Below are 114359 nucleotides of genomic sequence, written 5' to 3' on the forward strand. Positions count from 1 at the left end.
CATCAGGTCCGCGACATGCCCCGTGACGGCCGCGGCACTCAGCCCGGTGCGACGCGCGATGGTGCTGCGCGCTATCGCCCCTTCGTCCAGCACCACGCGGAGCACCGCGCTGGCACTGGCGCTCCGCCTGCCGGTCACGGTGCCGATGTTCGCAAGCGGGTGGCGATGGGCCTAGGGCTCTCAGCATCCGGGAGCTGGTCAGGCGGTCAGTTCGCGGAAGAACTTGGCGCTGCGTTCGCAACGGTCCTCGTACCCCCGTGCCCGGTAGAAGGCGTGCGCGCCGGTCCTGCGGCGGGAACTGCTGACCTCCATCGCGCCGCAGCCCCACCGCAGCGCCTGCTCCTCGGCGGCGGTGATCAGTGCGCGTCCGACGCCGGTGCCGCGTCGGGTCTCGTCCACCACCAGGGCCACGATCCGTCCCACGGCGCCTTCCCGCTCGAGAAGCGGGATCGCGACCACCGCGATGACCCCGACCACGGCACCGTCGGACTCGGCGACGAACGCGGCACCTTCGGGATGACGTTCCCAGCGTTCGAGCCGGCCGCGTACGTCGGTCTCGTTGTTGTCGGGGTAGCCGAGCTCGGCGAGGAGGGTGGTCACGGCGGGGGCGTCGGTGGCGCGGGCGTGGCGGATCTCCATGATCGCCATCATGCCCGGACGGCTCGGCCGCTGACTCGGAGTGAGGGGTGTGTGGAAATAGGGACGTTGAGTGTCCCTATTTCCACACACCCGTCGCGATCGGACCAGTCACGCGGGACCGTGTGGATTTCGGGTCATCCAACGCACCAAAATCCACACAGTCGTGGCCTCGCCGAGTGACAACCGGACCCGGCGGCAAACGAAAACCGGCAATGCGGAGGGTCGCTGAGCGCGACGCCGACCGTCGAGCCGGCACGGCCAAGCCGAAACACCGGTGTTCATGCAGGCCAAAGGCCTAGGGTCGGGATGACAGGATTTGAACCTGCGACCCTCCGCTCCCAAAGCGGATGCGCTACCAAGCTGCGCCACATCCCGTGACTTCCCCGATCTCCCGGGGGGTGTGCGCACAGCCTAGCGGGTCACGCTAAGCTGTTTTCGCACCCGGTACTTCGGGGGCACGCGGGTGTAGCTCAATGGTAGAGCCCTAGTCTTCCAAACTAGCTACGCGGGTTCGATTCCCGTCACCCGCTCCACAGCTCCACATCAGAACCCGCAGGCGCCTGGCCTGCGGGTTCTTTCGTTTCCGCTTCGGTCAGGCGGGGTCGGCGGGCTTGTTCTGCAGGCGGGTCCAGAGGTCGTTGATCGGCTTGGTTCCGGCGCCCACGACCAGACCGGTCACCAGCAGGTCGAGCCAGTACGCGACCTGTGTTCCTTGGCGATCGGTGATGGCGTGCAGCAAGGTGATGTTCGTCCCGGCTGCCAGCAAGCAGGCGAGACCGGTGGCGAGGCCCCACGTCACGATGGCGGTCCTGTTCCTCGCCTTGCTCAGTGCTGCCCTCTCGGTGTTCGCCTGTGCCTGATTTCCCGCGGCCTGGGCGGCCTGGAGGGCGGCTGCCGGGGTGGCGGAATCCGGCCCGAGGGCAGGGGCGAAGGGCTGGACGATCCGCTCGATGGCGAGCGCCATGACGAAGAGCAAGGCGAACGCGTTGAAGCTGGTCGCGATCTGCGGTTGAGTTTCATCACCCCAGGCCTGATGAACCACGAGTACTGCGATCAGGTAGCCACCGAGCAGCGAAGCGAACCCGGCGGCGATGGTTGAGAAGTTCGGCATGGCGACTCCTTCCGCGAAGTAAGGAGAAGTCGCCATGGCGCCGACGTTGTTACGGAGCGTGTAACGGTTGAGGATGATCCGTTACCCAGGGTGGGAAGAGGCGGGACGCCGAGTCGAGCGTGGAAGATCCGGGACGTTGGACGTCCTGAATCCTCCACGCTCGGATGCTCTGCCGGCGCCTCAGTCCGATTCGGCGGGTGTCACGGCCTGCGAGAGGCCGCTGGAGGCGGCATCCGCCTCCAGATGGGCCGCGATCAGGTCCAGCAGCTTGTCGGTGTCGACCGGCTTGGTGACGTAGTCGTCAGCGCCCGAAGCGAGCGTCCGCGCCTTGTCCTCCGCGGTCGCCTTCGCGGTGACGGCGATCACGGGCAGGTCTTCGTGCGCGGCCTCGGCGCGGATCGCGGTGATCGTGGCGTTGCCGTCCAGTTCGGGCATCATCACGTCCATCAGGACGAGTGCGGTGTCTTCGTGCCGTTCCAGCGCCCGGATGCCCGCGACACCGGTCTCGGCGTAGATGACCTCCAGGCCGTTGCGTTCCAGCACGGCGGCCAGCGCGAAGACGTTGCGCAGGTCGTCGTCGACGATCAGGATCTTCTCGCCGTGGAACCGCTGCGACGGCGTCACCGGGATCACCTGCGGCACGGCCATGATCAGCGGGACACCGCTCGCCGCGGCGGAGGTCGGGACCACCAGGTTCGACGCGCTCACCGGCAGGTACAGGGTGAACGTGCTGCCCTTGCCGGGATCGCTGCGGACCCGCAGTTCGCCGCCGAGCAGTTCCGTCAGCTGCTGGCTGATCGACAGGCCCAGCCCGGTGCCGCCGTACTTGCGGCTCGTGGTGCCGTCGGCCTGGCGGAACGCGTCGAAGATGATCGCGAGTTTGTCCGGCGCGATCCCGATCCCGGTGTCCTCCACGGCGAACGCGAGGACGCCGGGGGCGTTGCGCAGCGAGTCGGCTTCGACCTCGCCCGGGTCGGCCATCCGGATGTGCAGGCGCACGCCGCCCTCGTCGGTGAACTTCGCCGCGTTGGACAGCAGGTTCCGCAGCACCTGCTGCACGCGGTGTTCGTCGGTGTGGATCGACGACGGCACCGGCGGGTCGATGAGGACGGCGAACTCCAGACCCTTGTCCGACGTGAGCGGACGGCAGATCGATTCGACGTACTCGACCAGTTCGGGCAGCGTGACGTCGGACATCTGCAGGTCCAAGTGCCCGGCCTCGACCTTGGCCATGTCGAGGATGTCGTTGATCAGTTGCTGCAGGTCGCTGCCCGCCGAGTAGATCGTCCGCGCGAACTGGATCTGCTTCTCCGACAGGTTCCCGTCCGGGTTCTCCGAGAGCAGTTTCGCGAGGATCAACGCGCTGTTGAGCGGCGTCCGCAGTTCGTGCGACATGTTCGCCATGAACTCGGATTTGTACTGCGACGCCATGGTCAGCTGCCCGGCACGCTCTTCGAGCTCCTGACGCGCCTGCTCGATCTCGCTGTTCTTGACCTCGATGTCGCGGTTCTGCTGCGCCAGCAGCGCCGCCTTCTCCGCCAGGTCCGTGTTGGACCGGCGCAGTTCCCGTTGCTGCGCCTGCAACTGCTCGGACCGCGCGCGCAGTTCCTGTGCCAGGCGCTGGGATTCGGTCAGCAGGGCCTCGGTGCGCGAGTTGGACTGGATGGTGCTGACGTTGACCGCGATGGTCTCCTTCAGCTGTTCCAGCAGGTCGATGTGCACGGTGCTGAAGGCGTTGATGGTCGCCAGTTCCAGCACCCCGAGCACCTCGCCCTGGAACAGCACCGGCAGCACGATCACGTTGACCGGCGCGGCCGAACCCAGTCCCGACGAGATGAGCGCGTACTCCGGCGGAGCTTCGTGGACCAGTATCGTGCGCCGGTCGACGGCGGCCTGCCCGATGAGCGATTCGCCGGGGGAGAACCGCAGCCCGTTCTGGGATTTCGCCAGCCCGTAGGTGGCGATGCTCTCCAGGACCACTTCTTCCTGCTCGTCTTCGCGGGCCAGGAAGAACGCGCCCTGCTGCGCGGACACCAGCGGCGTCAGCTCGGACAGGATCAGCGTCGCCACCGACGCGAGGTCGCGGTGCCCCTGCATGAGCGCGGACAGCCGCGCGAGGTTGGTCTTGAGCCAGTCCTGCTCGCGGTTCGCCCGGGTGGTCTCCTTCAGGTTCGCGATCATCTGGTTGATGTTGTCCTTGAGTTCGGCCACCTCCCCGGACGCGTCGACGGTGATGTGCCGGGTCAGATCGCCGGCGGTCACCGCGGTGGCCACCTGCGCGATCGCGCGCACCTGGGTGGTCAGGTTCCCGGCCAGCTGGTTCACGCTTTCGGTCAGCCGCGACCACGTGCCCGCGACGCCGGGCACCTCCGCCTGACCGCCGAGCGTGCCGTCCGTGCCGACCTCGCGGGCGACACGGGTGACTTCGGAGGCGAAGGCCGAGAGCTGGTCGACCATCGTGTTGATGGTCGTCTTGAGTTCGAGGATCTCACCGCGCGCGTCGATGTCGATCTTCTTCGACAGATCGCCCTGCGCCACCGCGGTGGTCACCGTCGCGATGCTGCGGACCTGGCCGGTCAGGTTGTCGGCCATGACGTTCACGTTGTCCGTCAACGCCTTCCACGTGCCAGCCACGTTCGGCACGCGGGCCTGGCCGCCGAGGATGCCTTCCGTACCGACCTCGCGGGCGACGCGGGTGACCTCGTCGGCGAACGCGCGCAGCGTCTCGACCATGCTGTTGATCGTCTCGGCGAGGACGGCGACCTCGCCCTGCGCGTCGATCGAGATCTTCTTCGACAGGTCGCCGTTCGCCACCGCCGTGGTCACCGTCGCGATGCTCCGCACCTGGTCGGTGAGGTTGGTGGCCATGACGTTGACGTTGTCGGTGAGGTCCTTCCACGTCCCGGCGACGCCGCGCACCTGCGCCTGGCCGCCGAGCTTGCCTTCGGTACCGACCTCGCGCGACACCCGGGTGACTTCGTCGGCGAACGCCGACAGCTGGTCGACCATGATGTTGACGGTGTTCTTGAGCTCCAGGATCTCGCCGCGCGCGTCGACGATGATCTTCTGCGTCAGGTCGCCCTTCGCGACGGCGGTGGTGACCTGGGCGATGTTCCGGACCTGATCGGTCAGGTTGTTCGCCATGAAGTTGACGTTGTCGGTGAGGTCCTTCCACGTCCCGGCCACGCCGGGCACCTGCGCCTGGCCGCCGAGCCGTCCGTCGCTGCCGACCTCGCGGGCGACGCGGGTGACCTCGTCGGCGAACGCCGAAAGCTGATCCACCATCGTGTTCAGCGTGTTCTTCAGTTCGAGGATCTCGCCCTTGGCGTCGACGGCGATCTTCTGCGACAGGTCGCCCTTCGCCACCGCGGTCGCCACCTGGGCGATGTTGCGCACCTGAGCGGTGAGGTTGTTCGCCATGAAGTTGACCGACCCGGTGAGGTCGCGCCACGTCCCGGCGACCCCCGGCACCTGCGCCTGGCCGCCCAGCTGACCTTCCGTGCCGACCTCGCGGGCGACGCGGGTGACCTCGTCGGCGAACGACGAGAGCTGATCCACCATCGTGTTGACGGTCGTCTTCAGTTCGAGGATCTCGCCGCGCGCGTCGACCGTGATCTTCTGCGTCAGGTCGCCCTTCGCGACCGCCGTGGTGACCTGGGCGATGTTGCGGACCTGGTCGGTCAGGTTGTCGGCCATCTGGTTCACCGAATCGGTGAGCCCGCGCCACGTCCCGGCCACGCCCGGCACGGTCGCCTGGCCGCCGAGACGGCCTTCGCTGCCGACCTCGCGCGCCACCCGCGTGACCTCGTCGGCGAACGACGACAGCTGGTCGACCATCGTGTTCAGCGTGTTCTTGAGTTCGAGGATCTCGCCCTTGGCGTCGACGTTGATCTTCTGCGAGAGGTCGCCCTTCGCGACCGCCGTGGCCACCTGGGCGATGTTGCGGACCTGGTCGGTCAGGTTGTCCGCCATCAGGTTCACCGAGTCGGTGAGGTCGCGCCACGTGCCCGCCGCGCCGGGGACCTGCGCCTGGCCGCCGAGACGGCCTTCGCTACCCACCTCGCGCGACACCCGGGTCACTTCGTCGGCGAACGACGAGAGCTGGTCGACCATGATGTTGACGGTGTTCTTGAGCTCCAGGATCTCGCCGCGCGCGTCGACGTTGATCTTCTGGGTCAGATCGCCCCGCGCCACCGCGGTGGTCACCTGGGCGATGTTGCGGACCTGGTCGGTCAGGTTGCTGGCCATCACGTTGACGTTGTCGGTGAGATCACGCCAGGTGCCCGCCACTCCCGGGACCTCGGCCTGACCGCCGAGCCGTCCTTCGGTGGCGATCTCGCGGGCGACTCTGGTGACCTCGGTCGCGAACCGCGAAAGCTGCTTGATCAGGCCGTTGACCGTCTTCGCGACTTCGGCGAACTGGCCCTGCAGCGGCCGTCCGCCGACTTCCAGGGGCATCGGCTCGGACAGATCGCCCTCGGCGACCGCGCCGAGGACGCGGTTGAGCTCGGCCGTGGGCCTGCTCACGTCTTCGATCAGCCCGTTGACGACGTCGACCGCGGTGGCCCAGCCGCCGGGACCGATCTCGGCCGCCACCCGCTCGGTCAGCCTGCCTTCCTTGCCGACCGCCTCGCGGACGCGCAGGAGTTCGGTCACCAGTCGCTGGTTCCGTTCGGCGATGTCGTTGAAGGCGCCCGCGAGCTGGGCCGCGAGCCCGTCGCCGTGCGCCACGAGCCGCCGCCGGAAGTTGCCGTCCCCGAGGTCACGAGCCGCCGCGAGCAGGCGTTCCAGGGTCGCTTCGTCCACCTGGCCGCCACCACCTTCCACGGGGATCCGGTCCCTTTGGGAGTGCTGTGTCATCTGTGTCGACCCTCTCCACCACGCATGCCAAGCCATGGTCGTCGCATCAGCGTGCCATGATTCGACCTACACTTCGAGCCAGTCCGCCCGCTCACACTGCGCTACCCGCCAGGCAGGAGGAGGTCCGGGAATGGTGTCACGGCCGGCCCCGGCCTCGACGTCGCTCCCCTCGGAGTCGTCGACGGCGACCAGCGAGGGCGCGCTGCCCGAATCCGGGCGGTTCTGGCGTGAGCTGCTGGAAGACGTCCGTGACGCGGTGCTCGTGCAGGACGTCGGCGGTGCGCTGCGCTGGTCGAATCCCGCCGCCCGCGAACTGTTCGGCGGCGGCCGCCCGATACTGACCGCCGAAGGTCCCGACGTCGGGCATGTCGAGCACACCGGCCGCCGGTTCCCGGCCCGGATCCGGACGCTGCCCGGCGGCTGGCACGCGTGGACGGTGACCTCCGCGGTCGCGGCCGACGGCCCCCGCGTGGACGGCTTCCTCGCCGCTTCGGCACCCAGGCTCGCCTCCGCGCGAGGACGGCACGGCACGGCGAAGGTGATCGCCGAGGTCGCCGCCGCCGAACTCGCCGACTGCGTGTTCGTGCTCCTGCCGACCACCCGTGGCCGGTGGGAATGGTGGAGCTGCGATCACCGCACCAATCACGGGCACGGCCGGATCCGCCGGGTCCCGGCCCAGCTCGCGCCGGTGCTCGCCGGCACCTTCGCCTCCACCGAGGCACCCGAGGCCAAGGCTGTCCCGGAAGAGGAGGTCGCGACGCTGCCCGCGATCGTCGCGGAACGGCTCGCCGTCCATTCGTCCGTGACCGTGGTCTCACTCGGCTTCGACGGCGGCGCCGGGGTCACCGGGGCGGTCGTGCTCGGCAGGCGCGGCGCGCCCGCGTTCGGCGAGGACCACCCGCGCGCGGTGACCGAATTCGCCCGCGCGGCAGGGACGGCGCTGGCGAACGCGCATCGCTACGCCCGCCAGGAAGAGGCCACCCGCGGCCTGGAGACCACGCTGCGCCCGACTCCGCCGCCGGACGTCGACGGCGTCAAGTTCGACGTCTGGTACGAGCCGTCGGGCGGTCTGCTCGACGTCGGTGGCGACTTCTACGACGTCCTGCCGCGCGAAGGCGGCGGCGCGATGTTCGTCCTCGGCGACGTCTGCGGAAAAGGCGCCGAGGCGGCCGCGCTCACCGGCCGGGTCCGGCAGACCCTCGCCGCGCTCGACCTCGTCGAGCACGACAACACCATGTTGCTGAGCCTGCTCAACTCGCTGCTCATCACCGGCGGCAGTGGCCGGTTCGCCACGCTGGTGCTCGGTTCGGTGCTGGCGAACGAAGACGGTCTCGGCGTCACCTTGGCCTCCGGCGGCCATCCCGCGCCGCTGGTGGTGCGCCGCCGTGGTGGCGTCGACGAGATCACCTTGCCCGGCACGCTGGTCGGGATCTCGCCGCAGGCGCGGTTCGCCGAGACGGCCATCCGGCTGGGCGAGGGCGACGTCTGCCTGCTCTACACCGACGGCATCACCGAAGCACGCCACCATGAGCGTCCGTCGGACCTGTTCGGCGACGAGCGGCTGCGGGAACTGCTGGTCGGCTGCCAGGGGATGTCGGGCCGCGAGGTGGTCGCCCGGGTCCGCTCCGCGGTGCGGGAATGGCTCGGCAGCGGGACGCACGACGACATCGCCGTCCTCGCCATCGAGGCCTCACGACCCGTTCAGTAGCCGCACCACCGCCCGCTCCACGATGTCGCGGGCCTCGTCGGGATCGGAGATCTTCTCCGCCCGTCGCGTCGCCCGCGCGATCGTCCGGGCCCGGCGGTAGGCGGTGATCCGCCACGGCGGGCGTGTTGCCCGGTCCTTCGGCGACTTCGGCCATCACGGCCTTCTCGACCCGCTTCAATCCTCTTTCACTGGAAGGCTTTCCGGTCTCCGCGAAGGCGGAAGCGGCGAGGACGGTGGCGTTCCAGGTGCGCAGGTCCTTGGCCGTGAAGTCGTCGCCCGTGAGTTCCTTGAACCGCTCGTTGAGGTCTTCGGCCCGGATCTCCTGCCACCCGCGACCGTTCCGGTAGGCGAGCAGGCGCACCTCTTCACCGCGGGCACGCCTGAGCGAGCGGATCAGCCGGACGAGAGCGCGCCGGCCAGGACCCGTTCGCGGGTGAGGCCGCGGGAAGCGAGATCCTCCTGGATGGTCCGGCGCAGCCGGGGGAGGCGCCGCGCCAGCGCGAGGACGCGCTCGATCGTCTCCTCGTCCTTCAGCGGTTCGCCGTCCGGCGTCAGGTAGCCGAAACCCCGGCCTCTTCGCCGCCTCCCGATACCGGGGGAGCCCAGATCCGCTCGCCGCAATCGCATGCGCGGCGAATGCCCCCGGTGATCGCGGTTCATGCCCATGGTTCGGCGGGGCCGCCGCGGGGTAGCCGGGGCGAACACGACTTCAGGAGGGAACCGATGACGACATCGCTCAACGGACGCCGCGTGGCCATCCTCGTCGCGGACGGCGTGGAACAGGTCGAACTGGTCGAACCGCGCAAGGCGGTCACGGACGCCGGGGCCACCGCCGAGATCGTCTCGCTGGAAACCGGTGAGATCCAGGCCATGAACGGCGACATCGACAAGGCGGGCAAGTTCACCGTCGACCGGGTCGTCAAGGACGTCACGGTCGACGACTTCGACGCGCTCGTCCTGCCCGGCGGCACGATGAATCCGGACAATCTGCGCGTGGACGAGAACGCGGTCCGCTTCGTGCGCGACTTCGTGAACAGCGGAAAGCCGGTCGGCGTGATCTGTCACGGGCCGTGGACGCTGGTCGAGGCCGACGTGGTCCGCGGCCGCACGCTCACGTCGTACCCGAGTGTGCGCACCGACATCCGCAACGCCGGCGGCACCGTCGTCGACCGGGAGGTGGTCGACGACAACGGCCTGATCTCCAGCCGGAACCCCGGCGACCTGCCCGCGTTCTGTGCCGCGATCGTGGCCCGATTCGCCGGATAAACGAGTGGCGCGCGTCACAATGATGGGGGATCGTGGTGGGCAGAGGAGGAGGTGCCGCGATGACCGTGCATGCCAGACGCTACGGCCGTTGGTGCCGTGAGCACTTCGAGACGGAACACGAGCCGGAGCAGCCGTCCGCCGAGACCGCGGCCGCCCCGGAGGTCGCCGACGCCCAGGCCGAGCAGGCCCAGGCCGGTGACGCTCCGGAAGCGAGACCGGGTTCGCTCAACTGAGCGGTCGCCGATACCAGACCCGCTTAGGGCCGGGCAGGCCGATCCGCGACACCAGATCGGTCACCACTCCGCCGATGATCAGCCACAGCAGCGCGGCGAGGCCGTCGTTGAACAGCGTCCGCGGTTTGAGCCCTTCCGGGGTGAACAGGTTCCGCAGCCCGAGCGAGACCGCTCGCGACCACTGGTCGATCAGCTGCGCGAACCCGTTCCCCGGATTGGCTTCGCCGAACACCAGCAGGATGTGCACGATCAGCACCAGCGCGAAGATCCAGCAGATCGCGTGGACGAGGGCGTTGACGATCCGCACGACACGGATCCTGGCGGGCGTCTGTTCGACGATCTCTTCCGGTGGCTCACGCGGGTCGTTGATGTAGGTCATCGCCGTCTCCCATCATCGTCCACTGTGGACACCCGGCCGGGCGGTCGCTCAGCCGGGAGGGCCTGGCCTGCTCTTCGTCGGTGGGCTGGGCCGGGTCTTGCTCGGCTTGCCCGAGGTGCTCTGCCGGTCGCTGGCGGCTGTCGTGTCCCTCGGCGTCGAGGTGACGTCGATGCTTTCGGTGGCACCGGACGGATCCGCGGACGCGGGTACGTCTTCGGTCACCACGACGGTGGCGTTGCTCGCCTTCGGGCCGTGTGTGTCCACCTCGGCCGCCTCCGACGACCGCGGCCCCTGGCCCGCCACCGGCGCGGACGAGCCGGTCGCCGCGGGGGGAAGCAGGCCGCCGGGCTGGACGGGCTGGTCCGCCGGGGTCTGGTTCACCGCGAGCAGCACCCCGACGGTGATCGCGGCGGCGGGCGCGCTGATGGCGGCGACCACGGCCGCCCGTTTGCGGGTGGCGGGCGCGAGATGGGCGACCTTCGTACCGGTGGAATCCTCCAGCAGGATCCGGGAGATCGCCGCGGCCGTCGGGCGCTGCGACGGTTTCCGCGCCGTCATCCCGCGCAACAGCGTCGTCATGGTGGCCGACAGTCCGGAGGGGATCCGCGGCGGCCGGTGCAGCCGTCCGACCGCGGCCTCGACCGGTGTCCCGGTGTACTCCCGTTCCCCGGACAGGCATTCGAGCAGGACCAGGCCGAGCGAATAGACGTCGGCGGGCGGGCCGACGTTCTCGCCGCGGACCTGTTCGGGCGCCATGTACGCCGCCGTGCCGACGACACCGCCGGTCTCGGTCACCCTGGTCGCGTCGAAGGCGTGCGCCACCCCGAAGTCGCCGATCAGCGGGCCGTCGTCGGCGATCAGGATGTTCGCCGGTTTGAGGTCACGGTGGGTGATGCCGTGCGCGTGGACGTGCGCGAGCGCGTCGGCCAGCCGGGCGGTCAGCTCGACGACCTCGTCCTGGGGGAGCGGGCCGGAGCGCAGCCGCTGGGCCAGGTTCGGCCCGTCGACCAGGCGCATCGTGAGGTAGGTGTAGCCGTCGTCGGAGCCCGCGTCGTACAGCGGGACGAGCCCGGGATGGCGGACCGCGCTGAGCGTCTGGATCTCCTGCTGACGGCGGCGCTCGTCCCGGGTCATCGTGTCGGCGTGGAACAGCTTCAGCGCCACTTCGCGCTGTTCGAGCAGGTCACGGGCGCGGAAGACGCGCGCGGTCGCGCCGCGTCCGAGCAGCTCGCCGACCTCGTAGCGGCCGGCGAGTTTGCGCGGGAGATGGTCCGGGTCGTGGACGTTCAGGCTGAACCGGCGTTGAGTGGTCCCGGCATCGGGTTCCTCCTCCTCGTCACCGCCAGCACGCGAACCCGCGTCGTCCATCGGTGCTACCTCCGTCTCACCGGCCGAACGCCGTATACCCGGTCCGGCCCCGGGCGAAACAAGGTTGGGGAGCCTACCGGAGACGATCCGCGGGTTCACCCCGAACGGCGGGCAACCCCGGCGCGGGCCGTACGTCTCGTGGTCATGAAGCCGAACCGGTGGGCCGCGCTCGCCGCCGCCGCACTGACCGCCTTGGCCGTCTTCACCCCGCCCGCCGTCGCCGATCCGCTGGTGCCCCAGGGTTTCGCCCCCGCCTCGACGAGCTGGACCGGGCCGTCGCGCGGATTCGTCCTCGGGTTCTCGCCGTGCGGGAAACCGGGATGGTGCGCGTCCCTGCTGTCGACGACCGACGGCGGGAAGCGGTGGCGGCGCGCGGGTCGACCGCCGATCTCGTTGCCGGACAACCACAATCAGGTCAAGCTCACGGTGATCGACGAGCGTGACGTCTTCCTCTCCGACGGCACCCGGCTGCTCGCCAGCCACGACGGTGGCGGCAACTGGTCCGAGGTCAGGCTCGCCGGGGTCCGGGAACCCTTCTATATTTCGAAGATCACCGAAGCGGGCCCCCGGGTGTTCGCGATGGTCACCGGTTTCGGCAGCCCGTCGACGACGACGCTGTACGCCGGGATCACCGGCACGCGGCTTCTCCTCCCGGTCCCGGGATTCACCGTCACCGGTTCCACGACCTACGGCGACATCGCCACGAGCGGCGGGGTCCAGGTGTCGATGGGTGCGGACTACCGCGTCCAGAAGTACTGGACGTCTTCGGACGGCTTGACCTTCTCGACCGCGCCGCCGCCCTGCCCGGCGGACAGTTCGGCTTCGCTGAGCGGAGTCCGGCGGGGACAGGTGCTGGCGCTGTGCAGCGGGGGACCGGGGACACCGCAGCCGGGTGCGACCGTCCGGCGGCTGTGGCGCGCGCCGAAGCTCGGCGGGCACTTCACCGGGACGGCGCAGGCGCCGACCCTCGGCATCAACCAGAGTTTCAGCGCCGCTTCGCCCACTGCGGCGACCGTCGCGGCGGAAGGCGGCGGCACCGGATTCCTGCACAGCACCGCCGACGGCGGCACGACCTGGACGACGACCGTGCTCAGCGGCCGCGGGGTCTGCCTCAACGATCTGGACTTCCCGGACGAACGGGTCGGCGTGGTCGTGGACGGCTTGCCGGACGCCGATGGCGGGTCCGCCGTGTACCGCACCACCGACGGCGGACGTACCTGGAGCGAACTCGGCTTCGGGTGATCGTCGCAGGTAGCCAAGGCCCTTGGGGAGGTTCACGGGGGTGCACGCCATGTCGTAATCTGTGTACGGTCCGTCGATGTCGAGGGAGCCGTGGGCACGTTCGCGTGGCCTGTGCGCGGCTGAAGGGTGGAACGTGTCCATGACTTCGGACGAGGTCCGGTCTGTGCCGAGGCGGCCGCTCCCCCTCGACTACAGCAAGCCCAATCTCGCCCGGATGAAGGACGTCCTGCTCGGCGGGCACGACCACTACGAGGTCGACAGGCAGGCCGTCGTGGACCTGCTCGCCCTCGCCCCCGACGCCGCCGCGATGGCCAAGGAGTTCCGCGCCTGGGCGAACCGGGTGGTCCGCTTCCTCGCCGACGCCCGCGGTATCGACCAGTTCCTCGATCTGGGCTCCGGGCTGCCCACCGCGGAGAACACCCACCAGGCGGCGCAGCGGTACAACCCGGACGCGCTGGTCGTGTACGTCGACCACGACCCGGTGGTCCAGGCACACGGCCTGGCGCTGCTGGAGGACCACCTCGTCCACGTGAGCGGCGCGGATCTGACCGATCCCGCGCGGACCCTCGCCGATCCGGTGGTCGCCGAGCACATCGAACTCGACCGCCCGGTGGCGGTGATCCTGAACTCGGTGCTGCACCACATCGAAGACCTCGGCAAGGCGCGGGCCGTCGTGCGCGCCTACGTCGACGCGATCGCGCCGGGGTCCTACGTGCTGATCACGCACGACTTCACACCCGGCGAGGGCTCGCGTGGCGCACTCGCCCGGAAGCTCGACGATCTGATGGCCGGCACCGGGCACCGCACGGTGCATCGCGGGCGAGATGAGATCGAGTCGCTGTTCGACGGGCTGGAGATCCTCGAACCCGGCGTGGTGCACCTGCACGAGTGGTGGCCGGAGGGGCCGCGTCTCGCTCCGCTGACTGAGCTGAACCACCTGAGCCTCGGTGGGGTGGGGATCAAGCCTTAACGGGTCGCCCGGCCGCCGGCGGCATGATGCGAAAGCCACTTTCGCAACCTTCAACGTTGCCAAAGTGGCTTTCGCAACGCCGGATGCTGGCGGAACTCACATCGCCGTCGAGGGCATGCCGCGAAAGCCACTTTCGGGACATCAGACGTCGCGAAAGTGGCTTTCGCGACGTCGGGAACGCGCGGGCCGTCAGGCTTTCAGCGAGCCGAAGAACGCCGTCAGTTCGTCGTGGGCGGCGCCGAAATCCTCGGTGTTGCCGGTGATCGCCAGTTCCAGCGTCTCGCCGTCGGAGAGTTCCAGCGTCAGGTACGTGGTCAGCTTCCGGCGCGGGAAACCGCCCGCGACGATGTCCGACAACGGGATCCGCCGGGCGCCCGGTCCGGCGCGCAGATCGTCGAGGCCGCGCTCGCGCAGCTTCCGGATCCGCTTGCGGTCGGACACCCCGCGCGCCCCGATCAGGCCGGCGAGGCCGCGGCGGATCAGCACCGAACGCGCCATCGGCAGCAGCACCACTTCGGTGTCGCAGACGATCAGGTCGTAGAGCTTCCGTTTGGCCTTCAACGCGGTGAACAGCCCGAGCATGCGGGCTTCGGCGGGATCCGGTTCCGGCTGGGGTTCCTGTTTGCAGAAGTAGGCGGCGGGGACGCTCAGCAGTTGCAGGTTGTGGACGAGTTCGTTGACCGCGCGCGGGCTGCGCACCGCCGCGCCGACCAGTTCGGCGACGTCGAACGGCTCGCCGTCGCCGAGGCACAGTTCCCAGCCGCCGCCCCAGTTCAGGCGGTGCGCGGCGACGCCGTTGTCGATCATCGCGGCGGTGACGGTGTCGGCGAACAGCTCGGTCAGCAGTTCCAGGCCCTCTTCGCGCGACGGGGCCCGCAGGGGTTTCGCGAGCGCGTCGGCGTCGCCGTCACGCAGGACCCGCACGACCTCGCCGATCGTGCCGCGCGGCGCCAGCCTGCTCTCGATCCCGGCCGCGGTCAGCAGCCGCGCGCCCTCCGCCACCGACGCGCGGCCCGCGCGTTTGACGACCTCGTCCCAGTCCGCGCGCGGCCCGACGTCGCGGATCAGCACGTCCAGCTCCGCCTCCGGCACGTCGACCTTCGGCGCGCCCAGCAGCGACCAGCCCGGTCGCGCGTCCGGCTTCACCGGGTTGTCCGGGACGCCCGCCAGTGCGGCGATACGCCGCTTCGTGGGCGGGTGGCTGTCGTACTTCGAGAGCTCTTCGCCGTCGATGACGTCTTCGGCGTACTCGGCCACCCAGTCCCGCTGGACGGGGTGGTTGAGGTACGAGCGGAACCCCAGCAGTACCGGGGGAGTGCGCCGCGCCGCCGCGCCGAGCGAGAGGTAGCGCTCGGCGTAGTCCTTCCACAGCGGGCTCAGCGTCGCGGCCTTCCGCAGTGCCGCGGCCGCCGTGCGGCTGCCCGCGGCGAGCACGGACGCCTCGTCGGCCTGCAGTTCCTGCCGCCGGTTCGCCGACCGGGCGACCAGCAGGTACAGCTTCGAGTAGGCGGAGAGCAAGGCCCTGGCGGGGCCGCCGTCCAGCCTGTCGACCGTGAAGGCGAGTGTCTGGGTGCCGCGGTAGGTCAGCGCGAGCAGGCGGGTGTGGCCGCCGCTGTAGTGGCCGAGTTCGTGCGCGAGGACGGACCGCAGCTCGCTGACGCTCATCGCCGCCAGCAGCGGCAGCCCGATCAGCATCGTGCGGCGGCCCGGCCGCAGACCGAGGAACCGGGCGTCCTCGCTGACCGCCGCGTTGATCTCGCCGATCAGCACGATCTCGTCCGGTGGCCGCGTCTTCACCTGGGCGGCGAGGTCGTCGATCATCTCCCACAACGCGGGATGGGCGTCGCGGTCCAGCCGCGGCCCCTCGATCGGGGGACGCCGCGCCCGCAACGCGCTCATCAGCCCGAAGGCGAGCGCGATCATGATCGCTAGCCCGCCGAGCATGACGTAGGTGCCGATCTTGCCCTGGATCCGCAGGCCCGCCAGCACACTGGCGACACCCACCGCGACGACCACCACTGGGAACGCCACGAGCAGAAGTGTCGCGAGGACGGCGCGTCCTCGGGCCTGCATCGTCCGGTTACCTCTTTTCGCACAAGTGCCGTCTGTGCGGCCGAATAGTAACCGGCTACGCAGCGGGCTCGTGCGAGAACAAAGCGCTACGCCCGCTACCTGCGAAAGTCCGTGAAGGCCTCCTTGAGGGACCCAGGGTCCCTCAAGGAGGCCTTCACGGACTTGTGACTACGCGACGTTGAAGGTGTCGGGATCCGGCCCGGTCCGCTCGCCCCGGTCCAGCACGGTCAGCGAGGCGATGTCCTCCTCCGACAGCGTGAACCCGAAGACGTCGAGGTTCTCCTTGATCCGCGACGGGGTCACGGACTTCGGGATCACGACGTTGCCCAGCTGAAGATGCCACCGCAGCACGATCTGCGCCGGCGTGCGGCCGTGCTTCGACGCCAGCGCCTTCACCGCGTCCTCGCCGAGCAGGTCGCCGCCCTTGGCCAGCGGGCTCCACGCCTCGGTCGCGATGCCGTGCTTCGCGTCGTATTCGCGCACCTCGGCCTGCTGCAGGTACGGGTGCACCTCGACCTGGTTGACCGCCGGGGTCACGGAACCGGCGTCGGCCAGCCGGTCGAGATGTGCGGGCTGGAAGTTGGACACGCCGATCGCGCGCACCCGGCCGTCGGCGTAGAGCTTCTCGAAGGCCTTCCACGTGTCGCGGTAGAGATCGCGCTCAGGCGTCGGCCAGTGGATGAGGTAGAGGTCCAGGTGCTCCAAGCCCAGCTTGGCCAGGCTGGCGTCGAACGCCTTCAGCGTGGCGTCGTAGCCCTGTTCGCTGTTCCACAGCTTGGTGGTGATGAACAGCTCGTCGCGGGCGATCCCGGACTCGGCGAGTGCCTTGCCGACGCCCGCTTCGTTGCCATAGATGGCGGCGGTGTCGATGCTGCGGTAGCCCGCGTCCAACGCGGCCTTGACCGCGGCGGTGGTCTCCTCGTCCGGCACCTGGAAGACGCCGAACCCGAGCTGCGGCATCTCCACCCCGTTGTTGAGCTTGACGGTGGGAATGTCGGTCACTTGCGTTCCTTTCATGGGTGTTTCCGGTTCAGGCGGCGGGGGCCAGTTCGGCGCGACGAGCCTTTCGCCGCCCGTGATCGAGCATGCCTGAGATGACCGCGACCAGCAGTCCGGCGAGCGCGAGCGCGGCGCCGATCCAGTTGGGCGCGGTGTAGCCGAGACCTGCGTCGATGGCCTTGCCGCCGAGCCACGCGCCCCCGGCGTTGCCGAGGTTGAACGCGGCGATGTTGGCCGCCGAAGCCAGCGCGGGCGCGCCTTCGGCCTTGTTCATGACGCGGGCCTGCAGCGGTGCGACGGTCGCGAAACCGGCGGCGCCGAAGACCGCGATGGTGATCGCGGCGGGGAGCTGGGCGTGCGCGGTGAAGACGAACACGACCAGGACGGCCGCGAGCACGGCGAGGATGACGTACAGGCTGGGCATCAGCGACCGGTCGGCCGCCTTGCCGCCGAGCAGGTTGCCGACGAACAGGCCGCCGCCGAACAGCACCAGCAGCCAGGTCACCGCGCCGGGGGAGAAGCCCGCGACCTCGGTCATCATCGGGGCGATGTAGGTGAAGGACGCGAACACCCCGGCAAAGCCGAGCGCGGTCATCGCCAACGCGAGCCACACCTGCGGACGCCGGAACACGGCCAGTTCGCTGCGCAGCCCTGCGCTCTGCGTCGTCGCCTGCACGGGGACCAGCGCGAGGATCCCGATCAGACCGATCACGCCGAGCGCGCTGACCGCCCAGAACGTCGAGCGCCAGCCCAGCGCCTGGCCGAGCGCGGTCCCGGCGGGCACGCCGAGCACGTTGGCGACGGTCAGGCCGGTGAACATCATCGCGATGGCGCCCGCCTGCTTGGTCGGCGCGACCAGCGAGGCGGCGACGACCGCGCCGACGCCGAAGAACGCGCCGTGCGACAGCGCGGCGACCACGCGGCCGGTCATCAGCAGGCCGTAGGTGGGGGCCAGCGCGGACACAACGTTGCCGGCGATGAACAGGACCATCAGGCCGACCAGGACCGTCTTGCGCGGCACCCGCGACGCGAGCGCGGTCAGCAGCGGGGCGCCGACCACGACCCCGAGCGCGTAGCCGGAGATCAGCAGCCCGGCGGAGGGGATCGAGACGCCGAAGTCGCCCGCGACCTCGGGCAGCAGCCCCATGATCACGAACTCGGTGGTGCCGATACCGAAGGCACTGATCGCCAGTGCGAGCAGAGCGGCAGGCATTGGTGGCTCACTTCTTCCCGTAGAGTGGTGTTGGCTGGCGTTGGCAACTACGGGCGTCTGAAATAGTTGCACACGCCGTATATTGCACACGCTTGATGATGCATGACGCAACGAAGCTCGGGCAACCGGGGAAGAGGTGAACCGTGTCACTGGCCGACGACGCCGTGGAGGCACGCGCGCAGGGCTGGCGGACCCTCGCCGCGCTGCACGCGCGGATCGAGGACGCGCTCGAGCGCGCGCTGGCGCAGCAGCACTCGCTGTCCGTGAGCGAGTACACCGTGCTGGACGTGCTCGCCCGTCAGGACGGTTTCCACCTGCGGATGAACCAGCTGTCGAACGCCGTCGTGCTCAGTCAGTCGGCGACGACGCGGCTGGTCTCACGGCTGGAGGACCGGGGGTTGCTGCAGCGGTACCTGTGCCCGGACGACCGGCGGGGGATCTACACGGAGGTCACGCCGTCGGGGCAGGAACTGCTCGCCGCCGCCCGGCCGACGCACGACACCGTCCTCACCGACGCGCTCGCCGCCGCCGAGGAACTCCCCGAACTCGCGCCTTTGGTCGCCGCGCTCGGAAAGCTCACCTTCGCCCGCTCCTGACCCCCCCCGCATTTCGTCCTCTGAATGCGATCGTTGCGCGCGCAAGGACCGCATTCAGAGGACTAAACGCGGGCGGGCTGGCAAGGTGAGGGCGTGGACGATCTTCTGTTGCGCCGGGTCCGGGTCGGCCTGGCGGGTTCCCTGTCGGACGTGCGGATCGAGGGCGGCCGGGTCGCGGCCATCGCGGGCCCGGGGCAGGCGGGTGAGGCGTCGGAGATCCTGGACGGGCACGGCGGCACCTTGCTGCCCGGCCTGGTCGACACGCATGTGCACACCGCTCAGTGGTCGGCCGCGCGCCGCCGGATCCCGTTGGGGGAGGCGACCTCCGCCGCGCACACGGTCGAGCTCGTGCTCGCCCATCTGCTGGCGAATCCCGCGCCGCCCGGCGAACTCGTGCTCGGCGCCGGGTTCCGCGACGGCCTCTGGTCCGACGCCCCGCACAAGGATCTGCTGCAGAAGGCGCTGCCCGGGCATCCGGTCGCGCTCTTCAGCGCCGACCTCCACACGCTGTGGCTCAGCCCCGCCGCGCTCAAGCTCATCGGCCGCGAGCATCCCACCGGGGTGCTGCTGGAAAACGACTGCATGAGCGCGACGGCCGAACTCCCGGTCGCCCCCGACGACGTCATCGACGGCTGGGTCGCCGACGCCCTCGACGCGGCGGCCGCCCGCGGTGTCACCAAGATCGTTGACTACGAGTACGCCGACACCGTCACCGACTGGCGGCGACGGCTGGCGCGGAAACCGCTGCCGGTCCGGGTTTCCTGCGTGATCGCGAAGTACCTGCTCGACACGGCCATCGAACGCGGCCACCGCTCCGGTGACGTCCTGGAGGGCAGCGGCGGGCTGCTCACCGTGGGCCCGTTCAAGCTGTTCGTCGACGGTTCGCTGAACACGCGCACCGCGTACTGCGTGGGCCACTACGCCGGAACCGAGTCCCACGGGCTGCTCGAACTGCCGCCCGAGGAACTGGAACCGTTGATGCGCAAGGCTTCCGAGCACGGTCTCTCACCCGCGGTGCACGCGATCGGCGATCACGCCAACAAGATCGCGCTCGACGCGTTCGCGAACGTCGGCTGCGCGGGCCGGATCGAGCACGCGCAACTGCTGCGTTCCGAGGACGTCGCCCGCTTCGCCGAGCTGGGGGTCGTGGCGAGTGTGCAGCCCGCCCATCAGCCGGACGACCGCGACGTCGCCGACCGGCACTGGCACGGCTGGACCGATCGGGCGTTCCCGTACGGCGCGCTGCACCGCTCCGGGGTACGCCTGGAGTTCGGCTCGGACGCGCCGGTCGCGCCGCTGGACCCGTGGGACGCGATCGCGTCGGCGGTCAGCCGCACCGACGACGACCGTCCGGCGTGGCATCCCGAGCAGGCCATGCCGCTGGAGGCCGCGCTCGCGGCGTCGTCCGGCGGCCGGACCGGGGTGGCCGTGGGCGACGTCGCGGATCTGGTCGTCACCGCGGTGGATCCGGTGCGCCTGTCCCCGGCCGGACTGCGGGACATCCCCGTCACCGCCACCGTCATGAACGGCCGGGTCACTTACGCCTCGTGACCCTTTCCTTGCCGGGGCGCAACGCCTTAATGGAAGGGCATGGATCACCGCCTTCTCGACCGGCTCCGGGATCTCCACGGCTCCCTGGGCACCGACATCACCTTCGTCACCCGGATGGTCGAGGACGACGCGCCGCGCGCCGACGTCCTTCGTGATCTCGGGGAGCGGCTGACCGACCTCGGCACGGCGCTGCTCGCCCGTTCGGACGACGTCGACGCGGACGTGCTCGCGAAGCTGCCCGACGACGGCTGGCTGCCGGAAGCGGGCGAGCGCCATCGGGCGCTGGTCGTGGCCCATCACGTCGGCGAGCGGCCGCTGCGGTGCGGGCGGATCTATCTCGCCGTCTGCGGGGCGCCGTGCTTCCCGTTCTACGGCAGAGACCCGTCCGGCCGGACCGCCCGGCACGAACGGTGCCCGGCCTGCCGGGACCGCCTGTTCCGGTGACGGTGGCTGCGGACGGCGGCCCGGTGCGGCAGGGTGAGGTGACATGAGCACCGAGAAGCTGTTCCGGATCGCCATCGCCCTGAAGGGGCTCGATGGCGCGTTGCAGCTGGTGGGCGGGCTGGTCCTGATGATCGTGCCGGCGACGGTCATCTCCGGTTTCGCGCACGCCGTGGTCACCCGTGACCTGCTCGGCGACCCCGAAGGGACGTTGGCCCGGCACCTCGAACTCGCCGCCGGCCACTTCGCCGAGGGCAGGACGTTCGCCGTCGTGTATCTCGTCGCGCACGGCCTCATCAAGCTCGGCCTGGTGTGGGCGCTCGCGAAGAAGGTGATGCGGGCCTACCCCGTGGCCGCCGTGGTGCTCTCGGCGTTCGTGGTCTACGAGATCTTCCGCGCGATCCACACGCACTCGCTCGCGCTGCCGTTCTTCGCCGCGCTCGACGTCCTGATCGTCGTGCTGGTGCTGCGTGAATACCGTCAGCTGAAGAGGGATCGCGTCGCGGCCTGACCGCCCGGTTCAGGCCGCGACGCGAAACTTTTCCGTGGTGACCTCCGCGCCGGGCGGATCCACCACGATCGCGGTGGCGTTGTCGGAGCCACCGAGCGAGATCGCCGTCCGCACCAGCTCCGCGGCCGCCCCGTCCGGCATCCCGAGGATGTCGAGCATGGCCGGACCGCTGAGCGTCTTGTGCACACCGTCGCTGGTGAGCAGAAGCCCGCCGGTCGTGACGGTGGCGGTGCCGATCTCGTGCGCACCGGCCGTGCGGACGCTGGTGGTGACGACGTGTTCCATCCGCGGTGTCACGGGTTGGTCGTGGTCGCGGAAGTACTGCGCGAGCGTATGGTCCTTCGTCACCTGCCGCACGGTGTAACCGTCCCAAGCGTACGCCCGCGCGTCCCCGACCCACGCGATGCCATACCCTTCGCCGGTCCGGACGGCCACGACGAGGACGCAGTCACCGGCCTCGCCGAGGGCGAGCACGGCCCGCTGAGCAGCGAGAACGGCCCCGGCAGCCCCCTGATCGACCGGTGTCCTCGCCGCCGCCGATGCCGCCGTGCGCGCCGCTTGTGCGGCATTCGGGTGATCTCCGACTCCATCGGCCAGCGCGAACACGATCCCGCGGCCGCCCGCCGCCGCGTACGCCGCGACGGCGTCCGCGTTGTACTCGCGCGGTCCCCGCGCGCTCGCCGTGTGCCAGTGCGGAAGCTCCCTCATCGTCTACTCCTCACCCCTGGGTGATCCCTGCTTCCAGGATCCGCCTGAATCCTGTGGGTGACCTGAGGGTTCGGTGAAAGGCAGCTGTCGGTCAGCGCAACCGCGTGATCAGAGACGCGACTCGCGTGATCACACCCGTAACTCGCGTGATTGGAGGCGGAACTCGCGAGTTACGCCTCCAGTCACGTGAGTTCCGCCTTCAATCACGCGAGATCGGTGCTTGATCACGCGAGTCGCGAGGCCGCGGTCAGCGCAGACGGGTGATCAGTGTCCGCAGCCAGCTCTCCGCCATCGCCGGTTCCTTCCGCAGATGCCGCACGAGCAGGTCCCGCCCCGCCTTCGAGCGCCCCGCCTCGACGATCGCGACCGCCTCGGCCAGCCCCCGCAGCCGCTTCTCCGAATGCTCCGGCGCGCGGCCGTTCTCATCCGACCAGCGCGGCCGCGGGAACGACGCCGTCAGCTTGGGCTGGGTGTTCCCGAAGTAGAGCCAGACCGGCTCGTCGAGCGAGATGTTCCGGACGCCGTTCGCGGGCAGGTCGGCGGGCCAGCCGAAATGCCGCTGCCAGCGGAACGCCGACGGCGTGGTGTCCTCGCTGATGGTGATCCCGAGGAACCGGAGACGCCCGCGGATGATGCTCCACGCCTCGCGCTCGTCGTCGATCCACTGCCGCAGCAGCCCGTACAGGTCGGTGAACGTCTGTCCTGTGTAGACGAGGTCGACGAACACCTTCGGCCGTCCGCGCGCCAGGTCGTGCGGGCTCAGGCCCGCCGAGGCGAGATAGCCGCGAAGAGTGTCCACATCGGACTCCGCCAGGCCGGACCGGGTCCCCGCGAACGAGAGCGGCAACTGGTGGATCCGGTCCCGCCAGGGGGTTCCGCTCAGCAGATCGTGCACGCTGTCAGCGGAGCGGCCGACGAAGTAGAGGTCCGCGTCTCCCGCCCGGGCGATCACCTTCGCGGCGCATTCGATCAATTCGTCCAGGAACCACAACGACGGTTCTTCGGCGCGCTCCAGTAGCGTCCCGAGCTGGTCGGGGCGCACGAGATCCCAGCGGTACGGCCGATTCACGCCGTCCAGGATTCCCGTGCGCCCCAAGGTTTGTCGACGCAATTTCAGGAGAGCAGGTTGTACACCGTCTGTTCGCCGACCGTGGTGGCGGTGAAGTTCTCGGCGACCCATTCGGAGATCTCGTTCGAACCGCCGCCCGGTCCGCCGCCGCGGCCGCCTTCGACGTAATAGGTGATGTCGCCGTTCGCCACGTACTGCTGGAATTCGGCCAGGGTCGGTGCGGGATCCCCGCCGCTCCAACCGCCGATGCCGATCACCGACTTGCCGCTCGCGAGTTCCAGGTTCGCCGCCGACTGGGAACTCGACGTCGCGGCCGCCCATTTCGTCGTGGTCGCCGCGAGCACGGCCCCGATCTCCGCCGAGGAGCCCTCCTCCATGCCCATGCCCATTCCGCGCTCGCCCCCGGTGGACGGGCCGGAGATCGGGATCGAGCCGGAGTGCGACTGCGAAGCGGTCTCGATGCCGTATGCGGTGGTCCCGAGGCCGATCGTCAGCACGGAGACCGTCGCGACGACGGCGACGAGTTTGCGCAGCGGCGGGACACCCACGAGCACGACGGTCGCGGTCACCAGGCCGAGGCAGACGATGATCCAGCGCAAGGCGGGCAGCCAGTCCGCGTCACGGTCCAAGAGGATGTACGCCCACACGGCGCTGGCCGCGATCATCAGCGACAGGAACATCCGGGGCGCGAAATGCGCCCGGCCGCGCCACAGCGAGGTCCCGGAGATCGCCACCACCGCGGCGATCGACGGCGCCAGCGCGACGGCGTAGTACGGGTGCACGATCCCGCTCATGAAGCTGAACACCAGCGAGGTGACGAGCATCCAGCCGCCCCACACGATCAACGCGGCCCTCGTCCGGTCGGTCCCGGCCGCCCGCCGGGTGAACCACAGCCCCGCGACCAGCCCGATCAGCGCGGCGGGCAGGAGCCACGACACCTCGCCGCCGAAGCTGGCGCCGAACATCCGGGTCAGGCCGCTCTCGCCGCCGAAGCCGACGTTCCCGCCACCGGAGCCGACGGAACCGCCGGGGCCGCCGACCATCACGCCGCCGCCCATGCCGAAGATCCGGCCGAGACCGTTGTAGCCCAAGGCCAGTTCGAGCAGGCTGTCCCCGTCCGAGCCGCCGATGTACGGCCGCGAATCGGTCGGCCACAGATCGACCAGCGCGATGAACCAGCCCGCCGAAACGACCACCGCGGCCACCGCGCCCAACAGGTGCGGCAGGCGTTTGCCGAGCGACGTAGGCGCCGCGATCAGGTACGCGAGCCCGAACGCGGGCAGCACCAGGAACGCCTGCATCATCTTGGTCAGGAAGCCGAATCCGATGGCGACCCCGGCCAGCGCCAGCCAGCGGGGGCTCGCCTTTTCGATCGCGCGGATCGTGCAGTACCCGCCTGCGATCAGGAGCAGCGTCAGCAACGCGTCCGGGTTGTTGAACTTGAACATGAGCGCGGCGACCGGCGTGACGGCGAGCGCCGCCCCGGCGAACAGGCCGGCGATCGGTCCGGAAGTCCGCTTGACCGTCAGGTACAGAAGACCGACCGATGCCACGCCCATCAGCGCTTGCGGGGCCAGCACGGTGAAACTGGAGAAACCGAAGATCCGGGCGAACGCCGTCGTCACCCAGAGTGCGGCCGGGGGTTTGTCGACCGTCAGGACGTTCCCCGCGTCGAGTGAGCCGAACAGCCACGCCTTCCAGTCCTGGGTGCCCGACTGCACGGCCGCCGCGTAGAACGAGTTGCCGTAGCCGGAGGCGGTCAGGTTCCAGAAGTACAGCAGCGCGGTGGCGGCGAGCAGCCCGAACACGGCGGGCCGGACCCAGCGGCCGGGTGGTTTCGTGGCGGTTTCCCCGGCGTGGCCGGGTTCGGCCCGGGAAGCGAGTGCGGTGGTCATCGATCAGCTCTCCATCTCGGTGGCGGGGCGGCGGCGGAACACCCAGCCCCGCAGCAGCAGGAAACGCAGGACGGTGGCCGCGAGGTTCGCGAGCACGAGCGCGGTGATCTCCAGCGTCAGCCCCGGCGCGGTCATCGTGTGCAGCAGCGCCAGCGCGCCACTGGTGAGCGCGAGCCCGAGCCCGAACACGATGAGTCCCTGGAACTGGTGCAGCCCGGCGCCTTGCTTGCCGCGGATGCCGAAGGTCAGGCGCCGGTTGAGCGCGGTGTTGCCGATCGCCGTCACCAGCAGCGCGACGAGGTTCGCCGCCTGCGCGCCGGTGAACGTCCGCAACAACAGGAAAAGCACGAGGTAGGCGACGGTGCTGGCGACACCGACGGCGGCGAACCGCACCAGCTGCCGCACCAGGCTCGGCGCCACTCCCGGCGCCTGTACCTGGATCGGCGCGCGGCCGAGTTGCTCGCGCAGGCCGCTGATCGGGATCCGGCCGGTCATCGTGGCCTTGGTCAGCCGTGCGATGCCTTTGAGGTCGGCGGTGGCGGTGGCGATGATGTTCACCGACGAGTCCGGGTCGTCGACCCAGTCGACCGGGACTTCGTGGATCCGCAGCCCGGCCTTCTGCGCCAGCACGAGCAGTTCGGTGTCGAAGAACCAGCCGGTGTCCTGGATGTGGGGGAGCAGCCGTTCGGCGACGTCGGCACGGATCGCCTTGAAACCGCATTGCGCGTCGCTGAACCTCGCCGCCAGCGTGCCGCGCAGGATCAGGTTGTAGCAACGGGAAATGAACTCCCGCTTCGGCCCGCGCACCACCCGCGCGCCACGGGCGAGCCTGCTGCCGATGGCGAGGTCGGAGTGGCCGGACAGCAGTGGCGCGATGAGCGGCCCGAGCGCGGCCAGATCGGTCGAGAGGTCGACGTCCATGTACGCGAGCACCGGAGCGTCCGAAGTGGACCAAACGGCACGCAACGCGCGGCCGCGGCCTTTTTCCTCGAGGTGCCGGACTTCGACGGAGTCGAACTCGCGGCTCAGCCGCTCCGCGACGTGCAGAGTGCCGTCGGTGCTGGCGTTGTCGGCGACGGTGATCCGGAACGGGTATGGGAACTGCTCCACGAGGTGCGCGTGAAGCCTTCGGATGCACGGTTCGAGGTCGTTCTCCTCGTTGTAAACCGGGATGACGACGTCGAGCACGGGGGAGCCGTCCGGGGCGATGGCGGGGCGGCGGCCGGTTTCGGCGCCGGAGAGGGTCGCGGTTGTCATGACGTCAATCTCGGCCATCGCGCTGAGGTCGCCTTGTGCCCGAGCTGTGCTGTCGCTGTGTCCTGTCACGGGATTCACCGGCTCAGGTCGTAGACGGTGACACCGTCCACAGTGGTCGGTTCGTAGGTGTCCGCGACCCAGGCGGCGATCCGCTCGGCGGCGTCGCTGCCGGTCTCCCCGCGCATCATCATGCCTTCGCCGAGGAAGTAGTGTATCCGTCCTTTTCGGACATATTCCTGGAACTGTTCGAGTGTGGGGGCCGGATCCGTGCCGTTGAACCCGCCGACGGCCATCACCGGCGCACCGCTGCCGAGCTGATAGCCCGCGGCGTTGTTGGAGCCGACGGTCGCCGCCGCCCAGGTGTAGTTCGCGCTGTCCCGCCGGATCAGCGCGGCCAGTTCGTCGCCGGGCAGGCTCGTCCCGAGCAGTCCGCCGCCCATCCGCATGCCCCGGCCCGTCTCCGGCCCGGCGGAGGGGAGCGCGCCGGAATGCGGGGTGGCCGCGGTCGCGACCGTGTACACGCCGGTGCCTGCGAGAACCGTGACCAGTGCGCCGAGGGCGACCAGACGCCTTGCCACGTCAGGCAAACGCGAGGCGAAGAACACCAGGAAGGCGCACAGGAGTCCGGCCACGAGGACCGCGATCGCGAGCCCGGGAAGCCAGTCGGATTGCCGTGCCAGCAGGAGATACGCCGTCAGCGCGGTCAGCCCGATCCCCGCGCTCAACGTGCCCGCGGCGGCCGGATTCCCCCGTGCGCGCCACAATTGTGTGCCCGCGATCCCGACGAGTGCGGCCACCGCCGGGGCGAGCGCGATCGTGTAGTACGCGTGGACGATGCCGCCCATGTAGCTGAACACGACGGCGGTCACCACGAACCAGCCGCCCCAGACGATCAGCGCCGCCCGGCCGCCGTCGGTGCGCGGGGCACGGCGCGTGAACCACAGCCCGGCGGCCAGCGCGACGGCGGCGGCGGGCAGGAGCCAGCCGATCCCGCCCGCCATTTCGTTGCCGAACAACCGGTCCCAGCCCGTGCCGCCCCAGCCGCCGTTGGGACTGCCGCCGACACTGCCGACCTCGTCGCCGGTGATCCGGCCGAGTCCGTTGTAGCCGAAAGCCAGCTCCCACAGGCTGTTCTCCTGCGAGCCGCCGATGTAGGGCCGGTCGGCGGCGGGCCACAACGCGACGACGGCGAGATACCAGCCGGCCGAGACCAGGGTCGCGGCCAAAGCGCCGAACAGGTGCAGCAGGCGTTTGCCCAGCGACGTCGGCGCGGCGATCAGATAGGCGATCCCGAACGCGGGCAGCACCAGGAACGCCTGGAGCATCTTCGCGAGGAAGCCGAAACCGACGGCGACCCCGGCCAGCGCCAGCCAGCGCGGGCTCGCTTTCTCCAGGGCGCGGACGACGCAGTACGCGCCCGCGGTCAGGAGCAGGACGAGCAACGCGTCGGGGTTGTTGAAGCGGAACATCAGCGCGGCGGCCGGGGTGAGCGCGAGGACGGTGCCCGCCAGCAGCCCCGCGGCAGGGCCGGACGTCCGGCGCACTGCGGCGTACAGCACCGCGACCGAGCCGACGCCCATCAACGCCTGCGGCACCAGGACACTCCAGGCGTTGACCCCGAACAGGCGCGCGGAAAGGCTCACCACCCACAACGCGGCCGGTGTCTTGTCGACCGTGATCGCGTTCGCGGCGTCGCTGGAACCGAAGAACAACGCCTTCCAGCTCAGCGATCCCGCCTGCGCGGCCGCCGAGTAGAAGGCGTTGGCCCAGCCGGATTCCCCGAGGTTCCACAGGTACAGGACGGCGGTCGCGAGCAGAAGCGCGGCCAGCGACGGCCGGACCCAGCGCGGATCGGCCGGCGTGCCTCGGGCGGGGGGAGCGGTTCGATCGGCTTCGTCGCGGGAGGCGAGGAGGGTCATGGCCTCAGCGTCGGGGGCCGACCTGGGGGGTGGTTGTGCCGAAGCTGTGCACCCGCTGTGAGGATCCGATCACCGGAAGGTGGACGGCGAATTCGGTGCGGCCCGGACGGCTGTGCACCTCGATCGTGCCGTGATGGGCCACGACGATCGCCGACGCGATCGCCATCCCGAGCCCGGTACTGCCCGCGGCACGTGAGCGGGAGGAATCACCGCGGGCGAAGCGTTCGAACACGCTCGGCAGGAGTTCCGGGGCGATCCCGGGGCCGTCGTCGGTGACGGTGAGCACCGCGGCCCCGCCGTGCGAGCGGGTCAGCGCGGTGATCACCGTGGTGCCCGGCGGGGTGTGCGTGCGCGCGTTGGACAGCAGATTCGCCAGCACCTGGTGCAGGCGCTGGACGTCGCCGCGGACGAGGACGGGAACCGGCGGGAGCCGGAGTTCCCAGCGATGGTCCGGGCCCGCGACGTGCGCGTCGCCGGCGGCGTCCGCGGCCAGCCGGGTGAGGTCGACCTCGCCCGCTTCGAGCGGGCGACCGGCGTCGAGTCTCGCGAGCAGGAGGAGATCCTCGACCAGTGTCGTCATCCGGGCCGCCTCGGACTGGATCCGCGACATCGAACGCGCGACCTCCGGCGGCGCCAGCGCGCTGCCGCGGCCGGCGAGTTCGGCGTACCCGCGGATCGCCGCGAGCGGCGTGCGGAGTTCGTGGCTCGCGTCGGCGACGAACCGGCGGACCCGGGTCTCGCTGGCCTGCCGGGCTGCCAGCGCCCGCGCGATATGCCCGAGCATGAGGTTCAGCGCCGAACCGACCTGGCCGACCTCGGTCCGCGGATCGGTGTCGATCTCGGGCACCCGCACGGAAAGCGCGACCTGCCCGCGGTCGAGCCGCATCGCCGACACCCGGCCCGCGGTCGCCGCGACCCGGTCGAGCGGGCGCAACGTGCGCCGGACGGCGAACGCGCCGAGGAACCCGGCGCCGGTGACGCCCGCCGCCGCGACCCCGAACAGGATCCATCCGACGGTGGCCAGCGTGTCCTGCATCGGCCCGAGCGGGAGCCCGGTGACGACCACGCCACCGGGGATCGAGGCGGCCTGCACGCGATAGTCGCCCAGCCCGCCGATCGTCAGCGTCATCGGCGGACGATCCGCCGGGATCGAGAACAGCCCGGCCTCCTGCTCGGCCGACAATCCCTGCGGAAGTCCTTGCACGGTAAGGACTCCCGCGTAGAGTACGCGGTCACCGGAGACCCGCACGCTGAGCGTCCCGGAGGCCTGGCCCGGCGCGTTGAGCGGATTGGGACCTAGCCCGTCCTCCGGCGGCCGGTTCGCGAAGTCGTGGGCGCGGGACGACGCGGCCGAGAGCTGGTCGTCGATCTGGCGGGTGAGGAACGACCGCAGCGCGATCTCGCTGGCGACGCCGATCACCAGGCAGACGAACGTGAGCAGCAGCACCATCGAGCCGGTCAGCTTGGCGCGCAGGGAAAGCCGCCCGGGCCGGGTCCACCGGCGCGGGCCGGCGGTCGGTCCGGATGCCATGACCCGAGCGTGCGCCGCCGTCGTATGCGCGCGTTGTGTCCCACCTGTGAGCCCGCTGTGTGCCGCGATGCCGCACTCGCGTTATCGGACGACACGGGTGATCAGACGGACGACACGCGTGATGCGATGGACGACACGCGTGTCCAGCCGGACGCCTCGCGGCAGGACCGGGTCGCGTCCGAGTGTCCTAATTCCTGCATCGTCGAGGGGGGTTGCTCGGGTCGAGGAGCTTGATCAACGGAAGATCGGGGACGTTGAGTGTCCCGAATCCTCCGTTGATCAAGGTCATGCCGAGCGGGGAAGATTCCGGACACTGGACGTCCCCGATCCTCCCCACTCGCCGACATCGGCTCCGCCACGGCAGCAGGACGGGGGCGAGCCGAGTGGGTGAGCAAATACAGGTTCACCAGAACACGAGTCGCCACTCACGACCCCATCGACCGTTGTGGCCGGGGCCGGGGTCAGCGGTCGTAGTCGACGTTGAGTTCGGGCGAGGTCGCCACCGCCCGGCAGGTCAGGATCCGGCCCGCGGCGACCTCGTCGTCCCCGAGCGCGTAGTGGACGTCCATCCGCGCGCTGCCCCGCACCACGGTCGCCCGGCACGTGCCGCACGCCCCGCCGACGCACGCGTACGGCGCGTCGACGCCGTGCCGGAGCGCGGCGCTGAGCACGGTTTCGCCCACGGTCGCGGGGATTTCGACGGTCTTCCCGCCCGCGGTGACCGTCAGCGTCGGGCCGGGGCGCCGTGAGGGACGGACCGGAAGCGCGCCCTGGAACAGTTCGAAGTGGACGTCCTCCTCCGGGACGTCCCGGTCGGCGAGTGTCCGGCGGGCCATGTCGACGAGGTCGCGCGGGCCGCACAGGAACCAGTCGTCCACCTTCGCCGGGTGCAGCCGCGCCTGCAGCAGCGCGCGGAGGCGGGTGCCGTCGAGACGGCCGCGCTGGTAGCGCTCGTGCGAGATGGCCAGCGCCTCGCCGACGATGTCGAACGGCTTCTCGACCCGTTGCGTGCGCAGGTCCGGGTCGCGTTCGTCGGTGCGGTAGTGCACGACGTGCAGCCGTCCGCCCAGCCGGGTGGCGAGCGCGCCGAGCTCGTCGGCGAACATCGTGCTGGCGCCGGAGGTGTTGATGTACAGCAAGGTCGCCTTGCTGTTCGGCTCGTTCCGCAGGGTCGCGGTCAGGATCGACAGGATCGGCGTGATCCCGCTGCCCGCGGCGAGCGCGACGTAACGACCGGCGCGACCGCGCTCCGGGGTCAGCGTGAACTCGCCGTCCGGCGGCAGGACGTCCAGGACGTCGCCCGCCGCGAGTTCCGTGGTGGCGAACGTCGAGAACGCGCCGCCGAGCTGGTGCTTGATCGCGATCCGCAGCTCACCGGAGTCCGGTGTCGAGCAGATCGAGTAGGCGCGCCGCACCTCTTCCCCGTCGACCTCCGCGCGGATGACGAGGTGCTGGCCGGGGGTGAACAGGAAGGTCTCGCGCAGTCGCTCCGGCACCTCGAACGTCACGGTGACGGCACCTTCGCACAGCGGCCGGACCTCGGCGACCCGCAGCGAGTGGAACCGGCTCGGCCGCAGCGGCTGCGGCGCGGGCGGTTCCTCGTCGAACGAGCCGGTGAGCCGCCGCCATTCGCGGTACTCCGACGCCGTCAGCTCGCGGCCCCACGGGGTCGCGATCGGGACGTCCCTGGCGAGGTAGGCGTCGCGGTTGTCCCGCCACGTGCGCAGGTACCGGTAGAACGGGATCGCCGGGTGGAGATGGTGCACCAGGTGGTAGTTCTGGCACAGCATGATCGGCGTCATCAGCCATTCGAGCCCGACGCGGACGCGGGTGGCGCCGAACCGGTTCTGCCGCTGCGCGCCGAGGTCGTGATGCGGCAGCCAGTCGAACCACCAGGCCAGTACGGCCAGCCCGACGCGTTGCGGGATCAGGTAGACCATCAGCAGTTCCCAGCCGTGGCCGCTCACGGTCAGCCAGGCGAACGCGGCGAAGCTCAGCGCGACGACTGCCGCGGTCTCGATCCGCTCCGACGGCGGCCGCGTGCGCTGCCGGGCCACGTAGAAGCGGGCGTACCAGAAGTCGATGGTCAGCCAGCGCAGCGGCAACTGCCACCAGGGGCCGTGCGCGGTCCAGGCGTCGGGGTCGGTGTGGGCGTCCTCGTTGGTGTTGCGGTGGTGCTCCAGATGGATGTAGCGCACCAGGGGGAAGGAGCCGTAGGCCGCCACGAACGGCATCGCGAGCCTGCCGAGCAGTTCGTTGACCCAGGTGAGCCGCCCGGCCGCGTGATGCGTCGACTCGTGCAGCACGGTGAACATGGTGAAGGTGACGAGCGCGTGCAGGGGGATGGTCACCCAGAGCGGCGCGGCCTCGTTGACGACCAGCCAGGTGGCGCCCGTCCAGACCATGGCACCGCCGGTGAACAGCAGCACGGTCGGCACCGAGACCAGCGGCAGCGGCAGCCGCGGATTGGGCACACCGCGTCTCGGTCTTCTCTCGGGTGATTCCCCCGTGTCCTCGGACCGGGTTACGGCGACGGTCATCGATCGTTCCCCTCGGTCGATGGCTACCGGGACAAGCTCGCATACCGTAGACAATTAGTACTGGTTTGTAAACTTCATCCGATCGCCGAAACGCCTCGTCACGGCGTCCGATGGTGAAGCGTGGCACGCATCCGTGTCCAGGAAAGGGTCGGTTCGTAACAGAGAAGAACCGAAAACTGGTCCGATCGGGTGGTCGGGGGCCTGATGGCCCGACGTGGTTCGAAACCTGTGACCGGCGGGCGAGGGCGGGCTGATGGCCCCGGGACCGGGCCGGGAAGGGACACGGCCTAGACTCGGACGGCCCGGTCTGCAAGGTGACCAGGGCACATCCGCCGTCGACGACATGCGGATGCTCAAACACATCGTTTACCGCTCGAGGAGAATACGTTGAAGAGCACCGTCGAGCAGCTCAGCCCGACGCGAGTCAAGATCAATGTCGAGGTGCCGTTCGACGAGCTCAAGCCGAACTTCGACCGCGCCTACCGCAAGATCGCCCAGCAGGTGCGCATCCCCGGCTTCCGTCCGGGCAAGGCGCCGGCTCGCGTGCTGGAAAGCCGGATCGGGCGAGCCCCGGTGCTCGACGAGGTCGTCAACGAGGTCATTCCGGCCAAGTACATGGAAGCCGTGCGCGCGGGCGAGGTCCGCACGCTGGGCCAGCCCGAGTTCGAGGTGACCAAGCTGGAGGACCGCGAGGTCCTCGAGTTCACCGCCGAAGTCGACATCCGCCCGGAGATCTCGCTGCCCGACCTCGAGGGCTTCGCGGTCAGCGTCGACGACGTCGAACTGACCGACGCCGAGGTCGACGAGCAGCTCGACGAGCTGCGCGCCCGCTTCGGCACCCTGACCGGTGTCGACCGCCCGGCCGAGAACGGCGACTTCGTCTCGATCGACCTCGCGGCCACCGTCGACGGCCAGGAGGTCGAGGAGGCCTCGACCACCGGCCTGTCCTACGAGATCGGCTCCGGCCAGCTCGTCGACGGTATCGACGAGGCGATCATCGGCGCGAACGCCGGCGAGACCAAGACCTTCACCACGAAGCTGGTCGCCGGCGAGCACACCGGCAAGGACGCCGACGTCACCGTCACCGTGCAGACCATCAAGCAGCGCGAGCTGCCCGAGGCGGACGACGAGTTCGCCCAGATGGCGAGCGAGTTCGACACGATCGACGAGCTGAAGGGCGACCTTCGCGAGCGCCTCGGCCGCGTCAAGAAGATGCAGCAGGGCGTCCAGGCCCGCGACAAGGTCCTCGAGGAGCTCCTCGAGCGCACCGAGGTCGCGATCCCGGAGAAGGTCCTCGAGGCCGAGATCGAGAACCGCAAGCACGACGCGATCCACCCCTTCGACCACGACGAGGCGCAGTTCGCGAAGGCGCTGGAGGCCGAAGGCCGCACGATCGAAGAGTTCGACACCGAGGTCCGCGAGGAGTCGGAGAAGGCGGTCCGCACGCAGCTGCTGCTGGACAGCATCGCCGACGCCGAGCAGACGTCGGTCAACGACGGCGAGCTCACCGAGCGGATCATCTACCAGGCGCAGCGCTTCGGCGTCAGCCCGGACGAGTACGTCCAGCGGGCGCAGCAGTCCGGTCAGCTGACCGCGATCTACGCCGACGTGCGCCGCGGCAAGGCGCTGGCCTCGGTGGTCCGCAAGACCACCGTGACCGACGCCTCCGGCGCCACGGTCGACCTCGAAGAGCTCTTCGGCCCCGCAGTCGAGGAGACGCAGGTCACCGAGGAGACCGCGAAGACTGCGGCCGAGTAGGGAATATCCGGTCCGGTCGAAACGGACCGTAAAGCTGTAAGCGAACTTGGGCGGTGTCAGGCATTCTGCACCGCCCAAGTTCGTTAGGGTCGGTTGCAAGATCCTCAAGCATCTGGACATACGCGGCGGCGAACGTTCCACCCGCCGCCGTCGGCGAAAAGGCAGGCATGACGTGACGCAGCACACGCCCCAGGCGCGGACCGGTACCGCAGGGCTCAACCTCACCGACTCGGTCTTCGAGCGGTTGCTCCAGGAGCGCATCGTCGTCCTCGGCTCCGAGGTCAACGACGAGGTCGCGAACCGGATCACCGCCCAGTTGTTGCTGCTCGACGCAGACGACTCCGAGTCGGACATCCGCTTCTACATCAACTCGCCCGGTGGCTCGGTCACCGCGGGTTTCGCGATCTACGACACCATGCAGCTGATCCGCCCGGACGTCGCGACCTACGCGATGGGCCTGGCCGCGTCGATGGGGCAGTTCCTGCTCTCCTCCGGCACGCCCGGCAAGCGGTACGCGCTGCAGCACGCGCGCATCCTCATGCACCAGCCCTCGGCGGGTGTCGGCGGCACGGCCTCCGACATCGCCATCCAGGCCGAGGTGTTCGGCAAGTGGAAGCAGGAGCTGGCCCGGATCACCGCCGAGCAGACCGGCCAGACGGTCGAGCAGATCGTCAAGGACGGTGACCGCGACCGCTGGTTCACCGCGCAGGAGGCGAAGGACTACGGCTTCGTGGACCAGGTCCTCACTCGTGAGAACCCGCTTCCCAACAGCTGATCCGCGCCCGGCACACAGGAGAATTCAATGAGCAACTTCCAGCTTCCGATCGGGTCGCAGGCGCCCGGGATGCAGTCGCGGCTCCAGCTGCCGCAGTCGCGGTACGTCCTGCCCTCGTACGTCGAGCGCACGAGCTACGGCATCAAGGAATCGAACCCGTACAACAAGCTGTACGAAGAGCGTCAGATCATGCTCGGCGTGCAGATCGACGACGCGTCGGCCAACGACGTGATGGTCCAGCTGCTGCACCTCGAGCACGAGGACCCGGACCGCGACATCATGATCCTGATCAACTCGCCCGGTGGCTCGTTCACCGCGCTGATGGCGATCTACGACACGATGCAGTACGTCCGTCCGGACATCGTCACCATGTGCATCGGCCAGGCCGCCTCGGCCGCCGCGGTGCTGCTGGCCGCCGGTACCCCCGGCAAGCGGTTCACGCTGCCGAACTCGCGCGTGCTGATCCACCAGCCCGCCACCGAGGGCACGTACGGCCAGGTGTCGGATCTGGAGATCCAGGCCAACGAGATCCAGCGGGTGCGGCGCCAGATGGAGGTCATCCTGGCGAAGCACACGAACAAGGACGCCGACGAGGTCAAGAAGGACATCGAGCGCGACAAGATCCTGACGGCCGACGAGGCCAAGGCGTACGGGATCGTCGACGAGGTGCTCGAGTACCGCAAGGCTTCGAGCAGCTGATCGCGTGAGGGGACCGGTGCGTGTCGGGAGACGACACGCACCGGACCCCTGGTCTATGGTCAGCTTCTGGCGTGCTCAGATGTGACGTTGGTTCTCCCGTCGGCGGCATCGGACGGGTACCGTCAGTGGCAGTGTGTGAGGCTCCGAGAGGTCATCCGTGACCGGGGCGGTAAGACAGTCAGGCGCGTATCGCGCCGGAGGGGACGAGGTCAACGGCCATGGCACGGATCGGTGACGGCGGCGACCTGCTGAAATGTTCTTTCTGCGGCAAGAGCCAAAAGCAGGTGAAGAAGCTCATTGCCGGCCCCGGGGTCTACATCTGCGATGAGTGCATCGATCTCTGCAACGAGATCATCGAAGAGGAACTGGCCGAGGCCGGTGAGGTCAAGCTCGACGAGCTGCCCAAACCCGCCGAGATCCACGAGTTCCTCGAGCAGTACATCATCGGCCAGGACGACGCGAAGCGTTCGCTGGCCGTGGCGGTGTACAACCACTACAAGCGTGTGCAGTCCGACGACAAGGCCGGGCCGAAGGATTCCAAGGACGAGACCGTCGAGCTGGCGAAGTCCAACATCCTGATGCTGGGGCCGACGGGCTGCGGCAAGACCTATCTGGCCCAGACCCTGGCGAAGATGCTGAACGTCCCGTTCGCGATCGCGGACGCCACGGCGCTCACCGAAGCCGGGTACGTGGGCGAGGACGTCGAGAACATCCTGCTCAAGCTGATCCAGGCGGCGGATTACGACGTCAAGCGCGCCGAGACGGGCATCATCTACATCGACGAGGTCGACAAGATCGCCCGCAAGTCGGAGAACCCGTCGATCACCCGCGACGTTTCCGGCGAGGGCGTGCAGCAGGCGCTGCTGAAGATCCTCGAGGGCACCACCGCCTCGGTGCCGCCGCAGGGCGGCCGCAAGCACCCGCACCAGGAGTTCATCCAGATCGACACGACGAACGTGCTGTTCATCGTGGCCGGCGCGTTCGCCGGGCTGGAGAAGATCATCAACGAGCGGGTCGGCAAGCGCGGCCTCGGGTTCGGCGCGGAGATCCGCACCAAGGCCGAGATCGACGAGAGCGACATCTTCTCCGACACCATGCCGGAGGACCTGATCAAGTTCGGGCTGATCCCGGAGTTCATCGGGCGTCTCCCGGTCGTGGCGACGGTGACCCACCTCGACAAGGACTCGCTGGTCAGCATCCTGACCACGCCGCGCAACGCGCTGGTGAAGCAGTACAAGAAGCTCTTCGAGATGGACAACGTCGAGCTGGAGTTCACCAAGACCGCGCTCGAGGCCATCGCCGACCAGGCCGTGCTCCGCGGCACCGGCGCCCGTGGCCTGCGCGCGATCATGGAAGAGGTCCTGCAGCCGGTCATGTACGACATCCCCAGCCGCGACGACGTCGCGAAGGTCGTCATCACCGAGCAGACCGTCCGCGAGAACGTGAACCCGACGATCGTGGCGCGTCAGCCGTCACGCCGTCGCAACAGCGAGCGCGGCGAGAAGTCCGCCTGACGAAAGCTGTTCGTCACCGATGCCCCGGCCGGATCCAACCGGGCCGGGGCATCGCTTTCTCCGGCCCGGTCCGGCCGGTGACCGGACCGGGATAGGATGCGAAGGTGCCGCTGACTCCCACGAAGGACGAGAACGAGGCTCCCGAGCTGGCAGCCGCGAGTCCACGCGAGGTCAGGGGACTCGTCGAACTCACCGAACGCATCGTCGTCGGGGCCTACCGCGGGCATCCGTGGATCCCGCGCGCGCTGACGATCGCGCTGGGCGTGCTGGTGGCGACCTGCCTGGTGGCCGGGGTCGTCCGCTTGTCGCCGCTGCCGCTGATCCCGCTGCCGTTCTTCGCCGTTTCGGCGTACGCGCTCGTCCGGCTCAAAGCGGCGAAAAGCGCGGAGGCCACCCGATCGCTCGTCGCGTGGACCGGGCTGTTCACCGGTGCGACGCTCGCCGGATTCTGGTTGATCTCGATGGCGGGACGCTGGCTCGGCTGATCGGCCCGGCACCCATTTCCGGATTTCCCTCCGTTAGCAGGGTTTCAGAATCCCCTCGACGGGGTATGACGAGTCCGTGACAGTCACCGCGGGTCTCTTCTCCCACGTGGGCCTGCTCTACTCCGGTGACGCCGAGTACGTGAACGGTACGGTTCCGTACATCCTGGAGGGCCTGAAGCTCGGCGAGCCCGTCGCCGTGGCCGTCCCAGGCCGGAATCTGTCGCTGATCGAAGCGGCCTTGGGCGATTCCGCGGCCGAGATCGAGTTCATCGACATGACCGAGGCGGGCCGCAATCCCGGCCGTATCCTCCCCGGCGTGCTGCTCGCGTTCGCGGACAACCGCCCGGGTCCGGTGCGGATCATCGGCGAGCCGATCTGGGCGGGCCGGTCCGCCCTCGAGTACCCGGCGTGCGCGCAGCACGAGGCCCTGATCAACTTCGCCTTCGGGGACCGCGAGCTGAGCATCCTTTGCCCGTACGACCGCAACCGACTCGAAGACGACGTCCTCGCCGACGCCGAGCGGACCCATCCGACGCTGTCCGGCGCCGGGGGAGATCGCCCGAGCGCGGGATACGCCCCCGACGCGGTCGTCGAGAAGTACAACCTGCCGCTGCCCGAACCGCGGGCCGCCGACGCGTTCCGCTTCGACCTCGCCCGGCTCGGCGCGGTGCGGAGTTTCGCGCAGGACCGGGCCGAGGAGTACGGGCTCGCGTTGGAGCGGGTGGAAGATCTCGTGCTCGCCGTGGCCGAGCTGTCCGCCAACAGCGTGCTGCACGGTTCGGGCCACGGTGTCGTCCGCGTCTGGCGTGAAGAGGACTACGTGCTCTGCGAGGTCATCGACGAAGGCACGCTGAGCGATCCGCTGGCCGGCCGCCGTCCCGCCTCGCCGGGACAGATCGGCGGACGTGGCCTGGTGCTGGTGAACCAGGTCGCCGACCTGGTCCGGCAGTACCTGAGACCGGGGTCGACCGTGACCAGGATCTACTTCCGCGTCTGAGCGGCTCAGGCGTTCTTCGGGACGTGCTTGCCGAGGAACGCGATCAGGCTCGGCACGACCGTGCGGTTGAAGGCGTCGCCGTGCTTGCCGCGCGAGGTGTGCGCGACCATGGGCCGCGCCTCGGAGATGAACTTCCGCACCCCGCCGATGAACGGGTCTTCGGTTCCGCACCAGATCCCGGTCGGCACGCTCTTGGTGACGTCGACGTGGCGCAGCGGGTCCAGCGAGCCCCAGTCGGCGGCGTCGCGGAACGCACGCCGTTTGCTCATCTCGGCCCACGACGTGATCAGCGCGGGCGCGAGGGCCGCGACCGCGGCGGGCGGGCGACGGCGTTCCAGGCGGCGCCGGGTGTACAGCAGCGCGCCGAAGCCGCCCATCGAAAGCCCGGTGGCGGCGAACGGCAGCCCGTCACGGCCGCCGAGGCCACGCGCGGCGAGCCAGCGGGGGACCTCTTCGAGCAGCATCGCCATCGGGTTGTCACCCGGCTTGTTCTCGTGCCAGTAGTGGTCCCCACCGTCGACGGCGACGAACCCGAACGGGGGCACCGCCTTGCGGGCGACCTCGCTGCCGAGCTGTTTCAGCAGTCCTGTCGGGGCCGCGTGCCGCGCGGTGCCGTGGAGGCCGTGCAGCATCAGCGACATCGGCAGGCCCTTGGGCGGTGCCTTGGTCGGCAGCATGAGCACGAGATCGACCTCGCGGCCGCGGGCTTCGGAGTAGACGCGTTCGACACGCGGGCTGCCCAGCTGGGTGGCCGGGGTCGGCGACGCGACACCGAGCGCCCGCTGGAGCGCTTCGCTGAACGGCAGGGCTCCGGTGGCCGTTCCGGCGGCGAGACCGGCGACGCCGAGGCCGGAGGCACCCGCGATCAGCACGGAACGACGGCTCAGCCACCGGCGGGCGCCGTCCACCCCCGGCAGCGTCGTGTGCCCCTGGTCGTCCTCGTTCACCGATCCCCGATCCCGCTTCCCATTTCCCCGCCGTTTCTTTCCGGCCGTGGGCTTCCACCAGGTCAGACGCGCGTTTCCGCTCGAAGGTTGCACGATTCACCGACCTGTGACCGGGGTATCGCCGGATCAGGTGCCGATGTTTCCCTCTTTCGCGCGCCAGGCCTCGATCGAGAGGCGGGCGGACCGCGTCGCGGCCTCGTAAGTGTCGCCCAGGCCCACGCCGAGGGCGGTGGCCAGGGGAATCAGGATGTGGTCCACACCATTCTCGCCGTCGCCGAAGTGGCCGGCGACCTCCAGCGTGATGTAGCCGTGCACGGCGCTCCAGAGCTGGGCGGCGACCTCGAACTCCGGGGCGGGGCGGAACCGGCCGGCGTCGATCACCCGCTTCGCGGCGCGGACCAGATAGCCGAAGGCCTCGATGCCCTCTTCGCTGGCGTTCCGGCGGGTCTCCTCGTTGGTCATGTCGCCGAGGGTCGCCTTCTGCCCGCTGGGCTGGCTTTGGCCGAAGGTCACTGCGTAAAGGTGCGGGTCGTCCACGACGGTCCGCCGGTACGCCAGCGCCAGGGTGAGGATGTCGGCCGCCGGGTCGTCGGTCTCCTCGACCCGGCCCAGATTCGCCGACAGGCGCCGGAATCCCTCGCGCGCGACCTCGTCCACGAGTGCGCCCATCCCACCGAAATGGGTGTACACGGCCATGGTGGACGCGCCGATCTCGGCCGCCAGCTTGCGCGCCTGGAGCGCCTCCGGTCCGCCGTGCGCGAGCAGCCGGATCGCCGCCTCGATCAGCTTGCCCTTGACCTCGGCGGCGGAGGGTTTCGGTGCCATGCTTGCCAGTGTCTCATAACCCTGTTATAAATGAGAACATAACATCGTTATTCCAGGGTAGGGGTCTGTGATGGGCAACAAGTTCCTCGAGGGCAACTTCGCCCCGGTCAACCGTGAGCACACGATCACCGGACTCAGCGTCACCGGGCACATCCCGGAGTACCTGGACGGGCGCTACCTGCGGAACGGGCCGAACCCGCTGTCCGAAGTGGACCCCGCGACCTACCACTGGTTCATGGGCGACGGCATGGTGCACGGCGTCCGGCTGCGGGACGGCCGCGCCGAGTGGTACCGCAACCGCTGGGTGCGCAATCCCCGGCTCGCGCGGGAGCTCGGTGAACGCTGGGAAGGCGGCGCGGCCGCCGGCATGGGGGCCAACACGAACGTGATCGGCCACGCGGGCAAGACCCTCGCCCTGATCGAGGGCGGTGCCACGAGTTTCGAACTGACCGACGAACTCGACACCGTGGGTGCCTGCGATTTCGACGGCACCCTGCCCGGCGGCTACACCGCGCACCCGAAGCGGGACCCTGAGACCGGTGAGCTGCACGCCGTCTCGTACTTCTTCGGCTCGGGGAACAAGGTGCAGTACTCGGTGATCGACGCGCAGGGCCGCGCGCGGCGCACGGTCGACGTCGAGGTCACCGGCTCGCCGATGATGCACGACTTCTCCCTGACCGAGAAGCACGTCGTCTTCTACGACCTCCCCGTCGCCTTCGATTCGGAGCAGGCGGTCGCCGCGTCCGTCCCGACGGCGCTGCGCACCCCCGCGCGGCTCGTGATGTCCGCGCTGGTGGGCAAGGTGAAGGTGCCGGATCCCTTCGGAGCGAAGCTGCGGCAGCGGATCTCGGGCAACGCCGGCCTGCCGTACCGCTGGAACCCGAAGTATCCGGCGCGGATCGGGGTCATGCCGCGCGAGGGCGGCAACGGCGACGTCCGCTGGTTCGACGTCGAGCCGTGCTACGTGTTCCACCCGATGAACGCCTACGACGACGGCGACACCATCGTGCTGGACGTCGTCCGGCATCCGAAGATGTTCGACACCGAGCTGCTCGGACCGGCCGAGGGGCCGCCGACCCTGGACCGCTGGACCGTCGACCTGGCCGCGGGCAAGGTCGTCGAGGAACGTCTCGACGACCAGGGCCAGGAGTTCCCGCGCGTCGACGAGCGACTGGTCGGGCGGCCGCACCGGTTCGGCTACTCGGTGTCCACAAAGGATGGTTCGGCGTCGTCGGGCTCCCTGCTGAAGCACGATCTGTGGAACCGGTCGGTCCGGTCTCGGGAATTCGGCGACGGCGCGCAGGTGGGGGAGTTCGTGTTCGTCCCGTCCTCGGTGGACGCGGGCGAGGACGAGGGTGTGCTGATGGGGTTCGTCTACGATCCCGCGACGCAGAAGAGCGATCTGACCATTTTGGACGCGGGGACGCTGGAGACCGTGGGCGCCGTGCACCTGCCGGACCGGGTGCCGAACGGTTTCCACGGCAACTGGGTGGGCATGGAGTAAAGGGTCCCGTGACCGGCGGCGCCGAACCGGTACTTTCGCGTGATCGCGTGGACGGCACGCGTGATCAGAAGGACGACACTCGTGATCAGCGGGACGGCGCGCTCGTGATGCGGCACCGCACTCACGTGATTGAAGGCGGATCTCGCGTGCTGGAGGGCGGAACACCTGAGTGCGGCTTCCAGTCACGCGAGTCACGTGCCTGATCACGCGAGTCACGCCTTCACGGACTTCGGGCCAGTAGGTACAGGAGGACGGTTCCAGCCGTCCTCGCCGCTCAGCCGAGGCCGAGCACCCGTTGTTCGCCGCTGTAGAGGTTCATGCTGTCGCCGCGCAGGAAACCGATGAGGGTCATGCCGTTCTCCTCGGCCAGTTCCGCGGCCAGCGACGACGGCGCGGAGACGGCCGCCAGCAGCCCGATCCCGGCCATGGCGGCCTTCTGCACCAGTTCGAACGAGGCGCGGCCGGACACCAGCAACCCGGTGTCCGCCGCGGGGATCCGGCCCTCCTGCAGCGCCCAGCCCAGCACCTTGTCGACGGCGTTGTGCCTGCCGACGTCCTCGCGGACGACGGCGAGGTTCCCGTCGCCGTCGAACAGCGCGGCCGCGTGCAGGCCACCGGTGCTGGAGAACACCTTCTGGTGGGAGCGGAGCGTGTCCGGGAGCTTCGCCAGCACGTCGGTGCTCACCGCGAATTCGGACTTCTCCGGGGAAAACCGGCTTTTCAGCTTCACCGCATCGAGCGCGGCCTTGCCGCAGACCCCGCACGAGGACGTGGTGTAGAAGTTCCGCTCGACGCCGGTCTCCGGCGGGGCGACCCCTTCGGCCAGCGCGATGTCCAGGACGTTGTAGGTGTTGCGGCCCTGGTCGTCGACGCCGTCGCAGTACCGCGCGACCGCGACGTCCTCGCGCGAGGCGAGCACGCCTTCGGACAACAGGAACCCGTGCGCGAGTTCGACGTCGTTGCCGGGTGTCCGCATGGTGACCGCGAGTGCCTTGCCGCCGACGCGGATCTCCAGCGGTTCTTCGGCCGCGAGCGCGTCGGGCCGCCGCACGTCCTTGGTCGCGGAGATCTTCCGCACCGGACGCCGCACCGTCACCCTGCCCACTTGTCCACCCTTCTGACCGCATTATTCGACACTCGGATACTGCAACGTCGGGAATTAAGTAATACATTCCCTGTGCACATCCTCAGAGTACGGAGGCGCCGGATGGCTGTCGGCTTCCTGGACCGTTCCCGCATCGTCGCACCATCGGGCTGGAGCCGCTGGCTGGTGCCACCCGCCGCGCTGGCCGTCCACCTGTCGATCGGGCAGGCGTACGCGTGGAGCGTCTTCAAACCGCCGCTGGAGAAGACCCTCGGCCTCACCGGCACGGAGAGCGCGCTCCCGTTCCAGCTCGGCATCGTGATGCTCGGGCTGTCGGCGGCCTTCGGCGGGACGCTGGTCGAACGCAACGGGCCGCGCTGGGCGATGTTCGTCTCGATGGTCTGCTTCAGCTCGGGCTTCCTGCTCTCCGCGCTCGGCGTGGCGACGTCGCAGTACTGGCTCGTCGTCCTCGGCTGGGGCGGGATCGGCGGCATCGGGCTCGGGATCGGCTACATCTCGCCGGTGTCGACGCTGATCAAATGGTTCCCGGACCGGCCGGGCATGGCCACCGGCATCGCGATCATGGGCTTCGGCGGCGGCGCGCTGATCGCCTCCCCGTGGTCTTCGCAGATGCTGGGCACGGCGCCATGGTCCATCGGGACGGTCGCGACGGCCTTCCTCGTGCACGGCCTGGTCTACGCGGTCTTCATGACCCTCGGCATCCTGCTGGTGCGGGTACCCGCCGACGACTGGAAGCCGAAGGGCTGGGAACCGAAGACCGACCACGGCAACGCGATGATCACCACCGCGAACGTGTCGGCGCGCAACGCCATCAGGACGCCGCAGTTCTGGCTCCTGTGGGTGGTCCTGTGCTTCAACGTGACCGCGGGGATCGGCATCCTGGAGAAGGCCTCGCCGATGATCGCGGACTTCTTCCGCGAGACCTCCACGCCGGTCGGCACGGCCGCCGCGGCCGGGTTCGTCGCGTTGCTCTCGCTGACCAACATGCTCGGCCGGTTCGTCTGGTCGTCCACTTCGGACCTGGTGGGGCGCAAGAACATCTACCGGCTCTACCTCGGCGTCGGTGCCCTGCTGTACCTGGTGATCGCGCTGACCACCAACGCCTCGAAGCTCGTGTTCGTCCTGTGCGCGATGCTGATCCTGTCCTTCTACGGTGGCGGCTTCGCGACGGTGCCGGCGTATCTGAAGGACCTCTTCGGCACCTACCAGGTGGGCGCGATCCACGGCAGACTGCTGACCGCCTGGTCGATGGCCGGCGTGCTCGGGCCGCTGATCGTCAACGCCATCGCCGACAGCCAGAAGTCGGCGGGCAAGGTGGGCCCGGATCTGTACTCGACGTCGCTGTTCATCATGATCGGCCTGCTGGTCGTCGGTTTCGTCGCGAACGAGCTGGTGCGCCCGGTCGACCCGAGGTACCACGAGCCGGCGTCGTCCGGTGAGCCCGCGAGGAGTGAGGCCCGATGACCGAACAGGCTCCCGAACGCCGCCGCACCGGGCTGATGGTCTTCGCGTGGCTGTGGGTCGCGCTCCCGTTCGCCTACGGCGTCTACGAACTGTTCCGCAAGGTGGTCCAGCTCTTCGGCGGCTGAAGTAGGGTCGGCTCCGTGGGAGTTCTGGTCACCGGGGCGTCGCGCGGCATCGGCCGCGCGATCGCCCGCGCCTTCGCGGAAAAGGGCGACCGTGTCGCCGTCCACTACGCCTCGAAGCGGGAGGAAGCCGAGCGGACGCTCGGCGAGCTGCCCGGTTCCGGGCACGGCCTGATCCAAGGTGACCTTTCGGAACCCGAAGTGGCACAACGGGTCGCCGACGAGGCAGAGGCACTGGTGGGCGGGGTGGACGTCCTCGTGAACAACGCCGCCTTCGCGCCCTCCGCGGGTGCGGCCCATCCCGTCGCCGAAGTGTCCTATGAGGACTGGCAGCGGGTCTGGCGGCGGATGCTCGACGTCAACGTGCTCGGCACCGCGAACGTGACCTACTGCGTGGCGCGCCACATGATCGACCGCGGCGCGCCCGGCCGCGTGGTCAACATCGGCTCGCGGGGAGCCTTCAAGGGCGAGCCCGAGTTCCCGGCGTACGGCGCGAGCAAGGCGGCGCTGCACTCGCTGGGGCAGTCACTCGCCGTCGCCCTCGCCCCGCACGGGATCGCCGTGACCTCGGTCGCGCCCGGTTTCACCGCGACGGACCGGGTCGCGGCGAAGGTCGAAGGCGCGCGGGGCGAGAGCCCGTTCGGCCGGGTCGGCACGCCGGAGGAGGTCGCGGCCGCGGTGCTCTACCTGGCTTCCGGCGAGGCCGCGTGGGCGTCCGGGGCGATCCTCGACCTGAACGGCGCGTCGCATCTCAGGATGTGAACTGGATCACTGATGCAGCGCTGACGGCCTCCCGCGCGTCTATGGAACGTGCACAAGCTGGGGAAGGTCCTGGTCGCCGCGCTCGCGGTGGCGGTGTTCGGGGGGACCGCGTACGGATACACGACGCTGGAGTCGCTCGACGGCATCACCCGCGAGGACGTGATCGAGGCGCCGGATCCGGGGGAGCGGCCCGCCGACGGTTCGCTGGACATCCTGCTGGTCGGGCGCGACGCGCGCACCGACAACCAGGACCGGCCGCTTCCGCCGGAGATCCTGCGGGAACTGCGGGCCGGGGCGAACGGCGACGACCTGACCGACACGCTCATCGTGCTCCGCATCCCCAACGGCCAGCAGACGGTGAAGGCGTTCTCGATCCCTCGTGACTCGTGGGTCGCGCAGCCGGGCACGAAGGACAAGAGCAAGATCAACGAGATCTTCGGCCGGACCAAGTTCGCCTCGGCGAACGAGCAGCGCGCGGCGGGCAAGACCGACAAGGCCGAGATCAACAAGCAGGCGATCACCGCGGCGCGGAAGGCGACCCTCAAGGCCGTCGAGGAGCTCAGCGGCGTCAAGATCGACCACTTCGCCGAGGTCAACCTGCTGAGCTTCTACGAGATCAGCAAGGCCGTCGGCGGCGTCGAGGTCTGCCTGAAGAAGGCCACCAAGGACCGCGATTCGGGGGCGGACTTCCCCGCCGGGCGGCAGACGATCGCGGGCGCCGACGCGCTCGCCTTCGTCCGCCAGCGCAAGAACCTGCCCCGCAGCGACCTCGACCGCGTCCGCCGCCAGCAGGTGTTCCTCGCGGGACTGGCGAAGCAGGTGCTCTCCGGCGGGACCCTCGCCAACCCGGCGCGCGTGTCCGACCTGATCGACGCGGTGAAGCGTTCGGTCGTGCTCGACGGTTCGTGGGACCTGCTCGACTTCGTGCGGCAGATGCGCGGGGTGTCCGGCGGCGGTATCGCGTTCGAGACCATCCCGGTGGTCAACCCCGACTACCGCTACGACCCCCGGCATCCGACCTGGACCGCCGTGCAGGTCGACCCCGCCCAGGTGCGCGCGTTCGCCGCCTCCCTGATCGGAGTCCAGCCCACGACCCCGCAGGCGCCCGCCGGGCCCAAGGTCGACGTCGTCAACGCGAGCGGCAAGGACGGTCTCGCCGCCCGCGTCTCGGATCTCTTGGCGGAGAAGGGTTTCGGCAAGGGCGACACGAAGGCCGAGGCCGGACGGCGGACGTCGGTCGTCCGGTACAGCGACGCGGCCGGGCCCGCCGCGGAGATCGCGAAACTGCTCGGCGGACTGGACGTCCAGAAAGCCGATTCGGTCGCGGCGGGCAAGATCGAGGTCGTCCTCGGCCAGGTCTACAAAGGACCGGGCGTCTCCGCGGGCGGGGGCGCGATCGGAGCGCTCGGCCAGGCGCCGATCACGGCCGATGGCGCCGACTGCATCGACTGAGCCGCGTCACTCCCTCGGCGGGATCTTCCCGTTCTTCGCGACCGGAAGGCCGAGCTGAACCGGCTCGGTGATGACGGCCGCTTCGCTGGGAAGGTGGGACAGGACAGGGTTCAGGTGGGTCAGCTTCAGCGTGAGCGGTCCGACGACGCTCGGCGCCGTGCTGACGTCCGCCTTCGCCAGATCCAGCCACTGGACGGTGCCGAGCACCTCCGGCGGGATCTCGTCACCGCGTTTCGCCACCGGGACGCACAATTGCCGCGCGTTGCCGACCTTCACGTCCACCTTCGGCCGGTCGGCCAGCACCGGGTTGAGATGGCCGAGCGTCAGCGGGAACGGGATGGTCGGAATGCCGAGGACGCGCAGGGCATAGCACTCGAGATCGATGTGCCGCACGAACGACAGGATCTCCGGCGGCGGCAGCTTCCCGTTCTTCGCGACCGGGACGCACAACTGCTCCGGCGACAACATGGTCACGTGCGAATCCTGGATACCGAGCTTCTGCACGACGGTATTCAGATGGCTCAGTGTCAGCGGGAAGTCCACCGAGCGGCCTTCGATCCGGTAGCACGACAGATCCACCCAGCGGACGTAGTCGACGATCCCCGGCGGCGGGATCGCGCCGTTCTTCGCGACCGGCACGCACAGCTGCTGGCGTTCACCGAGTTTGACCGTCTCCAGCGGCAGTTTCCCGAGTACCGGGTTGAGGTGCTTGAGGGTGAGCTCGGTCGGCGGTGGTTTGTAGCCTTCGGTCTTGTAGCAGGACAGGTCGAGCTGGGAGACGAACGGCAGCGGCGGCGGTGCGCCCGCGGCGGCGGTGGCCGCGCCGGGCAGTACCGCGACGAGCAGGAGCGAGGCCAGGGCGGCGAAGCAACGCGAGGTCGATCTTCGTGACATGGCAAGGCCTTTCCGCGAAAGGGGTTGGCCCTTTCACGGTGGACCCCGTCCGGCGCCGCGCGGCACCGCCAAGCGGGCGGCCTAAGGTGCGGCCACCGGCTCCAGCCGCACCACGACCGCCTTCGACACCGGGGTGTTCGACTTGTCCGCCACCGAATCCAGCGGCACCAAGGCGTTCGCCTCGGGGAAGTACGCCGCCGCGCAGCCCTTCGCCGTCGGATAGGAGACCACCCGGAACCGCGGGGCCCGGCGGTCGCCGTCCCGCCATTCCGAGACCAGGTCGACCATCGCGCCGTCGGCCAGCCCGAGCTCGGTCAGGTCGTCGGGGTTGACCAGCACCACACGCCGCGCGTCCTCGATGCCGCGGTAACGGTCGGAAAGGCCGTAGATGGTGGTGTTGTACTGGTCGTGGCTGCGCATCGTCTGCAGCAGCAGCCTGCCTTCGGGCACCTGCGGATACTCGAGTTCGGAGACGGTGAAGTTCGCCTTGCCGTTCACGGTTCCGTTGAACTGCCGGGAATCGCGCGGAGCGTGCGGCAGGACGAACCCGTCGGGCTCGCGCACCCGGGCGTTGTAGTCGTGGCAGCCGGGGACGACGCGCGCGATCCGGTCGCGGATGAGGTCGTAGTCGGCGTGGAAGTCCCGCCACGGCACGGCGTGCCCGGCACCGAGCAGGGCTTCCGCGAGATGACAGATGATCGCGACCTCGGAGAGCAGATGCTCGCTGGCCGGGGCCAGCCTGCCGCGTGAGGTGTGCACCTGCGACATCGAGTCCTCGACGGTGACGAACTGCTCGCCGCCGGCCTGGAGGTCGCGTTCCGTGCGGCCGAGGGTGGGCAGGATCAGCGCCGTCCTGCCGGGCACGACGTGCGAGCGGTTGAGCTTCGTCGACACGTGCGCGGTCAGGGAGCACGACTTGAGCGCCTTCTCCGTGAGCTCCGTGTCCGGTGTGGCGGAAGCGAAATTGCCGCCGACGGCGAAGAAGACCTTGCCGTGCCCGTCCCGCATCGCGCGGATCGCGGCCACGGTGTCGTGACCGTGGTCTCGCGGCACCTTGATGCCGAACTCCGCGTCGAGGCTGTCCATGAACGACTCCGGCATCTTCTCCCAGATGCCCATCGTCCGGTCGCCCTGGACGTTGGAGTGCCCGCGCACCGGGCACAGACCCGCGCCCGGTTCGCCGATCATGCCGCGTACCAGCGCCAGGTTCGCGATCTCGGAGATGGTCTGCACCGCGTGCTTGTGCTGTGTCAGCCCCATCGCCCAGCAGTAGATGGTGCGCTTCGACGTCGCGATCATCCGCGCCAGCCGCTCGATCTGCTCACGAGGCAGGCCGGTCGCGGCGCCGACCTCGTCCCAGTCGATCTCCCGCAGATGCTTCGCGTAGTCCTCGAACCCCTCGGAGGACGACTCGATGAACGCGTGGTCGACGATCGTGCCGGGGGTCTCCTGCTCCCACTGCAGCAGGAGATGCCCGATCGCCTGGAACAGCGCGAGGTCGCCGCCGAGCCGGATCTGCGCGAACTCGTCGGCCAGCGGGGTGCCCTTGCCGACCACGCCGCGGACGTTCTGCGGGTTCTTGAACCGCATCAGACCGGCTTCGGGCAGCGGGTTGACCGCCATGATCTTCGCGCCGTTGCCCTTGGCCTCCTCCAGCGCCGACAGCATGCGCGGGTGGTTCGTGCCCGGGTTCTGGCCGACCACCACGATGAGGTCCGCCTTGTGGATGTCGGCGAGCGACACCGAGCCCTTGCCGATCCCGGTCGTGGCCGCGAGCGCCGCGCCGGAGGACTCGTGGCACATGTTGGAGCAGTCCGGCAGGTTGTTGGTGCCGTAGGAGCGCACGAGCAGCTGGTAGAGGAACGCGGCCTCGTTGCTGGTACGGCCGGAGGTGTAGAAGATCGCCTCGTTCGGGTCGCTCAGTGCCCGCAGTTCGTCCGCGACCAGCGTGAACGCGTCGTCCCAGGAGATCGGTTCGTAGTGCGAAGCCCCTTCGCGTAGCACGAACGGCTCGGTGATGCGGCCCTGCTGACCGAGCCAGTAGTCCGTCTTGTCCGCCAGCTCGTGGATGGAGTGCTGGGCGAAGAACTCACGGCCGACCCGGCGCTTCGTCGCCTCCTCGGCGACGGCCTTCGCCCCGTTCTCACAGAACTCGGCGAGCTTGCGGTGCTCGCCGTCGACCTCGCGCGGCTCCGGCCAGGCGCACCCCGGACAGTCGAAGCCGTCGCGCTGGTTCAGCAGGCGCAGCGTCTTCACGGTGCGCGCGGCGCCCATCTGCTCCATGCCGCGCATCAGGGAGACGGCGACACCGGGGATCCCGGCCGCCCAGCTCTTCGGTTTCCCGACCTCGAGCTGTGTCTCGTCAACGTCGTTCGCGGGTGCTTCGCGGGTCATGACCCCATCGTGCGCCTTGCCGTCTTCGCGCGCGACCGAGGGGGTCAGGCGTTGGTGACGATCCGGCTGATCTGCGCTTCGTCGAGCGGGAACCAAGGTGTCTCGTTGACGCCGCGTTCCTGCACCGCGTTCACCGTCACCGCGGCCACGACCAGCACGATCAGGCCGACGAGCGCCGCGATGCCCGGCCACCGGCTCGTCCCTGGCGCGGAGTAGCCGCCCCCGGAGGCCGCGGCGGCCTTCTGCTGCTTACGACGCTTCTTCTTGAGTTCCTTCTTCGCACCCAGCCAGGCGTCGCGTTCGGCGTGTTTCTGCCAGTCCGGATTCATCAGATCCGGATGGGTCTCGATCCGCCGGTCCTCTTCGTCCATCTCGGTCCTCTTCCCCAGGATTCGGCCGACTACCCGCAGGTGTCCAGCGACGGCAGGGGTTTCGTCGGGTCGTAGGTGGCGACCTCGTCGGCGACGGGTGGGCCGGCGAGAGGTCTGTCCTTGTCAGCGTACTGGGGCGCGAGGATGCCGGTCTTGATCGCGTCGCAGGCCATGCGGGAGCGGTAGCCCCTGCCTTCCCCGAAGGAGAGCCCGGCGTCGGCCTTCGCGAACGGCGGTGCCTTGCGGATCACGTAGTCCTGTTCGTCGCGGACGAACGGGACGATGTCCATCGGCGACAGTGCCTCGCCCGGACGCGCGTCGAAGGCGTACGCGGTGGTGTAGCTCGCGTGGACGACCAGTTCGCCCTTGCCGCCGGACTTCGCCGTCAGCGCGCCGGTCATCCGCGGGGGAGCCTTCGACAGCTCCTGCGGCCCGATGAGGGTCAGGTACCGGTTCTTCTCGACGGTGGGACCGCTCGTGAGCATCTGCTGGATCGCGGTGCGCTCGTTAGGGGCCAGCAGCGCGAGCAGCTCCGAACCGTCGTGGTCCCGCAGCGCCCGGGATCCGAGCCGCGCGGCCGCGATGGCCTCCGTCACCTTCCGGTACGCGGCGTCGACCTCCTGCGCGCTGAAGCCACCGACGGCCTGCCCCGGCGGCACGGTGATCCCGGCCGTCCCCTCGCGCCAGTTCGCGGCGGGAGTGCGGTCGAAAGGCCGGTCGAGGTCGACCCCGGTGAGCACCGGGGCCGCCTTCGGAGGCTGCGGCCCCGGACCCGAGCTGCCCCGCATCTGGTGCACGACGAGCGCCGCGGCCCCGAGCAACGCCACGGTCCCGGCCACGAACAGGACCACGACGACCTTGCGGGTCATCCGGAACCGTCGGCGCGGACGCTGTTTCCGGCGCCGTTTGAGCTCCTTTTTCGCGCCGCGCCGAGCGTCGCGCTCGGCGTGCTTGCGCCATTCCGGATCCATCAGATCCGGATGCGTCTCCAACCGCGCGTCCTCCACGAACCCGCCCCTCCCCAGTGCGTCACGACATCCCCTCATCGGCTGGGAACGGCGGGCGTTACGGCCGGTGAGGAAGTCGCTAGAGGGGGTTCGTAGACTTGTCAACTGTGACCGAGAACGCCCAGCCGCAGCAGACCGACCTTCCGGGTACCTGGAACCCGGCCGACGAAGAAGCCTCGCTCTACCAGCGTTGGGTAGACGCCGGCTACTTCACGGCCGACCCCACGTCGGACAAGCCGCCGTTCACGGTAGTCATCCCGCCCCCGAACGTGACCGGTTCGCTGCACATCGGGCACGCGTTCGAGCACACCCTGATCGACGCCATCACCCGCTATCACCGCATGCTCGGCGAAGAGACGCTGTACCTGCCGGGGATGGACCATGCGAGCATCGCGGTCCACGCGCTGGTCGAGAAGCAGCTCCGCGCCGAAGGCACCAGCCGCCGCGAGCTCGGCCGCGAGGCCTTCGTGGAGCGTGTCTGGCAGTGGAAGAACGAGCACGGCGGCAAGATCCTCGCCCAGATGAAGCGCCTCGGCGAGGGCGTCGACTGGACCCGTGAGCGGTTCACCATGGACGACGGCCTGTCCAAGGCCGTCAACACGATCTTCAAGAAGCTCTTCGACGACGGCCTCATCTACCGCGCCGAGCGCCTGGTCAACTGGTCGCCGGAGCTGCGGTCGGTGCTGTCCGACGCCGAGGTGAAGCACGAAGAGGTCGAGGGCGAGCTCGTCTCGATGCGCTACGGCGACGGCGAGAACGCGATCGTCGTGGCCACCACACGGATGGAGACGATGCTCGGCGACACCGCCGTCGCGGTCCACCCGGACGACGAGCGCTACACCCACCTCATCGGCACCGAGGTCGAGCTGCCGCTGACCGGGCGCAAGATCCCGATCGTCGCGGACAAGCACGTCGACCCGGAGTTCGGCACCGGCGCGGTCAAGGTGACCCCCGCGCACGACCCGAACGACTTCGAGATCGGCCAGCGGCACGACCTGCCGATGATCACGATCATGGACGAGCAGGGCCGCATCGACGGCACCGGCACCGAGTTCGACGGCATGGACCGCTTCGAGGCCCGCGTCGCGGTGCGGGAGAAGCTGCGCGAGCAGGGCCGCATCGTCGCGGAGAAGCGTCCGTACCTGCACAGCGTCGGGCACTCCGAGCGCTCGAAGGAGCCGATCGAGCCGCGGCTTTCGCTGCAGTGGTTCGTCAAGGTCGGCCCGCTCGCGAAGGCCGCCGGCGACGCGGTGCGCGACGGCCGCGTGAACGTCCACCCGCCGGAGATGGAGAAGCGCTACTTCGACTGGGTCGACAACCTGCACGACTGGTGCATCTCGCGCCAGCTGTGGTGGGGCCACCGCATCCCGGTCTGGTACGGCCCGAACGACGAGGTCGTCTGCGTCGGACCGGACGAGGAGCCGCCCTCGGGCGAGGGCTGGACCCAGGACCCGGACGTCCTCGACACCTGGTTCTCCTCGGGCCTGTGGCCGTTCTCCACCCTCGGCTGGCCGGAGAAGACCCCGGACCTGAACAAGTTCTATCCGACGTCGGTGCTGGTCACCGGCTACGACATCCTGTTCTTCTGGGTCGTGCGGATGATGATGTTCGGCCTCTACGCCACCGGCGAGGCGCCGTTCAAGACCATCGCGCTGCACGGCATGGTCCGCGACCAGTTCGGCAAGAAGATGTCGAAGACCGCGGGCAACGGCGTCGACCCCATCGAGTGGATGGACTCCTACGGCACCGACGCGCTGCGGTTCACCCTCACGCGGGGCGCGAACCCGGGCACGGACGTGCCGATCGGCGAGGAGTGGGTCGCGGGCTCCCGGAACTTCACCACGAAGCTCTGGAACGCCACCAAGTTCGCGATGATGAACGGCGCGGACGCGAACGCCCCGCTGCCCCCGGCCGCCGAACTCACCGAGGCCGACCGCTGGATCCTCGGCAGGCTCGGCAACGTCGTCGAAGAGGTCAGCGGATACCTGGCGGACTACCAGTTCGCGAAGGCCACCGACACGCTCTACCAGTTCACCTGGACCGAGCTGTGCGACTGGTACCTGGAGCTGTCGAAGGTCCAGGTGTTCCAGGGCGACGAGGCCCGCGTGACGGCGACGCGCGCGGTGCTGGGGCACGTGTTCGACACCGTGCTGAAGCTGCTGCACCCGTTCATCCCGTTCATCACCGAGAAGCTGTGGACGGCGCTGACCGGCCGCGAGTCGCTGGTGATCGCCCCGTGGCCGGTGGCCGACGCCTCGTACGCCGACGCCGTGGCGGACAAGCGGATCGCGGACGTGCAGAAGCTGGTCACCGAGGTGCGCCGGTTCCGCGCGGACCAGGGCCTCAAGCCCAGCCAGAAAGTGGCCGCGCGGCTGTCCGGCGGCGGATTCGCCGAGCTCACCGGGCACGACGAGCCGATCCGCGCGCTGGTCCGGCTCACGCAGCCGGAGGAGGGCTTCGCGCCGAGCGCGTCGCTCGAGGTCGGGCTGTCGGCCGGTGTGGTGACCGTCGAGCTGGACCTGTCCGGCACGATCGACGTCGCCGCGGAGCGCAAGCGCCTGCAGAAGGACCTCGGCGCGGCGGAGAAGGAACTGGCGCAGGCCGAGGCCAAGCTCGGCAACCAGGCCTTCATCGACAAGGCGCCGGAGCCGGTGATCGGCAAGATCCGGGCCCGCAAGGAGACCGCGGTCGCGGACATCGAGCGCATCAACGCCCGGTTGGCCGCCCTGCCCGCCTCCTGACGAACGCTAGGAACGGTCCTTTCCTCGCAAAATTTGCAAGGAAAGGACCGTTCCTTGCATTCAGCGGAGGTGACGGAGGATCACTCCGGTCACGCCCGCCATCCCCGTGCGGTACGGGTGGTAAGCCGCCGCGGCGAGCAGCTTCGTGTGCTGCCCGTTGATCCACGCGGCCCCGTTCGGCGCGCAGGCGTCGTGCCCGGCGGACGGTCCGAAGGTGTCGATGAAGGTCGCCTTGCCGTCGGCCGCGACGGCCTTCTCGATCGCCGAGTTCAGCGCCTTCTCGACGTCGTTGAGCCAGGCGTAGTCGCCCTCGGCGAAGGGCAGGATCTTCGGGCAGTAGCCGCGTTCCGGCGCGATCCTCGGGTAGCCGATGACGAGCACGTCGGCCCGCGGAGAGCGGGCATGGACTCCGGCCAGCACCTTCTCGACGTTCTTGCCGGTGTCGGCGATCTTGGCCTTGATGGTGTCGACACCGCCGACGGTGAACCGATCCTGGCACGGGTTCCCGGTGGGATCGCTCGCGCGCAGTGACGGGCAGGTGCCGACGAGCGTGCCGAAGACGCCGTAGTCGTTGCCGCCGATACCGACCGTGACCAGGTCGGTGTTCGCGCGCAGGGCACTGAACTGGGGTGGATTGCTGCCGAGGGTCACGCTTTGGCGTTGCGTCATGTTGGTGGTGTCGGCACCGCCGCAGCTGATGTCGGTGAAGGAGCGGACCCGCAGCGCCGTGGCGAGCATCGACGGGTAGTTCTGCGTCGACTTGCCGCAGAAGAGCGGGTCGAGGCGGGGGAGCGGGATGAGCGGTCCGGAGGTGTAGGAATCACCCAACGCGACGTAGTTGCGGTAGGACCGCGTGGTGGCGGTGGCCGCCGTGGCGGAGGCGATCAGCAGGACGACGGTCGAGACGGCCGCGAACAGGACGCGTCTGTAGCGCATGAGGACCCCGATCTCCGGACTGGATGGCCTCTCAAAAATGAACCGGATCCGGCCCGGTCGGCGCCGCCGATCGAGTGGTCGAGCCTCGGTTTCACCCGCTTGGGGTGTCACATCGGGTGATCGTCTTCCGGTCTGCGGTAGACCAGCAGATAGCGGTAGAAGAGCAGGTTCCGGACTTTGCTCCCCGGCAGCAGGCCGGCCGCGTCGCGCCGGATCCGGCTCATCGGCGGGAAGGTCTCCACGATCGGCGCCGTCGGCAGCGGGTCGGCGCCGCCGTTCAGCCGCTCACCCGCGTAGACGACCACCCTGGCCAGCGCGTTGACCGGTGAGGCCACGAGAGCGCGCGCGTAGTCGGCGACAGTGCTGGGTCTGCCGAGGCCGAGGACGGCGAGCACACCGCCGGGGACCAGCGCGTCACGCAGCCTGGTGACCGTGTCGAACGGCACATGGTGCAGCATCGCGAGACAGGAGATGAAGTCGTACGCCTCGTCCGGCAGTTTTTCGGCGACCACGTCGGCCTGCCGGTACGAGATCGTGCCGGGGCCGGGCGAGCCGGCGGCGCGGGCGAGGTCGATCATCGGACCGGACCGGTCGATCGCCTCGACGTGCATCCCGGTGGCCGCGAGCCGCCGCGCGAACCGCCCGCTGCCGCAGCCCACGTCCAGCGCCACGCCGGGGCCGGGAGGCAGCTGGTCGAGCAGCAGCGGGTGATAGTGGTCGTTGTGGTTGAACCCCATGCGTCGAGAGTGCCAGGAAAAGCCGCACGTAGACTCGGCGTGACAGGCAGCAAGGGTAAGAGGAGAGTTCGTGCCGCGAGGTGACGGCCGGGATTCCGAAGATTTCAGGGAATCCCCGGACCTGGCAGATCTGGACAGTTTCGCCGGTGTCGACGAATTGGGGGCCCGCGCCCACGATCCGTCCGACGACACCGACCCGGATCTGGACGCACCCGACGCCGCGTACCAGGCGGGCGGCGGCGCACGGGGCGGTATCGGCGGGATCGGGCAGCTGGGGGACAACCTCGCGCTCGGCCCCGTGCCGGACCTCGTCGCCCCGGAGGACGTGGAGCTGCACGAACTGGACGACCAGGGTGACGAGTTCGCCCCGTCCGACCCCAACGGGCAGCAGGCGCGCCGCGAACTGCTCGCCGTCGAGGCCGAGCTGAACCAGCGCTGGCCCGAGACGAAGATCGAGCCGTCCCTCGCCCGGATCGCGGCCCTGGTCAATCTCATGGGTGAACCGCACCGCGGTTACCCGGTGCTGCACGTCGCCGGGACCAACGGCAAGGGCTCGACAACCCGGATGATCGACGCGCTGCTGACCCGCATGGGCCTGCGCGTCGGCCGGTACACCAGCCCGCATCTGCAGCTGGTCACCGAGCGGATCGCGCTCGACGGCGCCCCCATCTCCGCCGCCGCGTACGTCGACCTGTACCGCGACGTCGCGCCGTACGTGACCATGGTGGACAACGCCGGTGGTCAGGACGCGGTGCCGATGAGCAAGTTCGAGGTGCTGACCGGGATGGCGTTCGCCGCCTTCGCCGACGCGCCCGTCGAAGCCGCGGTCATCGAGACCGGGCTCGGCGGCTCCTGGGACGCCACCAACGTCGTGGACGGCGACGTCGCTGTCATCACGCCGATCGGCGTCGACCACGTCGAGTACTTCGGCGGCTCTCCGGCGAAAGCCGCGGTGGAGAAGGCCGGGATCATCAAGCCCGGCAGCGTCGTGGTCATCGCCGAGCAGGAGCCCGAAGTCCAGAAGATCCTGCTGGAACGCGCCATCGAGGTCGACGCGAGCGTCGCCCGCGCGGGCAGCGAGTTCGGTGTGCTGGAGCGCGAGGTCGCCGTCGGCGGGCAGATGCTGAAACTGCAGGGCCTCGGCGGTGTCTACGACGAGATCTTCCTGCCGCTGCACGGCGCGCACCAGGCCGCCAACGCCGCTCTGGCGCTGGCCGCCGTCGAAGCGTTCTTCGGCGCGGGCAAGGACAAGCAACTGGTCATCGAGGCCGTCCGCGAGGCCTTCGCCGAGGTCGAGACCCCCGGCAGGCTGGAGCGCGTCCGCGCCGCCCCGACCGTGCTGCTCGACGCCGCCCACAACCCGCACGGCGCCAAGGCGCTCGCGACCACCGTCGCCGAGGAGTTCGCCTTCCGCCGCCTCGCCGCCGTGGTGAGCGTGATGGCGGAGAAGGACGCCCGCGGCATCCTGGACGCGCTCGAGCCGGTGGTGTCCGAGATCGTCGTCACCAAGAACTCGTCCCCACGCGCGATGCCGCTCGACGAACTCAACGACGTCGCCATCTCGATCTTCGGCGAAGACCGCGTCGTGGCCGAGCCCAGCCTGGACGCCGCGATCGAGACCGCCATCGGCCTCGTCGAGCAGAGCGACGACCCCGAAGAACCGCTGGCGGGCGGCGGCGTGCTGGTCACCGGCTCCGTCGTCACCGCGGGCGAGGCCAGGACCCTGTTCGGTAAGGAGCCGGCGTGACCGACGAGACCCCGAAGCCGCCCGCCAAGGACCCGATGAAGTCCTTCCGCGGGGTGATGGCCGGTTCGCTGATCATGGAGGGCATCACCGTCGCGCTCGCGCTGCCGGTGGTGGCGAAACTCGGCGGCGGGGTCGGTTCGCTCACCGGCTGGTCGGTGATCGTGATCGCGGTCGCGCTGATCGTGCTGTGCGGTTTCCTGAAGAAGCCGTGGGCGGTGCCCGCGGTCCTCGTGCTGCAGGTCGCGCTGATCGCTTTCTTAGTGGCGCTGCCAGCCGTGGCGATCCTCGGGGTGATCTTCCTCGGGATCTGGCTGTGGCTGCTGTGGCTGCGGCGGGACGTGGCGCGGCGGATGGCGGCGGGGACGTTGCCGAGTCAGCAGCAGCAACCGCAGTAGAGTTCTCCGGGTGGCCCGGAAAGCGCTGATCGTCGCTTGTTCGAAGTTCGACGACGACCGCCTGGCCGATCTGCCTGAGCTCCCTGCACTGGCCGCCGAACTCGCGGCTGTGCTCGGTGACTCGACCATCGGGCGCTATGAGGTGACGGTGGCTCTCGATCCGACCGCGCTCGAATTCCGGCGGAGGATCTCGCGATTGTTCAAGGACGTGGGTCCTGCCGACACGGTCCTGTTGTACATCGGCGGACACGGCATGAACACGGCACCGGGTGGGTTGCGTTTCGCGGCCTCGGACACCCGGTTGTCCAGTCCTGTGGTCAATTTCGTTCCCGCCGAGCTCGTCGAAGACCTCCTGGATCACACGTCGTGCGGTAACGCCGTAGTGGTCCTGGATTGCGACCACGCGGAGCTGTTCAGGTCACCGCGCCCGCTGAGGCCGACCTTCGCCAGATTGATCGTGGCTTCCGAGCCAGTGGCCAGCCGGGGGATGCTCGCCGATTTCACGGCCACCCTGATCGAGGGCCTGCGGACCGGTATCGCGGACCTCGGCCTTGACGGTGTGATCACCGGAGAAGACCTTTCCCGATATCTGGTGGATTTCACTGGGCAACGGCCACCCGCGGTGATGTGGGCCGGTCCGCTCGGCGAGCTCCATATCGCCGATAATCCCTCGTCACGAAGGCAGAAATCCGACCTGCCACCGCTTCCCGGCGCTGCGGCGGAAGTGCGGCCGGACGCCGACGTGGATTGGACGAGCGACTCACCCGCCCGTGATGATCTCCTGCACAGGGAGGATCTCGCCGCCCTCCTGGCCGATCAGCTGATCGAGATTCAGCTGAAACAGCCGGATTCGTCGTTCCTCGTGCACCTCGACGGGGCGTGGGGGACAGGCAAGAGCACGTTGCTGAACTTCATACGCCCCAACCTGGAAAAGAACTTCTTACTTGTCGAGTTCGATGCGTGGCGGCAGGCCAGGCTCGCGCATCCGTGGTGGACTTTGCTCACCGCAGCGCGAGACGAGATCGCCGCTGATCTGGGCTGGTGGCGGGCGAAGGTGCTCCGGGTGCGGGAGAGCTTCAACCGGGTCCGCAGAACCGGTGCGCAGTACGTGTTCGCGCTCGGGGTTCTGGCGTTGTTCGCCGGTGGGCTGGCCTTCTGGCTGTGGCCCGCCAAGGGGACGGCCGCGGGATGGAACGAGGCCGCCAAGGTCGTCACCGCCGTCCTGGCGGCGACGATTCCCCTGTGGACCGGGTCGCTCATCGCGAGCCGCTATCTGCTGTGGAACTCCGCTCGCGGCGCGAAGCTGTTCGAACAATCCGGAACCAACCCGATGACCGAGGTCTCGGCGCATTTTTCGTGGCTGCTTGGGCGGTCGAAGAAACCGGTGGTCTTCCTCGTCGACGATCTGGACCGGTGCGGACAAGAACAAGTGGTCGACCTGCTCGACACCGTGCAGACGCTGTTCCGCGACAGTTCGCGGCAGGCCCCGTTCTTCGTGGTCGCGGCTGACGGGGCATGGCTGCGAAAGAGCTACGAAACCAAGTACACGACCTTTGACGAATGCGTCGCACGACCCGGTAAACCGTTGGGCTATTTGTTCCTCGACAAGCTTTTTCAGCTCACGGTGCCGATGCCTTTGGTGACTTCCTCGCTGCGCAAGCTCTACGTCGACCGGCTGTTGCAAGTCGCCGATCCTGCGGATGCGCAAGTCGCAGCCGAGGTCGATTCCCTGCGGGAACGGCTGACGTCCGATCGTGGACAGGAACGTGAGATCCTCGAACTCCTAGACGAGTCCTCCTCGGCCGCCAAAGCCGAAGTCGTCGGCGACGCGGCGCGGGCGCTGTACCAGCCGGGCACGCGGAAGCGGACAGAGCACGCGCTCCGGAAGTTCGCTCCGCTGCTCGGCGACAATCCGCGCGGGATGAAGCTGTTTGTCAACACCTACAGCGTTTTCCGGGCGATCAGGACCCTGGAAGGCAACACCGTCGGGACCGACACACTGGCGTTGTGGTGCATCGTCCGCGTCCGCTGGCCGGATCTTTTCGATCATCTCCAGGCGAATCCGCCGGCTGTCGCCGGGGTGCTGGATCCGATCCTTGTCGGTGACCATTTCCCGGAGCGGCTACAGGACGTCGCGGCCTCGGCGGAGGTGCGCGAGGTCATGGCGTCGCCGATGGGCGGGCCGCTGTTCGAGGATCGGATCAAGCAGTGCTGCGGCGATCTCGGCGGGGACTGACTAAGCGTTCATCACCGCGCAAACCGCCGTTGGCCCACCGGCCGTGGCCGCGGGATAGAACCGCGCCATGACCGCAACCCACCACAACCGTCGCACGCTGCTCAAAGCCGGTCTCACCGGCGCCGGAGCGGTCGCGGGCGGCCTGCTCGTCCCGGGAACCGCGACCGCGAACCCGGTTCCGCTGCTCCGCCGTGACCGCCCGGTGCTCACCCACGGTGTCCAGTCCGGCGACGTCACCACCGGTTCCGGCATCGTCTGGTCGCGCGCCGACCGGCCGTCGCGGCTGATCGTGGAGGTCTCCCGGGATCCGTCGTTCCGGCACGCGCGCCGCGTGCGCGGTCCGGTGATGAGCCCGGAGACCGGCGGTACGGGCAAGGTCCGTGTCGCGGGTCTCATGCCGGGGACCGAAGTCCACTACCGCGTGACTGCGGAAGACCTCGACGGCCGCACTCGCAGCGAGGCCCTCACCGGCCGCTTCACCACCGCCCCCGTCGGCCGCTCCGACGTCCGGCTGCTGTGGTCCGGTGACGTCGCCGGGCAGAACTGGGGCATCAACCCCGAACTCGGCGGCATGACGATCTACCGCGCGATGGCCGAGCGCCGTCCGGACCTGTTCCTCCATTGTGGAGACACGGTCTACGCCGACGCGCCGCTCACCGAGACAGTCGCGCTGCCCGGCGGGCGGGTGTGGCGCAACATCGTCACCCCGGAGAAGTCGAAGGTCGCCGAGACGCTCGACGAGTACCGCGGCCAGTTCGCCTACAACATGCTCGACGAGAACCTCAAGCGCTTCACGGCGAGCGTGCCCGCCTACGTCCAGTGGGACGACCACGAAGTCGTGAACAACTGGTATCCCGGCGAGATCCTCGACGACCGCCCCGAATACACCGAGAAGCGCGTCGACGTGCTTGCCGCGCGGGCGTTCCAGGCGTTCCACGAATGGCACCCGATCGACCGCCGCCAGGCCGTCGACGGCCGTGTGTACCGCAACTTCCGGCACGGCTCGCGCGCCGAGGTCTTCGTCCTCGACATGCGGACCTACAAGGACGCCAACACCGCGGATCAGACCAAGCCGGGCCGCATCCTCGGCGATCGCCAGGCCCGCTGGCTCGTCGACGCGCTCGATCGCAGCACCGCGACCTGGAAGATCATCCAGGCCGACCTCCCGATCGGCCTCACCGTCCCGGACGGCAAGGCCATCGAGGGTGTCGCCAACGGCCTGCCCGGCGCTCCTGGCGGCCGCGAGACCGAGCTCGCCTGGGTGCTGCGGGAGATCTCGCGGCGCCGGGTGCGCAACGTCGTCTGGCTGACCGCCGATGTGCACTACACCGCGGCGCACCACTACTCGCCGGATCGTGCTTCCTTCACCGAGTTCGACCCGTTCTGGGAGTTCGTCTCCGGCCCGCTCAACGCCGGCGCGTTCGGTCCGAACAAGCTCGACCCGACCTTCGGGCCGGAAGCGGTGTTCGTGCACGCCCCGCCCGCCGCGAACACCTCGCCCGCCGACGGCTTCCAGCACTTCGGCGAGGTGAACATCGACGGACGGAGCGGCGCACTCACGGTCGACCTGAGGGACGCTACGGGCGCGTCCCTGTGGTCGAAGACCCTGCAGCCCCAACGCTGAGCAGTTCCGTCAGCACCGCGATGCTGAGATCGCCGTGCCCGGCCTCGGCGGCCCGCCGCACGAGGTCGTGCATCGGCCGCTGCCAGCCGACGTCGACGCCTTCCTCGGCCAGCCCGAGGTCGGCGGCGGCGCCGGCGTGGAAGATGTTCACCGAGGCCGCCGGATCCGAGTAGTCGCCGCTGTCGATTTCCTTGGCGTACATCGGAAGCACCGAGATGATCATCTCGAACCATTTGGTGACGTACGGCAGGAGCGTCTCGGCTTCGAGCCCGCGCGACCGCAACGCGGCGGCGCCCTGGAAGAACCCGACCAGCGCGGGCAACAGGGTGCCGCCGACGGCCGTTTCGTACAGCGCCGCCAGATCGGTTTCCCCTCCGAGATGGACGGTGTCGCCGCCCAGCACCCGCAGCGTTTCCCGGTGCTCGTCGAAGACGGTCTTGTCGCCGCCGTAGTACAACAGCGTGTCCGGCGCTCCGACGGCCGACGGCACGTTCTTGATCGCGCCGTCGAGGTAGCGCGCGCCGCGACCCGCCGCCCATTCGGCCATCCGGCGCGCTTCCACCGGCGAGCCGCTGTTCAACGTGACCAAGGCACGCCCGGTCAATGAGGCCGCTTCCAAAGCCGCGCGAGTGTCTTCGTATGTCGTCAGGCAGGCGATGGTCAACGGGCTCGCCCGCACCGCGTCGTCGGCCGTCGCGGCCAGACGCGCTCCGCGTGCGACGAGAGGATCGGCCTTCGAGGCCGTCCTGTTCCACACGGTGGTCGGATGCCCGGCCGCGAGGAAGGCGCCCGCGAGGGCCGAGCCCATCGAGCCGAGGCCCACGACGGTCACCGGTGTCTTCGGCATTTTTCGCTCCAGTCAAAGGAAATCTTCGGGATGACTCCATGCTGGGCGGTCGCGTACATTCGATCAAGTACCTACTATTTTGCCGGGTACCGACAAAAAGGTAAGTGACACGATGACCAAGAACCGCACGTTCACCTGCGGCCTCGACGCCGCGATCGCCGTCATGGGCGGCAAATGGAAAGGGCTCATCCTGTTCGCGCTCCAAGACGGCCCGGTGCGCTTCGGGGAGCTGCGGCGCGCGGTGCCCGGCATCAGCGAACGGGTGCTGATCCTGCAGCTGCGCGAGATGGAGACCACCGGACTGCTGCATCGCGAGGTGTACCACCAGGTTCCGCCGAAGGTGGAGTATTCGCTGACGGAGTTCGGGGATTCCCTCAACACCGCGATGGCCGCGCTCGGGGAGTGGGGCGAGGAGCACCTCGAGCGCATCGAGGCCATTCCCTGGTCCGACGTGAAGTGAGCGGAGAAGCACCCAGTAGGCTCCGGGCGAATAGCACGAATCCCACCCAAGGAGAAATACCGCCGTGACTGAACGCACGCTGGTCCTCGTCAAGCCCGATGGCGTCGCGCGCGGCCTCGTCGGCGAGGTCATCGCTCGCATCGAGCGCAAGGGCCTGAAGCTCGCCGCCCTCGAACTGCGCACCGTCGAGCGCTCGGTCGCCGAGGAGCACTACGCCGAGCACAAGGAGCGCCCGTTCTTCGGCGACCTCCTCGAGTTCATCACCTCGGGCCCGCTGGTCGCGATCGCCGTCGAGGGCCCGCGCGCCATCGCCGCCTTCCGCCAGCTCGCCGGCGGCACCGACCCGGTCGAGAAGGCCACCCCCGGCACCCTGCGCGGCGACTTCGCGCTGGAGACCCAGTACAACCTGGTGCACGGTTCGGACTCCCCGGAGTCGGCCGAGCGCGAGCTCAAGCTCTGGTTCCCCGAGGTCTGACACACTCGTGGGTGGCGCGGGAAGACCGCGTCACCCACGGACCTGGGGGTTGTCGATGACACCGGACGAGTACCTGGCACGACTGCAGGAACTCACCGCCGGTTTCGCGCGGGTGGCGCGCACCGGGGACCACACCGCGCCCGTGCCGTGCTGCGGCGACTGGCGCCTGCGTGACCTGGTCGTCCACCTCGGCAATGTCCACCGCTGGGCGGCAGGGATCGTGCGCACCGGCGACCCCGCCCCGCAGATCTTCGAAGCCGAACCCGGCGCGGACCTTGCCGCCTGGTACCGCGAAAGCGCCGAAGACCTCATCGAGGCGCTGGGCGAGGCATCGCCCGAAGACGGCGCCTGGAACTTCACCGCCGCCGGCAAGACCAAAGCCTTCTGGTACCGCCGCCAGGTCCACGAGACCGCGGTGCACCTGCTCGACGCGCATCGCGCGGCAGGGACCGAATACACCCTGGACCCGTCCCTCGCCGCCGACGGAGTGGACGAGGTCCTCCTCGGCATGCTGCCGAAGGTGAAGCGCTGGCACACCCCGCCGACGGTCACCGTTCCGTTGCTGCTGAAGACATCCGACACCGGACACGCCTGGTTGATCACACCGCCGGGTGAAACCGATGTCCCCGGCTCGCGGCAGGCGGATCCCGTCGAAGCCGCCGGCGCCGTCGCCGCGGGGACCGCGGAAGCGCTGGACTTGCTGCTGTGGCAACGGATCGAGCTCGACGGGGCGGGCCTCGAAATCACCGGTGACGCCGCGGCGGCGAAGACCTTCCTCGCCGGGCCTTTCACACCCTGACCTTCGCGCCCTACGCCGTTCGGTTCACGTTCACCTCGGGGTCTTCTCCTGGCGGCTCGCGTCCGCTGTGCTGAGCGATGCTGCCTATCACTCGATCGTGGGGTACTTCGTGAGAAATTCACGCCTGTTGCTGCTCGCTGCCCTGCTGCCCGGATCGTTCGTCGCCGCACCGGCGTACGCCGATCCCTTGGCCGCTCCACTCGGCCCGGTGCCCGTCGAAGCCGCTCCGGCGGCCTCATCGGCGAAGGAGGGCCCGTCCGCGTACGCCGTGGCCGCGCCCGAAGACGGTCTCGTCACCACCAGCGCGACTTCGCGTGTGGCGCCGGGGCTGAGTCTCACCGAGTTCGACCGGTACGACCCGGCGGGCTGGATCCGCGGCGACACCCTCGCCGTCGATCTCACCAGCAAGACGCTCAAGCCGACGTACCTCAGCCCCGGCACGGTTTCCACGCGGACGCCGCTCTCGCAGCAGGTCGCCAGGGCCGGTGCGGTCGCCGGGGTCAACGGGGACTTCTTCGACATCAACGCCAGCGGGGCGCCGATCGGCGTCGGCGTCGACGCCGGGAAACTCCAGACGGCGCCCGCACGCGGCCACAACCTGACCGCGTCGATCACCGAAGAAGGCAAGGCGCGGCTCGCGGAGGTGTTCCTCGAAGCGTCGGTGACCCTGCCCGACGGCAAGGTCGTGCCCGCCTCGAACTTCAACAGCCCGGTGCTGAGCGGTGACGCGATCGGCGTCTACACACCGTTGTGGGGCGCGTCCTCGCGGCGGACCTCGGTCGCGGGCGCCCGGAGCGTCGTCGAGGTCGAGGTCTCCGGCGGCGTGGTCACCCAGGTGCGGCCGCAGCCCGCCGACGGCCCGATCGCCGCGGGGGCGACGATCCTGCTCGCCCGTGACGGCGGCGTCGACGCGTTGTCCGGCTTGAAGATCGGCGACAAGGTGGGCGTCGCATACGCGCCGAAGAGTGACGCGGGCAAGCTGTCGGTCTCGGTCGGCGGGAACAAGGTCCTGCTGCGTGACGGTGCGCTCCAGCCGGTCGACAACGTCGCCATGCACCCCCGGACCGCGGTCGGGTTCTCCGCCGACGGCACGAAGATGTGGCTGGCCACGGTCGACGGCCGTCAGGCGGACAGCCGCGGCATGACCGAACTCGAACTCGCCCGGCACATGAAGTCGCTCGGCGCGGACGACGCCCTCAACCTCGACGGCGGCGGTTCTTCGACGATGCTCGCCCGCGAGGAGGGCGAGAAGTCGCCGCTGGTGCGCAATGCGCCGTCGGACGGCGGGGAACGCCTGGTGCCCAACGGGATCGGCGTCGCCACCGTGCCGGGAAGCGGGCGGCTGACCGGATTCGCGCCCGCTCCCGCGCAGGACACCACGGACGCGTCGCGTGTGCTTCCCGGGCTGACACGGAAGCTCGTCGCGGGGGGCCACGACGAGACCGGTGCCACCGTCGACGCCCACGTCCAGTGGCTCAGTACCGATCCCTTCCGCGGCACCGTGACCGGTGGCGTGTTCACCGCGCACGCCGACCGGCTCCGGCCCGACGCGCCCGCGAACGTCGACGTCTTGGCGAAACGCGGCGGCGTCCTGGGCAAGACCACGCTGAACGTCCTCGGCTCACCCGTCCGGCTGGGCACGAGCACCGAGCAGGTCGCGCTGTCCGGCGAAGGCGCGAAGAGCACGTTCAAGGTCTTCGGCTACGACGCCGACGGTTATGGCACGTGGATCGAGCCCGACGACGTCAAACTCGACTACGACCCCGCCGTGGTGAAGATCGAGCCGTCCGGTGACGGGTTCGCGGTCACGGCGCTCAAGGCGTCGGGTGCTTCGGCGATCACCGCCACCGCGGGCGGGAAGGCGACGCATCTGGCGGCTTCGGTCGGCACGGAATCCCGGGTGGCGGCACCGTTGGACGGCCCCGCGGGCTGGAACGCCAGCGTCTTCCCGGCCGTCGTCGGCGCCGCGCTTTCCGAGGCGCCGGGCCGTGACGGTGGTCGCGGCCTCGCGCTGGACTACCGGCTGAACGGGACCAACGCCACGCGAGCGGCCTACGTCAATTCGGCGTCGCCGCTCCCGCTGCCGCCCGGCACCCAGCGTGTCGGCCTGTGGGTCAACGGCGACGCGAAGGGCGCTTGGCTGCGCGCGGAACTCCGTGACGCCGCCAACGTCCCGTCCGTCGTGGACCTGTCGCTGAGCGTCGACTGGACGGGCTGGCGTTACGTCCGCGCGGCGATCCCGGCCGGGCTCCCCGACGGGCAGCGGCTGACGAAGTTCTACGCCGTCGAGAACGTCCCGGACCAGCAGTACGAAGGACGGCTGGTCTTCGACGACCTCACCTTCGAGGTCGCGCCCGCGGCAGCCGTCCCCGCCGACCCGGCACCGCGTGACCCGGCGCTGATCACCGACGGCGTCGCGACCGGAGGCCTGCGGATCGCCGTGGTCAGTGACGCGCAGTTCACCGCCGACCAGCCGAACGGCCCGCTGGTGGCCCAGGCGCGCCGCGCGCTGCGCGAGGCGGTGGCGGCGAAACCGGATCTCGTGCTGATCAACGGCGACTTCGTCGACCGGGGCACGGCCGCCGATTTCGTGCTGGCCCGCTCGATCATCGATGAGGAACTGGTCGGCAAGGCGCCCTGGTACTACGTCCCGGGCAACCATGAGGCCGACGGCGGGCACGGGCTCGCGGAGTTCCAGGCGGCGTTCGGGGAGACCCATCGTGTCGCCGATGTCGCCGGGATCCGGCTGGTGCTGATGGATTCCTCGCGCGGATCGCTGCGCGCGGGTGGATTCGACCAGATCCGGATGCTGCGCGAGGCACTGGACGGGGCGAAGGCGGACCGGCGGATCCGCGGCGTGGTCGTCGCCATGCACCATCCGGTGAAGGACCCCGGCGCAAGCGGGAATTCGCAGCTGGCCGACCGCAAGGAAGCCGCCATGCTGACCGGCTGGCTGACCGCGTTCGAACGCGAGTCGGGCAAGCAGGCGGCCGCGATCGCTTCGCACGCGGGCGTTTTCAGCCTTTCGCGGGTCGACGGCGTGCCGTATCTGGTGAACGGCAACTCCGGGAAGTCGCCCGCGGCGGCGCCGGGTGACGGCGGTTTCGTCGGCTGGACGATGGTCCGGTTCGAGCCGGGGGACAAGGCGCAACCCGTGCGGTTCGAGACGCGGCCGAACGTCGACGCGCTGACGCTGTCCGGTCCCTCGTCGCTGGCGCGTGGGGAGAAGGCGGACGTCCGGGCCGTGGTGACGCAGGGAGCGCGTCAGGTGCCGGTGTCGTACCCGGTCAGCGCGGACTGGAAGGGCGGCTGGGGCACGCATGTGGCCGGCGGATTCCTGCCCGCGATGCCGTGGGACGTCGCGTCGTTCGATCCGGCGAGCGGGGTGCTGACCGCGCTGCGACCGGGGACGGCGAACCTCACGGTCACCGTCAACGGGGTCACGAAGAGCCTCTCGGTCACCGTCCGCTAGCGCTATGAAAGGTCCTTTCCTTGCAAATTTCGCAAGGAAAGGTCCTTTCATTGCACGCGTCAGGCGGCTTCGTGCGCCTCTTCGACCGTACCCGGCAGCGCCGGACCCCGCGGCGGGATCGCGTCGGCGTCGGCCGGGTCCACCGTCCGCACCGAACCGTCGGCCGCGGCCCGCGCGATCGCGAGCATCGAGGCCCGCGCGTCCTGGATCTGCTGCTGTTCCCGCTCCGGGATGAGGCTCAGCTCGATCAGCACGCTGCCGTTGCCGAGCAGCCCGTATCCGTTGCGCGCGATGCCCTGGTAGTCGCCGCCGGGGTACTGCGAGACGTAGCCGCCGTTACCGTCGATCGACCGCTGCACCACGACCGCGATCTGCTTCGCGAAGTCCACATCGGACGGTTTCACGCCCGGATGTGTCGGCCACATCGTGGAAGCCGTGATCTCCTTGCCCTTCGCGTCCTGGTAGCGGCCCTGCATGTGGTAGTCGACCATGATGTCCGGCTTGAACGACGCGTTCCGCCGCTGGATCAGGCCCGCTTCGGTGGCCGGGTTGTCCTTCGGCGCCACGGCCGGATCGTGGTAGCGGTTGATGTCGTACCCCTTGCCCTTCTCACCGTATTCGGGAGTGGCGTCCGGGTCGTAGTTGTAGCGCCAGTCGCGCTCGTGCCCGTCGGGGTTGGCGCGCACGACGATGTCGACGGTCACCTTCGCGAGCAGTTTCCGCGCCCACGCGCTGTTCCCGACGCCGACCTCGCGCAGGAACTCGAGCGCGGCGGGCGTGCCGAGCGGCTCGTCGCCGTGCTGCTGGGTGACGTACTGGATCCGGGTCTTGCCGTGGCCGACCCTGGCCGCCCACACCGGACGGCCCTCGTTGCTGCGGCCGATCTTGTCCACGCGGATCTTGCCGTGGCTGAGCGCCGCCAGCTTGTGCAGTTCGAAGGCCAGCTTGGCGGTGGACGGCCGCGGGTCCACAGTGGCCGCACGGGTCTCGGCCGCCTGCGCGGTGGGCGCCACCAGGAGCCCGGCGCTGACAAAAACGGACAACAGGGCGATTTTGGGCTTGAGACTCATGGTCGGTGAGTATCGACGAGAGGGCAACGGCCGACAAGAGCCCGGATAAACCGGTCGAATTTTGTCGGTGGCAGGTCCTAGGGTGCCTACCGTGGGTGACTCGGAGCACGAACCGGCGATGGTGCAGGCGAAGGCGTTGGTCAAGCGTTTCGGCGATTTCGAGGCCGTACGCGGGATCGACGTCGAGGTCCGCCCGGGGGAGGCCTTCGGCTTCCTCGGGCCCAACGGCGCGGGCAAGTCCTCCACCATGCGGATGATCGCGAGCGTCTCCCCGCGCACCGACGGCGACCTGCGGGTCCTCGGTATGGATCCGGACGTCGAGGGGCCGAAGATCCGCGCCCGGCTCGGCGTGGTGCCGCAGCAGGACAACCTCGACACCGAGCTCACCGTCCGGCAGAACCTGCAGATCTACGGCCGCTACTTCGGGCTTTCCCGCGCGCACGTGCGGAGCAAGGCCGAGGAGCTGATGGAGTTCGCCCAGCTCACCGACCGGGCGAACGCGGAGGTCGATTCGCTCTCCGGCGGGATGAAGCGGCGGCTGACCATCGCGCGGTCCCTGGTCAACGACCCGGAGCTGCTCCTGCTCGACGAGCCGACCACGGGTCTCGACCCGCAGGCCCGGCACCTGTTGTGGGACAGGCTGTTCCGGCTCAAGGCCGGCGGGACCACGCTGATCATCACCACGCACTACATGGACGAAGCGGAACAGCTCTGCGACAGGCTGGTCGTGATGGACAACGGCCGGATCGCCGCCGAGGGCTCGCCCGCGGACCTGATCAGCCGGTATTCCACCCGCGAGGTCGTGGAGCTGCGCTTCCCGAACGGCGAGCAGGAGGCGGCCGCGAAGCGGATCGAAGGCCTCGCCGAACGCGTCGAGGTGCTGCCGGACCGCGTCCTGCTCTACACGATGACCGGTGAGGCCACCCTCGAACAGGCACACGCCCGCGGGCTGCGTCCGCTGTCGAGCCTGGTCCGCCGCAGTTCGCTGGAGGACGTCTTCCTCCGCCTCACCGGCCGGACGCTGGTGGACTGATGACCACAGCGCAGACGAAGGCGTCGACGGGCCGCGTGGTCTCGCGCTGGGCGGGAGCCTGGCTGCGGGTCGAGGGCCATTGGATGTGGTACCGCCGGTACTGGGTGTCCACTTTGTACTCGACGGGCCTGCAGCCGGTGCTGTTCCTGGCCGCGATGGGGCTCGGTTTCGGCTCGCAGGTGCAGGCGGGCGCCGCGACGGGCGGCTTCTCGTACCTGGAGTACGTCGCCCCGGCGCTGCTCGTGGCGGGTGCCGCGCAGCTGGCGGTGGGGGAGTCGAGCTATCCGGTGCTGTCGGGTTTCAAATGGCAGCAGGACTACATCGCCGTCACCGCCACCCCGATCACGCCGGGGCAGGTGCTCGGCAGCCAGATCATGTGGGTGAGCCTGCGGCTGACCCTGGCGGGCACGATCTACGCGGTCATCGCGGCGCTCTTCGGTTCGTGGACGAGTTTCGGCGTGCTCGCCGTCATCCTCATCGGCACGCTCACCGGCATCGCGTGCGGCACCCCGGTGATGGCGCTGGCCGCGACCACCTACGACGAGGGCACGCGGTTCGGTCTGGTGTTCCGGTTCATCCTGATCCCGATGACGTTGTTCTCCGGCACGTTCTTCCCGATCAGCGAACTGCCGGCCCCGCTGATGTGGATCGCGTGGATCTCCCCGCTGTGGCACGGCAACGAGGCCGCCAGGGCGGTCAGCCTCGGCACCGTCGGCCCGCTCGCCACGCTGGGCCACCTCGCCTTCCTGGTCGTCCTGGCCGGGGTGGGCTGGGCGCTGGCGCACAAGTACTTCTACCGACGGCTGGTGGTCTGAAATGGCGGTGCTCACCGAAGCCCCGCGTCGCGGGGTGCTGCTGCGGATCCTGCCGTCCGCGCTGTACAGCGGCCGGTCGACGGCGGTACTGGAGCGGACCTTCCTGACGTACTCGCACGCCTGGATGCTGTTCGTGTCCGGCGTCTTCGAGCCGCTGTTCTACCTTATGGCCTTCCAGCTCGGCTTCGGCAAGCTCGTCGGCGAGGTCGTCGGGCCCGGCGGCCAGGCGATGAGTTACGTCGCGTTCGTCGCGCCCGGCCTGCTCGCGGCGTCGGCGATGAACGGCGCGATCCTCGACTCGACGTACAACCTGTTCTTCAAGCTGAAGTACGCCAAGCTGTACGACGCCATGCTCGCCACCCCGATCGGGCCGCTGGACATCGCGCTCGGCGAAGTCGGCTGGTCGGTGCTGCGCGGCGGGATCTACTCGGCGACGTTCCTCGGCGTGATGACCGTGATGGGGCTGCCCGGGTCGTGGTGGGCCCTGCTGATGATCCCGGCGGCGCTGCTGATCGCGATGGCGTTCTCGGCCATCGGCATCGTGCTGGTGACCTTCCTGCGGTCGGTGTCGCAGTTCGACTACATCAACCTCGTGCTGATGCCGCTGTTCCTGTTCTCCACGACGTTCTACCCGCTTTCGGTGTACCCGGCGGGGATCCAGTGGATCGTGCAGATCTTCCCGCTGTACCACGGCATCGAGCTGATGCGCGGGCTCTCGGCAGGCGTCCTGTCGTGGGGCATGGCCGGGAACGTGGCGTACCTGGTGGCGCTGGCGGCGGTCGGGATCTACGCGTCCTCGAAGCGGTTCGGCAAGCTCCTGCTGCGCTGACCCGTCAGCGGGCCGGGTTCGAGCCCGTCCGCCGGGGCGCCACCGCGGCCAGCGCGTCGACCAGGCCGTGCCCGTAGAAGCCGTTGAACCCCGCGTACCCGGTGCAGTAGGCGTCCTGCGAGCCGTCGCCGGTCAGGTCGTAGTCGGCGGGACACGCGATGGGCGTGGCCTGGGCGTCCAGCGTCCGCCGCAGCTGGCGGGCGCTGTAGCCGGGATGCTTCGAAGCGAGCAACGCCGCGACACCGGCGACGTGCGGCGCCGCCATCGACGTCCCGCACAGCGGCGCGTACCCGCCGGGAACGGTCGAAAGCACGCACTGCCCGGCCTCGCCGCCCGGAGCGGTCACGTCGATCACGCCGAGTCCGTACGAGCTGTACCCGGCCTTGACCCGCTCTTCGCTCACGGACGACACCGCGACGACGTCACGCAGACCGGCGGGCAGCGCCTGACAGCCTTCGGCCTGGCGCCGGGCACCCGAACGCGGGGACGGCACCAGCTCGGCGGCTTCGTTGGTCGCCGCCGCGATGTTGAGGGTGCCGGCCGAGGTCGCGTACTCGACGGCGCGGGCCATGACCTCGTTCACGACGCCCCGTTTGTCGTCGTGGGCGCACGAGAGCGACCACGGATCGACGAAGTAGCTGCTGTTCGTCACCGACATGCCCTGTGAAACGGCCCACATCAGCCCGCAGACGGCGGCTTCGGGGTCGGCGTACCCGCGATCGTCGATCACCTTCACCGAGGCGATCCGCACGCCGGGCGCCACCCCGGTGACCCCTTTGCCGTCGTCGGCGGCGGCGATGACCCCCGCGACGTGGGTGCCGTGCACCGACGTCGTCGCGGCCCAGTTCCGGTCGGGCGCGCCGGTCAGGCAGCCGGCCGACTTACCGGGGTCGAGGGCGTTCGCCAGGTCGGGGTGGGTGGGGTCGACGCCGGAGTCGAGGACGCCGACGACGACGTCCGGGCTGCCCGGTTCGATCGCGTGGGCCCGGTCGGCGCCGATCGCGCGCATGTCCCACTGCTCGCCGGTGCGGTCGGCGGAGGGCACCTTCGCCGGATCCGTCGGTTCGAGCTCGGCGCGGGCGGGTGCGGATCTGGCCGGTGACGTGCCGTTGGCCCGCTGCACGGCGAGCCGTTCGGCCTGCGCGCTGAACGCGGCGGCGGGCCGGACCAGCTCGGCGAAATCCCGGTCGGCCGAGGTCGCCACGGCCACGGCGATCTGCGGGTAATAGACGGTCGTGCTGCCACAGCCATCGGCGACGGCCGCCCTGGCCTCGGCTTCGGAGGTGCCCATGTCGAAGGCGACGACGTAACGCAGGGCCCGTCCCTGGGGATGACACGAGGACTCGGCCTCGGCCGTCGCGACAGCGGCGACCGAACCGCAGAGCACCACCAAGGCGCACACGGCCGCTCGCAGGGACCGCCCCAGCAGGGACACCGGACCTCCCACCGGAGAACATCGGACGACGGGGGCACCGCTGCCTACGCGTCAGTACCCCCGAGCGGCACGCTAGCCACCCTCGGCCGGGTCGACAAGCTCTCCCGCGAAGTTCGCTCGGCCGGTGGCCGCGGCGCGCCCGAGAGCCAGGTGTGTGGCACCGAGTACACCGGAGTGGGGCCGGGGTGTGGGATACTCGCGGTGGCCGCTGGCCGACGGGCACACGTGAGAGGTGGCGCTCGCGGTCTCGTGGCCCGGTGGTGTGCTGCACATCCTCCACACGCGTCGCCGCTGTATGCGGCTCGACGACGTGGCGGGCGGCCCGATGTCGCGAACGTGGCCAGCGCTCCGCCGAGCAGACCTTCAGCCGTACGCGGCGCCCGGACAACCCCGGCGCCGTCGCGGTCCGGGCAAGGATTCCCGCTGCTGGTGACCACCACGGCGGAACGAACAGAAAGGGGCCCCTGCGCGGCCGCGTCGAGCCGGTGAGAGCCAGCCGACGCGCCCGGGGGCGGAGGAGATATATGTCGAACGCGGACACACCCGCCGTCACCGGCGGGAATACCGCCACACCCATCGCAGGCCAGCTGGGCGAACTGCCGCCCCGGATCCGGGTGCACGCGCTGGCGAAGCTGCTGGGATCCAACAGCCGTGAACTGATGGCCAAGCTCGGTGAGCTCGGCGAGACCGTCCGGAGCGCGCAGTCCAGCGTCACCCGCGAGGTCGCCTTCAAGCTCGCCGAAGCCCTCGCGGGCGGAGACGAGCCCGAAACGACTCCCGTCGCCGAGACCCCGGCGGCTCCCGAGCCCGAGGTCAAGGCTGAGCCGGAGCCCGCTCCGCAGGTGGAGGCCCCCTCGCGGCGTGTTCCGCCCGCGCTGGCCGCCCCCGTGACCCCGGAGCCACCGGAGCGGACGACCAGGCCGTCGAAGGTGGCCGCACACCTCCCGGTGTTCGCCGCGCCGTCGCCGGTGTTCCTGCCGCCGGAGCCCGTCGCGGCGAAGCCCGTCCGCAAGCCGGAGCCGGCCTTCACCCAGACCGATGAGACCGCCTCCGACGAGGACGAGACGCAGACCGAGCAGGCCGAGGGCCAGGGCACCGACGAGGACGGTGACGACGCCAACGGCCGTCGCCGCCGTCGTCGCGGACGCCGCGGTCGTGGCCGGGGCAAGGGCGGCGACGAGAGCTCGGCCGACTCCGAGAACGAAGACGAGCAGTCCGAAGAGCCGCGAGCCCCGCGCAACCGTCAGCAGCGCGCGAAGGACAAGGACGCCGAGACCGACGAGGCCGGCGCCGAGAGCGCCGAAGAGGCCGCTGCGGAGTCCGAGTCGGACAATGACGGCGAATCGGACAGTGGTAGCAAGCGCCGCCGTCGTCGCCGCCGTCGCAAGGGCGGGGACGACGACACCGCCGAGGCCACCAGCGACGACCCGCCCAACACCGTCGTCCACGTGCGCCAGGCCAAGGCCGCCGAGACCGAGCGCCCCGCGCGGGACGAGGTCCGCAGCGTGCGCGGCTCGACCCGGCTCGAAGCCAAACGCCAGCGCCGCCGGGACGGCCGCGAGGCCGGCCGCCGTCGTGCGCCGATCCTGTCCGAGGCCGAGTTCCTCGCCCGCCGCGAGTCGGTCGAGCGCACCATGGTCGTCGCCGAGAAGGGCGAGTCCACGCAGATCGGCGTGCTCGAAGACGGCGTCCTGTGCGAGCACTTCGTGACGTCGTCGGGCACCGGCTCGATCGTCGGCAACGTGTACCTCGGCCGCGTGCAGAACGTGCTGCCGTCGATGGAGGCCGCCTTCATCGACATCGGCCGCGGCCGCAACGCCGTGCTCTACGCCGGCGAGGTCGACTGGGACGCCGCCGGTCTCGAGGGCAAGGCCCGCAAGATCGAGCAGGCGCTCTCCACCGGCGATTCCGTGCTGGTCCAGGTCACCAAGGACCCGGTCGGGCACAAGGGCGCCCGGCTGACCACGCAGATCTCGCTGCCGGGCCGCTTCCTGGTCTACGTGCCCGCGGGCGGCGCCACCGGTATCTCCCGGAAGCTCCCGGAGAACGAGCGCCGCCGTCTGAAGGACATCCTCAAGCGCATCGTCCCCGAGGACGCAGGTGTGATCATCCGCACCGCCTCCGAGGGCATCAGCGAGGAGGAGCTGGACCGGGACGTCCGCCGCCTCAAGGCGCAGTGGGACGTCATCAAGGAGAAGGCCGAAGCCGGCAACGGCGGCAAGAAGAACAGCGCCCCGGTCATGCTCTACGAAGAGCCGGACCTGCTGGTCAAGGTCGTCCGCGACCTGTTCACCGAGGACTTCGCCAAGCTGGAGATCCAGGGCGACAAGGCCTGGGACACCATCTACAACTACGTGCAGCACGTGGCGCCGGACCTGGCGGATCGCGTCAAGCGGTACACGGGAACCGGTTCGGCCTTCGCTGACCACCGCATCGACGAGCAGATCACCAAGGCGCTGGACCGCAAGGTCTGGCTGCCCTCGGGTGGCTACCTGGTCATCGACCGCACCGAAGCGATGACGGTCATCGACGTCAACACCGGCAAGTTCACCGGATCGGGTGGCAACCTCGAGGAGACGGTGACCAGGAACAACCTGGAGTCGGCGGAGGAGATCGTCCGCCAGCTCCGGCTCCGGGACATCGGCGGCATCATCGTCATCGACTTCATCGACATGGTGCTCGAGTCCAACCGCGAGCTCGTGCTGCGGCGGCTGACCGAATGCCTCGGCCGCGACCGCACGCGTCACCAGGTTGCCGAGGTCACCTCGCTCGGCCTGGTGCAGATGACCCGCAAGAAGATCGGCACCGGGCTGCTCGAGGCGTTCTCGACGCCGTGCGAGCACTGCAAGGGCCGCGGCGTGGTCGTCTCGACCGAGCCGCAGCGCACCGGTGGCGGCGGCAACGGTCACAACCACGGCGGTGGCGGTGGTGGCGGCAAGGAGCAGGGCTCCCGCCGGTCCCGCGGCCGGGGCAAGGGCGAGGACCAGGGGCAGGCCCAGAACGAGCCCGCCGCGGCCAAGGCCGAAACGCCTCCGCCCGCCCAGCGCGAGTCGGTGGTTTCGGCGGTCCAGGCGGTGGCCAACGCCACGAAGGCGGCCAAGGGCGAGCACACGCACGAGGTCACCGAGAACGTCGAGGGCACCGCGCTGAACGGGCACGCCCCGCAGGCTTCGGAGCCCGTGGCCGAAGCGACCGTCGAACAGGCGGCCGAGGCGGCCGCTGAGCCGGTCTCCGAGCCGGTCGCCGAGGCGCCCGCGACGGAACTCGCCGGTGAGCCGGTGACGACTCCGGACGACGAAGCTCCGGCCGTGCGCGAGGAAGAGATCGCCGTCGTCGCGGAATCGGGCCCGGAGCCCGAAGCGCCCGAGGTGCCGGTGACTCCTGAGACTGTTGTGACAGAAGAGGTTTCCGAGCCCGAGACTCCTTCCGCTCAGGAGGAGACCGAGCCCGAGGTGGACGTTCCGGCCCCGGCCGTGCGCTCCACCACCCGCCGTCGTCCGCGACGGGCGGCCTCACGGCCGGCCGGTCCGCCGGTCAAGGCGTCGGAAACGAGCTAGTGAACACCTAGGGGCACCCCGGTGTGATCGCACCGGGGAGCCCCACGTAACCTGTAGAACGGCCCGCCACCTAGAGCGGGCACCTTGCGCAGCATCTGGACCACCGAGACTTTCCTGGTGGGCCGATCACGCAAGCCCCCACCCGTTGTCGAGTAAGCAGGAGACTTCCGTGTCGGCGTACGCGATCGTCAAGACTGGCGGCAAGCAGTACAAGGTGGCCGTCGGCGACGTCGTCGAGGTCGAGAAGCTCGAAGGCGAGCCGGGTACCGAGCACACCTTCCCCGCAGTCCTCTTCGTGGACGGTGGCGACGTCACCACGGACGCCGACGCGCTGGCGAAGGTCTCGGTCACCGGCAAGGTCGTCGAGCAGACCAAGGGTCCGAAGATCCGGATCCACAAGTTCAAGAACAAGACCGGCTACCACAAGCGCCAGGGTCACCGGCAGAAGCTGACCCGCGTCGAGGTCACCGGCATCTCCAAGTAGGACTTTCTCCGGATCTTCGTCAGAAAGAGGATTGAGCCATGGCTCACAAGAAGGGTGCGTCCAGCTCCCGCAACGGTCGCGATTCGAACGCGCAGCGACTGGGCGTCAAGCGCTACGGCGGCCAGGAAGTCAACGCGGGCGAGATCCTGATCCGCCAGCGTGGCACCAAGTTCCACCCCGGCGTGAACGTCGGCCGTGGCGGCGACGACACGCTGTTCGCGCTGGCCGCCGGTGCGGTCCAGTTCGGCGAGAAGCGTGGCCGCAAGACGGTCAACATCGTGCCGTCCGAAGCCTGACATTCGGCTTCAAGCTAGACCTCTGACGAGGGGTGGGCCGGAATATCCGGGCCCACCCCTCGTTTGTTTTGTATATCCCCCTTTCTTTCGCGAGTGAATAGAGGCAAGTCATGGCGTCCCGGTTCGTGGACCGAGCGGTGATCCATCTGGCCGCCGGTGACGGTGGGAACGGCTGCGCCTCGGTGCACCGCGAGAAGTTCAAGCCCCTCGGCGGCCCGGACGGCGGCAACGGCGGCAACGGCGGCGACGTGCTGCTGATCGTCGATCCGAACGTCCACACGCTGCTCGACTTCCACTTCCGCCCGCACGCCCGCGCCGGCAACGGCAAACTGGGCCAGGGCGGCAACCGCGCCGGTGCGGCGGGGGAGACGCTGGAGATGCGCGTCCCGTCCGGCACCGTCGTGATGACCGAGGACGGCGAGATCCTGGCCGACCTCGTCGGGCCGGGAACCACCTTCGTCGCCGCCCAGGGTGGCCGTGGCGGCCTCGGCAACGCGGCGCTGGCCTCCAAGGCCCGCCGGGCGCCCGGGTTCGCGCTGCTGGGCGAGCCGGGGGAGACCCGCGACCTCGTCCTGGAACTGCGTTCGGTCGCCGACGTCGGGCTGCTGGGTTTCCCGTCCGCGGGCAAGTCGTCGCTGATCTCGGTGCTGTCCGCGGCCAAGCCGAAGATCGCCGACTACCCGTTCACCACCCTGGTGCCGAACCTGGGCGTGATCACCGCCGGATCGACCGTGTTCACCATGGCCGACGTGCCGGGGCTGATCCCGGGTGCGAGCGAGGGCAAGGGCCTCGGCCTCGACTTCCTGCGTCACATCGAACGCTGCGCCGTGCTGGTGCACGTCGTCGACTGCGCCACCTTCGAGCCCGGTCGCGACCCGCTGTCCGACATCGACGCCCTCGAAGAAGAGCTGGCCCGCTACACCCCGAGCCTCGGCGGTGACCTCGCCGACCGGCCGCGGGTGGTGGTGCTGAACAAGATCGACATCCCGGACGCCGCCGAGCTCGCCGAGTTCGTGCGCCCGGAACTGGAAGCCCGCGGCCTCAGCGTGTTCGAGATCTCGACCGCGTCGCGGCAGGGGCTGAAGGAACTGACCTACGCGCTCGCCGCCGTCGTCGAGAAGTACCGCGCCGAACAGCCCGCCCCCGAGCCGGCGAAGGTCGTGCTCCGGCCGATGGCCGTCGACGACGCGGGCTTCACCGTCGAACTCGACCCGGAGGAGGAAGGCGCGTTCATCATCCGCGGCTCCCGTCCGGAGCGGTGGATCCGGCAGACCAACTTCGGCAACGACGAAGCCGTGGGTTACCTCGCGGACCGGCTCAACCGGCTGGGTGTCGAGGAAGTACTGGCACGCAAGGGCGCCGTACCCGGCAGCCCCGTCACCATCGGCGACGTCCAGTTCGAGTGGGAGCCTTCGACCCCGGCCGGGGTCGCGGTGCACCTGTCGGGCCGGGGCACGGACGTGCGGCTGGAGAACACCAGCCGGATCGGTGCCGCCGAGCGCAAGGAAGCCCGCCGGATCCGTCGTGACGGTCCGGACGGCGTCGAAGACGAAGACGAGATGGACGACGAGTGAGCTCAACCCGGGTGGCGATCGCCGACGCGAAGCGTGTGGTCGTCAAGGTCGGTTCCTCCGCACTGACCACCGCCGGCGACGGTCTCGACGTGGCCAGGCTGGACGCCTTGGTGGACGCGATCGCCGACCGGGTCTCCCGCGGCACGCAGATCGTGCTGGTGTCCTCGGGTGCGATCGGCGCGGGACTCGCGCCGCTCTCGCTCGGCAAACGACCGCGTGACCTCGCCACCCAGCAGGCCGCGGCCAGCGTCGGGCAGCTCGCGCTGGCCCACGCCTACGCCGAGTCGTTCGGCCGGTTTTCGTTGACGGTGGGCCAGGTTCTGCTGACGTCGGACGACGTCGTGCGCCGTGCGCACTACCGCAACGCGCAGAACACGTTCACCCGGCTGCTGGCACTCGGTGCCGTTCCCGTGGTCAACGAGAACGACACCGTGGCCACCGAAGAGATCCGCTTTGGCGACAACGACCGGCTGGCCGCGCTGGTGGCGCACCTGATCGGCGCCGACGCGCTCGTCCTTTTGTCCGATGTGGACGGTCTGTACGACGGGGACCCCCGTGACGGCGCGACCCGCAAGATCGCCGAAGTCGCCGGGGAGTCCGATGTGGACGGGATCACCGTCGGCATGTCGAGCTCCGGGCTCGGCACCGGCGGCATGGTGTCGAAGCTCGCCGCCGCCCGCACCGCCGCCGGCGCCGGGATCCCGGTCCTGCTCGCCGCCGCTTCCGAGGCCGCCCGCGCCCTGACCGCCGCCGAGGTCGGCACGGCGTTCGCCGCCGCGGACTCCCGGCTGTCTGCGCGCCGGTTCTGGCTGGGTTACGCCGCGGGCGCGTCCGGGAAACTGCATCTCGACGACGGCGCGGTCGCGGCCGTCGTCCGCCGCCGTCGCTCCCTGTTGGCCGCCGGGATCACCGGTGTCGACGGCGACTTCCAGGCGGGCGACGTCGTCGATCTGGTCGATCTCCGGCAGCGGACCGTGGCGCGTGGCGTCGTGGCCTTCGACGCGGGCGAACTGCCCGACCTCATCGGCCGCTCCAGTCACGACCTGCCCGCGGAGCAGCGTCGCGAGGTCGTCCACGCGGACGATCTCGTTCCCCTGCGGCGCTAGGGGATCAGGCCCGGCGTCAGGGCGAATCGGCGAGGTGGCCGACCAGGCGCGCCAGTTGTTCGCCGTAGGCCTCGGCGAACTCGGCCGACTGGGGGTCCTGGCCGGAGACGGCCCGGACGATCCGAGGCAGCGCCAGCGCGGCACTGGACGCGGCCATGAAGATCACCAGCAGGAAAGCCGGATCGAGGTCGGCGGGGAAATCGCCCGCGGCCTGCCGGGCTCGCACGTACTCCACTTGCCGCTGGAGGAATTCGCGCTGCCCCTCGACGCCGATCGCGTCGGGGGCGCCGTCGGTCAGGTTCTCCCAGAGGAACAGCTTGGCGAGGTCGTGATCCCGGACTCCAGACCTGGCGAAGAACCGGACGACCTCCGCGAACGGTTTCTCGTGGTCGGCGACCGCGGCGTAGTCGCCGTACATCGTCGCGGTCAGCGCGTTGTACAGCCCTTCCTTGCCGCCGAAGTAGTACGAGATCAGCTGCTTGTTCACGCCCGCTTTCGCGGCGATCTCGCTGACGCGTGCCGCGGCGTAGCCCTTCGCGCCGAACTCGCCCTTCGCCGCCTCCAGGAGCAGGGCCTTCGTGCGCTCGGGATCGCGCTGGCGTTCGACGGGGGCGCGGCGAGGGCTGCGCGAGGCGGCTTCGGACATGCGGTTCAGCTTAGCCGCTGACTCTTTCAAACGAGTGGTTGACACTATCATCTGTATGGTTGATAGTTGTCGGCGGAGAGAGGAGAACCCATGACCACGAGGATCGCGATCATCGGCGGCGGAACGGGCGGTCTCTGCTTGGCGCAAGGGCTGCGCAAGGCGGGAATCGACGTGTCCGTTCACGAACGCAGCCGCACTCGGACCGAACGTCTGCAGGGCTATCGCGTGCACATCAACCCGCACGGCGCCGCAGCCCTGCACGAATGCCTGCCGCCCGAGCTCTGGCAGCGGTTCCTGGACACCACCGGCACCACGAGCGGCCCGTTCTCCTTCGTGACCGAGCGGCTGCGGGACCTGATGGTGATCGACGCCGAGCTCACGTCGAGCCCCGATCCCGCGTCGGACCATCATTCGGTCAGCCGGATCAGCCTGCACCAGGTGCTGTCCGACGGGCTCGAAGGAGTTCTGCACCACGGCAAGGAGTTCGTCGGCTATCGCCGCGAAGGCGAGGTGGTCGTCTGCGAGTTCGCCGACGGCAGCACCGTCGAAGCAGACTTGGTCATCGGCGCCGACGGGGCCAATTCCCGCGTGCGCGAACAGTTTCTTCCCGACGCCGAGCGAGTGGACACGGGAATCATCGCGATCGCGGGCAAACACCCGCTGACCGAAGAGACCCGCAAGCGTTTGCCCGCCCGGCTCACCGACGGTCCGAGCATGGTGATGCCGCGTGCCGGGGCGGGCTTGTTCACCGCGCCGCACGAGCTGGCCGGCGCCTCGTCGGTCAACGACGAAACGGCGGACTACGACCCCGTTCTGTTCGACAACACCTCGAGTTACGTCATGTGGGCGTACGCGGCGGACGACCGGCGCTACCCGGACAACCTGTCCTCATTGGACGGTGCCGCGTTGCGCGCCCTGGTGCTGGACTTGATCGAAGGCTGGGATTCCGCGTTCAAGGAACTGGTCGCCGGTTCGCCCGAGGAGGCGGTGTCCCGGCTGCCGATCTTCACCTCGAAGCCCGTCGAGCCATGGCCGACGAGCAACGTCACGTTGCTGGGCGACGCGATCCACAGCATGACCCCGTTCCGCGGGATCGGCGCGAACACCGCGCTCCGGGACGCGCAACTGTTGTGCCGCAATCTCGTCGAAGCCCGCAAGACCGGCGCGGTGCGCTCCGCGGTCGCCGACTACGAGCAGAGGATGCGTGACTACGGTTTCGCGGCGGTGCGCGACTCGGAGCGCAGTGCCCGCCAGTTCGTGTCGGAGAACCGGGCGGGCCGCACGATGGCACGAGGGATGTTCCGCTTCTTCCAGGCGATCCCTCCGCTGAAGCGCAAGGTCTTCAGCGACCACGGCGACTCATAGCCGGGCGGGAGTGGAGATGCCCAGCAGGGACAGGCCCAGCGTCAGCGTCTTCGAGGTGAGTTCGGCCAGCAGCAGTCGTGAGTCGCGGACGCCGGGACCTTCGGCGTCCAGCACCGTGCACTGTTCGTAGAACCGCGAGAAGACGACCGCGGTTTCGTACAGATAGGTGCACAGTTTGTGGGGGAGATGTCCGGCGGTCGCCGCGCCGACCGCCTCGGGGAAGCGGGTCAGCGCGAGTGCCAAAGCACGCTCCGCGGGGTGGCCGAGCAGGACCCGCGCTCCGGCGAGGTCTTGATCCGCTTTCGCCAGCACGGAACGGATCCGCGCGTTGGCGTACTGCAGATAGACCGAGGTGTTCCCGCTCTTGGCGAGCATCCGGTCCCAGGAGAAGACGTAGTCACGTTCGCGATCACCGGAAAGGTCGGCGTACTTGATCGCGCCGATCCCGATCGTCTCGGCGACCTCTTCCCTGATTTCGGGGGAGAGGTCGGCCCGGTCGTCGATGACTTCGGCGGCGTGGGAGATCGCCTCGGTGAGCAGATCGGAAAGCCGGACCGATTCACCCGCCCGGGTCTTCATGGCACGGCCGTCCTCGCCGAGCACCGAGCCGAACCCGATGTGCTCGGCCCGATGTTTCTCACGGAGCCAGCCGGCGGCCCGGCACACGGCGAACACCATCGCGAAGTGCTGCGCTTGCGGCGCGCCGACGACGTAGAGCAGATCGGTGACCTCGCGTTGTTCCGTCCAGTACCGCAGGGTCGCGAGATCGGTGGCCGCGTAGCCGTAGCCGCCGTCCCGCTTCCGCACGATGAGGGGCAGCGGATCGCCTTCCCGGTTGCGGAAACCGTCGGGAAAGACGCAGACCGCGCCGTCGCTGATCTCGGTCAGCCCGGCGGTGTCCAGGTCGTCCACGACCGCGGCGAGCAACGGGTTGTAGAAGCTCTCGCCGTAGACGTCCTCGCGCGCCAGGCCGATCCCGAGAAGGTCGTAGACCTGGGTGAAATGCCGTGTCGACTCGTCGACCAGACGTTGCCACAGCGACAGCGTCTCTTCGTCGCCGCTTTGCAGGAGCACCACCCGCTCGCGCGAGCGGGTCGCGAAGCCGTCGTCGGTGTCGAACTTCGCCCGGGCGGCCCGATAGAAGCCGTTGAGGTCTCCGATCGCGTACGGGCCGGACGGGCGTTCGTCGAGCAGATGCTCGATCAGCATGCCGAACGGAGTGCCCCAGTCGCCGAGATGGTTGTGCGGGACGACCTCATGTCCGGCGAAGCGTGACAGCCGGACGATCGCGTCGCCGATGACGGTCGACCGGAGATGCCCGACGTGCATTTCCTTCGCCACGTTCGGGCTGCTGTAGTCGACGGCGATCCGCCGGGGCCGCGGCGTCACCGGGACACCCAGCCGTGGGTCGCCGTTGAGCGCGGTCGTCCGCTCGGCCAGCCACGACGAGCGCAGGGTGAAGTTGAGGAAGCCCGGCCCCGCGACCTCCGGTGGTTCGGCGAGATCGGCGACGTCGAGCCGCGCCGCGATGTCGGCGGCGATCTCCCTTGGCGGCTTGCCGAGGCGTTTGCCCAAGCTCATCGCGAGATCGCATTGATAGTCGACGCCGCTCTGCGCGGAGACCCGCACCAGGGCGGACGGCGGTTCGAAGTCGGTGACGTGGCGAAGGGCCTTCACCACGCGTCGAGCCAATTCCTCGCTTACATCGCCGAACAACACGGTGTCCCTCCTTCGCGCTCGTCGTAGGAGCGCGAGGGTAGCCACTACCCGTGTCGTCGGCGACGGAGTTTCAGCGCAGGTCGCTGCCCTTGGTCTCCGGCAGGGTCCGGATGACGAAGAACGCGATCACCGCTCCGGCGGCCACGTACCAGAAGAACAGCGTCGACAGCCCGGCGTCGGACAGCGCCGTGAGCACCAGGGGAGCGGTCCCGCCGAACAACGCGACGGTCAGGTTGTACCAGGCGCCGATGCCCAGGCCGCGCAGTTCGGTGGGGAACAGCTCGCTCATGATCGCGGGCGCGATCGACGTCATCGCCGTGTACAGGCAGAGCCCGACGCAGAACACGACCAGCAGACCCGGCAGGCCCGGCCGGACCAAAGTGGACAGCGGGACGATGAGGATCGCGATCGCCGCCGCCCAGACGAGCAGCTGTGGCTTGCGGCCGAAGCGATCCGACAGGGCGCCCATCGGGTACTGGAGCGCGACGAACAGCGCCGTCGCGATCGACAACGCGAGGAACACGTCGACGTCGTCGGCCTTGCGGGTCTTGACCGCGAACGAGGTCAGTGCGCTGAAGAACGTGTAGTAGCAAAGGGTCGACAGCATCGAGAAACCCACGAGCTGCACGACGGCCCGCGGGTGCTCGCGGAGGGTGGTGCGCAGCGGCCGCTCGACCCGGCGCGCCGTCGACTTCTTCTCTTCGAAGATCTCGGTCTCGGCGAGACTGCGGCGCAGCCACAGGCCGATGATGCCGAGAACGCCGCCGAGCAGGAACGGGATCCGCCAGCCGTACGCCGTCAGATCCGCCTTCGACATCGTCCTGGCGAGAACGAAGCCGAGGATCGAGGCGATCAGGACGGCGGAGCCGGTCGAGATGTAGAAGAAGGCGGAGTACCGCCCGCGGCGGGCGGGTGGCGCGATCTCACCGAGGTACGCCGACGCGTTGGAGACCTCGCCGCCGAGCGACAGTCCTTGCGCCACCCTCGCGAGCAGCAACAGGATCGGGGCCAGCCAGCCGACCTGGTCGAACGTCGGCAGGAGACCGATGGCCACCGAACCGCCCGCCATCAGCACGATGGTCAGGATCATCGCGGGCTTCCGGCCCTTGACGTCGGCGAAGCGGCCGAGCAACATCCCGCCGAGCGGCCGGAAGAAGAACGCCAGCGCGTACGTCGCGAAGGTGTTGATCAACGCCAGCGCTTCATTGCTCTTCGGGAAGAACTCGCTGGCGAAGTAGATGCTGAAGGTCGCGTAGATGGTCCAGTCGAACCATTCCAGCGCGTTCCCGACGCTGGCGGCGAACAACTTCTTCACCGGGAGCCGATGCCTCAGCCGCTCCGTCGTTGCGTCCGCCATCGGCACCTCCGTACTCGCGCGTGGACGGAACCTTGCCAGAAAGTTCCCGCGCGGGAAAGAACCTGTCGAATGTCGGGATCGGGATCCTCGGTTACGAAGTGCTCGCGAGAGCGAACGGCAGAACGGCGCGAGCCCCGGCCTGGCGGAGCAAGCGTGCGGACAGGGTCATCGTCCATCCGGTGTCGATCAGGTCGTCGACCAGCAGGATCGGGCCCTCCGCCGAGGCGACCTCGGCGGCGAGCCCGTCGGAAAGGCCGAGGCGATTCCACAGGTCGGCCAGCCGCTGCGCGCTGTTCGCCTGACGCGGGGGCGGTCCCGTCGAAGTCATGGCGCCCAGGTAGTTCAGCCGCCCGATGGACGCCAGTTTCGTCGCCAGACTGTGGACCAGCTGGGGCCGGGTGGCGGACGGCACCTCCACCACCGCGACCGGACGCTCGGACCACTGCCAGCCCTTGAGCACCTCGATGCAGGCTTGGAAGACCGGATCGGGGAGTTCGGTGTCCACTGCGGACGGTCCGACGAGCTCGCGCAGCCGCGTGCCCCAGCCGACGTCGGTCACCCGCCCGACGACCTGGCCCGTTTCGGCCTGCTCGCCCGCCGGCAGCCGTCCGGAGAGCGGGACCTCCAGCCCTGCCATCCCGGTCGGCCACATCTTCCGTGGCGCGACTTCGACTCCCGGGCGACGCAACCGCTGCCGGGTGGCGTCGACGACGTCGTCGGAAATCGTGGTGTCCCAATGCTTACCGGTGCAGTTGTCGCACCGTCCGCAGGGCGTCGCCTCGGGGTCATCCAGCTGCTTCCGCAGGTACTCCATCCGGCAGCCGTCGGTTTCGAGGTAGGCCAGCATGGCGTTCTGCTCGTTGGTCCGCGCCGCGCTCACCCGCGCATAGCGTTCCTTGTCGTACCGCCACTCCTCACCGGTGCCTTCCCAGCCGCCCTTCACCCGGCGGACGGCGCCGTCGACGTCCAGCACCTTGAGGACCATCTCCAGGCGGGACCGGGACAGTTCGACGAACGGTTCGAGCGCGGGTGTCGACAGTGGACGGTCCGCGTACGCCAGCGCGTTGAGCACCTGGGTCACCCGCAGTTCGTCCGGGAAGGCGAGCGAGCCGAAGTACGCCCAGATGTCCTTGTCCTCGTGACCCGGCAACAGGATCACTTCGGCGCGATCGACGCCACGTCCGGCACGGCCGACCTGCTGGTAGTACGCGATAGGGGAGGACGGAGCCCCGAGGTGGACGACGAAGCCCAGATCCGGCTTGTCGAACCCCATGCCCAGCGCCGAGGTGGCCACCAGCGCTTTGACGTTGTTGTTCAGCAGATCGTCTTCGGCCGCCTGCCGGTCCGCGGGGTCGGTCTTCCCGGTGTAGGCGGCGACCGGATAGCCGCGTTCGGTCAGCAGGCCCGCCACGTCGTGGGCGGCGGCGACGGTGAGCGTGTAGATGATGCCGGAGCCCGGCAACTCCTCCAGATGCTCGGCCAGCCAGGCGAGCCGGGCCTGCGACGTGGGCAGCTTGGCCACCGAGAGGTGCAGGCTTTCGCGGTCCAGGCTGCCCCGCAGGACGAGGGTGTCGCCCCCGTTGCCGATGCCGAGCTGTTCGGCGACGTCGGTCGCCACGCGGTCGTTCGCGGTGGCGGTGGTGGCGAGGACCGGGACGCCGTCGGGCAGGTCCTTCAGCAGTGTCCGCAACCGCCGGTAGTCCGGCCGGAAATCGTGACCCCAGTCCGAGATGCAGTGCGCCTCGTCGACCACGAGCAGGCCGGCGCTCGCGGTCAGCTTCGGCAGGACGGTGTCCCGGAAGTCCGGGTTGTTGAGCCGCTCCGGGCTCACCAGCAGGACATCGACCTCGCCGGCCGCGATCGCGGCCTGGACCTGATCCCACTCCTGCGGGTTCGCGGAGTTCATCGTCGCCGCGTGGATGCCCGCCCTCGCCGCCGCGGAGATCTGGTTGCGCATCAGCGCGAGCAGCGGCGAGATGATCACGGTCGGGCCGTTGCCCCGCTCCCGCAGCAACGCGGTGGCCAGGAAGTACACCGCGGACTTGCCCCATCCGGTGCGCTGCACGACGAGCGCGCGACGGCGGTGCGCGACCAGCGCCTCGATGGCCGTCCACTGGTCGTCACGCAGCCGGGCGCCCTCGCCCGCCAGCGACTGGAGGAGGGTCTCGGCGCGATCCCGGAGAGTCGATGTGTCCACGTCCCCACCTCTACCCCATGCCACCGACGAAGTCGCGACCGGGAAGTCGTGAACGGACCGTTCATCCATGGAACCGACTGTAATGTGATCCAGATCACGCCTGTTCGCTGGGTCCGGCGACCCGAGCGTGGAGCCTCGCGCGCTGTATAGGCTCACGACCCATGTCACCACGCAGGATCGGGGTCATGGGCGGCACGTTCGACCCCATTCACCACGGGCACCTCGTCGCGGCCAGTGAGGTCCAGTCGCGGTTCGCGCTCGACGAGGTCATCTTCGTGCCCACCGGTCAGCCGTGGCAGAAGTCCGACCGGGTGGTCACCCGCGCCGAGGACCGCTATCTGATGACGGTGATCGCCACGGCGTCGAACCCCGTCTTCTCGGTCAGCCGCGTCGACATCGACCGCGTCGGGCAGACCTACACCGTCGACACTCTGCGCGACCTGCGCGCGGAGTACCCGGACGACCAGCTGTTCTTCATCACCGGCGCGGACGCGCTCGAACAGATCCTCACCTGGCGCAACGCCGACGAGCTGTTCGACCTCGCGCATTTCATCGGCGTCACCAGGCCGGGTTACCGCCTCAACTCGCAGCATCTGCCGAGCGGGAAGGTGAGCCTGGTCGAGGTGACCGCGATGGCGATCTCGTCCACCGCGTGCCGTGAACGAGTCGAAGGCGGGGAGCCTGTCTGGTACCTCGTCCCTGACGGCGTAGTGCGCTACATCGCCAAAAAGGACCTCTATCGCAAAGACCGGGGTTCCCCACCGGGTACCCTCGTCGGGCGCACCCGCGAGTAAAGCCATCTGTTTGAGGAGAACTGTGACAGCCACGTCCGAGGCACGAGAGCTGGCCGTAGCGGCCGCCCATGCGGCGGCGGACAAGAAGGCGAGCGACGTGGTCGTGCTGGACGTGTCCGACCAGCTTGTCATCACCGACGCCTTCGTCATCGCGTCCGCGCCCAACGAACGCCAGGTCGGCGCCATCGTCGACAACGTCGAGGAGCAGCTGCGGCTCAACGGGCACAAGCCCGTCCGCCGTGAGGGCGCCCGCGAGGGCCGTTGGGTCCTGCTGGACTACGTCGACGTCGTCATCCACGTCCAGCACCAGGAGGAACGCTCCTTCTACGGTCTCGAGCGGCTCTGGAAGGACTGCCCGCGGATCGAGGTCGCCGGTCTGGAGACACCCGCCGAGGAGGACCCCGCCGACGCGCAAGGCGCCTCGTGAGCCCGCGGCGGCTGGTGCTCTGGCGCCACGGCGAGACCGATTACAACGCGGCGGGCCGGATGCAGGGGCATCTGGACTCCGCGCTGACCCAGGTCGGCTGGAACCAGGCCAGGTTCGCCGTTCCCGCGCTCGCCCGGTTCTCCCCGGATCTGGTGATCGCCTCGGATCTGCGCCGCGCGACCGACACGGCCACGGTGCTCACCGAGGCCATCGGCGTCCCGTTGCGCATCGACAAGCGCCTGCGGGAAACCCATCTGGGTGAATGGCAGGGCTTCACCGGCCAGCAGGTCGACGAGGCGTATCCCGGCGAACGTGCCCGCTGGCGCGTCGACGCGACCTGGGCGCCGCCCGGCGGCGAGTCACGGGTCGACGTCGCCGAGCGCGCGCTGGAGGTCGTCGCGGACCTGGATCAGGCCAATTCCGACGCCGGCGACGCGGTACTGCTGGCCACGCACGGCGGCTTGATCATCGCGCTGACCGCGAAACTGCTCGGCCTGCCGGTCGAGTCGTGGCCGTCGCTGGGCGGGATCGCGAACTGCCACTGGGTCGAGCTGACCAGGCGTGACGGCAACTGGCGCCTGGCCGCCTACAACGCGGGAATCACCGGCTGATCCATGGCCCCGCGCCTGCTCGTGTTCGGCGATTCCCTCAGTTTCCACGGCCCGGACGGCCCGCACGCCGCCGACGACGCGCGCCTGTGGCCCAATGTCGCCGCCGAAGCGCTCGGTGGAGGTGGCGTGGATCTCGTCGCCGGGTTCGGCTGGACCGCCCGTGACGCCTGGTGGTCGCTGATCGGCGACCCGCGGGTCTGGGCGGACCTCCATCATGTCGACGCCGTCGTCTTGGCCGTCGGGAGCATGGACACGCTGCCCTCGCCGCTGCCCACCTACCTGCGCACCGGACTGCGGTACCTGCGGCCCGACCCGCTGCGGCGAGTGGCGCGCAAGGCGTATCTCGCCGCCCAGCCGCGGCTCGCGATCGCATTTCGAGGACGTCCGGCGGTCCTGCCGTCGAAGCTCACGGTCCAGTACCTCGACACCGCCGTCGGGGCCTTACGGGCGCTGCGACCGGACCTGCCGATCTTCGGCATCCTGCCGTCCGTCCACCGGTCCGACGCCTACGGCCGCGTGCACACCGCCCGCGCCGGTGCCGCCGCCGCGATCGCCGCGTGGGGTCGTCGCGCGGACGTCCCGCTGCTGGATCTCGGAGCCGTCGTCGGCGACCACGTGCTGAGCGGACGGGGCAATCCGGACGGGATGCACTGGGGGTGGGAAGGACATGCCGCCGTCGGCGCGGAAATGGCCCGCCTGATGGCCCCGGTGCTCCGCCCCTCGGCAACGTAGGCTGGCTGCCGTGTCGGTCGCCGTAGTCACGGATTCCACCGCCCACCTGCCGGAAGGCTTCGCCGAACGGAACGGGATCCGGGTGGTCCCGTTGCATGTCCTCGTGGACGGCGTCGTCTTCCTCGACGGCGTCGAGATGGGGCCCGCGGCCCTGGCCGAGGCGCTCGGCAAACGCAGCCTGGTGACGACCTCCCGGCCGACACCCGCCGAGTTCGTCAAGGAGTTCCGGGCGGCGCTGGCCGAGGGCGCGGACGCCGTCGTGTCGGTCCACCTGTCCCGGGAGCTGTCGGGGACCTGGGAGGCGGCGGTACTCGCGGCCCAGGAGGTCGGACCGGACAAGGTGCGCGTGGTCGATTCGCGCAGCACCGCGATGGGGCTCGGGTTCGCCGCGTTGCGCGCGGCGGGCGCCGCCGCGGACGGAGCGGATCCGGCCGAGGTGGAGGCGGCCGCGGTCGACGCGGTGAGCCGCTCGGAGACCCTGTTCGCCGTCGAGACCCTGGAATACCTGCGCCGCGGCGGACGGATCGGCCCCGCGGCCGCCCTGCTCGGCACGGCGCTTGCGGTGAAACCGGTACTCCACATGTCCGAAGGCCGGATCCAGCCTCTGGAAAAGGTGCGGACGATGAATCGCGCGGTGGCGCGGCTGGTCGAACTCGCCGTCAAGGCGGCCGAAGGCGGGCTCGCCGACATCGCCGTCCACCACCTGGCTTCGCCCGAGCGCGCCGTCGAGCTGGCCAACCGGCTCGAGGAGTCGATCGACTGCCCGGAAGGGTGCGTGGTCTCGGAAATCGGCGCCGTCATCGGGGCCCACACCGGACCCGGTGTGCTCGGTGTGGTGATCCAGCGAGCGGGTTAGGGAAACCCGCCAGCGTCCCATACGGTCCCGACGGAAAACGGTGATCCGGCCTCGGCCGCGGCCGAGTTGTCCACAACACCCCACTTGTCCACAGCCTCGGGATTCTCCACTGCCGCCCGCCGTCCCCGCTCCGTAGCGTCGTTCACGTGTTCGACCAAACCGCCCGGTCACCGGGTCCCTCCGTCAACGCCAGGCTGGCGTGGCTGGCCGCGCAGCTGTCGTCGCCCACCCAGGGCCCGCCCGCGGGCAGGCTCGTACGCCGCTGGGTGCCAGCCCGGTTCACGGCGGACGGGATTCCGGTGAACCGACGGTGGTTCGCCGTGGTGGCCGTGCTGATCGCGGTGGCCGTGATCGTGGCCGGAGCGATCGCCTTGTTCGGACACCGGCCAGGGGCGGAAACCGTGCCGCCCCTGCCGTCGGCGAAGGCCGCCGGAGACGTTCCCGCCGCGGCGGGCAAGGCGCCTCTGGTGGTCAGCGTCGTCGGCCGGGTACTCAGACCCGGCCTGGTCACGATCCCTCCGGGCGCACGGGTCGCCGATGCTCTCACAGCGGCCGGTGGGGCACAGCCCGGAACGGATCTGACCGGAGTGAATCTGGCCCGGCGGCTCACCGACGGTGAGCAGGTGGCCGTCGGTGTCCCCGTTCCGGCCGCGGCCGGAACGGCGGCACCGGCGGGGAAGCTCGACCTGAACACGGCCACGGCCGAGCAACTCGACACGCTGCCCGGGGTCGGCGAGGTGATGGCGAAACGCATCATCGACTGGCGGTCCGGGCACGGCGGGTTCACCACCGTCGAGCAACTCCGTGACGTAGAAGGGATCGGCGAAAGCAAGTATCGAAAATTCCGGGAATTGGTGTCCGTCGGATGAACCCGTCCGCCGATCCGTCCGAAGTGGACACCGCGTCGTGGCGAGGTCAAGACCTGCGGCTGTTACCGGCCGCGGCGACGGCCTGGCTCGGCACTCTTTCCGGACTTCTCGCCGGCTGGTGGATCACGATGCTCTGCGGTGCGGCCGCCGTGGTGCTCGCGATCATCGCCGGTGTCCGTGCCCGCCGGACGGCGTCCCGGTGGGTGGCGGGCCTGGGTGCCCTGGCGGTCCTCGGCGTGCTCACCGCCGGCCCGGTGGCGCTGCGGATCCGGGCCGCCGAGCACGACGACCTCCGTGCCGCCGCCGCACGGGGGAGCGACGCCACCACGAGGGTGGTGGTCACCGAGCGGCCACGTCCGGTCCGCGGTGCCGGATACGCCGATCGCCGGGCGGGCACCCGCCTGGTGGTCATCGCCGCGACGGTGGACGCCGCGGTGACGGGTGAGCGGGCGGTGGATTCGGCCGGCCGGATCCTCCTGCTCGCCCCCGCCGAGGGGTGGAAGGACCTGCTGCCCGGGCAGCAGGTCACCGCCTCCGGGCGGCTCGCGCCGGCGAAGGGGGCCGAATTGACTGTCGCGGTCCTCTCGGTGCGAGGTCCACCGTCGAACGCCGGACCGGCGCCCTGGTGGCAGCGAGCCGCGGAATCGCTGCGCACCGGGCTCCGGGAGCTTTGCGCCGTCCTCCCGGAGGAAGAGGCCGGTCTCGTGCCCGGACTGGTCGTGGGGGACACGAGCACGCTCTCCCCGAGGGTGGAACACGAGTTCACCGACTCCGGCATGTCCCACCTGATGGCCGTGAGCGGTGGGAACGTGGCGATCGTCTGCGGCTCGATCCTCCTGCTGCTGAGAGTGCTCCGGGTCGGGCCGCGGACTTCCGCCACCGCGGCCGCCGTGGGGCTGGCCGGGTTCGTGGTCCTCGCCGGGCCCGCGCCCAGCGTGCTCCGCGCCGGGGTGATGGGGGCGGTCGGGCTGCTGGCGCTGGCACTGGGGCGCCGGGGTTCGGCGCTGCCCGCGCTGGCGTTCGCGGTGGCCGGGCTCGTGGTGGCGGATCCGGCGATGGCCGCCGACTTCGGGTTCGCGCTTTCGGTGCTCGCCACAGCCGGGCTCGTACTGCTGGCGCCGAAATGGGCGGAGTGGCTGGTCGGACGCGGTGTTCCGGCCGGCTACGCCGAGGGGCTGGCCATCCCGCTGGCAGCGTTCGTGATGACGGCGCCGGTCATCGCGGGCATGGCGGGATCGGTCAGCCTCGTCTCGGTGCTGACCAACGTGCTCGCCGCGCCGGTGGTCGCCCCGGCCACCGTGTTCGGCGTGCTCGCCACCGCCGTCGGACCGTGGTGGCCGTCGGCGGGCCGGCTGCTGGTCCGGTTGACCGAACCCGAGGCGAGCTGGCTCATCACCGTGGCCCGCCACGGCGCCCGGGCCCCGGGAGCCGTCGTGGACTGGCCGGATGGCTGGTGGGGCGGACTTTTGGCGGCCGGACTGCTCGCCGTGCTGCTCGTCGTCATCCGGTTGCGGCACGGCCGGATCCTGCTGGCGATCGCGTTGGCCACCGGGCTGGTCGTCTTCGTACCGGTGCGGGTGCTGGCACCGGCGTGGCCACCGCCGGCGTGGAACGCCGTCGCCTGTGACGTCGGACAGGGCGATGCCGTCGTCCTCGCCACGGGTGAGCAGGGGAGGGCCGTCCTGGTCGACACCGGGCCGGAACCGGGACCGGTGGACGAATGCCTGAACAGGCTCGGTGTGGACCGCGTGCCGCTGATCGTATTGAGTCATCTGCACGCCGACCACATCGGAGGTCTCGGATCCGTCTTCGAGGGCCGGTCGGTCGGAGCGGTCGCCGTCGGCCCGGGACGGGCTCCGGCGTGGGCGTGGCAGCAGGTCGCGGACGAGACGGCGCGCCGCGGGATTCCCTTGCTGGAGCTGGAGATCGGACAACGGCTGGAATTGCAGGCGTTGTCACTCGACGTTCTGGGGCCGCGTTATGTCACCCGGCGCTCGGTCCGTGAACAGGACGGCACGGTGATCAACAACGGTTCGGTCGTCCTGCGTGCCGGGACCCCGGCGGGCCGGTTGCTGCTGACAGGCGACATCGAGCTCGCCGCGCAGTCCGACCTGATGGCCGAGGGTGCCGATCTGCGTGCCGAGATCTTGAAGGTCCCGCATCACGGAAGTCGTTACACGGCACCGGATTTCCTCAACGCCGTGGCCCCGCGGGCCGCGCTCGTGAGCGTCGGTGCTGGAAACACCTACGGTCATCCGAACAAGTCCACTTTGGACAGCCTGGTGGCCGTCGGCGCGTCGGTCGCCAGGACGGACACGGACGGCGACACCGCGGTGGTCGCCGACGCGCGAGGCATCGCCCTGGTACGCCGGGGTGAGCCCCGTGGCCCGCCTCGTTCCTGAGGCGGGCCACGGGAACTCAGATACCGAGAGCCTCGCGGACCGCGTCGGCCGAGGCGCTGACGGTGGCCTTCGGGCCGATCTTGTCCTCGACGGCGTCGAGGGTCTTGAGGCCGTCGCCGGTGATCAGCAGGACGATCTCCTCGTCCGGGTTGAGCTTGCCGGTCTCGATGAGCTTCTTGGCCGTCGCGACGGTCACGCCGCCCGCGGTCTCGGTGAAGATGCCCTCGGTGCGGGCGAGCAGCCGGATACCCTCGACGACCTCTTCGTCGGTGACGTCTTCGATCGCGCCGCCGGTGCGGTTGACCACGTCGAGCACGTAGGGGCCGTCGGCCGGGTTCCCGATCGCCAGCGACCGGGCGATCGTGTCCGGCTTGACCGGCTGGACGACGTCGTGACCGGCGCGGAAGGCCGCCGAGACGGGGGAGCAGCCGGTGGCCTGCGCGCCGAACACCTTGTACGGCGTCTCGTCGACGAGGCCGAGCTGACCGAACTCGCGGAAACCCTTGTCCACCTTGGTGAGCTGGGAACCGGAGGCGATCGGCACCACGATCTGGGAGGGAAGCCGCCAGCCGAGCTGTTCGGCGACCTCGAAGGCCAGCGTCTTGGAACCTTCCGAGTAGTAGGGCCGGACGTTCACGTTGACGAACGCCCAGCTCTCCTGCTCGGCGGCGAGCTGGGTGGCGAGCCGGTTCACGTCGTCGTAGTTGCCGTCGACCGCGATCAGGTCACCGTCGTACACGGCGGTGGTGAGGATCTTGGCGCGTTCGAGGGTCTTCGGGATCAGGACGACCGACCGCCAGCCCGCGCGGGCCGCCGCGGCGGCGACGGCGTTGGCCAGGTTGCCGGTCGACGGACAGGCCAGCACGTCGAACCCGAATTCGCGGGCGGCGGCCAGCGCGACGGCGACCACGCGGTCCTTGAACGAGTGGGTGGGGTTCCCGGTGTCGTCCTTGACCCAGACCTTCTTGACGCCCAAGGCTTTCGCGAGCCTGTCGGCCTGGATGAGCCGGGTGGCGCCGGGTTCGGTGTTGGGGATCTCTTCGACGTTCGACGGAACGGGAAGGAGCTTCTTGTAGCGCCAGATGTTCTTCGGTCCGGCTTCGATGTCCTCGCGGCGCACGCGGCCGAAGTCGTAGGCGACCTCGAGCGGCGAGAAGTCCTCGGCGGAAACGAATTCGGGGGCGAGCGGCTGCCGGTGTCCCTCTTCCTTCGACACCAGTTCGACGGCCGGTCCGAGATCCGGGGTCTTGGTGGTGGAGGTCGTGCCGAGGGTTGCGGTCATCGCGAGGTTCCTTTCCTCATCTGCCCCGCCGGTGGCGGGCCGGAATTGGCACCGTGTTCGTCAGCTATCCCGCGATCGCGGGATGACAGGCTGACGCCGGTTGCCGGGGCTTCATCGGGCCGTTCCCTCTGCCCCTCTGGATGAGCGGTATTCGATTGTCGGCACGCGTGTCATCGCGTCGCCTCGCCAACACCGTACGACATGAGCCTCAGGTGGGGCCACCGTGCCCGGAACACATCACCGGACAAAGCACACGAGAGGAGGAGTGGCAGGATCGTCACCGTGACGACGCAAGCTTCCGCCCCATCGCCGCTGGTCCTGGTTCTCGGTGAGGAAGAGCTGCTGATCGAACGTGCGGTCCGCAGTGCTTCGGACGCGGCCAAAGCAGCGGATCCGACGGCGGATCTCACCCGGATCCGGGTGTCGGACCTCACAGTCCCGGCGCTCGCGGAAATGGTCAGCCCCTCGCTGTTCGCCGAGGGCAGGGTGATCGTCCTCGAGTCCGCGCACGACATCTCGCAGGAACTCGCCGACGGGGTGATGGCCTACGTCAAGGCGCCCGCCGACGGCATCGTGCTCGTCGTCGTGCACAGCGGAGGCGGCCGGAGCAAGGCCGCGAAAGGGCTTCCGGCCGCCTTGAAGAAGGCGGGCGCGGAGGTCGTCGAGTGCCCGAAGCTGACCAAGGCCGCCGAGCGGGAATCCTTTGTCCGCAACGAGGTCCGCCGGGTCGGCGGGAAGATCGACGGTGCGGCCGTGCTCGCGTTGATCGACGCCGTCGGCTCGGATCTGCGTGAGCTGTCGTCGGCGGCGACCCAGCTCGTCGCGGACGCCGGCGGGGCGGTCGACGAGCAGGCCGTCCGGCGCTACCACCGTGGTCGCGCGGACGTGAACGGTTTCGCCGTCGCCGAGAAGGCCGTCGCCGGTGACAAGGCGGCGGCGCTGGAGTCGCTGCGCTGGGCGATGCAGCTGGGCGTACCGCACGTGCTGGTCGCGGACGCGCTCGCCGACGCCGTCCGCACGATCGCACGGGTGTCCGGCGCCGGTCGCGGCAACCCGAATCAGATGGCGGGCGAGCTGGGGATGCCGCCGTGGAAGGTGCGCAAGGCCCAAGGGCAGGCCCGCGGCTGGGGGCAGGACGGTCTGGCCACCGCGATGAGGGTGGTCGCCAGGCTCAACGCCGAGGTCAAGGGGGTCGCGGCCAATCCGGAGTACGCCTTGGAGCGGGCTGTCCTGGAGGTCGTCGACGCCCACGGCACAAGCCGCTGAGAACGGCGAAGGGCCCCGGCGACGTGAGTCGCCGGGGCCCTTCGAAAGCCGATCAGAGAGAGTTCGCGCGCTTCGCGAGCGCGGACTTCTTGTTGGCGGCCTGGTTGGCGTGGATGACGCCCTTGGTCACGGCCTTGTCCAGCTTCTTGGCCGCGTCCTTCTGCAGCTCCAGGGCCTTGGCCTTGTCGCCGGCGTCGGCGGCCTCGCGGAACTTGCGGATCGCGGTCTTCACCGAGGACCGGATCGCCTGGTTGCGCTGACGCGCCTTCTCGTTGGTGGTGATGCGCTTGATCTGCGACTTGATGTTGGCCACGGGGGCGCTCCTCTTGAATCTCTCGGTGGTTTCACCGCCGCGCTGTGACCGGCCCTGCGTGCTCGTGGAGCGGCGCGGGTTTCCTCCATGACGGAATGCCACACGACGGTGAAGGGCAAGCTTAACAGCCGTCCCGGCGCGGCTCGCGCCAGCCTCGGGCGGGCTGCTTGCGGTACGGTGAAGATCGTAGTGCCTAGGGTTCCGCCGCCTGCCCGTTCAGCGAAACACACAATCAGGGCAGACGGGACCGGTCCGAGCGGCACCATCGGCGGAGCCGGAAGCACCGCCGTTCATCTGACGGGACAAAAGCCTGGAGGACCGGGTTTTCCGCATGCGCGGAAAACGTGAAAGGTCCGCTGTGAACGCCACCGCTCTGTCCTTCGTCGTCATCGCCGCCGTCATCCACGCGGGCTGGAACCTCGCCGCCAAGCGGATCCGCCGCGGCGGAGCCAGGTTCGTCTGGGCGTACTACAGCCTTTCCGCGATCCTGCTCATCCCCGTCATGGCGGTCTCGCTGGCCGTGGAACCACAACGTCCACAGTGGACCTGGCTGTTCGCCGCCGTGGTCACCGCCGTGTTCCATGTCACGTACGGCGTCGTCCTCCAACGGGGATACGCCGTCGGCGATCTGTCCGTCGTCTATCCCGTCGCCCGCGGTACCGGGCCGCTGATCTCGGTACTCGCCGCCGTCCTGCTGCTCGGCGAGCGGCCCGGGATCCTCGGCCTGGTGGGCGCGTTCCTCGTGGTCGCCGGTGTGCTGGTGATCGGGACCGGGCGGGCGCCGGCCCACGCCGACGCCGCCGACCGTGTCGCTCGCCGCAAAGGCCTGTTCTACGGCCTGCTGACCGGTCTCACGATCGCCGCCTACACGCTGTGGGACGCGCATTCGGTCACCGGTCTCGGTGTCCCGCCGATCGTGTACTTCGGAACCGGCGCGATCGTGCAGAGCCTGCTCATGGCGCCGTACGCGCTGAAGGACCGCGAGGAGATCTCGTGGCTCTGGCGCGAGCACAAGCGTGAGGTCGTCATCGTCGGCGTGTTCTCGCCCATCGCCTACCTGCTGGTGCTCTACGCCCTCCAGGTCGCCCCAGTGAGCCTCGTCGCGCCCGCGAGGGAGCTGAGCATCGTCTTGGGCGGTGTCGCCGCCTGGCTGGTCCTGGGGGAGGCGAACGCCGTCCGCCGGCTGGCCGGGTCGGTGGTGGTGCTGGCGGGTATCGCCGCGATTGCGATGGCCTGAACCCATCCGGTAGGGATTGAGCCATGGACGTGCTGAGCAGCAGGGTGCTGATCCACCCGAAGGACCTCGACGTGTCGACGGCGTTCTATCGGGACACCCTGGGCCTGGCCATCGACAAGGAGTTCCCCGGCGGGACGGTCTTCTTCGCCGGGAACGGGTCGATCGAGATCGTCGGTACCGGAGAGACCGGCCCGACCCCTGACGTCGCCTTATGGCTCCAGGTCCGGGACCTGGCCGCGGCGCTCCAGGAACTCGCGGAGAAGGGCTTGGAGCCGGTTCGCGGCGCGCGGCGCGAGCCCTGGGGGCTGGACGAGGCGTGGATCGCCGACCCGGACGGCACCAGGATCGTGCTGGTCGAAGTGCCGCGCGAGCATCCGCTGCGCACTGATCCGCGCTAGGCGAGGGGCTTGATCGCGCGCAGCTGAGCGGCGAGGGAGGCGGCGAAGCCCGGCGGGTCCCAGGTCCAGGTCTGCAGATCGACGAAGCCGGCGGCGGCCGCTTCGTCGGCCAGCTCGTGCCGGGACACCGGCAACCACTTCTCGTGCGACGAAAGCAGCAGCCTGCCGCCGGGGCGCAGCACCCGGAACAGTTCGGCGAACCCGGCCGCCCGGTCGTCCCACAGCTGCACGTTGTTGACGCTCAGGACCACGTCGACGCTGCCGTCGGGCTCACCGGTGGCGTCCGCGGTGCCCTGTCGCAGCTCCACCTTGTCGCCGCAGCGGCGGCGAGAGCGGGCGAGCATCTCCTGCGAGGGGTCGACGCCGATCGCCCGGCCCGCGCGTTCGGCCGTGGCCTGCAGGCCGATTCCCGGGCCGGGGCCCACGACCAGGGCGGTCTCGCCGGACTCGATCGACGCCAGCTCGACGACCCGAAGCTCGGTGGCGGCATTGCCGTGCGCCATCGCCCGCCCGCCGAACCGGCCGAGCAGTCCGCGGGGATGGCCGAACGTTCGGTCGAGCATTTGGGACAGTGAAGTACTCATACTTCGAGGGCACCACAGCTCATCACGGGCCGCATCGGGGATGACCCCCACTCGCACCCGGAGCGGCATGGGACCATAGAGGTGGCACACCCCGACCTTCGCGAGGAAACCCGTTGACGACGTTCGCCGACACGACCTTCACGCCCCCGGAGCTCATCCGGAACTTCTGCATCATCGCGCACATCGACCACGGCAAGTCGACCCTGGCCGACCGCATGCTGCAGCTCACCGGCGTGGTCGAGGAGCGGGCCATGCGCGCTCAGTACCTCGACCGCATGGACATCGAACGGGAACGCGGGATCACCATCAAGGCGCAGAACGTGCGCCTGCCGTGGAAGGTCGACGGCCAGGACCACGTCCTGCACCTGATCGACACCCCCGGCCACGTGGACTTCACCTACGAGGTCTCCCGGGCCTTGGAGGCCTGTGAAGGGGCGATTCTGCTGGTCGACGCCGCGCAGGGGATCGAGGCGCAGACGCTGGCGAACCTCTACCTGGCGCTCGAGAAGAACCTGCACATCATCCCGGTGCTGAACAAGATCGACCTGCCGTCGGCCGATCCGGACAAGTACGCGGCCGAGCTGGCGCACATCATCGGCTGCGAGCCTTCGGACGTGCTCCGCGTGTCGGCGAAGACCGGCATGGGCGTGACCGAGCTGCTGGACGAATGCGTCAAACAGGTGCCGCCGCCGGTCGGCGACGCGGACGCGCCCGCCCGCGCGATGATCTTCGACTCGGTCTACGACACCTACCGGGGCGTCGTGACCTACATCAGGGTCGTCGACGGCAAGATCACGCCGCGCGAGCGGATCAAGATGATGTCCACCGGCGCCACCCACGAACTCCTCGAGGTCGGGATCATCTCGCCGGAGCCCAAGGCGAGCAAGGGGCTCGGGGTCGGCGAGGTGGGATACCTCATCACCGGGGTGAAGGACGTCCGTCAGTCGAAGGTCGGCGACACCGTCACCTCCGAGCGCAAGGGCGCCGAGCAGCCGCTCGCGGGCTACCGCGAGCCGAAGCCCATGGTCTACTCCGGCCTGTACCCGGTCGACGGCTCGGACTACCCCGAACTGCGCGAGGCACTGGACAAGCTTCAGCTCAACGACGCCGCGCTCGCCTACGAGCCGGAGACCTCTGTGGCGCTCGGGTTCGGGTTCCGCTGCGGCTTCCTCGGCCTGCTGCACCTGGAGATCACGCGGGACCGGCTGGAGCGCGAATTCGGCCTCGACCTGATCTCGACCGCGCCGAACGTCATCTACAACGTCGTGCTCGAGGACAAGAGCGAGGTCGTGGTGACGAACCCCTCGGACTGGCCGTCCGGGATGAAGATCTCCGAGGTCCACGAGCCGGTTTCCAAAGTGAGCATCCTGGCGCCGTCGGAGTTCGTCGGCACGATCATGGAGCTGTGCCAGGCCAAGCGCGGCACGCTGCTGGGGATGGACTACCTCTCCGAGGACCGCGTCGAGCTGCGGTACAACATCCCGCTCGCGGAGATCATCTTCGACTTCTTCGACACGCTGAAGTCGCGTACGCGCGGCTACGCGTCGCTCGACTACGAAGAGGGCGGCGACCAGGTCGCGGATCTGGTCAAGGTCGACATCCTGCTGCAGGGGGAGACCGTCGACGCCTTCTCGGCGATCGTGCACAAGGACGCCGCGTACGGCTACGGAAACCGGATGGCGACACGGCTGCGTGAGCTGATCCCGCGGCAGCAGTTCGAGGTGCCGATCCAGGCGGCCGTCGGGTCGCGGATCATCGCCCGCGAGACCATCCGCGCGATCCGCAAGGACGTGCTCGCGAAGTGTTACGGCGGTGACATCTCGCGTAAGCGCAAGCTGCTGGAAAAGCAGAAGGAAGGCAAGAAGCGGATGAAGACCGTCGGCCGGGTCGAGGTCCCGCAGGAGGCCTTCGTCGCGGCTCTGTCCACTGAGGACGCCGGCAGCAAGAAGAAGTAACCGATACTCGCGAAGGCCGCCCGGATCACCGTCCGGGCGGCCTTTTCGTGTCAGCGGTTCCCGGAGACCCGGTTCGCGGTGACGAAGACGGCGACACGGCGTTCGGCGGCCATCACACGGTCGTACTCGTCCCAGTCGTCGTGGGTCCCCGTCGCCGCGATGAAAACCTCGCGCAGCAGCTTGGGGAGACCGGCGGGGTCGAAGTCCGGGTCCGGGTCGTCCGGGCCGACGAGGTGGGTGCTTCCCTGGACCGCCGCCCACTCCCAGCCGCGCCGGAAGGTGATCGTGGCGTGGCCCGCCCGGCGGAACAAGTCGAGTTTCTTCACCCCGCCCATCGCCACGAAAGCGACTCCCGGCGCCTTGGTGACCGGGTCTTCGAAGACCCCGGCGTTCACCACCGAGGAGTGGACGGTGCCGTCCGCGCGGACCGTCGAGACGGTCGCGAGTCCGTTTTCACGCAAGGAAAGAGTGCGGACGAGTTCGAGGTCTGCGGCCATGGGACCACCGTAGTCCCGCTCGGCTGGTGAAGGGGCCGAGCGGGACTACGGGGCGGGTCAGCAGGTGCCGTTGTCGCGCCAGACACCCCATTGGCCGGTCGTCCCGGGTTCTTCGCCTTGCGTCCACCACTGGGCCGTCCACTTGTGCCCGTTGTGGGAGACGGTCGCTCCACCGGTGTAGACCGAAGCGCGGTCCCACGCGGGAAGCGTGCAGGTGCCCGGGTTGCCGGATCCGGTTTCCCAGGGCACCTGGCTCGACTTGTAGTAGTCGAGGCCCTGCGCCTGCCAGCGCGGCGCCTGTGCGCCGAGACGCACCCGGAAGGTGTTCCAGTCGTGCGTCGACCACGGCGACCAGCCGAGTTCGGCGTGCGCCGGGAGCCGGGGGAAGGCGAGGTAGTCGATGTTCGCCGGGGTCACCACGGTTTCGGTCCACAGCGGGGATTCGACGCCGCGGACGGCGGATTCGGGCACACCGGAGAGGTACGCGCCCGGGTTCCAGTTGTAGGCGTCCTGGACCTCGATGTAGCCCGCCCACGAGAGCCCGATCGGCGTGCTGGAGTTGTACTTCATGTCCAGGTACGCCTTGTTCGCCGGAGACAGGATCACCTTGCTGCCGCGGGCGACGGCGTTCGAGACCTCCGTGCTGGACGTCGTCGTGCCCCAGAACTGCGGGGTCGCCGTGGCGGGCAGGGTGGCCTTGCCGATCTCGTGCCAGCCGACGACCTGCTTGCCCGCGGCGGCCACCATCGGCAGCACCCGGTTCATGAACGTGCGGTAGTCCGCGTCGCTCGTGGCCTGGGCCTCGTCGCCGCCGAGGTGGAAGTACGGTCCGGGCGTCAGCGCGGCGACCTCCCGGATGACGTCGTTGACGAAGGTGTAGGTGATGTCCTTCGTGATGCAGAGCGAGCTGTAGCCGACGGCGGTGTCGGTGCGCAGGGGAGGGGCGGTGTTGTTGCAGTTCAGCTCGGCGTACGACGCCAAGGCGGCGTTGGTGTGGCCCGGCATGTCGATCTCCGGGATGACCGTGATGAACCGCGAGGCCGCGTAGTTCACGATCTCCGTGTACTGCGCCTTGGTGTAGGAGCCGCCGGCGCCGCCACCGACCTGGGTGCTGCCGCCGTAGGTGGTCAGCCGCGGCCAGCTGTCGATTTGGATGCGCCAGCCCTGGTCGTCGGCGAGGTGCAGGTGCAGGTTGTTGATCTTGTACTGGGCCAGCTGGTCGATGTACCGCTTGACCGTGGCGACCGGGTGGAAGTGCCGGGCGACGTCGAGCATCGCGCCCCGGTAGCCGAAGCGGGGGTAGTCCAGGATGTTCGCGCCCGGGATCGTCCAAGGACCTTGCTGCACCGTGGGGCTTTCGATCTTGCCGGGCAGCAGCTGGCGCAGCGTCTGGACGCCGCCGAAGAGGCCTTGTGCCGTCGTCGCGCGCAGGATGACCGACGCGGACGTGGAGTTCAGCTGGTAGCCCTGGTCGCCGACGCGAGTGTCCGCACCGGACAGAAGGAGCGAGATGCCGTCGGCCGGTGTGCCCGACGGCGCGTCGGCGATGGGCAGGGGGAAGCCGGTGGACGTGCGGAAGATCCCGGCGAGGTACTCGCCGACGGCCTTGGCCTGCGCCGACCCGGCCTGGGTGTAGATCTTGGTGTTCGCGGTCAAGGTGTGGTCGGAGCCGGTGACCGCTTGGGCCGAGACCGGGACCGGGACGATCGCCTGCAGCGGCGGAGTGGCCGCGTCGGCGACCGGGGCGGCAGCGGCGGTGGCGCCGGCGAGCAGCGCCACCCCCACGAAGGCGCGACCGAGCCGCGCTCTCAAGGTCTTCACCGGGGCCTCCAAGGGGGACGAGGGCGTGACGCGCGTCACGGCCGTCCGATCGTCGCATTTTCGCCGTTAAAGGTCTAGACCACCATGAGCGAACCTTGGAGTGACTCGAACGTCACAATGCGTGTCACCGAGAGGGGACTATCGTCGGAAACGTGTTCGAAGACCTGCGTTTCCCCCTGATCGCGGCCCCGATGGCGGGCGGGCCGACCACTCCCGAGCTCGTGGCCGCGGTGACCGCGGCGGGTGGATTCGGCTTCCTGGCCGGGGGCTATCTGAGCGCCGACGCCCTCTCGGACCGGATCGCCAAGACGGCCGAGCTGACCGCTGAACCGTTCGGCGTGAACCTCTTCGTATCGGGTGGCTCCGCCGCCGAAGCGGATCTCGGCGCGCACGTCGAGCGCTGGCGCGCGGAGGCCGAGCGCCTCGGCGTCGAACCCGGCGAGCCGCGCTGGGACGACGACGCCTATGCCGCGAAGCTCGAGGTCGTCTTGGCGCGGAAGGTGCCGGTCGTTTCCTTCACCTTCGGCACACCTTCGGCCGAGGACGTCGAACGCTTGCACGCCAACGGGAGCAAGATGGCCGTCACGGTCACCAGCCCGGCGGAGGCCGATCGGGCCGTGGCCGTCGGCGCGGACGCGCTCGTGGTCCAAGGATTCGAGGCAGGAGCGCATCGAGGGCTTTTCGCCGACGAGCCCGGAGCCGAAGGCGGGGGTGCGCAGTATGGGGTCCTGAGCCTGCTCAGGCTGGTCTCGGCGCGGACGGCTCTGCCGCTCGTCGCGACCGGCGGGCTCGTGCACGGCGCCGACATCGCGGCGGTGCTGGCGGCGGGGGCCGTCGCGGCACAGCTGGGCACCGCGTTCCTGCGGGCGGACGAGGCCGGGACCCAGCCCGCGCATCGGCAGGCGCTGGCGGACGGGGGAAGGCCGACGGCGTTCACCCGGGCGTTCAGCGGACGTCCCGCCCGGTCGCTGGTCAATCGCGCGGTCGCGGATTTCTCGGCCACCGCGCCGTCGGCGTATCCGGAGGTCAACAACCTGACCAAGCCGATCCGGGCGGCGGCGGGCAAGGCGGGCGACCCCGAGATCATGTCCCTCTACGCGGGGCAGACCTACGAACTCGCGGGCTCCGGCCCGGCGGCGTCGATAGTCGAACGCCTCCAGGCCGAAGCCCGCGAAGCCGCTACGCGTTTGAGCCGTCTCCGCTGACCTGCTTCGCGTCGCCGTTGTTCGCGTTCATCACCGAGTGACGGCGGCTGTAGGCGAAGTAGATGATCAGGCCGATGCCGAACCAGACCGCGAACCGCAGCCACGTCTCCGGGTTCAGGAACGTGATCAGCCAGATCGAGAAGACGACACCGATGATCGGCACGATCGGCATGCCCGGCGTCTTGAACGTGCGCGGCAGGTCCGGCTGCTTGTAGCGCAGCACGATCACCGCGATGCAGACGACGACGAACGCGAGCAGGATGCCGATGTTCGTCAGTTCCGCGGCCTCACCGATGGGCAGCAGACCGGCGATGACCGCCGACGCGATACCGAGCACCCAGGTCATCCGGCTCGGCACCTTGCGCACCGGGTGGGTCTTGCCGAACCACTTGGGCAGCAGGCCGTCGCGGCTCATCGAGTAGCCGACGCGGCTCGCGCCCATGAGGAAGGTGAACAGCACCGTGGTGATACCGATGATCGCGCCCACGGCGATGATCAGGCCGAGCCACTTCATCCCAAGGCCCGCGAAGGCGCTGGAGAAGGCGGCCTCGCTGTCGATGTCCTTGTAGTTGACCATGCCGGTCAGGACCAGGCAGGCCAGCACGTAGAGCACCATCGAGATGGCGAGCGAGTAGATGATCGCCTTCGGCATGTGCTTCTGGGAGTCGGTCGATTCCTCGGCCGCGGTGGACATGGCGTCGTATCCGAAGACCGCGAAGAACACCGTCGCCGCTCCGGTGAACGCGCCGCTGAGGCCGAACGGGAAGAAGTTCGAGTAGTTGTCGGTGTTGATGTGGAAGACGCCGACGACGATCACCAGCAGGACCAGGCCGACCTTCAGGTAGACCAGCAGCGTTTCGAACCGGGCCGCGTTCTTCATGCCCTGGTTGAGGATGAAGGCGATCAGCAGGCACAGCAGCACGGCGAACAGGTTGATCTTGTAGGAGCCCGGCTCGACACCGGCTTTTTCGGTGCCCGGAGCGCCCAGCATCCAGGTCGGGAGCTCGATGTTCAGGTATCCGAGTAGCTCATTGAAGTAGCCGGAGATGCCGATCGCGACCACCGCCACGATCGCGGTGTACTCCAGCAGGAGGTCCCAGCCGATGAACCAGCCGACGATCTCGCCCAGCACGGTGTAGCCGTAGGTGTAGGCCGACCCGGCACGGGGGATCAGCCCGGCGAACTCGGCGTAGGAGAACGCGGCGGCGGCGCTGGCGATACCCGCGATGAGGAACGAGATGAGCACGGCGGGGCCCGCCGTCTTGTTCGCGACCGCGCCGGCCAGCGAGAAGATCCCCGCGCCGATGATGCCGCCGACGCCGATCGCGGTCAGCTGCCGCAGGCCCAGCGTGCGTTGGAGCCCTCCGCCTCCACTGAGTTCTTGGATCTGATCGATCGGTTTGCGGCGGAATATCCCGGATCCCGAGCCCAGGCTGCGCGGTGCGGACATCGTCGTCTCCCAACAGGTTGTGCCCTTCGGACTGGGTCACAGTCCGAAGGGCACCGTAGCGGGAGTCGGGACTTCGCACCTATCCGGCGACGGTGTCCTCGCTCACTTCGGCGGCCACGCGAGCGGCGATCTTCGACGGCCTGGAGGCGCCGGCGGAGAAGTAGGTGAGCAGCTCCGAGATCTCGACGGGGTCGTCCAGCTGCGGGCAGTGGCCCCAGTCCTCGCGCACCATCAGCCTGCTGTGCGGGACCAGCGCGTGCAGCTGCCGTCCGGAGGCGGCGCTGACCAGCTTGTCCTTGCCGCAGACGACCACCAGGAGCGGGACACGGACCTCTTCGAGGCGGTACGCGTTCGCCAGCTCTTCGACGAGCTGCCTCGCCTGCTCGAGCCTGGTGGTGGTGGAGCGGTAGTCCGGGAAAAGCGAGGTGAACCGGCGTACCTGGTCGGCGTCGGCGGCGGCCGAGTCGGCGTACAGGAGCCGGGGGACGACCTGCTCGGCGACGGCGCGCACGAGGAAGCCGGGGATCGGCAGCGGCAGGGCCGAGTACATCCGCAGCGGCAGCGGGTACCGGGCCACGGTGCGGATGAGCCAGCTGTCCACGAAACCGGGCGCGGCGATCGACACCACGCCGGCGACCGGCAACCGGTGGTTCTCCGCGGCACGCAGGCTCATCGTGCCGCCGAGCGAGTTGCCGGCGAGTACCACCGTGCCGAGTACGGCCTGCTCCTTGACCACGGCCGCGGTGAACGCGTCCAGCTGCGGCAGCATCGGGCCCGGCCGCAGTGGCTGAGCGTCACCGAATCCGGGCAGATCGACCGCGACCGCCGGAACACCGGCGGCCGCGAGCAGCTCCAGAACCGGGCGCCAGGTGTCGGCGCTGTCGCAGTAGCCGTGCAGCAGCACCAGCCTCGGCGCGGTCGGCTTGACCTGCCCGCGCGCCGTGGCCCGTTTGCCGAGCATCCGCCGAGGGGTGCGGTCGGTGGATTCCACCGGCGGCGGCCCGACTTCGAGCACTCTGGTGCGGACACCGGCGTAGCGCCGGAACGAGACGCGGATCGGGTCGGTGTCGGTGGTGGTCCGGCCCCCCGGGTCCGCCGGTTCGGGCCGCTGCGATGCGGTCATGGTTCCAGGCTAACCGCGAGAGGTCGGATTTTGGTCGAACTTTGGTCGTAAGAAGCTCGCCAAGTCATAACGTTCTTGACACTTGACAAGACCGCGAAATGACTGTTTGACCTGCGTGGAACGCGCGGACGTGCGCTTGTGTGCGCGCTTGATCACGACGAGGGGGCGAACCCACCCCTCCGATCAATGCGTGAAGACCACCTTTCCCGAGGTTTCCCCGTCGAGCATGTTCTTAAACCCGGTTTCGGCTTCCGCGAACGGCAGTTCGGCACCGATCTGCGGGCGGACCCCGGTGAGCTCCAGGTAGGCGAGGAGATCGTTCAGTTCGTCCCTGGTCCCCATGGTCGAACCCGCGATGCGCAGTTGCAGAAAGAACACGCGCTGCAACTCCGCGTGAGCGTCGGGGCCGCTGGTCGAACCCGAGACGACGATGATCCCGCCCGGCTTCAGCGACTTCACCGAATGGGACCAGGTCGCCTTGCCGACGGTTTCGAAGACCGCGTCGACCCGCTCCGGCAACCGCGCGCCGGACTCAAAGGTCTGATGTGCGCCCAGATTCCCGGCGAGCGCACGCTTCTCTTCGCTACGCCCGGTGACCCAGACCCGGAATCCGGCCGCACGCCCGAGCTGGATCAGCGCGGTCGAGACGCCGCCGGAGGCGCCCTGGACGAGCATCGTCTGTCCAGGCCGCAACCCGGACTTCACGAACAGCATCCGGTACGCGGTCAGCCATGCCGTGCCCATCGTCGCGGCTTCCGCGAAGCTCAGGCCCGACGGCTTCGGAACGACATTGCGTGCCGGGACCACGACCTGCTCGGCGAAGGTGCCCTGGTGCTTCTCGGTGAGCAGGGTGCGCTTCGGGTCGAGGGTGTCGTCGCCCTGCCAGCCCGGGGCGTTGATCACCGAATGGACGACGACCTCGGTGCCGTCGTCGAGGGTGCCCGCGCCGTCGCAGCCCAGGATCATCGGGAACTGCTCGGGTTTGATGCCGACGCCGCGCAACGTCCACAGGTCGTGCATGTTGAGGCTGGCGGCCTTGACGTTGACCCGCACCCAGCCTTCGGGGACCTCGGGTTCGGGCCGCTCGCCGATCACCAGCGAGTCCAGCGGCTTTTCGGCGTTGGGTTCGGAAGCGTAAACGGCGAACATGGCAGCAACTTACATGGCCTGACGGGTGACGGCACTGGATGCGAGCGTAGGCTCACACTGTGTTCAACGGGCTTGCGGACTGGTGGGACGGCGTCGAACTGTGGCTCGCGCAGGCCCCGTTCCCCGTGCAGTTCGTGCTGGTCATGGCGGTCGTGGTGCCGCTGTGCCTGGTCGCGGCCTGGGTGCTCGACACGGTCTTCGGAAAGGTCGCCCGGCGCTTCGGCACCGCCCGCGATGCGAACGACTCCGACCGGCCGTCCTAAGCTGGCACACCATGTTCAACCGTAGGCGGATCACCGCCGCCCTGATCGGCCTGATCGTGCTGGTGCTCGCAGGCTGGTTCGTCAAGGACGGCATCAGCGGTGACGACACGAAGAGCGCTCCGGCGAGTTCGTCCGCTTCGGCCGCGCCGTCGGGCGACGCCGCGGCGAAGGGCAAGGTCGCGGGTGAGGATTCCGGTCTCCCGGTCAAGCCGCTGACGAAGCTTCCTTCGCAGGCGTCCGACACCTGGAAGCTCATCCAAGCTGGCGGGCCGTACCCGTACCCGCGCAATGACGACGTCACCTTCCAGAACCGGGAGAAGGTCTTGCCCGCCAAGGGTTCCGGCTACTACCGGGAGTACACGGTGAAGACGCCGGGCAGCCAGGATCGCGGGGCGAGGCGGCTCGTGACCGGGAGTGGCAAGGAGCTGTACTACACCGAGGACCACTACAAGTCCTTCGTCGTAGTGGACCCCAGCCGATGAGCGCGGGCAAGGACGCGGCGGACAAGGCTTTCGCCCGCGGCGCGTATCCGCACCTGATCGACGGCGCGCGGACGGTCGACAAGGACTCGGCGCTCGACGCGATCGCGGAGGCGCTGTCGTTCCCGGACTACTTCGGGAAGAACCTCGACGCGCTCTACGACTGCCTCACCGACCTGTCCTGGCTCCCGCCCGGCGAGCACGTCCTGATCTGGGCCGGCTCCTCGGGGCTCCGGGAGCGCGATCCCAAGGCGTACCTGGCCGTCCGCAGCGTGCTTTCCGACGCGCAGCGGGCGCTGGGGCCGTCCGGCGATCGGACGGACTCCCGGCGCCTCACCGTCGTCCTGCCGGACTAGGCCGTGTCCTGTGAGTCTGTTCGATGGGCTTCGTGATCCAGGTGGTTCCTGGCGGTGCGGGCGGGTCGGCCTCGTACCGGGTCGTACTCGGCCGAGCCCGCCCGTGCCGTCAGGGACCGCCTGGGCGCGAAGACCGCGAACAAGACTTGCAGGACACGGCCTATGCCTCCGGCACCCAGTTCGGCTTGCGCTTCTGCGCGAAGGCCGTGATGCCCTCCTGGCCTTCTTCGCTCGCGAAGAACCCGGCGGACAGCTTGTTCATGGCTTCGAAGCCTTCGGCGGGTGTCGCCGGGCGCGGCTTGCTGAGCAGTTCCTTCGTCGCCGCGAGCGCCTTCGGGCCGCCGAGCGCGAGCGCCTTGACGTAGCGGGCGACCTCGTCGTCGAGTTCGTCGGCGGGGACGGCCGAGTTCAGCAGGCCGATCTCGACGGCGCGCTTCGCGTCGAAGGTGTCACCGGTCAGGAACAGCTCGTGCGCGGCGCGGGCGTTGAGCCGCGGCAGCACGGTGAGCGAGATGACGGCGGGTACGACGCCGATCCGCACCTCGGAGAAGGCGAAGGTCGCTTCGGGCACGGCGACGGCGATGTCGGTCGCGGCGACCATGCCGATCCCGCCGGCCCGCGCGGGGCCCGCGAGCCTCGCCACGACGGGCTTGGGACTGGTCCACAGCTGCTCGAGGATCTTCGGGAACTCGTTCACGCCCTGGGCGCCCGCACCGGCGCCGCGGGCCTCCTTGAGATCCATACCCGCGCAGAACACCGGACCGGTGTGGGTGAGCACGATGACCCGCACCGCGTCGTCCGCCTGTGCCTTGTCCAGCGATTCGCTCAGTTCACGCCGCAGTTGGGCGGAGAGCGCGTTGCGGTTGTGCGGGGAGTCCAAGGTGATCGTGGCGGTGCCGCCCACCACGTCGTAGTGCACCAGTTCGTCAGCCATGCCCCACCTTCGCACGGGCGAAGTCGGGCCGGGCAGTGGCCTGCGCCACCATCGTCACGACGGTGGCGCAGGCACGGGTCAGCCGATCGTCGTCGTGGTGAACGTCGGGCTCGGGTTCGGGAAACACGCCGTCGGGGCGGAGACGTCGAAACCGGCGCTGACCACGGCGGTGAACGTCAGGCCCGGGTCGCTGTAGCTGGAACCGCCCAGTTTCGTCTCGATGGTGCCGGACGAGCCCGCGGTGAGATGCGCGGTCACGGTCGGCAGTTCGAACGTCGAGCCGCCCGCGATCGGACCGGGGAAGCTCAGCGTCGCGACGCTGCCGGACACGGTGATCTTCGGCGGAGTCGAGCCGATGCCCGAGCCGCCGGCGAGGTCGGCGCTCACCCAGGTCGAGTTCGCCGGGATCGGGATCTTCAGGGAGAAGTCCTTGATGTTCTTGACCTGGTAGCCGCTGACCTCGGCCGGGACGGTGTTGGGCGCCGGGTCGATGACGATGTCGAGCGCGGCACCGGGGGCGACCGTGGCCGGGGCGGTGACGTCCGCGTCCTGGTTCAGCTTGAGGTACTTGTTGCCGACGAGCGGCGGCTTCGCCTCGCAGTCGAAGACGACGGTGGTCGCCGCGGAGGCCGGCGCGGCCAGCCCGGCGATCGGGACGAGTACGGCCGAAGCGCAGACGAGGGCACGGATGGCAGCCTTCATGTTCCACCTACCTGGGGGTTCGATGGGGAGAAAGGGAGCTGCGCAGCGATTAGAGAGTTACCGGCAAGTTAAGTAACTCGTCAAGAAATCTCCGTTCCCATACGCGGGGCGTCACGGAACTGGGAACGGAACCCACCGAAAATCGGCATCAAGCGCCCGTACGGGACGGGTCGTGCTACTCAGGCGGCGAGCCGGGCGGCGGCGACGTCGTAGCGGTCCAGGACGAGGCCGGCGATCCGCGGATCCGGCCCCAGCGGCCCGGCGACGATCACCGACGGGTCGGCTTCGCGGGCCAGGCGCGCGATCCGGTCCGGCAGCAGTCCCGGCGCGAGGAACCAGCCCGCGACCGCGAGCCGTCGCGCGCCGTTGAGCCGCAACCGCGCGATGGCGGCAGGCACGTCCGGCTGCGCGGCACTGGCGAAGGCGGGTGTCGCGAGCAGGCCGCGCCGCAGATGCCAGCGAGTGGTGATCCCGGCGACGGCGTCGTTCGCCGCCACGTTCGACGAGCCGACACCGGCCAGCAGGACACCCAGCCCCGGATCGTCCAGATCGGCGCCCGCGTCGGTGAGCCGGTCCAGCGCGACCGTCTCGATGAGCGGGTCGATGCCCAGCACCCCGGAAACCCGCACGTCGAGGCCCGGGCAGTCCGCGGTCGCCTCGGCGACGAGCGCGGGCAGATCGACCCGGGCGTGGTAGGCCACGCCGAGCAGGAGGGGCACCACGACGACCTCGCGGTGTCCCTCGGCGTACAGGCCGCGAAGGGCATCGGTGAGCAGCGGCTCCGAAAGATCCAAAAAGGACTCGCGGATGTCGAGGCCCGGTGCCAGCCCGCGGGAGACGTCGAGCAGGGCGCGGATGGTCGCGGCGGACCGCGGATCGCGGCTGCCGTGGGCGACGGCGAGAAGGGGTGGCGTCATGCGAACCTTTCGCCGACGAGTCCGGCGGCGAGGGTGTCGCCGTCCTTCGGGTCGATGACCAGGAACGCGCCCGTCCGGGGGCTGACGCCGTAGTCGTCCACGCCGATCTCTTCGGCCAGGCGCAACGTCACCCGGCCGATGTCGTTGAGCTCCAAGGCCGCCGGATCGTCCACACTGGACAACGTCTGCTCGTCGAAACGGGCGTGGAGTTCGCCGACCAGGGCCTGCACCGTCCGCGTTCCGTGCTTCACCAGCACCCGTGCGCCCGTTTTGAGCGCCTTGGCCGAGAGCCAGCACAGGGTCGCGGTGATCTCGTCGGTCACCGTCGGCTGCCGGTCGGCGGCGGCGATCAGGTCACCGCGCGAGATGTCGACGTCGTCGGCGAGCAACAGCGTCACCGAGGTGCCCGCGCCGGCTTCGGCGAGCGGCCCGTCGGCGGTGTCGATGGCCTCGATCCGGCTGCGGATCCCTTGCGGGAGCACGACGATCTCGTCACCCGGCCGCACGGTGCCCGCCGCGATCTGCCCGGCGTACCCGCGGTAATCGGGATGGTCGGCCGTGCGCGGCCGGATCACGTACTGCACCGGGAAGCGGAACGCCGAATCGTGCGGATCCGGTGCCACCGGAACGGTTTCCAGATGCTCCAGCAGGGTCGGGCCGGAGTACCACGGCGTCTTGTCCGACTTCTCGGCCACGTTGTCGCCCACCAGCGCCGAAACCGGCACCGCGAGCACGGAACCCCGTTCGTAGCCGAGGGACGCGGCGTGCTCGGCGAACTCCTCGGCGATCACGGTGAACGTCGCTTCGTCGTACCCGACGAGGTCGATCTTGTTCACCGCCAGCACCAGGTTCGGCACGCCCAGCAGTGCGAGCACCGCGGCATGGCGGCGGGTCTGCTCGATGACACCCTTGCGTGCGTCGACCAGCAGCACAGCCAGCTGTGCGGTGGACGCCCCGGTCACCGTGTTCCGCGTGTACTGCACGTGGCCCGGCGTGTCCGCGAGCACGAAACTGCGCTTCGGTGTCGCGAAGTACCGGTACGCCACGTCGATCGTGATGCCCTGTTCGCGTTCCGAGCGCAGGCCGTCCACGAGCAGCGAGAGGTCTGGAGTGGACAGTCCTTTGTCGACACTGGCGCGGGTGACCGCGTCCAGCTGGTCGGCGAGGACGGATTTGGTGTCGTACAGGAGCCGCCCGACCAGGGTCGACTTCCCGTCGTCCACACTGCCCGCGGTCGCGAGCCTGAGGAGGCTGGACATCAGAAGTACCCTTCCCGCTTGCGGTCTTCCATCGCCGCCTCCGACATCCGGTCGTCGGCACGGGTGGCGCCGCGTTCGGTGAGCCGGGAGGCCGAGACCTCGGCGATGACCTCGTCCACCGTGGCGGCGGTCGATTCGATGGCGCCCGTGCACGAACCGTCGCCGACGGTCCGGTAGCGCACGGTCAGTTCCCGGACGACCTCGTCCGGCCGCGGGCCGCCCCACGGACCTTCGGCCAGCCACATGCCGTCGCGCTGGTAGACCTCGCGCCGGTGCGCGTAGTAGATCGACGGCAGTTCGACCTTCTCCCGCGCGATGTAGTTCCAGACGTCCGCCTCGGTCCAGTTGGACAGCGGGAAGACGCGGACCTGCTCGCCAGGGCGGTGACGGCCGTTGTAGAGGTTCCACAGTTCCGGGCGCTGCCGACGTGGCTCCCACTGGCCGAAAGCGTTGCGCAGGCTGAAGATCCGCTCCTTGGCGCGGGCGCGTTCCTCGTCGCGGCGCCCGCCGCCGAAGACCGCGTCGAACTTGTTCTCGGCGATCGTGTCGAGCAGCGGCGTGGTCTGCAGCGGGTTGCGCATCCCGTCGGCGCGCTCTTCGAGCCTGCCGTCGTCGATCCAGTCCTGGACCTTCGCCACGACCAGCCGGAGCCCGTGCTGCTCGACCACACGGTCGCGGAAGTCGATGACCTCGTCGAAGTTGTGCCCGGTGTCGACGTGCAGCAACGGGAACGGCACCGGGGCCGGCCAGAAGGCCTTGATCGCCAGGTGCAGCAGGAGTGTGGAGTCCTTGCCGCCGGAGAAGAGGATCACCGGCCGGTCGAACTCACCCGCCACCTCGCGGAAGATGTGGATGGCCTCGGATTCCAGCGCCGCCAGGTTGTCCGTGGCGATGGGGGTCTGGGGGTCGCCCCCAGAAGACACCGTAGCGGCCGGTTCGAGCGTGGTCATGTGTTCTTTTCGTCCCTTCTCACCCGTGCAGGCCGCATTCGGTCTTGCCCTGCCCGGCCCAGCGGCCGCTGCGCGGGTCCTGGCCCGGAGCGACCTTCGCGGTGCACGGCGCGCAGCCGATCGACAGATAACCGATGGACACCAACGGGTTCTCGAGGATCCCGTGTTCGCTGATGTAGCCGTTGAACTCGTCGTCGGACCACGGCGCGATCGGGTTGATCTTCACCAGCCCGTTGCGGTCGTCCCAGGTGACGATGGGGGTGTTCGCGCGGGTCGGCGCGTCGACGCGGCGGACGCCGGTCACCCACGCCGAGTACTTCGCGAGCGTGTTCCGCAGTGGCACGACCTTGCGGAGGTGGCAGCACTGGTTCGGGTCGCGTTCGTGCAGTTTCGGGCCGTACTCCGCGTCCTGTTCGGCGACG

The 114359-nt window shown here is 69.5% G+C and carries 100 protein-coding genes, 2 tRNA genes, 1 pseudogene and 1 riboswitch (2 of these 104 running past the window's edge); of the genes and pseudogenes, 54 read left to right on the forward strand and 49 right to left on the reverse strand.

What is annotated here, in order from left to right:
• The 3 genes from ACSMFO_RS11225 to ACSMFO_RS11235 all read right to left on the reverse strand — a co-directional run.
• Positions 1-138 carry the start of an ROK family protein gene (locus tag ACSMFO_RS11225; protein WP_436458463.1) on the reverse strand. The gene continues 1029 nt to the left of window position 1, outside the view, so 138 of the gene's 1167 nt are visible here — the first part of the coding sequence; its start codon is at positions 136-138; its stop codon lies off the left edge, out of view.
• A 60-nt stretch (positions 139-198) separates the two neighbouring features.
• The gene (locus tag ACSMFO_RS11230; RefSeq protein ID WP_436458465.1) at positions 199-639 is read right to left on the reverse strand and encodes a GNAT family N-acetyltransferase; all 441 of its coding nucleotides are present in this window, start codon (positions 637-639) and stop codon (positions 199-201) included.
• A 301-nt stretch (positions 640-940) separates the two neighbouring features.
• Positions 941-1014, reverse strand: a tRNA-Pro gene (locus ACSMFO_RS11235).
• An 84-nt stretch (positions 1015-1098) separates the two neighbouring features.
• Between ACSMFO_RS11235 and ACSMFO_RS11240 the strand changes: the two genes are divergently transcribed.
• Positions 1099-1172: transfer RNA gene (locus tag ACSMFO_RS11240), tRNA-Gly, on the forward strand.
• A 59-nt stretch (positions 1173-1231) separates the two neighbouring features.
• Here the strand turns inward: ACSMFO_RS11240 and ACSMFO_RS11245 are convergent.
• Together ACSMFO_RS11245 and ACSMFO_RS11250 are read right to left on the reverse strand one after the other, a co-directional pair.
• Positions 1232-1750, reverse strand: a complete 519-nt coding sequence (locus tag ACSMFO_RS11245) for a hypothetical protein (protein WP_436458467.1) — start codon at positions 1748-1750, stop codon at positions 1232-1234.
• Positions 1751-1930: 180 nt separating this feature from the next.
• Positions 1931-6556, reverse strand: coding sequence for a HAMP domain-containing protein (locus tag ACSMFO_RS11250; RefSeq protein ID WP_038524094.1), 4626 nt, complete (start codon positions 6554-6556; stop codon positions 1931-1933).
• Positions 6557-6740: 184 nt separating this feature from the next.
• Between ACSMFO_RS11250 and ACSMFO_RS11255 the strand changes: the two genes are divergently transcribed.
• The gene (locus tag ACSMFO_RS11255; RefSeq protein ID WP_436458468.1) at positions 6741-8318 is read left to right on the forward strand and encodes a SpoIIE family protein phosphatase; all 1578 of its coding nucleotides are present in this window, start codon (positions 6741-6743) and stop codon (positions 8316-8318) included.
• 169 nt (positions 8319-8487) lie between these two features.
• Here the strand turns inward: ACSMFO_RS11255 and ACSMFO_RS11260 are convergent.
• Together ACSMFO_RS11260 and ACSMFO_RS11265 are read right to left on the reverse strand one after the other, a co-directional pair.
• Positions 8488-8679 (reverse strand): annotated as a pseudogene (locus tag ACSMFO_RS11260) (DNA topoisomerase IB); the annotation flags it as partial.
• Positions 8680-8711: 32 nt separating this feature from the next.
• On the reverse strand, positions 8712-8945 hold the full coding sequence (locus tag ACSMFO_RS11265; protein ID WP_436458470.1) for a hypothetical protein: 234 nt from the start codon (positions 8943-8945) through the stop codon (positions 8712-8714).
• Positions 8946-9041: 96 nt separating this feature from the next.
• On the opposite strand from ACSMFO_RS11265, the gene ACSMFO_RS11270 reads away from it, so the two are divergent.
• Both ACSMFO_RS11270 and ACSMFO_RS11275 read left to right on the forward strand, forming a co-directional pair.
• Positions 9042-9584: a type 1 glutamine amidotransferase domain-containing protein gene (locus ACSMFO_RS11270; protein WP_436458471.1), complete on the forward strand. Its 543-nt coding sequence runs from the start codon at positions 9042-9044 to the stop codon at positions 9582-9584.
• 59 nt (positions 9585-9643) lie between these two features.
• On the forward strand, positions 9644-9817 hold the full coding sequence (locus ACSMFO_RS11275) for a hypothetical protein (RefSeq protein ID WP_436458472.1): 174 nt from the start codon (positions 9644-9646) through the stop codon (positions 9815-9817).
• Here ACSMFO_RS11275 and ACSMFO_RS11280 read toward each other — a convergent pair.
• Positions 9810-10196, reverse strand: a complete 387-nt coding sequence (locus ACSMFO_RS11280) for a hypothetical protein (RefSeq protein ID WP_038517317.1) — start codon at positions 10194-10196, stop codon at positions 9810-9812. The two genes, ACSMFO_RS11275 and ACSMFO_RS11280, sit on opposite strands and share 8 nt — an antisense overlap.
• Before the next feature lie 48 nt (positions 10197-10244).
• On the reverse strand, positions 10245-11564 hold the full coding sequence (locus ACSMFO_RS11285; RefSeq protein ID WP_436458474.1) for a protein kinase domain-containing protein: 1320 nt from the start codon (positions 11562-11564) through the stop codon (positions 10245-10247).
• A 144-nt stretch (positions 11565-11708) separates the two neighbouring features.
• On the opposite strand from ACSMFO_RS11285, the gene ACSMFO_RS11290 reads away from it, so the two are divergent.
• A complete protein-coding gene (locus tag ACSMFO_RS11290; protein ID WP_436458476.1) occupies positions 11709-12806 on the forward strand; it encodes a hypothetical protein in 1098 nt (365 codons plus the stop codon).
• Positions 12807-12945: 139 nt separating this feature from the next.
• A complete protein-coding gene (locus ACSMFO_RS11295) occupies positions 12946-13776 on the forward strand; it encodes an SAM-dependent methyltransferase (protein WP_038517312.1) in 831 nt (276 codons plus the stop codon).
• Positions 13777-13965: 189 nt separating this feature from the next.
• On the opposite strand, the gene ACSMFO_RS11300 is transcribed toward ACSMFO_RS11295, so the two are convergent.
• The 3 genes from ACSMFO_RS11300 to ACSMFO_RS11310 all read right to left on the reverse strand — a co-directional run bounded on the left by ACSMFO_RS11300 (position 13966) and on the right by ACSMFO_RS11310 (position 18061).
• A complete protein-coding gene (locus ACSMFO_RS11300) occupies positions 13966-15807 on the reverse strand; it encodes a M48 family metalloprotease (protein ID WP_436458477.1) in 1842 nt (613 codons plus the stop codon).
• Between the two features lie 210 nt (positions 15808-16017).
• Positions 16018-16851 (reverse strand): aldo/keto reductase, encoded by an 834-nt coding sequence (locus tag ACSMFO_RS11305; RefSeq protein WP_038517307.1) that lies wholly within the window; start codon positions 16849-16851, stop codon positions 16018-16020.
• Between the two features lie 28 nt (positions 16852-16879).
• Positions 16880-18061 (reverse strand): MFS transporter, encoded by a 1182-nt coding sequence (locus ACSMFO_RS11310; protein WP_037347598.1) that lies wholly within the window; start codon positions 18059-18061, stop codon positions 16880-16882.
• Between the two features lie 143 nt (positions 18062-18204).
• On the opposite strand from ACSMFO_RS11310, the gene ACSMFO_RS11315 reads away from it, so the two are divergent.
• The 4 genes from ACSMFO_RS11315 to ACSMFO_RS11330 all read left to right on the forward strand — a co-directional run bounded on the left by ACSMFO_RS11315 (position 18205) and on the right by ACSMFO_RS11330 (position 21160).
• Positions 18205-18657 carry a MarR family winged helix-turn-helix transcriptional regulator gene (locus ACSMFO_RS11315; protein ID WP_436458479.1) on the forward strand — a complete coding sequence of 151 codons (453 nt, stop codon included), beginning with the start codon at positions 18205-18207 and terminating at the stop codon, positions 18655-18657.
• A gap of 93 nt (positions 18658-18750) precedes the next feature.
• Positions 18751-20208: an amidohydrolase gene (locus tag ACSMFO_RS11320; protein WP_436458481.1), complete on the forward strand. Its 1458-nt coding sequence runs from the start codon at positions 18751-18753 to the stop codon at positions 20206-20208.
• A gap of 39 nt (positions 20209-20247) precedes the next feature.
• A complete protein-coding gene (locus ACSMFO_RS11325; RefSeq protein WP_350576056.1) occupies positions 20248-20652 on the forward strand; it encodes a hypothetical protein in 405 nt (134 codons plus the stop codon).
• 43 nt (positions 20653-20695) lie between these two features.
• Complete coding sequence (locus ACSMFO_RS11330; RefSeq protein ID WP_038517294.1) at positions 20696-21160, forward strand: DUF2127 domain-containing protein; 465 nt, start codon at positions 20696-20698, stop codon at positions 21158-21160.
• A gap of 9 nt (positions 21161-21169) precedes the next feature.
• Here ACSMFO_RS11330 and ACSMFO_RS11335 read toward each other — a convergent pair whose 3' ends face one another.
• The 7 genes from ACSMFO_RS11335 to ACSMFO_RS11365 all read right to left on the reverse strand — a co-directional run bounded on the left by ACSMFO_RS11335 (position 21170) and on the right by ACSMFO_RS11365 (position 32013).
• Complete coding sequence (locus ACSMFO_RS11335; protein WP_436458484.1) at positions 21170-21868, reverse strand: PP2C family protein-serine/threonine phosphatase; 699 nt, start codon at positions 21866-21868, stop codon at positions 21170-21172.
• Positions 21869-22115: 247 nt separating this feature from the next.
• Positions 22116-22937, reverse strand: coding sequence for a hypothetical protein (locus tag ACSMFO_RS11340; RefSeq protein ID WP_436458485.1), 822 nt, complete (start codon positions 22935-22937; stop codon positions 22116-22118).
• A 44-nt stretch (positions 22938-22981) separates the two neighbouring features.
• Complete coding sequence (locus tag ACSMFO_RS11345; protein WP_436458486.1) at positions 22982-24832, reverse strand: glycosyltransferase family 39 protein; 1851 nt, start codon at positions 24830-24832, stop codon at positions 22982-22984.
• 3 nt (positions 24833-24835) lie between these two features.
• Positions 24836-26089, reverse strand: coding sequence for a glycosyltransferase (locus ACSMFO_RS11350; RefSeq protein WP_436458488.1), 1254 nt, complete (start codon positions 26087-26089; stop codon positions 24836-24838).
• 74 nt (positions 26090-26163) lie between these two features.
• Positions 26164-28008, reverse strand: coding sequence for an ArnT family glycosyltransferase (locus tag ACSMFO_RS11355; RefSeq protein WP_436458489.1), 1845 nt, complete (start codon positions 28006-28008; stop codon positions 26164-26166).
• A gap of 4 nt (positions 28009-28012) precedes the next feature.
• The gene (locus tag ACSMFO_RS11360; protein ID WP_436458491.1) at positions 28013-29539 is read right to left on the reverse strand and encodes a sensor histidine kinase; all 1527 of its coding nucleotides are present in this window, start codon (positions 29537-29539) and stop codon (positions 28013-28015) included.
• A gap of 461 nt (positions 29540-30000) precedes the next feature.
• Positions 30001-32013 carry a fatty acid desaturase gene (locus ACSMFO_RS11365; RefSeq protein WP_436458493.1) on the reverse strand — a complete coding sequence of 671 codons (2013 nt, stop codon included), beginning with the start codon at positions 32011-32013 and terminating at the stop codon, positions 30001-30003.
• Between the two features lie 453 nt (positions 32014-32466).
• On the opposite strand from ACSMFO_RS11365, the gene tig reads away from it, so the two are divergent.
• The 6 genes from tig to ACSMFO_RS11395 all read left to right on the forward strand — a co-directional run bounded on the left by tig (position 32467) and on the right by ACSMFO_RS11395 (position 38307).
• Positions 32467-33837 (forward strand): trigger factor, encoded by a 1371-nt coding sequence (tig, locus tag ACSMFO_RS11370; RefSeq protein ID WP_436458495.1) that lies wholly within the window; start codon positions 32467-32469, stop codon positions 33835-33837.
• A 172-nt stretch (positions 33838-34009) separates the two neighbouring features.
• Positions 34010-34612, forward strand: a complete 603-nt coding sequence (locus ACSMFO_RS11375) for a ClpP family protease (RefSeq protein WP_016332353.1) — start codon at positions 34010-34012, stop codon at positions 34610-34612.
• A 27-nt stretch (positions 34613-34639) separates the two neighbouring features.
• Complete coding sequence (locus ACSMFO_RS11380) at positions 34640-35311, forward strand: ATP-dependent Clp protease proteolytic subunit (protein WP_016332354.1); 672 nt, start codon at positions 34640-34642, stop codon at positions 35309-35311.
• A gap of 218 nt (positions 35312-35529) precedes the next feature.
• Complete coding sequence (clpX, locus tag ACSMFO_RS11385; RefSeq protein WP_005158397.1) at positions 35530-36825, forward strand: ATP-dependent Clp protease ATP-binding subunit ClpX; 1296 nt, start codon at positions 35530-35532, stop codon at positions 36823-36825.
• Between the two features lie 104 nt (positions 36826-36929).
• Positions 36930-37310 carry a hypothetical protein gene (locus tag ACSMFO_RS11390; RefSeq protein ID WP_360122430.1) on the forward strand — a complete coding sequence of 127 codons (381 nt, stop codon included), beginning with the start codon at positions 36930-36932 and terminating at the stop codon, positions 37308-37310.
• 76 nt (positions 37311-37386) lie between these two features.
• A complete protein-coding gene (locus tag ACSMFO_RS11395; RefSeq protein ID WP_436458498.1) occupies positions 37387-38307 on the forward strand; it encodes an anti-sigma factor RsbA family regulatory protein in 921 nt (306 codons plus the stop codon).
• 5 nt (positions 38308-38312) lie between these two features.
• On the opposite strand, the gene ACSMFO_RS11400 is transcribed toward ACSMFO_RS11395, so the two are convergent.
• Together ACSMFO_RS11400 and ACSMFO_RS11405 are read right to left on the reverse strand one after the other, a co-directional pair.
• Positions 38313-39254 carry an alpha/beta hydrolase-fold protein gene (locus ACSMFO_RS11400; RefSeq protein ID WP_436458500.1) on the reverse strand — a complete coding sequence of 314 codons (942 nt, stop codon included), beginning with the start codon at positions 39252-39254 and terminating at the stop codon, positions 38313-38315.
• A 126-nt stretch (positions 39255-39380) separates the two neighbouring features.
• Positions 39381-40079, reverse strand: coding sequence for a TetR/AcrR family transcriptional regulator (locus ACSMFO_RS11405; RefSeq protein ID WP_038517264.1), 699 nt, complete (start codon positions 40077-40079; stop codon positions 39381-39383).
• A gap of 70 nt (positions 40080-40149) precedes the next feature.
• Here ACSMFO_RS11405 and ACSMFO_RS11410 point away from each other — a divergent pair, with 70 nt between their 5' ends.
• Positions 40150-41583, forward strand: a complete 1434-nt coding sequence (locus ACSMFO_RS11410; protein ID WP_436458502.1) for a carotenoid oxygenase family protein — start codon at positions 40150-40152, stop codon at positions 41581-41583.
• Positions 41584-41857: 274 nt separating this feature from the next.
• Here the strand turns inward: ACSMFO_RS11410 and fdhD are convergent, their stop codons facing one another.
• Positions 41858-42688, reverse strand: coding sequence for a formate dehydrogenase accessory sulfurtransferase FdhD (gene fdhD, locus ACSMFO_RS11415; RefSeq protein WP_436458503.1), 831 nt, complete (start codon positions 42686-42688; stop codon positions 41858-41860).
• A 102-nt stretch (positions 42689-42790) separates the two neighbouring features.
• Here fdhD and ACSMFO_RS11420 point away from each other — a divergent pair, with 102 nt between their 5' ends.
• Genes ACSMFO_RS11420 through ACSMFO_RS11435 form a run of 4 tightly spaced genes read left to right on the forward strand, consistent with a single transcriptional unit; the run spans position 42791 to position 46488 of the window.
• Entirely contained in the window at positions 42791-44152 is a 1362-nt protein-coding gene (locus tag ACSMFO_RS11420) for an L-lactate MFS transporter (RefSeq protein ID WP_436458504.1), read from the forward strand.
• Positions 44149-44277 carry an MFS transporter small subunit gene (locus ACSMFO_RS11425; protein ID WP_255355414.1) on the forward strand — a complete coding sequence of 43 codons (129 nt, stop codon included), beginning with the start codon at positions 44149-44151 and terminating at the stop codon, positions 44275-44277. Before ACSMFO_RS11420 ends, ACSMFO_RS11425 begins: the two co-directional genes overlap by 4 nt.
• A gap of 15 nt (positions 44278-44292) precedes the next feature.
• A complete protein-coding gene (locus ACSMFO_RS11430) occupies positions 44293-45036 on the forward strand; it encodes an SDR family NAD(P)-dependent oxidoreductase (RefSeq protein ID WP_073846437.1) in 744 nt (247 codons plus the stop codon).
• Positions 45037-45084: 48 nt separating this feature from the next.
• Positions 45085-46488 (forward strand): LCP family protein, encoded by a 1404-nt coding sequence (locus tag ACSMFO_RS11435; protein ID WP_436458506.1) that lies wholly within the window; start codon positions 45085-45087, stop codon positions 46486-46488.
• Between the two features lie 6 nt (positions 46489-46494).
• Here the strand turns inward: ACSMFO_RS11435 and ACSMFO_RS11440 are convergent, their stop codons facing one another.
• The 4 genes from ACSMFO_RS11440 to ACSMFO_RS11455 form a co-directional block, all read right to left on the reverse strand.
• Positions 46495-47382 (reverse strand): hypothetical protein, encoded by an 888-nt coding sequence (locus tag ACSMFO_RS11440; RefSeq protein WP_436458508.1) that lies wholly within the window; start codon positions 47380-47382, stop codon positions 46495-46497.
• Between the two features lie 81 nt (positions 47383-47463).
• Positions 47464-49776: an FdhF/YdeP family oxidoreductase gene (locus tag ACSMFO_RS11445; RefSeq protein ID WP_436458510.1), complete on the reverse strand. Its 2313-nt coding sequence runs from the start codon at positions 49774-49776 to the stop codon at positions 47464-47466.
• A gap of 44 nt (positions 49777-49820) precedes the next feature.
• Positions 49821-50147, reverse strand: a complete 327-nt coding sequence (locus ACSMFO_RS11450) for a hypothetical protein (protein WP_038517248.1) — start codon at positions 50145-50147, stop codon at positions 49821-49823.
• A 29-nt stretch (positions 50148-50176) separates the two neighbouring features.
• Entirely contained in the window at positions 50177-51154 is a 978-nt protein-coding gene (locus ACSMFO_RS11455) for a hypothetical protein (protein ID WP_436458512.1), read from the reverse strand.
• Between the two features lie 107 nt (positions 51155-51261).
• Between ACSMFO_RS11455 and ACSMFO_RS11460 the strand changes: the two genes are divergently transcribed.
• Positions 51262-53895, forward strand: coding sequence for a valine--tRNA ligase (locus tag ACSMFO_RS11460; protein ID WP_436458513.1), 2634 nt, complete (start codon positions 51262-51264; stop codon positions 53893-53895).
• A gap of 60 nt (positions 53896-53955) precedes the next feature.
• On the opposite strand, the gene ACSMFO_RS11465 is transcribed toward ACSMFO_RS11460, so the two are convergent.
• Together ACSMFO_RS11465 and ACSMFO_RS11470 are read right to left on the reverse strand one after the other, a co-directional pair.
• Positions 53956-54831 carry an SGNH/GDSL hydrolase family protein gene (locus ACSMFO_RS11465; RefSeq protein ID WP_436458515.1) on the reverse strand — a complete coding sequence of 292 codons (876 nt, stop codon included), beginning with the start codon at positions 54829-54831 and terminating at the stop codon, positions 53956-53958.
• A 107-nt stretch (positions 54832-54938) separates the two neighbouring features.
• Positions 54939-55568 (reverse strand): class I SAM-dependent methyltransferase, encoded by a 630-nt coding sequence (locus tag ACSMFO_RS11470; protein ID WP_073846443.1) that lies wholly within the window; start codon positions 55566-55568, stop codon positions 54939-54941.
• A gap of 70 nt (positions 55569-55638) precedes the next feature.
• On the opposite strand from ACSMFO_RS11470, the gene folC reads away from it, so the two are divergent.
• From folC to ACSMFO_RS11490, 4 genes are all read left to right on the forward strand, one after another.
• Positions 55639-57315 carry a bifunctional tetrahydrofolate synthase/dihydrofolate synthase gene (gene folC, locus ACSMFO_RS11475; RefSeq protein ID WP_073846444.1) on the forward strand — a complete coding sequence of 559 codons (1677 nt, stop codon included), beginning with the start codon at positions 55639-55641 and terminating at the stop codon, positions 57313-57315.
• Positions 57312-57710, forward strand: coding sequence for a DUF4233 domain-containing protein (locus ACSMFO_RS11480; protein WP_436458517.1), 399 nt, complete (start codon positions 57312-57314; stop codon positions 57708-57710). Before folC ends, ACSMFO_RS11480 begins: the two co-directional genes overlap by 4 nt.
• A 10-nt stretch (positions 57711-57720) precedes the next feature.
• The gene (locus ACSMFO_RS11485; protein ID WP_436458518.1) at positions 57721-59946 is read left to right on the forward strand and encodes a P-loop NTPase fold protein; all 2226 of its coding nucleotides are present in this window, start codon (positions 57721-57723) and stop codon (positions 59944-59946) included.
• 67 nt (positions 59947-60013) lie between these two features.
• A complete protein-coding gene (locus tag ACSMFO_RS11490) occupies positions 60014-61570 on the forward strand; it encodes an alkaline phosphatase D family protein (RefSeq protein WP_436458520.1) in 1557 nt (518 codons plus the stop codon).
• On the opposite strand, the gene ACSMFO_RS11495 is transcribed toward ACSMFO_RS11490, so the two are convergent.
• Positions 61524-62417, reverse strand: a complete 894-nt coding sequence (locus ACSMFO_RS11495) for an NAD(P)-dependent oxidoreductase (RefSeq protein ID WP_436458521.1) — start codon at positions 62415-62417, stop codon at positions 61524-61526. The two genes, ACSMFO_RS11490 and ACSMFO_RS11495, sit on opposite strands and share 47 nt — an antisense overlap.
• A 112-nt stretch (positions 62418-62529) precedes the next feature.
• Here ACSMFO_RS11495 and ACSMFO_RS11500 point away from each other — a divergent pair, with 112 nt between their 5' ends.
• The 4 genes from ACSMFO_RS11500 to ACSMFO_RS11515 all read left to right on the forward strand — a co-directional run bounded on the left by ACSMFO_RS11500 (position 62530) and on the right by ACSMFO_RS11515 (position 67623).
• Entirely contained in the window at positions 62530-62877 is a 348-nt protein-coding gene (locus ACSMFO_RS11500) for a winged helix-turn-helix transcriptional regulator (protein WP_038517231.1), read from the forward strand.
• Between the two features lie 64 nt (positions 62878-62941).
• Positions 62942-63352, forward strand: coding sequence for a nucleoside-diphosphate kinase (ndk, locus tag ACSMFO_RS11505; protein WP_005158515.1), 411 nt, complete (start codon positions 62942-62944; stop codon positions 63350-63352).
• A gap of 55 nt (positions 63353-63407) precedes the next feature.
• Positions 63408-64151: a maleylpyruvate isomerase family mycothiol-dependent enzyme gene (locus ACSMFO_RS11510; protein ID WP_436458523.1), complete on the forward strand. Its 744-nt coding sequence runs from the start codon at positions 63408-63410 to the stop codon at positions 64149-64151.
• 127 nt (positions 64152-64278) lie between these two features.
• Entirely contained in the window at positions 64279-67623 is a 3345-nt protein-coding gene (locus tag ACSMFO_RS11515) for a phosphodiester glycosidase family protein (RefSeq protein WP_436458782.1), read from the forward strand.
• A 59-nt stretch (positions 67624-67682) separates the two neighbouring features.
• Here ACSMFO_RS11515 and ACSMFO_RS11520 read toward each other — a convergent pair whose 3' ends face one another.
• Positions 67683-68693, reverse strand: coding sequence for a M14 family zinc carboxypeptidase (locus tag ACSMFO_RS11520; RefSeq protein WP_436458525.1), 1011 nt, complete (start codon positions 68691-68693; stop codon positions 67683-67685).
• Positions 68694-68811: 118 nt separating this feature from the next.
• On the opposite strand from ACSMFO_RS11520, the gene ACSMFO_RS11525 reads away from it, so the two are divergent.
• The 3 genes from ACSMFO_RS11525 to ACSMFO_RS11535 are packed head-to-tail and all read left to right on the forward strand — an operon-like array spanning position 68812 to position 71370.
• Entirely contained in the window at positions 68812-69726 is a 915-nt protein-coding gene (locus ACSMFO_RS11525) for an ABC transporter ATP-binding protein (protein ID WP_051972852.1), read from the forward strand.
• Positions 69726-70541: an ABC transporter permease gene (locus ACSMFO_RS11530; protein WP_016332383.1), complete on the forward strand. Its 816-nt coding sequence runs from the start codon at positions 69726-69728 to the stop codon at positions 70539-70541. Before ACSMFO_RS11525 ends, ACSMFO_RS11530 begins: the two co-directional genes overlap by 1 nt.
• A 1-nt stretch (position 70542) precedes the next feature.
• Positions 70543-71370, forward strand: a complete 828-nt coding sequence (locus tag ACSMFO_RS11535; protein WP_016332384.1) for an ABC transporter permease — start codon at positions 70543-70545, stop codon at positions 71368-71370.
• Between the two features lie 4 nt (positions 71371-71374).
• Here the strand turns inward: ACSMFO_RS11535 and ACSMFO_RS11540 are convergent, their stop codons facing one another.
• Complete coding sequence (locus ACSMFO_RS11540) at positions 71375-72805, reverse strand: S8 family peptidase (RefSeq protein WP_436458526.1); 1431 nt, start codon at positions 72803-72805, stop codon at positions 71375-71377.
• Between the two features lie 524 nt (positions 72806-73329).
• Here ACSMFO_RS11540 and ACSMFO_RS11545 point away from each other — a divergent pair.
• The 5 genes from ACSMFO_RS11545 to proB all read left to right on the forward strand — a co-directional run bounded on the left by ACSMFO_RS11545 (position 73330) and on the right by proB (position 79822).
• Complete coding sequence (locus ACSMFO_RS11545; RefSeq protein WP_436458527.1) at positions 73330-76362, forward strand: translation initiation factor IF-2 N-terminal domain-containing protein; 3033 nt, start codon at positions 73330-73332, stop codon at positions 76360-76362.
• A 169-nt stretch (positions 76363-76531) separates the two neighbouring features.
• Positions 76532-76846, forward strand: a complete 315-nt coding sequence (rplU, locus tag ACSMFO_RS11550) for a 50S ribosomal protein L21 (protein WP_005158538.1) — start codon at positions 76532-76534, stop codon at positions 76844-76846.
• Between the two features lie 38 nt (positions 76847-76884).
• Positions 76885-77142: a 50S ribosomal protein L27 gene (gene rpmA, locus ACSMFO_RS11555; protein ID WP_003067129.1), complete on the forward strand. Its 258-nt coding sequence runs from the start codon at positions 76885-76887 to the stop codon at positions 77140-77142.
• A 110-nt stretch (positions 77143-77252) separates the two neighbouring features.
• Positions 77253-78716 carry a GTPase ObgE gene (gene obgE / locus ACSMFO_RS11560; RefSeq protein ID WP_038517209.1) on the forward strand — a complete coding sequence of 488 codons (1464 nt, stop codon included), beginning with the start codon at positions 77253-77255 and terminating at the stop codon, positions 78714-78716.
• The gene (gene proB, locus ACSMFO_RS11565; RefSeq protein ID WP_436458530.1) at positions 78713-79822 is read left to right on the forward strand and encodes a glutamate 5-kinase; all 1110 of its coding nucleotides are present in this window, start codon (positions 78713-78715) and stop codon (positions 79820-79822) included. The genes obgE and proB overlap by 4 nt, the downstream gene beginning before the upstream one ends.
• Positions 79823-79838: 16 nt before the next feature.
• On the opposite strand, the gene ACSMFO_RS11570 is transcribed toward proB, so the two are convergent.
• Complete coding sequence (locus ACSMFO_RS11570; protein ID WP_436458532.1) at positions 79839-80468, reverse strand: TetR/AcrR family transcriptional regulator; 630 nt, start codon at positions 80466-80468, stop codon at positions 79839-79841.
• A gap of 90 nt (positions 80469-80558) precedes the next feature.
• Between ACSMFO_RS11570 and ACSMFO_RS11575 the strand changes: the two genes are divergently transcribed.
• Complete coding sequence (locus ACSMFO_RS11575; protein WP_436458533.1) at positions 80559-81833, forward strand: FAD-dependent oxidoreductase; 1275 nt, start codon at positions 80559-80561, stop codon at positions 81831-81833.
• On the opposite strand, the gene argS is transcribed toward ACSMFO_RS11575, so the two are convergent.
• The 3 genes from argS to ACSMFO_RS11590 all read right to left on the reverse strand — a co-directional run bounded on the left by argS (position 81828) and on the right by ACSMFO_RS11590 (position 87106).
• Positions 81828-83552 (reverse strand): arginine--tRNA ligase, encoded by a 1725-nt coding sequence (gene argS / locus ACSMFO_RS11580; protein ID WP_436458535.1) that lies wholly within the window; start codon positions 83550-83552, stop codon positions 81828-81830. The two genes, ACSMFO_RS11575 and argS, sit on opposite strands and share 6 nt — an antisense overlap.
• A gap of 70 nt (positions 83553-83622) precedes the next feature.
• On the reverse strand, positions 83623-84909 hold the full coding sequence (locus ACSMFO_RS11585; RefSeq protein WP_436458537.1) for an MFS transporter: 1287 nt from the start codon (positions 84907-84909) through the stop codon (positions 83623-83625).
• A gap of 91 nt (positions 84910-85000) precedes the next feature.
• Positions 85001-87106 (reverse strand): RecQ family ATP-dependent DNA helicase, encoded by a 2106-nt coding sequence (locus tag ACSMFO_RS11590; RefSeq protein ID WP_436458539.1) that lies wholly within the window; start codon positions 87104-87106, stop codon positions 85001-85003.
• Between the two features lie 161 nt (positions 87107-87267).
• Between ACSMFO_RS11590 and nadD the strand changes: the two genes are divergently transcribed.
• The 7 genes from nadD (at position 87268) to ACSMFO_RS11625 (ending at position 93797) form a co-directional block, all read left to right on the forward strand.
• Positions 87268-87900, forward strand: coding sequence for a nicotinate-nucleotide adenylyltransferase (gene nadD / locus ACSMFO_RS11595; RefSeq protein WP_073846459.1), 633 nt, complete (start codon positions 87268-87270; stop codon positions 87898-87900).
• Positions 87901-87922: 22 nt separating this feature from the next.
• Complete coding sequence (gene rsfS / locus ACSMFO_RS11600) at positions 87923-88327, forward strand: ribosome silencing factor (RefSeq protein ID WP_436458542.1); 405 nt, start codon at positions 87923-87925, stop codon at positions 88325-88327.
• Positions 88324-88938 (forward strand): histidine phosphatase family protein, encoded by a 615-nt coding sequence (locus tag ACSMFO_RS11605; protein WP_037342734.1) that lies wholly within the window; start codon positions 88324-88326, stop codon positions 88936-88938. The genes rsfS and ACSMFO_RS11605 overlap by 4 nt, the downstream gene beginning before the upstream one ends.
• 3 nt (positions 88939-88941) lie before the next feature.
• Positions 88942-89670, forward strand: a complete 729-nt coding sequence (octT, locus tag ACSMFO_RS11610; protein ID WP_038517192.1) for a diglucosylglycerate octanoyltransferase — start codon at positions 88942-88944, stop codon at positions 89668-89670.
• Between the two features lie 10 nt (positions 89671-89680).
• The gene (locus tag ACSMFO_RS11615; RefSeq protein ID WP_037342736.1) at positions 89681-90526 is read left to right on the forward strand and encodes a DegV family protein; all 846 of its coding nucleotides are present in this window, start codon (positions 89681-89683) and stop codon (positions 90524-90526) included.
• 146 nt (positions 90527-90672) lie between these two features.
• Positions 90673-91395, forward strand: a complete 723-nt coding sequence (locus tag ACSMFO_RS11620) for a ComEA family DNA-binding protein (protein WP_350584819.1) — start codon at positions 90673-90675, stop codon at positions 91393-91395.
• Positions 91392-93797 carry a ComEC/Rec2 family competence protein gene (locus tag ACSMFO_RS11625; RefSeq protein WP_436458545.1) on the forward strand — a complete coding sequence of 802 codons (2406 nt, stop codon included), beginning with the start codon at positions 91392-91394 and terminating at the stop codon, positions 93795-93797. Before ACSMFO_RS11620 ends, ACSMFO_RS11625 begins: the two co-directional genes overlap by 4 nt.
• Before the next feature lie 16 nt (positions 93798-93813).
• Here the strand turns inward: ACSMFO_RS11625 and thrC are convergent, their stop codons facing one another.
• Entirely contained in the window at positions 93814-95079 is a 1266-nt protein-coding gene (gene thrC, locus ACSMFO_RS11630; RefSeq protein WP_005158594.1) for a threonine synthase, read from the reverse strand.
• 13 nt (positions 95080-95092) lie between these two features.
• Positions 95093-95226: riboswitch (SAM riboswitch) on the reverse strand.
• Between the two features lie 135 nt (positions 95227-95361).
• On the opposite strand from thrC, the gene holA reads away from it, so the two are divergent.
• Positions 95362-96345 carry a DNA polymerase III subunit delta gene (gene holA / locus ACSMFO_RS11635; RefSeq protein ID WP_016332404.1) on the forward strand — a complete coding sequence of 328 codons (984 nt, stop codon included), beginning with the start codon at positions 95362-95364 and terminating at the stop codon, positions 96343-96345.
• Between the two features lie 52 nt (positions 96346-96397).
• Here holA and rpsT read toward each other — a convergent pair whose 3' ends face one another.
• Complete coding sequence (rpsT, locus tag ACSMFO_RS11640) at positions 96398-96658, reverse strand: 30S ribosomal protein S20 (RefSeq protein ID WP_005158599.1); 261 nt, start codon at positions 96656-96658, stop codon at positions 96398-96400.
• A gap of 331 nt (positions 96659-96989) precedes the next feature.
• Here rpsT and ACSMFO_RS11645 point away from each other — a divergent pair, with 331 nt between their 5' ends.
• Entirely contained in the window at positions 96990-97895 is a 906-nt protein-coding gene (locus ACSMFO_RS11645) for an EamA family transporter (RefSeq protein WP_436458548.1), read from the forward strand.
• Positions 97896-97918: 23 nt separating this feature from the next.
• A complete protein-coding gene (locus ACSMFO_RS11650) occupies positions 97919-98293 on the forward strand; it encodes a VOC family protein (protein ID WP_038517183.1) in 375 nt (124 codons plus the stop codon).
• Here the strand turns inward: ACSMFO_RS11650 and ACSMFO_RS11655 are convergent.
• Positions 98290-98877 carry a class I SAM-dependent methyltransferase gene (locus ACSMFO_RS11655; protein WP_360082689.1) on the reverse strand — a complete coding sequence of 196 codons (588 nt, stop codon included), beginning with the start codon at positions 98875-98877 and terminating at the stop codon, positions 98290-98292. The genes ACSMFO_RS11650 and ACSMFO_RS11655 overlap by 4 nt on opposite strands.
• 113 nt (positions 98878-98990) lie before the next feature.
• Between ACSMFO_RS11655 and lepA the strand changes: the two genes are divergently transcribed.
• Positions 98991-100832: a translation elongation factor 4 gene (gene lepA, locus ACSMFO_RS11660; protein ID WP_038517181.1), complete on the forward strand. Its 1842-nt coding sequence runs from the start codon at positions 98991-98993 to the stop codon at positions 100830-100832.
• Positions 100833-100882: 50 nt separating this feature from the next.
• Here lepA and ACSMFO_RS11665 read toward each other — a convergent pair whose 3' ends face one another.
• Together ACSMFO_RS11665 and ACSMFO_RS11670 are read right to left on the reverse strand one after the other, a co-directional pair.
• On the reverse strand, positions 100883-101329 hold the full coding sequence (locus tag ACSMFO_RS11665; RefSeq protein WP_436458550.1) for a pyridoxamine 5'-phosphate oxidase: 447 nt from the start codon (positions 101327-101329) through the stop codon (positions 100883-100885).
• Between the two features lie 57 nt (positions 101330-101386).
• Positions 101387-103150, reverse strand: coding sequence for a family 20 glycosylhydrolase (locus ACSMFO_RS11670; protein ID WP_436458551.1), 1764 nt, complete (start codon positions 103148-103150; stop codon positions 101387-101389).
• A 152-nt stretch (positions 103151-103302) separates the two neighbouring features.
• On the opposite strand from ACSMFO_RS11670, the gene ACSMFO_RS11675 reads away from it, so the two are divergent.
• Positions 103303-104355 (forward strand): nitronate monooxygenase, encoded by a 1053-nt coding sequence (locus tag ACSMFO_RS11675; RefSeq protein WP_436458553.1) that lies wholly within the window; start codon positions 103303-103305, stop codon positions 104353-104355.
• On the opposite strand, the gene ACSMFO_RS11680 is transcribed toward ACSMFO_RS11675, so the two are convergent.
• The 3 genes from ACSMFO_RS11680 to ACSMFO_RS11690 all read right to left on the reverse strand — a co-directional run bounded on the left by ACSMFO_RS11680 (position 104330) and on the right by ACSMFO_RS11690 (position 108077).
• A complete protein-coding gene (locus ACSMFO_RS11680) occupies positions 104330-105805 on the reverse strand; it encodes an amino acid permease (protein ID WP_436458555.1) in 1476 nt (491 codons plus the stop codon). The two genes, ACSMFO_RS11675 and ACSMFO_RS11680, sit on opposite strands and share 26 nt — an antisense overlap.
• Positions 105806-105884: 79 nt before the next feature.
• Positions 105885-106928, reverse strand: coding sequence for an alpha/beta hydrolase (locus ACSMFO_RS11685; RefSeq protein WP_016332413.1), 1044 nt, complete (start codon positions 106926-106928; stop codon positions 105885-105887).
• Between the two features lie 183 nt (positions 106929-107111).
• On the reverse strand, positions 107112-108077 hold the full coding sequence (locus tag ACSMFO_RS11690; protein WP_063272855.1) for a zinc-binding dehydrogenase: 966 nt from the start codon (positions 108075-108077) through the stop codon (positions 107112-107114).
• Between the two features lie 59 nt (positions 108078-108136).
• Between ACSMFO_RS11690 and ACSMFO_RS11695 the strand changes: the two genes are divergently transcribed.
• From ACSMFO_RS11695 to ACSMFO_RS11705, 3 genes are read left to right on the forward strand one after another with little or no spacing between them, the layout of a single operon-like run.
• Positions 108137-108340 (forward strand): CDP-alcohol phosphatidyltransferase family protein, encoded by a 204-nt coding sequence (locus ACSMFO_RS11695; RefSeq protein WP_038517165.1) that lies wholly within the window; start codon positions 108137-108139, stop codon positions 108338-108340.
• 11 nt (positions 108341-108351) lie between these two features.
• The gene (locus ACSMFO_RS11700) at positions 108352-108822 is read left to right on the forward strand and encodes a ribonuclease domain-containing protein (protein WP_038517162.1); all 471 of its coding nucleotides are present in this window, start codon (positions 108352-108354) and stop codon (positions 108820-108822) included.
• Positions 108819-109175, forward strand: coding sequence for a barstar family protein (locus ACSMFO_RS11705; protein WP_038517158.1), 357 nt, complete (start codon positions 108819-108821; stop codon positions 109173-109175). The genes ACSMFO_RS11700 and ACSMFO_RS11705 overlap by 4 nt, the downstream gene beginning before the upstream one ends.
• A gap of 160 nt (positions 109176-109335) precedes the next feature.
• On the opposite strand, the gene ACSMFO_RS11710 is transcribed toward ACSMFO_RS11705, so the two are convergent.
• The 6 genes from ACSMFO_RS11710 to ACSMFO_RS11735 form a co-directional block, all read right to left on the reverse strand.
• Positions 109336-110109 carry an enoyl-CoA hydratase family protein gene (locus ACSMFO_RS11710; RefSeq protein ID WP_016332418.1) on the reverse strand — a complete coding sequence of 258 codons (774 nt, stop codon included), beginning with the start codon at positions 110107-110109 and terminating at the stop codon, positions 109336-109338.
• Positions 110110-110187: 78 nt separating this feature from the next.
• On the reverse strand, positions 110188-110811 hold the full coding sequence (locus ACSMFO_RS11715; RefSeq protein WP_038517155.1) for a hypothetical protein: 624 nt from the start codon (positions 110809-110811) through the stop codon (positions 110188-110190).
• Positions 110812-110990: 179 nt separating this feature from the next.
• Entirely contained in the window at positions 110991-111728 is a 738-nt protein-coding gene (locus tag ACSMFO_RS11720) for a sirohydrochlorin chelatase (RefSeq protein WP_360082709.1), read from the reverse strand.
• Positions 111725-112987 carry a sulfate adenylyltransferase subunit 1 gene (locus ACSMFO_RS11725; RefSeq protein WP_436458558.1) on the reverse strand — a complete coding sequence of 421 codons (1263 nt, stop codon included), beginning with the start codon at positions 112985-112987 and terminating at the stop codon, positions 111725-111727. The genes ACSMFO_RS11720 and ACSMFO_RS11725 overlap by 4 nt, the downstream gene beginning before the upstream one ends.
• Positions 112987-113937, reverse strand: coding sequence for a sulfate adenylyltransferase subunit CysD (gene cysD, locus ACSMFO_RS11730; protein WP_436458560.1), 951 nt, complete (start codon positions 113935-113937; stop codon positions 112987-112989). The genes ACSMFO_RS11725 and cysD overlap by 1 nt, the downstream gene beginning before the upstream one ends.
• 19 nt (positions 113938-113956) lie before the next feature.
• Positions 113957-114359, reverse strand: the 3' portion of a protein-coding gene (locus ACSMFO_RS11735) for a phosphoadenylyl-sulfate reductase (protein WP_073846470.1). Its footprint extends 293 nt past the window's final position; the window shows 403 of its 696 coding nt (coding positions 294-696); its start codon lies off the right edge, out of view — the gene reads right to left on this strand; its stop codon occupies positions 113957-113959.

The organism is Amycolatopsis sp. w19, assembly GCF_051373225.1.
In the GTDB taxonomy this organism is placed as follows: Bacteria; Actinomycetota; Actinomycetes; order Mycobacteriales; family Pseudonocardiaceae; genus Amycolatopsis; species Amycolatopsis japonica.

What these genes read in the sequence shown, in the direction of transcription:
- ACSMFO_RS11230 (WP_436458465.1), bottom strand. Translation starts at nt 639, where the DNA reads ATGGAGATCCGCCACGCCCGCGCCACCGACGCCCCCGCCGTGACCACC.
- ACSMFO_RS11245 (WP_436458467.1), bottom strand. Translation starts at nt 1,750, where the DNA reads ATGCCGAACTTCTCAACCATCGCCGCCGGGTTCGCTTCGCTGCTCGGT.
- ACSMFO_RS11255 (WP_436458468.1), top strand. Translation starts at nt 6,741, where the DNA reads ATGGTGTCACGGCCGGCCCCGGCCTCGACGTCGCTCCCCTCGGAGTCG.
- ACSMFO_RS11265 (WP_436458470.1), bottom strand. Translation starts at nt 8,945, where the DNA reads ATGCGATTGCGGCGAGCGGATCTGGGCTCCCCCGGTATCGGGAGGCGG.
- ACSMFO_RS11270 (WP_436458471.1), top strand. Translation starts at nt 9,042, where the DNA reads ATGACGACATCGCTCAACGGACGCCGCGTGGCCATCCTCGTCGCGGAC.
- ACSMFO_RS11275 (WP_436458472.1), top strand. Translation starts at nt 9,644, where the DNA reads ATGACCGTGCATGCCAGACGCTACGGCCGTTGGTGCCGTGAGCACTTC.
- ACSMFO_RS11280 (WP_038517317.1), bottom strand. Translation starts at nt 10,196, where the DNA reads ATGACCTACATCAACGACCCGCGTGAGCCACCGGAAGAGATCGTCGAA.
- ACSMFO_RS11285 (WP_436458474.1), bottom strand. Translation starts at nt 11,564, where the DNA reads ATGGACGACGCGGGTTCGCGTGCTGGCGGTGACGAGGAGGAGGAACCC.
- ACSMFO_RS11290 (WP_436458476.1), top strand. Translation starts at nt 11,709, where the DNA reads ATGAAGCCGAACCGGTGGGCCGCGCTCGCCGCCGCCGCACTGACCGCC.
- ACSMFO_RS11295 (WP_038517312.1), top strand. Translation starts at nt 12,946, where the DNA reads ATGACTTCGGACGAGGTCCGGTCTGTGCCGAGGCGGCCGCTCCCCCTC.
- ACSMFO_RS11310 (WP_037347598.1), bottom strand. Translation starts at nt 18,061, where the DNA reads ATGCCTGCCGCTCTGCTCGCACTGGCGATCAGTGCCTTCGGTATCGGC.
- ACSMFO_RS11325 (WP_350576056.1), top strand. Translation starts at nt 20,248, where the DNA reads ATGGATCACCGCCTTCTCGACCGGCTCCGGGATCTCCACGGCTCCCTG.
- ACSMFO_RS11330 (WP_038517294.1), top strand. Translation starts at nt 20,696, where the DNA reads ATGAGCACCGAGAAGCTGTTCCGGATCGCCATCGCCCTGAAGGGGCTC.
- ACSMFO_RS11335 (WP_436458484.1), bottom strand. Translation starts at nt 21,868, where the DNA reads ATGAGGGAGCTTCCGCACTGGCACACGGCGAGCGCGCGGGGACCGCGC.
- ACSMFO_RS11345 (WP_436458486.1), bottom strand. Translation starts at nt 24,832, where the DNA reads ATGACCACCGCACTCGCTTCCCGGGCCGAACCCGGCCACGCCGGGGAA.
- ACSMFO_RS11350 (WP_436458488.1), bottom strand. Translation starts at nt 26,089, where the DNA reads ATGACAACCGCGACCCTCTCCGGCGCCGAAACCGGCCGCCGCCCCGCC.
- ACSMFO_RS11355 (WP_436458489.1), bottom strand. Translation starts at nt 28,008, where the DNA reads ATGACCCTCCTCGCCTCCCGCGACGAAGCCGATCGAACCGCTCCCCCC.
- ACSMFO_RS11360 (WP_436458491.1), bottom strand. Translation starts at nt 29,539, where the DNA reads ATGGCATCCGGACCGACCGCCGGCCCGCGCCGGTGGACCCGGCCCGGG.
- ACSMFO_RS11380 (WP_016332354.1), top strand. Translation starts at nt 34,640, where the DNA reads ATGAGCAACTTCCAGCTTCCGATCGGGTCGCAGGCGCCCGGGATGCAG.
- clpX (WP_005158397.1), top strand. Translation starts at nt 35,530, where the DNA reads ATGGCACGGATCGGTGACGGCGGCGACCTGCTGAAATGTTCTTTCTGC.
- ACSMFO_RS11405 (WP_038517264.1), bottom strand. Translation starts at nt 40,079, where the DNA reads ATGGCACCGAAACCCTCCGCCGCCGAGGTCAAGGGCAAGCTGATCGAG.
- ACSMFO_RS11410 (WP_436458502.1), top strand. Translation starts at nt 40,150, where the DNA reads ATGGGCAACAAGTTCCTCGAGGGCAACTTCGCCCCGGTCAACCGTGAG.
- ACSMFO_RS11420 (WP_436458504.1), top strand. Translation starts at nt 42,791, where the DNA reads ATGGCTGTCGGCTTCCTGGACCGTTCCCGCATCGTCGCACCATCGGGC.
- ACSMFO_RS11425 (WP_255355414.1), top strand. Translation starts at nt 44,149, where the DNA reads ATGACCGAACAGGCTCCCGAACGCCGCCGCACCGGGCTGATGGTCTTC.
- ACSMFO_RS11440 (WP_436458508.1), bottom strand. Translation starts at nt 47,382, where the DNA reads ATGTCACGAAGATCGACCTCGCGTTGCTTCGCCGCCCTGGCCTCGCTC.
- ACSMFO_RS11445 (WP_436458510.1), bottom strand. Translation starts at nt 49,776, where the DNA reads ATGACCCGCGAAGCACCCGCGAACGACGTTGACGAGACACAGCTCGAG.
- ACSMFO_RS11450 (WP_038517248.1), bottom strand. Translation starts at nt 50,147, where the DNA reads ATGGACGAAGAGGACCGGCGGATCGAGACCCATCCGGATCTGATGAAT.
- ACSMFO_RS11465 (WP_436458515.1), bottom strand. Translation starts at nt 54,831, where the DNA reads ATGCGCTACAGACGCGTCCTGTTCGCGGCCGTCTCGACCGTCGTCCTG.
- ACSMFO_RS11470 (WP_073846443.1), bottom strand. Translation starts at nt 55,568, where the DNA reads ATGGGGTTCAACCACAACGACCACTATCACCCGCTGCTGCTCGACCAG.
- ACSMFO_RS11490 (WP_436458520.1), top strand. Translation starts at nt 60,014, where the DNA reads ATGACCGCAACCCACCACAACCGTCGCACGCTGCTCAAAGCCGGTCTC.
- ACSMFO_RS11495 (WP_436458521.1), bottom strand. Translation starts at nt 62,417, where the DNA reads ATGCCGAAGACACCGGTGACCGTCGTGGGCCTCGGCTCGATGGGCTCG.
- ACSMFO_RS11500 (WP_038517231.1), top strand. Translation starts at nt 62,530, where the DNA reads ATGACCAAGAACCGCACGTTCACCTGCGGCCTCGACGCCGCGATCGCC.
- ACSMFO_RS11510 (WP_436458523.1), top strand. Translation starts at nt 63,408, where the DNA reads ATGACACCGGACGAGTACCTGGCACGACTGCAGGAACTCACCGCCGGT.
- ACSMFO_RS11520 (WP_436458525.1), bottom strand. Translation starts at nt 68,693, where the DNA reads ATGAGTCTCAAGCCCAAAATCGCCCTGTTGTCCGTTTTTGTCAGCGCC.
- ACSMFO_RS11525 (WP_051972852.1), top strand. Translation starts at nt 68,812, where the DNA reads ATGGTGCAGGCGAAGGCGTTGGTCAAGCGTTTCGGCGATTTCGAGGCC.
- ACSMFO_RS11530 (WP_016332383.1), top strand. Translation starts at nt 69,726, where the DNA reads ATGACCACAGCGCAGACGAAGGCGTCGACGGGCCGCGTGGTCTCGCGC.
- ACSMFO_RS11535 (WP_016332384.1), top strand. Translation starts at nt 70,543, where the DNA reads ATGGCGGTGCTCACCGAAGCCCCGCGTCGCGGGGTGCTGCTGCGGATC.
- ACSMFO_RS11545 (WP_436458527.1), top strand. Translation starts at nt 73,330, where the DNA reads ATGTCGAACGCGGACACACCCGCCGTCACCGGCGGGAATACCGCCACA.
- rpmA (WP_003067129.1), top strand. Translation starts at nt 76,885, where the DNA reads ATGGCTCACAAGAAGGGTGCGTCCAGCTCCCGCAACGGTCGCGATTCG.
- obgE (WP_038517209.1), top strand. Translation starts at nt 77,253, where the DNA reads ATGGCGTCCCGGTTCGTGGACCGAGCGGTGATCCATCTGGCCGCCGGT.
- ACSMFO_RS11570 (WP_436458532.1), bottom strand. Translation starts at nt 80,468, where the DNA reads ATGTCCGAAGCCGCCTCGCGCAGCCCTCGCCGCGCCCCCGTCGAACGC.
- ACSMFO_RS11575 (WP_436458533.1), top strand. Translation starts at nt 80,559, where the DNA reads ATGACCACGAGGATCGCGATCATCGGCGGCGGAACGGGCGGTCTCTGC.
- ACSMFO_RS11585 (WP_436458537.1), bottom strand. Translation starts at nt 84,909, where the DNA reads ATGGCGGACGCAACGACGGAGCGGCTGAGGCATCGGCTCCCGGTGAAG.
- nadD (WP_073846459.1), top strand. Translation starts at nt 87,268, where the DNA reads ATGTCACCACGCAGGATCGGGGTCATGGGCGGCACGTTCGACCCCATT.
- octT (WP_038517192.1), top strand. Translation starts at nt 88,942, where the DNA reads ATGGCCCCGCGCCTGCTCGTGTTCGGCGATTCCCTCAGTTTCCACGGC.
- ACSMFO_RS11625 (WP_436458545.1), top strand. Translation starts at nt 91,392, where the DNA reads ATGAACCCGTCCGCCGATCCGTCCGAAGTGGACACCGCGTCGTGGCGA.
- thrC (WP_005158594.1), bottom strand. Translation starts at nt 95,079, where the DNA reads ATGACCGCAACCCTCGGCACGACCTCCACCACCAAGACCCCGGATCTC.
- ACSMFO_RS11645 (WP_436458548.1), top strand. Translation starts at nt 96,990, where the DNA reads ATGCGCGGAAAACGTGAAAGGTCCGCTGTGAACGCCACCGCTCTGTCC.
- ACSMFO_RS11650 (WP_038517183.1), top strand. Translation starts at nt 97,919, where the DNA reads ATGGACGTGCTGAGCAGCAGGGTGCTGATCCACCCGAAGGACCTCGAC.
- ACSMFO_RS11655 (WP_360082689.1), bottom strand. Translation starts at nt 98,877, where the DNA reads ATGAGTACTTCACTGTCCCAAATGCTCGACCGAACGTTCGGCCATCCC.
- ACSMFO_RS11665 (WP_436458550.1), bottom strand. Translation starts at nt 101,329, where the DNA reads ATGGCCGCAGACCTCGAACTCGTCCGCACTCTTTCCTTGCGTGAAAAC.
- ACSMFO_RS11680 (WP_436458555.1), bottom strand. Translation starts at nt 105,805, where the DNA reads ATGTCCGCACCGCGCAGCCTGGGCTCGGGATCCGGGATATTCCGCCGC.
- ACSMFO_RS11685 (WP_016332413.1), bottom strand. Translation starts at nt 106,928, where the DNA reads ATGACCGCATCGCAGCGGCCCGAACCGGCGGACCCGGGGGGCCGGACC.
- ACSMFO_RS11690 (WP_063272855.1), bottom strand. Translation starts at nt 108,077, where the DNA reads ATGTTCGCCGTTTACGCTTCCGAACCCAACGCCGAAAAGCCGCTGGAC.
- ACSMFO_RS11700 (WP_038517162.1), top strand. Translation starts at nt 108,352, where the DNA reads ATGTTCAACCGTAGGCGGATCACCGCCGCCCTGATCGGCCTGATCGTG.
- ACSMFO_RS11705 (WP_038517158.1), top strand. Translation starts at nt 108,819, where the DNA reads ATGAGCGCGGGCAAGGACGCGGCGGACAAGGCTTTCGCCCGCGGCGCG.
- ACSMFO_RS11710 (WP_016332418.1), bottom strand. Translation starts at nt 110,109, where the DNA reads ATGGCTGACGAACTGGTGCACTACGACGTGGTGGGCGGCACCGCCACG.
- ACSMFO_RS11715 (WP_038517155.1), bottom strand. Translation starts at nt 110,811, where the DNA reads ATGAAGGCTGCCATCCGTGCCCTCGTCTGCGCTTCGGCCGTACTCGTC.
- ACSMFO_RS11720 (WP_360082709.1), bottom strand. Translation starts at nt 111,728, where the DNA reads ATGACGCCACCCCTTCTCGCCGTCGCCCACGGCAGCCGCGATCCGCGG.
- ACSMFO_RS11725 (WP_436458558.1), bottom strand. Translation starts at nt 112,987, where the DNA reads ATGTCCAGCCTCCTCAGGCTCGCGACCGCGGGCAGTGTGGACGACGGG.
- cysD (WP_436458560.1), bottom strand. Translation starts at nt 113,937, where the DNA reads ATGACCACGCTCGAACCGGCCGCTACGGTGTCTTCTGGGGGCGACCCC.